Source organism: Halobacillus kuroshimensis DSM 18393, assembly GCF_000425705.1.
Lineage (GTDB): Bacteria > Bacillota > Bacilli > Bacillales > Halobacillaceae > Halobacillus > Halobacillus kuroshimensis.
In genome coordinates this window covers 170,962-283,039 of sequence record NZ_AUDY01000008.1, presented here as the reverse complement: position 1 = coordinate 283,039, position 112,078 = coordinate 170,962, and the positions used below count along the sequence as shown (strand labels likewise).

Below are 112,078 nucleotides of genomic sequence, written 5' to 3'. Positions count from 1 at the left end.
GTGAAGATCAGAATGGCGGCTCCACCTAATATCAAAATCACACCGGTGATCGTGCCGGCAGCGGATGTTTTCCGAGTAAAGTCCCCTTCTTCCTTCAAGGCTGAAATGGGAGACACGGATAAAGGTCTTTTTGCTGTGAGAAGTGTAACGATTAGGGAGAGCACCATAATCCCGGATAGGACGACACCTTCCCATATCCATATAGGCGTCACCTGAAAGCCTTCCTGAACAATTCCCAGCCGTTGATAGGCTTTAACAATCCATTCTGCTAAAGGAATCCCAAGAAGAATGCCGATCAAGGATGCAGCAAAACCAATGATCAATGCCTGTCCAGCAAGCACCATTTGGACCTGGCTCTTTTTCAGCCCGATGACGCGCAATAGGGCCAGGGTTCGAAAGCGGTTCTGAATGGAGAATTGGACGGTCCCGCTTATAACAAACAAACTAATCACAAGGCAGACGGAACCCATCGTAATAAAAATGACCATCAACGATATATTTTCATCTGCGATGTTCGGAAGCTCTGCCTCTGATTTATCTGCCCCACTCAATACGGTATAGTTATCTTTTTTGAGTGAGGTTTCCACATCATCCGGGGAAGAGGTAGTAATTCCTGCACTAAAGCTTCCTACAGCCTTTTCCTCTGCTGCAGCGTCTTCAAAGAAAATGTAATTCTGCAGGTCATACATACCTGGAACCTCGCTTAGAGCAATCCCACTAATTTGAAATTCTCTAGATTCACTTTTCGTTGTAATCGGAAGGTCATCTCCGATCTGGAGGTTATGTTTCTCCGCAAAATTTTCATCTACTACGACTTGGTCAGGCGCTGGGCGGGATCCGTTCAAACGAAAATCACTCAGCTCCATTGACCGGAAGTTATGCCCGGCCAATTTTAGATCATTTCCACCTTCCACTTCGACATGAAACGTATAATCAGGAACAGCATCATAGGTCTCCTGTAAAAAGGATAGCTGCTCTTGACTTAGTGGGACTCTGCCATTGGATTTTTCTGATTCCTTTTTAACATCACCATCCTCTTCCTTGTGGGAGACTGTAATGTCTTGATCCGCCATTACGACAAGATCCATCCCTTCAAACCGTTTACCCGAATCCCAACCAGCCACGGATGAAAATACAAGGGTGAGACAGGCACTGATGATACAACTCGTGACAATAATTGCAAGGAAAGTCCCAAAGAACAATGGAAGGTTTTTACGAAGGTCATGTACTAATAACTTAAACATTCTCCGACAACCTCACCATCACCTTTGATACTTCAGACGCATCCGGACGCTCCAATGTTTTTACAATGTTCCCGTCTAATAAAAAGTGGACAATATCACATTTTGCGGCAACTTTGCTGTCGTGGGTAATAATGACAGCAGGTGAGCCGAATTCCTTGGATCCTGCAAGCAAAAGTTCCAGTACGTCATTTCCCGTGTTGACATCCAGGGCACCTGTAGGCTCATCAGCAAGGATCAGCTTCCCTTTTCCAAGCAAGGCACGGGCGATAGCCACCCGCTGCTGCTGTCCTCCGGATAATTTCGTCGGCATCATCTTCTCTTTGCCGGACAGCCCCAATCTTTCAATCAGCTCTTTCAACCGAGCACGATCGATCTTCTGACCCGAAGTTTTGTAAGGCAGCTTGATATTGTCCAGAACATTCAATACATCTACAAGGTTATATTGCTGAAATATATAATTGGTATGAGTTCTTCTGAATTCCGTCAACTTAGGTTCTTTGAGATTGGCAATGTCTTGATCAAACATGATCACGCTGCCCCCCGTAATGGTTTCCAATCCGGAAATACAATTCACAAACGTCGTCTTACCACAGCCGGAAGGCCCCATGATAGCTGTTGATAGTCCATCGTAAATGTCTATATTGATTCCCTTCAATACAGGAGCATCGGCACCTTTATACCTTTTCGTAAGGTCACGTACTTGAATAGCGACCTTTTCTTTTTTAAGCGGAACCCGAGTAGAGTCTTCATGCGCTTTATCAAAGAAGTATCCAATCTCCACGCCAAAATATGCAGCAAGATCAGGGAGGATTAAAACATCGGGCATCGACAACCCTTTTTCCCATTTGGATACTGCCTGTTTGCTCACTCCAAATTGAGCTGCCACATCTGCCTGTGTGCGTCCTTTCAATTTCCGTAAATTCGTCAATCGCTCACCCACAAAAATATTATCCATGATTTCCATGCTCCTTTTCCGGTCCAAGTTACCTTCTTAACATTCCAAAAATCCGGTGAAAAAGCAACAGGATAGAGTCAACCAAAGGTTGACCCCGCCGTATTACTGCATTTCTCCAAAAGGAGCGGCTGTTTGCACTCATTCTTTAATAAGGGAAAACGATCAACTGATTTTCCAAAAACCCGGACTTGCCTCCTGACTCTGCTCATTCATGAAAAAGAAAATACCAGTGTGAGAAGATTATTTTGCACACCCTATTCTTCCTGCAGTACCGCTTTCTTATAAGCCAGAGGAGTCTTGAGCATCCGGTCCCGGAACTTACTAATAAAATAACTTGAACTGTTAAATCCCACTTGATACCCCACTTCCGTTACATTCGAATCAGGGTGTTGAAGGAGATGAATACTTTGCTGAATACGATAATCTGTGACATACGTTAATGGCGTTTTCTTTAATACCTTTTTGAAGTATCGGCAGCACTCCGACCGGCTCAACTGCCCGGCTTTCGCAATAGCATCCAGACTGATCTTTTCACTGTAATGCTGATGGATAAAGCTCAGCATCTTTTTCATCCTGCGCTGTGTGACAGACTCCCCCTCGGCGGCATCCGGTTTCAGTGCATGATCGATTAACGCTTTCCATATCTGATTGATCAACAGAGATGTTTCCAGTTCATAATGAAAGGCCTCGCTCTCAATAACGTGGTGAACGTCTCGGATGGCTTTCAAAAGATCCCTTCCCCATTCACTACCTCTCCCTATGAATATATAAGGCACATTGGCTTGTCTCACAAAAGGATAGACATACGCGGGATAAAGTTCCTGAGGGGCAAGGAAATGAGGAGAGACATTCAAGCAGATATAGACACACGTTGATGGTGCCTGTTCTTCGGCCATATGCAGGCGGCCGCTGTTTATAAACAGTCCCTCACCTTCTTTTATTTCTATTTTTTCTTCATTGACTTGAAAAACACCCTCCCCCTCCGTTATGAGGACAAACTGTACTTCCTCATGCCAGTGAAGAGGGATATAGCCATTCACGTTTTTGGAAATGGTCGTTTCATAACAAGCCACCGGTAATTCAATCGTCCGGTGATCCGTAAGTTCCTGTAATTTCCCGTCCAGATCAAAATCAAAGATCTGCATTGTTCCACCTCAATATCCTTATATTTTTTCAGTCGATTTGTGTATTTTACTGGTTTCATCTCAGCTATTATAACACTATCGTTTTATTATTGAGGTGATATACACTATGAATACCATTCAAAAAAGCAAAGGATTGTTTCTTGTAATAACAGGGGCCATCTTCTGGGGCGTTGGAGGTACCGTTTCACAAAAGCTGTTCCAGGATTTTGGCATCCAAGTCAATTGGCTGGTGACGGTCCGTTTACTCCTTGCCGGCATTCTATTACTGGCCATACAAGTCTTCCGAAAAGGTTTTTCTCCCATCTTCAGCATATGGAAGAATAAAACGACGGCTGTTCCACTGATCATTTTCGGCTTACTGGGTATGCTGGCTGTCCAGTATACCTATATGGCATCCATCAACCACGGGAATGCGGCTGTAGCTACATTACTCCAATACCTGGCACCTGTTATGATCATTGTTTATCTGCTTTTACGAAAACAGACGACCTTTGAGAGGCGTGATGGATTCACTGTGACGCTTGCATTACTCGGCACCGGTTTATTATTGACCAATGGTTCACTCTCTGAATTATCCGTGCCTGGTATATCGATCTTTTGGGGTCTCTTATCAGGGGCATCTCTAGCCTTTTATACGCTCTATGCCATTCCCCTGCTCAAAAAGTTCGATTCCCTTAATGTAGTAGGGTGGGCGATGGTCATTGGTGGATTTACCCTTGGATTCATACATCCCCCCTGGCAGGCAGCATTCTCCACTTTTACAATGGAAATCTATGTTTATCTTGTGATGGTCGTCCTATTTGGTACGATGTTCGCTTTCTGGTTTTACATTGAGAGTCTGCAGCACCTCTCTCCGAAGGAAACCAGCCTGATTGGTAACCTGGAGCCCCTCTCTGCTGTATTAACGATGGTCATCTGGTTAAAAGAGCCATTTGGATCCTTCCAATGGCTCGGCATGTTCTGTATCATTGCAATGACGCTGGTCCTTGCCTTCACCAATAAGTCAGACCCTTCCAGTTCCTGAACATAAACAACCCCGGCAGAGCTTTTCACAAACTCTGCCGGGGTTGCTGCTATGGAAAACTTCTTAAGATCATTCGTGCATCCACTTTTTAAAAACCGACACCGAATACCTTTCAGTCTTCTATTGATTTTCAACGCTTACCTTTACTGGTTAGCCTTAGAGAAACTCTGGTAATTCTTATTTCCCCCGGAAAGGTTATAAACTTCCTCAAATCCCATGTTGATCAGCACGTTCTGGGCGGCATTTCCCGTTACACCCTTATTGCAGTAGGTCACTGTCGGGATGGCAGGGTCCAGCTGTTTCGCTTCCGCGCGCAATTCAGCCAATGGAATGTTGACCGCTCCCTCCACATTGGATACTTCGTACTGCTTCGGCGCTCGTGTATCAATGACTTGAATCTTCTCCCCGTTCTGGATTCGATTCGTCAGTTCCTGCGGCGTGATGATCCGGTTCTTTTTGTCCATCGCATTCTGAAGAGCCATACCTGTATACATGACCGGATCTTTAGTGGTACTGAATGGTGGCGCATAAGCTAAGTCCAAATGGAAGAGATCTTCGGCACTCGCTTTTAAGGAAATCGCCGTCACGAACACGTCGATGCGCTTATCAACGCCGTCTTCCCCGACAATCTGCACACCTAGAATCCGGCCCGTTTTACGATCGGCGATGGCTTTAATGACCATTTCCTTACCACCCAGGTATTCCGCTCTTGCCGGCTTAATATTGTGAAGAACTTCAATGTCATAGCCTTCCATAACCGCATCTTTTTCACTTAAGCCGGTATAGCCGACAGCTAAGTCAAAGACTCTTAATATTCCTGTCCCTAAAATACCGCGGTGGGCCAGATCTCCACCGGTGATGACATCTCCGGCGATCCTGCCCATTTTATTCGCTGTCGACCCAAGCGGACGATAGAGCGGGTTTCCTGTAACGATGGAATAACTCTCCGCGACGTCTCCAACGGCATAAACATCAGGGAGATTCGTCTGCATCTTTTCGTTGACCTGGACGGCCCCGGATACGCCTAATTCTACACCGATCTGTTCAGCCAGCTTCGTATTCGGGCGTACACCTGTAGCTAAAATGACCATATCCGCATCGATGACGCTTCCCTTGGTTGTTTCTACGGAAGTCTCTGAAATTGCTGCCGCTTCTTCATTGAGTAATAGGTTGACCCCGTTTGCTCTCAAATGCTCTTCCACCCGGAAGGCCATATCCTTATCCAAGTGCGGCATAATTTGATTGCTGCGCTGGACAATCGTTACATCCAGTCCTCTATGCTTCAACTGCTCAGCCATCTCTAGTCCGATGAAGCCTGCGCCGATAATCGTCACTTTTTCCGGACTTTCGGCCTGCATATACGAATGGATGGAAGCGGTGTTCTGGATGTTCCTTACATGGAAGACATGCTCCATCTCCACTCCGTCGATCTGTGGCGTCGTTGGAGCCGCTCCTGTAGCAAAGACCAGTGTATCGTAATGATCTTCGATGATTTCATTGGTGTTCAGATTTTTCACTGTGACCACTTTTTGATCCGGATTGATCTCTACGACTTCGTGACGGGTGTGAATGTCTACGTTGTAGCGTTTCTTAAACCATTCGGAACTTCTTGGTGTAAGGGTCTCTAATTCGTCCACTTCGCCGCCTAAAAAATAAGGAATCCCGCAGATGGAATAAGAGATATCGTAATCCGCATTGTATAATGTAATGTCTGCATTTTCGTCGTTTCTTCGTGCCTTTGCAGCGACAGAGGTACCTGCTGCAACGGACCCAATAATGATGATCTTCATTTCGGTGTCACCCTCCAGGTTTTATCTTGATGTTTTTCTCAGCAGCACTGGTCCATACCAAGCAGGACGAACTGTGCTCCTTCCGGTGTATCTTCCTGATCTAACGTTAAGCCATCCACTGTATCTTTGACATCCTGATCAATGGAAACCTTCAGGCCGTCCATGTCATTCACAACGTCGTTTTCTTCCGGTCCGTCGAGGGAAATGCCGAGTTGTGGACCACAGCACCCGTCTCCCATGGAATAAAAACGGACTCCCTCCGCTCCATTTTCTTCAATCATTCCCTGTAATGTACTCTTTGCATTTTCTGTAATTTTCATGTTTCATCACCTCATCATTAAGATTGAATGTAGACTTTCCATTGTTCATATCCGGCATTTTTTGCTGCGCCCCATGGAATCAGCGCACTTTGAGCAGACAATTCGTTCTGAACCTTTCTGATCCATTGTTTTTCCGTGGCTGCACGAGCCTCTAAAACAGGGTCCTTCGTTCCTGCCGCATATAAACTACGGTTGATCACCCACCACTTCGGAGTAATTTCCGCCCGCTTCAAGTCTTCCTGCAGACGGCCTGCTTCAAATACGGGAGTCGCTTCCGGGAGAGTTACGACGACTACACCTGTCTCTTCCGGGTTCCGAAGTCTCGGCAGTAATTTCGTTACACTCTCTGGTATGTCACCTGTGGAGCGGCTCATTTCCTTGTGATAGGCTTCAGAAGAGTCGAGTAAAAGCAGCGTATGACCGGTAGGCGCCGTATCAATGACTACGATTTCCTCCTCAGAATCTACAACATCGGCAAAGGCACGGAAGACGGCAATCTCTTCGGTGCAAGGTGAATCCAGGTCTTCTTTCAGATAAGCAAGCTCATCTTCATTCAGCTCACCAGCGTTTGCAATGACCTCGGCTTTGTAGTTTTCCACTTCGACTTCCGGATCGATGCTGCTGATGGTAAGGTTCTCATGGACCCGGCTGTCCTTGAACATATCAGCTACATGAGAAGCAGGATCTGTCGTGGTTAAGTGGACACGGTGACCTTTTTCAGTCAATCCAACGGCAATTGCCGAAGCCACCGATGTTTTTCCGACGCCGCCTTTTCCCATCGTAAAAATGACACGCGTGTTTTTCGCTGAGAAGTCGTCCACGACCTCTTTTAATGAAGGAAGCGGCTCAACATCCACGCTTTCTTCTGTAATCTCCACCTCAGCCACCGGCGACTCACTCACAATCTGGCGCATGTGCTGAATATCCGTCAAAGAATAAGGAACATAAGGTAAAGAATACGTGCGGATCTGTTGAAGGGCGCCAGGGATCTCTTTTAAGGCTTCCTGCTGCTCACTGTAAAAGACAGACGCCACTTCATCTCCGGCATCGTACGGCTGGAAGACACCATTGATCACCAGCATTTGATGTTCAATCCCGATCTTTCCAAGCTCAACGGATGCCCGGTATGCTTCCAGAAGGGTGGATTCTTCCGGCCTTGCCACCATGACCAATGTCGTTTTCTCCCCATTGGAGAGAGTATCCATTGCTTTCTGGTACATGTTCTTTTTGTCCCCGAGGCCGGACAACGGTCCCAGACAGGAAGCTCCATGCGTCGATTCCTCCAAATATCCGGACCATGCTGTTGGAAGGGTCAAAAGTCTTAACGTGTGCCCTGTAGGCGCCGTATCAAACAAGACATGATCAAAGTCCTTGAATATGCCATCGTCTGCGAGCAGATGGGAAAATTCATCAAAGGCGGCAATTTCAACGGTACACGCTCCGGAAAGCTGCTCTTCCATCTGGTTGACGACCGATTCAGGCAGCTTGTCCCGGTATGGTCCTACGGTCTTTTCCCTGTAGGCTCTTGCTGCTTCCTCCGGGTCAATATTACTGGCATACAGATGGCTCACACTGGGAACAACTGCAGGTTCACGGGTCAGTTCCATATTAAACACATCCTGCAGATTGGAGGCAGGATCCGTGCTCACCAGCAGAACCTTCTTCCCCTGATCCGCCAGGCTTACCGCTGTGGCGCAGGCGACGGATGTTTTTCCAACTCCGCCTTTTCCAGTGAAAAACAAGTACGGCGTTTGAACATGTGTACGTGGTTGGTAGGATGTATGCATAATTACAGCTCCTTTATTTGTCCATATTGATGGAAACACGGACTTTCGGTTTCTGCGTCAATTCTTCTCCTTTCATTTCAAGCCATTCACTGAACTCCTCATTCGTCGGGTATTCGCCTACTTTAACAACCTGATCGTCCAGAAGAGTAACAGGAAGAGCATCTGCCCCTTTTTCCTGCAGTACCTCGTTTACCGCTCCATTCTCAGCAAAAACTTCTGGTTCATTACCAAGGTTGAATCTTCTAATGTTCACACCTTTTTGCTCCAATGAATAAACGGCTGAAGCCAATCGGGTCAGGTTCGGGTCGACACTCGGTCCGCAGACGCCTGTGGAACAGCACATGGCCGGGTCGAAAATTTCTACCTTTCTCATATGTAAAACCTCCTTGGGAATGTTCGTAAATGTTAAACCACGCATGCTGATGCCGGCTTTTTTGATCTTCCATCTTCCGTTCGGTATCACCATTTAAAGATTACAGCATCATTATATAATTAAATGCTTATATATCTCAAGGGATAATTTACAGGCTTTTGCTGGAAGAGGACCGCTCTTCCCCCTGTTGGCAGAGTTTCATAGTAACAAACCCCACTAAAAAATTCTTCTTCTATCCTTAATCTCTGTTATGAATGAGAGATCCTCTGGGTTTCATGAAACATTCAAGTTCATTGAATAGGTTTTATTTAAGTCCTCCCTTGTGAATATCTATTGTGAATTGAAAATCAAAACCAGTGGGAGGAGACCCTCATTGATTTTAGGTGAAAAGAAAAGGCCGCCTCAGAGAATGTTCGGGATGGTCAACCATTAAGATACCACCTTTTATGAAACAGGCTCTTTCTTTATGATCACTCAAACGATTTCCTCTGGAACATCGCCGGTTATGAATCTGTCCATGTCTCATCGGTTGACGTCTGTTTCAGCATGATGTAATCTTCTAACCACTAAATATTAATTTAGTGGTTATTGAAAATGCAAGGAGGAATGGAATATGGCTATTCGAAACGCCACAGACGAAACATTTGCACAGGAGACAAGCAGCGGTCTCGTTATCGCAGACCTTGGTGCCCCATGGTGTGGTCCTTGTAAAATGATCGCTCCTGTTCTGGAAGAGATTGATGAAGAACAAGGAGATCAAATGAACATTGTAAAAGTAGATATTGATGAAAATATGGAAACCGCTCAGAAATATGGTGTGATGAGCGTTCCCACACTCTTATTCTTCAAAGATGGTGAACTTGTCGATCAATCAGTAGGTTTCAAACCGAAAGAAGAAATTGTCAGTATTGCCGAAAAACATGCGTAAGTAACTCAATCATACGATTTATCCTAGGAGGTATAAGAATGAACCAAACGACAACTATGAATGAAGAAACGTTTAAACAAAGACAACAATCTGTTATGTTGGAAGGTATCGTCGAAGAACCGGTTAAAATCAATTATACGGATGTAGGCTCAGGGACGCCTGTTATGCTTTTACACGGCATCCCTACCTGGTCCTACTTATATCAGAGCGTCATTCCTGAACTGGAGGAAGACTACCGCGTGATTGCTCCAGACCTGCTCGGCTATGGACAGTCTGATCAGCGTGACCAGTTCGACCGCTCTCTTCACGTACAGGCGGATATGGTACTCAAGCTTATGGATGAATTGGAATTAGAACAAGTAAATCTTGTTGCCCATGATATAGGCGGAGGCGTTGGTTTGCTTCTTGCTCTTCAAGCACCGGAACGCATTAACAAGCTCGTGCTTTCTAATTCCGTCGCTTATGATTCCTGGCCGATTCAAGATATGCTCGTGATGGGACACCCTTCCAAGAAGAATGAGTCCACGCAGGAATTTGAAGCGTTTCTATCCAAAGCGTATAAAAAAGTGTTCGCTCATCCGGAACAGCTGACCGAAACCTTCTTACAGGGCATCATGGCTCCTTACCTGCATGAGGAAGGCAAGCTGAGCCTCGTACGTAACGCCGCAGCGTTGAATACAAATGAAACGACGGCGATTACGTCGAAGCTTTCCACCATCAAGCAGCCCGTTCTTTTACTATGGGGAACAAAAGATGAGTGGCAGCCGGTGGAAACAGCAGAAAAACTCATTAAAGATCTGCCTGACAGTACACTAGTAAGGTTTGACGAGTCCGCCCACTGGGTTCCTCAGGAAGCACCGAAAGAATTCAGTGCAGAAATCAAGAAGTTCATATAAAAGAAAAGTAAAATACAAGCAGCGTCCTTAAGACGCTGCTTTTCTTCTTTGCTATAATCACCACCATTTGAGCGCTTCCTGCACGATCTCCAAGCCTTCATTACCTAACTAAGTAGAAATGGCCCCTCCGTCTACGATCCCTCTGACAAACCAGCGCTTGTTTTTCAAACTCCCCCTCTACTAAAACTACACCGATTTCCAAAACAAAAATCTCTCTTTTTTCATGTATTTCAAAGGAAAAAGTCTTGCAGCTTCAGCAGCACCTGTGAAATAACATCTGAGCTCCCCGGCTGAAACAAAACGATGGCCGAAACAGCGAACACAACTCCAATAACCATTTGAGCCCATGCAGAAGGGTTCGTATAAGAATGGAAAAGTTTTTTTCCTCCCATTACTCCTATAACAACACCTACGACAAGTAAAATGAAATAATAAAAGCCCATCAAGCCACCTCCAAAAAGATATATCCTGATCCCTCTTATCTATACTCTAGTATACGAAAAAGGTAAATGATACCATATGATAAAGATGAAAAATTCTTTACAGTACTTACAATTCTTTCTTTTCTAACTTTGATTGGCTCTGAATCTTTTCATCCCTGCTTTTATAAACCATGATCGAAGGTGAAAACTTGAGAAAAATACTAATCGTATTCATTTCACTGACAGGAATCTACACCTTTCTCCATATTCTATTAGGCTTTCATATAGAAAAATCACTCATTCTATTCTCTATAAACACCCATATTTCTGTCGGGCTGCTGACTAGGTTGATTCAAGCCTTGTTTATTTTAAGTTTGTTGATCTATGTAAAAAAATACGTAAACATCCGCAAAGAGACGTCCTAATTCTGTTCCCCTGCACCATAGGTATAATGTTTTCTCTTAAAATAAGGGTTCCGGCTGCTGGTATAGCCGGAACCCTTATTTTGATCATTCCCCCTATCTCAAAGAGACGCCTTGAATCACACCACCCATAAACAAAGGATGAACAGCAGGCCGGAAACAGGCGTCATAATCAGACGTTCTTTTTTACTTCTTGATATTAAGTTCATTAACGTGTTGATGCCCATAAAAATGATGATCACCCACATGAGGATCGTGGTGGGTAAAAAACGGAGCAGATCAGAGAATTGGAACGCATGCTGGAGAACGATGCCGGCCATAAAAATCAGCAGCAGGGCATTCAGTGCGCTTGCTGCTCTCAAATTCGCCGGCAGGACGCGGTGGGAGCCTCCCATGGCCGCTTCTCCAAGCGGAAACCCGAATGCGAGTAACACTTGAAAGACAGCCACAAGACCAAATAGAATGGCTGCTGTAATCGCTGCGATTTCCATGACGCTTCCCCCTCTTTCTCGAATCTCTTCAGATTTCCCCCGGCTGACTTTTCATGAAATCCAGCACCTTGCGATCGACTTTCCCCCGGGCCAGCTCACGCCCTTCGAAGTTTTCGGTATGCAGGTACGTCGTCCAGGATTCATAGAACACCTCGTCATCAACTTCCTTACTCTCGAGGTAACCAAGGCGGACTAAATGGCCGGCGATTTCCCTTTTTACATCTTCATCGATCAGCTGGATATCCGTATCCTTCGTTTCACCAAAGTACAATTGATGAAGCTGGTAAATCCGCTCCAGTTCCTTGATCGGCTCAGGATGATCATCTACTCTGAGGTCTACAGCGACATCACTGAGTCCGCCGTAGCCTGCTTGATCACGAACGACAAGGACGGCCGCCGACTGCTTTCCACGGCTGTCTCCGCCCGCTTCCTGCGCGGCTTGGATCGCTTGAATGAGACGGTCAGCCAGTGGCCCCTCTGCTTTTTCAAACGTGTCTCCCATTTGGGTCACTGTTTCTTGATTTACTAATATGTTCCCTTGAGCGGTATAATGCTTCCCTGTGACTCCTCCGGCCCAGTCATAACAATCTTTTCCGGTAAACGTCGCTGCCCGGCCGGAGCTGTCGATGATTCCGACTTGGCGGTCTTCTTTTTGAAGGTCAGCGTCCGTTAATTTTTTGATGACTTCCTCGGCAGACAGACCTTCCTCAAGGAGCTTCAACCCTTCCGGACCATAGGCGGGGTTGGCAAAAGCCTGGGTGGCCACCGCCCCCACACCTGCTTTCGCCCATGGTACGACGGAGCCGACGCCTAAAAATTTCGACTGGACCGCCACGCCCCATTCCCCGCGGTCGGGTTCACAGGCGGCGATTGAAAATGTAGCAATGATTTGATTGTTCATCTCTTTTCCCTCCAATATCCTTATCCTTCGACAACTCATTTGGATTTCCTTCTCTACTTATTTTCTGATTAACGATGGAAAATAACGGGTAATTTCACTGTAGAACATTCTATAAACAAAGGAGCGGTGTAAAACATGAAACCACTTGTACGTGAATACACAAATGATGAACAGTTGAAGGATATGGTAGAGAAGCTGAAGAACGAAGGCATTGATAACGAAGAGATTTACATCCTCTCCCATGATGATGACCGGACAGAACGGATTTCCAAAAGTGTGAATGTGAATACGATCGGTGCTTCCGAGCAGGATGCGAAAAGTGTCCTTACGAATATCTTCAGTAAAAAAGGCGATGAGCTCCGCACAAAGATGCAGGAAATTGGATTCTCCAAAGAGGAAGCGGGACAGTACGAAGAGGATCTGGATGAAGGGAAAGTTCTTTTAATCATAACCAACCCAGCGAAGGCTCAGGCTGTCCTGACATGAACGAATAAGCCCCTGCCGCAAGCGGCAGGGGCTTTCTTTTAATAAGTGGTAAACCATGTCCACTTCTGCAGATAGTACGTCGCATAACGGATGGAGGTCAGGTTGTCCTGATAGGTTTCATACTCCGTCGTATAGTGGCCTTCTTCATTGGACCAGATACGTGTAAAGTAGTCGTTGACTTCCTGAAAGACCTCCTCCTCTCCCGGACCTTGGATGACGACATCCGCTTCCAGGTTGAGGTTGGACAGGTTTCTTCTCGTATAGTTGGCGGAACCGGCGACGATGGCATCATGATCGGGCCCATCGACATACAGCATTTTCGTATGGTACTGTTCAACTTCCGTATCATACCAGCGCAGGTGGATGTTCTCATTCCCGAGATTCTTAAGCTCCGCAGCGACTGGTAGATTAGGAAGGCCGGGCTTTTCATGACCGAACGCGGTTTTGTTGGGGTCCATGATGATGCGCACTTCCGCCCCGCGGTTGGCCGCTTCATCGATCCGGGCGGTCACCTTTTTGTCGGCTAAGTAATACATCCCGATCCAGACGTCATCCCCTTCACCGGCCGCTTCCAGCTGTTCCAGAACGGCATCATAGATTTTTCCTTCCGTTACGAACTGTGTCTGGAGAGGCCCTTGCTGCTCCTCCCATTCATAGCCGCTGTAGTCGATGAATTCCCCGCCGGAATAGCGGGCCACCGCTTCTTCTGCTTCCAGAATATCTTCAATGATCGGCCCTTCCATTTTAAAAGCAACATTCTCATGATACCCGCTGGCATCGTGAGGGTTTGCTGTGGAAACAACCGCCGAATCCTCAGTTACGAGGAGCTTCCGGTGGTTCGCCTTAATATTCAACAGCTTCATGTAGGACCGCAGAGTAACATCAGGCGCTTCCTTGGCAATCGGGTTGCCGATCCACCCTTCTCCTCCGGTACCCATCCAGGAAAACATCAGACGCCACGCACTCGAGTATAACGGATTGGAATCCCTCAGCTTATCAAGATTGGTTAAGACGACGTTCACCCCGCCATCTTCCAGCCGCCGGATCGTTTCCGATTCATAGGAGCCGTAGATAGTATTGATCTGATCGGTAATAAACACGACCTCAAGGTCAGGAACCTCTTCTTTTCGTTCTAATACAGCATCCACAAGACGGCCGCTGATTTCAGGAAATTCATTTTTGCCGTTCGTGTAGCCGTTGAAAAGAAACATATCAGCGACAATAAAATCATCCGCCTCACCTATGGTGGCATAGATTTCCTCAAACACCTGCAGGTCATGAACCGTATTTCCTTCCGGATCCTCATAGGAAAGGTCCCGGAAAAACTCGATATCCTCCATCTGATGGACATCCCCCTCGTAGGAAACGCCTTCCGGGAGCGCTTTCCATGAGGTATGGTAGGCAATCATGACAGAAAGGATCAGCACGATCAAAAGCAGCAGCCAGACCCACTTTTTCCCTGCTAACCTCTTTATTTTTTTCATTACAATCCCCCCTGCTCTCTGCCTGTCTTTTCACTACCCTGGGGTGTTTCAAACATGGAAAAAAAAGCCTTCCGCCGCCAGGCAGAAGGCTTTTTTCCATTTAATGAAGCACAAGCTTTGGTCGCTGCATGAACAAGAGGCTGATCACGATGGCGCTCAAAATAAACGCTGGCAGCATGTATCCGCCGTTATAAACGAGGGAATACAGCCAGACCGGCTGTCCTTCCGGTGCGAATTCACCGTAAAAGATGATCCCCGCAGCAAAGTGACCGAAGAAGCGGAGTACACTTCCTATAAAGCAGCCTGTGATGATCCAGCCGACGAGGGCTTTCGTTTCCTTGGAACGGATCGCATTCCAAAGCGGTTTGGCAACGATGCCGGCCGCACCGATCACGGCAAATGCTACGACATAATCGAGCAGCGTCTGCAGTGGAGTGATGATATAGGCACCCGTTAAAATCTGGTAGATGCCGAGCAGCAGCCCTGTCGCTACGCCGCCCTTGACACCCCAGCGGAAGGCCATAATGAAGACCGGCACCATCGCAAACGAGACGGAACCGCCCTGGGCCCACAATTTAAATGATAGAAACGGGATGATATCCAGTAGCAGTGCTAATGCGGAAAAGATCGCAATTTCAACTAAAAATAGGACTCTGCGGTTTCTCATTCCAGCATTCCTCCTTTAAAAAAAGACACAAAAAAAGCAATGCAGACAGGGACGCTTCCTGATGGAGGGATCCCGAATGCATTGCACCATCAAAAAAGCCGCCATCCCTGCGCCAGTACTAACTGACAGGTTCGAAGGGTCTGAACGAGGTTCACTCTCAGCCGCTAGGCTCCCCTTGTAGGCTTTGTACCGATTACTCTTCTTGCTATGCATCTATTATATCAAACTTCTCTCCGATGACAAATCTTATTTCCCGGGCAATAGAGTCTATTTTGTATTCGTATACATCTGGAAGAATTCCAGACTGCGCTCGACAATCAAATCCTGGTCATAATCAAGAGTTGCGACATGGTAGCTGTTTTCCATATGGACAAGCTCCTTATGCTCCGAAAAGACCGAATCAAAGATCACCTCTGAATTATTTGGTGGGACGACGTGATCCTCATCCGAGACGAAAATCAGAATCGGGCAGTGAATCGTGTCAAGCCGCTTTTTCACATAATCCATTAAGACCGTGATTTCGGTAATGGATTTGACTGGTGTTTTGTCGTAGGCAAGTTCATCCTGATCGGGGTCTTTAATATCGGATCCGATGGCATCAAGAAAACGTTCTTCTGTCGCCGCGCTCTCCTCCATCACGGGGATATCGATAGCTGCATTAATCGGAATAACCCCTTGGACACTCTTATGCTCACTGGCCATATAAAGGGCAAGCGTTCCTCCCATGGATAAACCGACAACAAAAATAGAGCTGCACCGTTCATTCAGCCATTGGTAGGCGCTCTCCACTGATTCAATCCAGTCCTTATAGGACGTCGCCTCCATATCTTCCGGTGCTGTGCCATGTCCTTTCAACCGCGGACAGTAAACGGTATATCCCTCACGTGCGTAGGCTTCAGCGAGCGGACGCATGCTCTGGGTCGTCCCTGTGAACCCGTGGGAAACGAGAATCCCCACCTCATTGCCCTCGTATTTGATTTCCTCTGCCCCATCAAGAATGCTGTACTCGGCCATCTGTTTTTCCTCCTTCTGCCTTGTTGGAACCTAAGATTCTTTTTAATACCGTTTTCTCGAGCCATGCCCATGGAAGAAGCCGTTTCAAAAGCACGTTGGTACGGACGCCCGCCCCGACAGGATAACGCAGTTTTTTCAGCTTGTCTTTTTGGATCAGTCCTGTCATGAGGTCGGCGACCGAATCCGGCTGGGCCCGTGACTCTTCGTTCAAGGCACTCCACAGTCCTTTTATGTAAGAGGCATAGGGAGATGAAGGATTGTGCACTTCTTCTGGAAGCGCCATTCCGGAAGACCATATGTTCGTCTGGAAGGATCCAGGTTCGATTAAGGCGACATCTATGCCGAACGGCTGCAGCTCAAAGCGCAGGCTTTCAGAAAGTCCTTCCAGCGCATGTTTGGACGATACATACGCGGATAGACCGGGAAAACCAATCAAGCCGCTGACACTGCTGACATTTAGTATTTTTCCGTACCCTTGGCGCCGCATGATGGGCAGCACGGCCTTCGTGACGGCTATAACACCGAAGACGTTCGTATCAAACTGCCGGCGGTAATCCTCAAGCGGAACCTGTTCGAGGAACCCTCCTACCGCATAGCCGGCGTTGTTCACGAGAACATCCACCCGCTCCAGTTTTTCTGCTTTTTCCTTAAAACGTTTAATGGATGGATCATCCGTAACATCCAGCTGCCACACTTCAATCTTCTGCTTCACGTCTTCCGCCAGGTCTGCATTTTGGAAAACCGACGCTTTTTCCATATTCCGCATCGTCGCAATCACACGGAAGCCTCTTTCTGCACATTTCACAGCGGTCTGCTGTCCGAATCCGCTGGAGGATCCGGTAATAATAACGGTTGGCTGCATCAATGGTCTCCTCCTTTATCTATTCGTCTACCCTTTTCCTTTCGCTGTCACACGGGGAAACTCCTTTTTCGATGTGCAAGCGTTTCCTGCTGCTTTTTCACGTTCAACAGGAAGGAATGGTATAGTTCGAGCTTGAATAATGTTAGAATAGGAAAGGTTAAGACCGAATCAATCAAATAGAAAGGAAGTTTCATATTTTATGAGTACCAACATGAAGCTTCAGAAGCTTACACCTGAGTTTGACCCGTGGGAAGCCTACATGGACGTGAAGGAACACGGGCATATGACGTTATCCAATATTGAATTTACGACGACGACGCTGTGCAATATGCGCTGCGAGCACTGTGCGGTCGGATATACCCTGCAGCAGAGGGACCCTGAAGCGCTCCCGATGGATTTGATCCGGAAGCGGCTGGACGAGATTCCTCACCTGAGGACTTTGAGCATCACAGGCGGGGAGCCGATGATGTCGAAAAAATCCGTCGAAAACTATGTGCTCCCCTTGTTAAAATACGCCCATGAGCGCGGCGTACGCACACAGATCAATTCCAACTTGACGCTTCCTTATGAGCGCTATATCCCGATCATCCCCTATCTCGATGTTTTACATATTTCGCATAACTGGGGAACGCTTGAAGAATTCATCCACACCGGCTTTGCCCGGATGGAGCGCAAGCCTTCCGAGGAAAACCGGAAGAAATTTTTCGACCGGATGGTGGAGAACTCCCAGCGTCTCGCGGATGAGGGTGTCATGGTATCGGCGGAGACGATGCTGAACCGCCGCACCTTCCCTTACCTGGAAGCGATCCACGATCATGTGAAGGAAATGAAGTGTGCAAGGCATGAAATCCACCCGATGTATCCAGTGGACTTCGCCAGTGCACTTGAAACACTGAGCCTTGAGGATATGCGTAAAGGAATCAACCGCCTGCTTGATCACCGTGATGAAGATACGTGGATGCTGTTCGGCACCCTTCCTTACTATCCATGCAGCACCAATGACGAGGATCTGGACATGCTGAAGCGCCTGTACAGCGCGAAAAATGTGACGGTAAGAAACGACCCGGATGGGCGCTCCCGCTTGAATGTCAACATATTCAGCGGCGACATTATCGTCACCGACTTCGGGGACGAGCCCGGTCTTGGCAACATCCAGGACACTTCCTTGGAAGACGCATACCACCAGTGGATGCAGACCGATACAGCGAAAAGCCTCAACTGTCACTGCCCGGCAGTGGAATGCCTCGGTCCGAACGTTCTTGTGAAGAACTCGTATTACCAGGACGTCGATTTTCAGAAGCGGGAAGCGAAAATCACCCTGTAACCTCTAAGCAGTGCTCCTCTATTCAGGGGCACTGTTTTTTTACAACAACACCGACATGTAAAGGAGGTCTTGATATGCCGCTCCTACAGCATAATCAGACAACGATCCAATATACCGTCCATAAACAGCCGCAGCTGCAGTTCACAAAAATATATCTGGATGATCTAAACGGGATACAGGTAACGGCGCCTGAGGAAAAATCAGAGGAAAAAATTCATGCGTTTGTAGAAAAGAAAGCCGACTGGATCATAAATCATTGGCAGAGAACACACGAGGACCTCTACCTTGGACCTTTTTCATTGGAAGAGGGACAGAAAATCACCTATCTCGGCCGCTCCTATAAGCTGTTATTTGATCAGGCAGACTCAGAAGAGACGACCTTTTCATTCCAGCAGGGAAAGTTTACATTCCGCACCTCCCTCGCTTCCAAAGATGAGCAGACAGCTCAGTTGAACGAGCACATTACAGCGTGGCTCAAGGATAAAGCCGCTGAAAAATTCAAGGCACTGAGCACGCGTACGGTCGAAGTCGAGGATGACCTTACCCGTCTTGGAAGCAGACAGGAGGAATCCATCACCATCAACTGGCGGCTGATCCAGCGAAAAAAAGCGGCCATCCAAAGTGTCATTGAAGATCTTTACAGTGGAAAGACGTATTAAAAAATCCCCCGGGCGCCATCAGGCAGCCGGGGGATTTTTATTAAATAAGCTCTGTTAAAGTCTGTGGTTGATATTTTAAACGATTACTAAATCGTTTCCGTCTGGTAGGGGTCCGGTCCGTTGTTTACTCAGAGCATGGGATGGCAGGGAAAACCGTCCGCTTTCCGCGGGGAACGATGAGCCTCCTCGAACTTCGTTCTCCGGGGTCTCACCTTGTTCCTTTTTCCCGCAGGAGTCTACCTGTTTTCCCTGCCATCCCTTTCGTAGTGGTGTAACGGACTTCGGTTATATCCTTTCTAACTACCCTTCTTTGAAGAGGCGGCCTTGGGAATGGCGAGACTCCTGTGGGATGAAGGTGCATCGTGAGACCCCGGAAGGCGCAGCCTGAGGAGGCTCACGGTACCCCACGGAAAGGGAGTCATTCCCAAGGCCGCCTCATACAAATCCCATGACAGAAAGGGGGGATAGGAGCTCACATGTTAAATAACAACACCAAGAAATAACAGAGCCATTAAATAAACAACAGCAGGCTCAGCGCCATGACTGCCATTCCGGCGACAACGCCGTAAATGGATAAGTGAGGCTCCCCATACCTTCTGGAGGCCGGAAGCAGTTCATCAAGCGAAATAAAGACCATAATGCCCGCGACACCGGCGAAAAGAATCCCAAAAACCATATCATTCAAGAACGGCATGAGCACAAGATAGGCAAGAATAGCCCCGATCGGCTCGGATAATCCGCTCAAAAAGGAAAGATTGAACGCCTTTTTCTTATCTCCTGTGGCAAAATAAATCGGTACAGAAACCGCAATTCCCTCCGGGATATTATGAATGGCAATCGCCGTGGCAATAGCAATCCCAAGAGCCGGATCGTTCAACGCTGCGGTAAAGGTGGCAATCCCTTCTGGAAAGTTGTGGATCGCGATGGCGAGGGCTGTGAACGTTCCCATCTTCAAAAGGTCGCGGTCCTTCTGCTTGTCCTGTGTCATGTCCTCCACCTTTTTCACTTCGTGAGGATTGCCGGCTTTCGGAATCACTTTATCGATGAGGGCAATAAGCAGCATACCTCCGAAAAAGGACACCACTGTAATCCACTGGCCCATCTCATTTCCGAGCGCACTTACAAGCGAATCCTGAGCCTTGAAGAAAATTTCGATCATGGATACGTAAATCATCACTCCAGCCGAAAAACCGAGCGACAGGGATAAAAACCGTGTATTCGTTGTCGATGTAAAAAATGCAAGTATGCTTCCTACTCCGGTGGCAAGCCCTGCAAACAAGGTAAGCCCGAAAGCGAGCAGTAAGTTTTCCATGTGACCTCTCCTTAACTACGAACATCATTTACTGCTCATTGTAATGGATGTTTTTCCTCGGCACAACATTTTAAACCGAGACCTTTATCTCCATATAAAAAAAACACAGGAACAACCCCTGTGTTTTAAGGATAAAACGGAAACCAGACATCCACCCGGGCTGTAATCTCCATCATCCCCGGCTCGATCGGCACAGCGCTCTCACTGAGCATCTGTGTTTTAGCATAAGGCTGTAGAGGTGAAACGTCCGGACTCTTTTCCTCTACAACGCGGACCGGCTTCTGTTCGAGTCTCACATTCATCGTATTCGCGATCGTCTGTGCAGTGGCAAGAGCCTGCCCGAGGGCGATTTGAAGGGCCTTTTGATAATAGTAATAGGACTGACTCACCGTAAACTCGATGTTCGTCACCCGGTTGGCACCACTTTGGACGGATGCATCAATGACTGCGCCTGTCTGTTCAATATCATTTACGGTCACGGTCAGCAGATGGGAAACCTGATATCCGCGGAACACCTGTTTCCCATCCACATAATCGTACTGCGGGAACACGGAATAATCGGATGTTTGAATGTCCGTCTCTTCCACACCTGCAGCCATCAGCTGATTCTTCACCATACTGGTGACCGCTGCATTTTCATCCTGAACCGTAGTGAGATCGGCCCCTTCCGTCACAACACCGAGCTGAACAACAGCTGTATCCGGCTTCACCTTAACACTTCCTGATCCCTGGACACGGATCTGCCTGTCAGATCCGTCCTGTCGGAATGTTTGATACATTGACCATCCCCCCTTTATTAATTCATGTACCGTCCGCCATGAATATGCAGGTTGGAAGATACATCCATAGAACGGTACTGTTCATCCCTTGGACTGAATAGCCATAAAAGGGGGTGTTTTCCATGACGAATTATCAATCCGAGGGCTTTACATATCCAGATGATTTTCTCCGTATCATTCATAATGGTCTCACATCATCTGCTCAAAAGAAGCGGGTGATTATTATCGGTGCCGGCATGGCAGGACTGGTGGCAGGGAGTTTATTAAACAATGCCGGTCATAAGGTGACCATCCTTGAAGCTGACAGCCGGCTGGGCGGAAGAGTCTATACGGTCCGCGCCCCGTTCACGAATGGCAATTACCTCGATGTCGGGGCGATGCGGATACCGACCAATCATAAGCTCGTTTATGCGTATGTCGACAAATTCGGACTGGAAACCAATCCTTTTCAAAACACGCGGAAAGATGATCTCTTATTGATTAATGGAAAAAAAGTGTACCACCGCATTTATGAACAAAACCCCGCCATTCTCGATTTTCCTGTAGATGCGGAGGAGGAGGGCAAAACAGCCAAAGAACTGTTTCTGTCGGCCGTCCAGCCGTTCCTCGATGTGTATAACAACAGCAGTGATGCTGAAAAGGAACACCTCAGAGACCGCTATTCGGACCTTTCCATGAGTGAATATTTACGGAACAACCCCTACGGACCTTCCATGTCCTTAAATGCTGTGAGGAAAATCAAGGTCCTGCTTGGAATCGAAGGCTTCCCCGAATTCGCATTTCTGAATATCCTCACCGACATCACGTTTCCGATTTTCCAAGGGGATACGAAGTTCAGGGAAATCATAGGCGGGAATGACCGGCTGCCATGGGCCTTTTACCCGGACCTCTCCTCCTCCATCCACTTCTGCGAACGGGCCGTTGCAATCAATCATTACAAAGACGGCGTGCAGGTCGTGTCAAAAAATGAGAAAACCGGAGGCTATTCGACCTGGACCGGAGATTATGTCCTGACGACCATACCTTTTACGACTTTCCAATGGATCGAAGTCCGTCCGTATGACACGATTTCCATAAAAAAATGGGCGGCCATCCACGAAATCATCAATGTTCCAGCGGTGAAAATAGGCATAGAATTTTCTTATAAATTCTGGGAGCAATACCCGGTCGGGAACATCGTTACCGATTATCCCTCCCGCTTCATTTACCAGCCGAGCCATGACGGTGGAAAACCAGGGCCGGGTATTCTTCTTGCCAGCTACACTTGGGGACAGAATGCGCTGTTATTCAACAGCCTGAGTAAAAAACAGGCCGTAGAGGAAGTGATGAGCGACCTCGCCAAGGTGTACGGACGGGTTGTCTATGATACGTACATGACCAGCATCGTCTACAATTGGAGTCGAAACCCTTACTCTGCCGGCTGTTTCACCCTTTTCACTCCGGGACAGAGCCGGGATTTGGAAGACATCATCCCTCTGCCGGAAGGCCGCATCCACTTCGCAGGCGAACATACATCCTCCTATCACGGATGGATTGAAGGGGCCATTGAATCAGGCATCCGGGGCGCTGTAGAAATCCATACCCGATAAAGAAACCACCGCTCTCATCATGAGCGGTGGTTTCGTCGTTATTCTTCCTCTTTGGATTCGTTACTGATTTCCTCGCCGGATCCCTGCATGATTTTCACCGACTGGTTTTCCTTCTGAATCGGATACACCACTTTATATTTCTTTACCTTGACCTCTCCATCCACGGTTTCTTCAGCGGTGATGAAGGCGGTCACGACAACCTGATCGTCCTTCGGATCAGCGACAAGGTTATCGACGGATACACTCAGCGTATTGTAATACCCCGAACGGAACTCTTCAAACGACGTTTTCTCCTGCCAGCTTGAACTGATCAGGGAATAGGCCGTCACAAAGTCGCCTTGGTTGATGCTGTCATAAAAATACTGCACCATGTACGTCGCCTGTTCTGCATCTGTACCGGTAACCGGAGACTGCACCTGTTCATTCAGCTCCGGGAATTCAGGCAGCGACTCCATCGGCGTTTCGCTCCAGCGCTCAACCATCGGCAGCACATCGGCAATCGGGATACTGAAACCGATTGTTTCCTCATCCAGCTTGGCTGAATTGATTCCGATCACTTCGCCCGTATTCCGGTCAAGCAGCGGACCTCCGCTGTTTCCCGGGGAAATCGGCGCAGAAATCTGATACATGTTTTCGTAATGGAACGGCTCGATATCCAGCGTCCGGTCCACGCCGCTGATTTCACCACGTGTCACCGTATTCTGCAGACCGAGCGGACTTCCCAGCGCAAGTACTTCGTCCAGCAGCTCGGCATAGCCTTCTGTCCGGATCGGGAGCGGATCGCGCCCCTCAAGCCCGGGTACACGGACAACCGCAACATCCGTATCTCGGCTGACCCCGATCACATCTCCGGGCATCTTTTTACTGTCCGTCGTAATAACAGAGACCTCTTCGGCATTGGCGACAACGTGGGCATTCGTAATTACGTCGCCTTTGTCATTGTATAAAAAGCCGGAGCCGATTGTGCCGTCCGGAAGTTCAATCTGGACGACAAGCTTTTGAGATTCATAGATAATGTCCTGTGTTTCTTTTGGCACTTCTGCGTTTTTCTCATCTTCTTCAGGAGGCTGATTTAGCACAGCCGACACCGCGAGTTGTTCCGGCACCGTGTCCAGAATATAGAAAACGCCCGCCGTACCGCCTCCGACGATAAGTAAAGAGACGATCAGGCTGATCATCCAGGAGCGTTTCATTGCCGCATCCTCCTATTCTACTAACCATTCCAGCTCTGTCATTTCCACCATGTATTCCCCTTCTTCCAGGTTGTAGTACATTTTCTCAAACTTGCCTGTACTGCCTGGATTCAAATAGTTAGGGTACACCTTGGCGGATTCTGAACGGACGACTTCTCCGTCCTGTGTCTTAATGTCATATTTCACACTTACTGTGCTGATCACCTGGGTGGCCAGACTTTTCAATTCGCCACTGATTTTATAATCACCGAATTCATCTTTTTCCATTTGGATATCCACTACTTCCAAGGCCTCGGTCTCATTACGAAGCTCATCCTTGGCGGCCTGCTGCATCGCACTTTCCAAACGTTCCTGAGCGGCCTGTTCAAACGCCTGCTTCTCCTGCTGCACCCGTTCTTTCAGCTGGATCAGCTTTTCATCGTTCGAGACGTACTGAAGCCCTTCATCAATCAGAGCGATGGCTTCGGTGTATCGTTTGTTCTCAGCCGCTGCCTCTGCCGTTTTCGTGGAACGGTTGACGATTTTCTCATATATCTTTTCCCGCACCTTAGCAGCTTCTTCCAAATTCAAATCAGAAAGGGTATTCAGCTTGGCAGCCAGTTCATCCACATCTGTAATTTTGGATAGTTCCTCATTCACTTCCTGTAGAGTAAATCTGGAATCCATCTCATTCACTGTTGGAACGAGCGTCTGATAGAGCCGGCCGTTTTCCTGTCGTAATGCCGTTTGGACTTCAGACAGCTGTTTATCAGCTTTCGACAGGCTGCCTTCTTCCAGCAGCTTGGACACTTCTTCCAGTTCCTTTTCCATACGGAGCACACTCTGTACGTGGCTCAGCTCCTCCTGCAGCGCCTCTTCATCCGGACGTTCCTGGATGGCACGCGTAAGCAGCTTCTCTGCTTCACGGTAATCCCCGGCAAGCGCAGCTTCCTCCGCTTCCGTCTTCCATGAGGCTACATTTTCATTTATACCTGCTTCCTGGTCATAGACAAAATAAAGGGCCGCCCCCACCACAACAAGGACTATCGCAGGTGTAAGAATGGGCAGCCACGATCGTTTCTGCTCAGCATCAGCCGGGGATTCTTCCGATAAGGATGCTCCACACTGGGAACAGTAACGCGATCCCTCGGCGTTTTCATGGTTACATTGAGGACATGTGATCATGGTCTGGTCCTCCTTTTTTCACAGCTTTCTTGTGATCCAGAATCGTACATAATCCTCAACTATTATAGCATGACCATTGATAGATTCGTAAACGTCTATCGTCCCTTTTTTCGTTTTTTTCACGAATGCTCCCTGCGTCCCGGTCCCGTCTCCCAAAAGCAAATCGGCGCCCGTCGAATGTCATAGAAATGTAATCATTCTGTAGGTATTTTGTATTTGTTTATCCACAGACATGCCTGTTATACTGCTCTCAGATCTAATGCGAAAGAGGTGGATGACATGATGAAATTTTTCCTATCCTTTGCTGTCATACTTACCCTGTTTTCCGGAATCGACCATATTTCAAGTGCTGAGGAAACCGATAAGACGGCCCAGCCTGTTGATAAAAAAGTAACCACCCTTGATGAAAAAGAAGACCAACACACCCGCTTTGAAGATAAAGAAGATGAAAAGGCCTCCTTTGCGTCCCAAGACAAAAAGGAAGATGTGAAGCGTACGGTAGCCGTTGAAGCGACAGCCTATACCGCTTTCTGTGAAGGCTGCAGCGGAACGACCTACACGGGCATCGACCTGCGCGCCAATCCCGATCAGAAAGTCATAGCCGTCGATCCTTCCGTCATCCCGCTCGGCTCAACAGTCCGGGTTCCCGGCTACGGAACAGCCACAGCCGGAGACATCGGCGGAGACATCGAAGGTCACCGGATTGACTTATTTATGGCAGAGGAAAGGGATGCCTTTGATTACGGCCGACGTCAGATCGAAGTAGAAATTCTGGAATAATCCTTTTATGAATGCGCCGATTGTGAGAAACTCCCTTATAGATAATGAAGGGAGTTTTTTTATGCCTGTACGTATTCAACAGGAACAGCCGTCTGACGTAACGTCCGTCGGAAAGCTTATTCAACGCGCATTTGCGCTGGAAGAGCACAGCGATCAGACCGAGCACCTGCTGGTCGAAAGACTGCGCACCACTGAAGCTTTTATTCCTGAACTGTCCTTGACAGCCGTTGATGACGGTGAAATCATCGGCCATCTCCTGCTCACCAAAATCACGATTGGAGAAGACGTATCCCTCGCCCTTGCGCCGGTATCCGTCGCCCCGGAAAGGCAGCGGCAGGGTATCGGGTCAAAGCTCATTCAACACGGCCTGGAAAAAACAGGTGCGCTCGGCTTTTCTTCCGTCATCGTACTCGGTCACCCGGATTACTATCCTAAATTCGGTTTCCACCCCGCCTCCCACTGGGGTATTGAAGCGCCTTTTGAAGTACCGGGAGAGTATTTCATGGCTCTTGAACTGCAGCCCGGCGCCCTGAAAGGCATTAACGGCACAGTCCATTACTCCCAGCCATTTCTGGAGACATGAAAAAAGACCGGATGAATATCATCCGGTCCTTTTTATCATACTTCCCAATCCTTCCCCATAAGTTAGAAAGGTGGGCGTCAATCTCTGCTGAAACGTGTGCGTCGGGCACAGCGGTCAAGGTAGAAGCTTTCCACTCCGCTTGTGTGAAGTGCTACACCATCCTCAAGGAACCACCAAGTGCCACGGTCCAGCTGTTTGACGATAAATTCGGAGGTTTCTTTTTCGTCCATTTCCTCACTCAATTCAAGATCATGGGTGACGACCCGCTTGCTGTCGAGGAGGAATATAACGTGCCATTCCTTCTTTTTCGGCATTCCAATCATTCCTTCCTACGTAGACGTATTATTGTACCCTTACCCGGCTTTTTTGTCTGCTAATCGTAGAATTCCCTTTCCTGCATGAAAATTATGCAGATCAAGCAAAAAAAGCCACGCGTACGCGCCGCTTTCCATTATATCTTATGTAGGGGGAGGTGCGCCTGATGTACGCCAAGAAGTTCTTCGGTTTGAGTTTATACAAACAAAGAAAAACCAGCGAGTGACATATGAGCGAACGACAGGTATAAGACATCCCTCCAATAATTGTATTCAATCTTCCTGTCCACACTTTGAGTGTACCACTTGTATCTGCCATATAGTGTTAAATCTCCGTAAAGACTGATCTGTGTTCTCTTTGTACAACCATTGTATGCAAACTGGTTTACAAATAGAAGACTCGTCGGTTAGAATGTTTAAAGCTCATTAAACAAATCGGAATTAGGAGGAATAGCACATGCAGCAACAAGCAGTTCATCAGACGGCTTCCAGCCGGTCCACAATTCCTGCCCCGCTTGATCCGGTTCAAAAGCCATTCATGTGGGTTGGAATCATCGCATCCCTGCTTTTATTTATAACGATTATCAGCATCACCAATGTCACGCAGGGCGTCCTCTTCATCATCGGACTCGCCTTCGGTCTCGTACTGCTCCATGCCCGTTTCGGATTCACATCAGCCTTCAGAAGACTGCTTTCTGTCGGTAACGTCCAGGGACTGCAGTCACACATGCTGATGCTTGCTGTCGCCACAACAGGTTTTGCCATCATTTTAGGTACAGGCTTCAGCTTTACCGGAACCGCTCCACAAGGATACGTTTTCCCTGTAGGCGTGAGTGTCATTTTCGGTTCTTTCATTTTCGGAATCGGCATGCAGCTCGGTTCCGGATGTGCATCTGGTACCCTTTATACGGTCGGTGGAGGAAAGTCTTCCATGGTTCTGACTCTGCTCGGCTTTATCGCAGGTTCTGTCCTCGGTGCCTACCACATCGGATTCTGGCGGGAAACTCCGGCCCTTCCGGCAATTTCTCTTGCTGAATCCACAGGACTCGGCTACTTCGGCGGGTGGATTCTCCAGCTTCTCATCTTCCTTGGCATTTACGGTGTGACGGTGAAGTTCGCCAGGAAAAAGAACCCGCCGCGCATGGAACCATTAAAAACGACCACCGGACTTAAACGTCTGTGGCGTGGCGCGTGGCCGCTGCTGGCCGCCGCTGTCGCCCTCGGTGTATTGAACGCCATCACCCTTGCTGTCCGCGGAAACCCGTGGGGCATTACATCTGCATTTGCCCTTTGGGGATCCCAGTTCATCCAGATGTTCGGTGTCGATGTGGCGAGCTGGCAGTACTGGTCTGATAACCCTGCTCCTCTTAATCAGACGGTGCTTGCAGACTCTACAAGTGTCATGAACTTCGGTATCATCCTTGGTGCCTTTATCGCTGCCAGTGCCCAAGGGAACTTCAAGCCGGGTAAAATCAAGCCCGGCATCGGTTTCGCTTCCATCATCGGTGGAATCCTTATGGGATACGGCGCCCGCCTGGCCTTCGGCTGTAACATCGGTGCGTATTTCGGCGGTATTGCCTCCTTCAGCCTGCACGGCTGGGTATGGATGATTATGGCGCTGATCGGAACGTATCTCGCCCTGTTCCTGCGGCCATTGTTCGGATTGAAAAACCCGAACCCGAAAGATTCGATCTGCTGATTACTATCCAGCATGCCTTTGTTCAGGCGTGCTGGATATTTTTATATGACCGCGTCGGAGGTGAAGATCGATATATCGGTGATTTGGCTGATATGCTGAGGATTTGGCCGATATATCCACAAAAAGACCGATATCTGCTCCGTTTCGGCTGATATAACCGAAAAAAGACCGATATCCCGCAGCCGGGCCATGGACAGAAACACTCGTTCAGGTTTCTTTTTTCGGAAAATGTGGTATGATAAAAGCAGATAAAGGATAAACATAAGAAAAGGGACCACAGCTGGCACTGTGATCCCCTCTACGGATAGCTGGTCTGCCAAAGGGCGCAGCCTACATGAAAAATAGACTCACCCGCATTCACGTCAGAATAGGGAGTCTATTTTTTTATGCGTAAAATCGCTACAATCAAACCAAGCAAGGACACGATCAGGGAACTGAACGCGATCATCACCATCAGCGATTCATACATACTCAGAGGCATCACCCCCCTCCACCTTTGAGACACGGGGATCAGCCGACACCCTATTCAACTGGCAGGAACCACTATCCTTACTAAATTATAGCATGGCCTGCTGCCCGAATGTGACAGGCTTTTCTACCTAAATAAAGAGCAGGCTGGGTGCCTGCTCTTTCCCTTATAAGACTTTAGCTACGAATTTACGACTGCGTGGACCGTCAAACTCACAGAAGTACAGCCCCTGCCACGTGCCAAGTACAAGGTGGCCGTCTTCTACAATCAACGTCTGAGCATGACCGACGGTGCTCGTTTTCATATGCGCAGCTGTGTTGCCTTCTGCATGTTTATCTTCGGTGTGATTCCACGGATACACTTCACGGAAACGGCGGAGCATATCAGTTTTCACATCGGGATCGGCATTTTCATTTACCGTGAGCCCGGCGGTGGTGTGCATGGAAGAGACGATGACGACGCCGTCCTTCACGCCTTCTTCACGGACCCAGTCCTGCACCTGGCTGGTCACATCAATCATTTGGTCATGATGATCTGTGCGTACATGAAACGTCTTCAACATCAGTTACCCTCCAATTTCGGAAGCAGCATAGGCTTCCAGTTTTTCATACGTTTCGTTTTCCTTATCAAAAAACGTCTGTCCTGTTACCTCGAAGCGGCTGTTTTCAAGATCGACATCAGCCACAGCTTCGTATACATTCGTTCCATTCCCGCGCAGCTGGATGGAGAAACGTCCGTCGTTCTTTTCAACAACACAGTTGACGAGACCGCCTTTATTGATAACAACAATCGGTGTATCAAGGTCGTTCGGACCCAGAATGGTGGATACGAGCGACGAGGCGGACATGGCTGTACCGCAGGCATTCGTCAGCCCTACGCCTCGTTCATACGTGCGGACGAAGATTTTATTTTTCTCCAGCACCTGGACAAAGCTGACATTCACTCCGTTCGGAAAAACCTCAGGCAGTTCGTTGGCGCGGCGGCCGATTTGTTCAAGCTCAGCCTGATCCACGTCATCCATCAGGCTGACGATATGGGGATTCGGCACGCTGAGGGCAGTGAATGTCCGTTTATCAGAAAGTTCAGGGATAGCACTGTCCACCGTCTGCTCTCCATCATGAATCATTGGAAGTGAAGCAGGTGCAAACGATACCGGCTCGATCTGAACCGAAAACGTATCAATATCCGGAAAAATTTCAGCCACCTGGCTGACAGGCAGGACCGCTTCCTGTGTTTCGATGGCAATCGATGTGTTTCCGAGCTTTTCAATCATATGGCGCGCCACACAGCGTAGCCCGTTGCCGCACATTTCCGCTTCCGATCCGTCGGAGTTGAACATCCGCATACGGCCTTCCGCTTTCTCACTCGGCATTACGAATAAAATGCCATCTGATCCGATCCCCGTCCCCCTCTCACATAAAAGCAGCGACAAGTTCCTTCGTTCTTCTTCTGTAAATGAAAGGTCGTGTTCCATTTCATCGATGAGGATGAAATCGTTCCCTGACCCGTGGCATTTGATGTATGGCAGCTTCATAAACCTCTCCCCTTCACGTTCTTTTTCTCCCTATCTTAGCATATTTCACCCGGAAATGAAGAGTGAGCGTTTGAATTTTGTAAAAAGTCCGATGTGAACAAAAAAAAGAAGACAGGGTCGCTGATCCCCTGTCTTCCTGCTATTCAACCACCCGTACTTCACTTCACGAATGGTTAAAGAAATGATTCCATCATGAAGCCCTTCTTTTCATCAACCAAAGGAAGTATGGGGCACCGATGATGGCCACCAGGATTCCTGATGGAATTTCGTTAGGTGCCAAAAGCGTCCGGCTGAATAAATCCGCCGTCACTAGGAGCACGCCTCCAATCAGCATGGTGACCGGCAGCAGCTTCTGATTGGCACTTCCCACCAGCAGCCGGGCCAGGTGCGGGGCGATCAGTCCTACGAAACCGATGGAACCCACAGCCGCCACGCTGGAAGCTGCGAGAAGTGTAGCCATCAATGCCATTTGGAACCTCACATTCACTACACGCAGGCCCAGCCCTTTGGCTGTATCATCCCCAAGACCTAACACATCAAGCGTTTTAATCGAAAATGCAAGGACAGGGACAAGGAGCAGGATCGGCCAGATCAGATACTGGATAAGCTCGTCCCACCCTTTTGCATAGGTTGTTCCGGACAGCCACGTAAGCGCAGATGCCACACCAAGATCAGCCTGCACGACCATGATCTGAATAAGCGCAGACCCGAAAGCAGAAATACCGATGCCGAGCAGAGCAAGCACCGTCGGTTGAAACTCGGCTTTTGCTCCGAGAACCATCACGATGATGAAAAAGACCACCGCTCCGGCCATAGCTCCGACAGGGATCCAGATGGCAGATACACTGAACCAATACATCGTCATAAGCGCCCCTACTCCGGCCCCGGAGGTTATACCGATGACGGACGGGTCTGCGAGTGGATTTCTCAGCACCCCCTGAAAAATGAGGCCGCTCAATGCAAGGACCGCTCCACTGAACAAGGCAACGAGGGCCCGCGGCAGCCTCAAGTTTACGATCATGTCCTGCATAAACGTACTGCCTTCCCCGAAGAAAGCCTGAAAACCGACGAGCGGCTCAAATCCGTAGTTCCCTGATACGAGACTGACGCCGACAGTCACCAGGATAATTGCCGCCAGAACAGGAAGCACTTTTCCTAGAGGCATGCTGATGGAGTTCCGGCCAGCCATCACCGCTCCGCTTTCCTGAGAATTGCTGCGCTTCATCCGCAGGACAAGCCAGATGAGCCATGGCGAACCGACAAGCGCCGTGATCGCCCCAACAGGAAGCTCAGAAAAAGAGGGATCGATGATACGGGCGAGAACATCAGCAAGCAGCAGCACATTTCCTCCCCACAAAAAGGAGCCGAGAATAAGCAGCAGATGTGACCTGTAGCCGATCAGCTTCATTAAATGGGGGGCGATCAGACCGACAAATCCAATCGGCCCGACAATGCTGACGGTCACACTCGTCAGCAGCACCGCAGCCAGGATGGTGATGAGCTTCACGTTTCTCACATTCTGCCCTAGAGCCGTCGCCACATCATCTCCGAGAGTCAGTGTGTCTAATTTTCCTGAAAAAGCGAGAACAATCAGCATACACACGGCTATTAGCGGAAGCGAAAAGACCACTCCGCCCCAGTCGTTCTGAACGAGAGTCCCTGATCCCCACAGGAAGAGACCACGTGTTTCATTCTCATAAAAGATTTGAAGCACTGATGTCAGGGAGGAAAACAAGAAGGTGACAATCATCCCCGCCAGTACCATACGCACCGGAGTCGCATCTCCACCTCCGGATAAAACGTAGACAAAGCCGAATGTCAATATCCCGCCCAGAAAGGCTGTGAGAATGCCATTGCCCACCAATGCAGCCGGCAGAAAAATCGTTGTGACGACAACAGCGAAGTACGTACCGGAGTGGATGCCGAGCGTACTTGATGAAGAAAGCGGGTTTTTCGTGACCGTCTGCAGGATGACACCGGAAACGGCAAGAGCTCCGCCGGCTAGAATCCCCATAACGGCCCGGGGTAATCGAAGCGTCCTAACCGTATGGTGCTCCAATGTATTCTCCGGACGGAAAAGCGCATCCATCACCGTGGAAAACGGAAGGTCTACGTTTCCTTGATTGATATGTATAAAAGTTAAAAGACACAACAATGCGGCTCCACCCCCGAAGGTGGAGACCGCCATTATTGTGTTCTTCATGGTAGTGTTCATGTGCACACACTCACTTTATTCTTCTTCCAGTGCCGCATTCACGACCTGTTCAGCCAGCACTTCCGCAGACAGCGGTCCACCGAATGTCCAGGCATCCCCCGGCATTTGGTAAGTGCGGTCTTCTTTTACGAAGGCCAGTTCTTCCCAAACCGGGTTGCCGGCCAGCTGGTTTTCGAAGATATTATCTTCTTCCTGTACGATATAGAAGAAATTCGTGTCCTGATAGTTCTGCAGGGTTTCCACCGTTGTTTCCGTGTACCCGTATACTTCCAGTTCTTCGGATTCATGATCATTCGTCATACCCAGGTTGTTCATCACTTGAGCGGCCATGGAATTGTCCGTAAACAAACGAAGTGTCGGCGTATCCTGCAGGGTGAAGGACTGGCTGAGCACGTAGTTCATGCCCTCTTTGCCAGCTTCCTCTAAACGGGACTGCTGCTCGGAGAACGTATCTTCCATATTGGTAAGAACTTCTTCAGCTTTGTCCTGTTTATCAACGATTTCCGCGACTGTATTGAATTCTTCCTTCATGCTCGCGAACTGATCCTCGGCAGCTTCTTCCGAGTATGGAGCAAACATGACGGTAGGAGCGATTTTCTCAAGTTCTTCTTTGATCGCTTCATGCCGGAACTGGACACCGATGATCAAATCCGGCTCAAGACGGGAAATAGCTTCAAGGTTCGGCTCCTGACGCGTTCCTACATCCTCGACAGAGTCACTGAATGGAATTCCGACGTTCACCCAGTCTCCATAAGCATCCAGATCAGCGACGCCGACAGGTTCCATGCCAAGCGCCTGCAGATCTTCCGCATAGGTCCACTCCAATACGACGACGTTTTCTGGTGTTCCTTCAATCGTCTTTTCTCCTGAAGCATCCTCAATCGTTACAGAACGACTCTCATCAGAAGAGGATTCTTCTGTGCTTTCCTCTCCGGAGGAATCCTCTGCTGATTCTTCCTCTTCTCCTCCGCCGCAGGCAGCCAGCAGAACGAGGCCGAGTATAAGTGCAAAAAGCCAAAACTTCTTCATATGTAGCATCCTCTCTTTTATTCAATTCGGAATCCATCATCCAGTTCCCTTTATACCCTTAAATCAACTAAATGATAAAGATTCTCAATCTCATTACATTTCATATGCTACCCCACTCCCCCGTACCTGTCAATGCCGTTTGTCAGGATTTTTTCGGACTCTTCGGTTCTATACCTCCTTTCGTTCGACAAAAAACCTCTCAGCCATCCACCCAGTCATATCCCACCAATCTTTTCCTTGTTTCTTCACTACTAAATCATGGCAGATGTACCTTGGACCTCTGCATGGAACAGAAAACGTTCCTCTTATGCCGCCCCTGCAAAAGAAACGGATTAGAGCCGCCTTCCTAATCCGTATACCTGCGTCGGCCAGCTCAACCCATTCCGAAGTAGAAACGATAGCCAATGTGACAAAGTATGCAGAAGCTGGTGTAAATATAGAAATCCACTTGTTCCCAGATAGCCTGTCACGGGTTTGAAGGGTTTAAGCCGGATGCAGCTGTCCGTGCTAAAAAGGTATATACCCTGGCCTTGAAAAAAGGGTAGAACGCACTGACAAGAGTGCAAACGTAAAAGACCGCCCCCGTAGGAGGGCGGTCTTTTACGTTTGAAAAATGCAGGACAGCCTCCACAGTCTATGGACCTTTTAGTACAAACCAACGAGCATAAACTGCCCTTTCTTTGACGCTGCTCTTCCTGATACGTTATACTGGAATAACTCTTGAAGCTTCGGTACTAATCTTTAAGAGTTCAGGAGTGATACACATGATGAAAATGGAAGTCGGACAGTTGGTTAAAGATCGCTGTACAAGCTGTTTACACCACCAGCTGAAAGTTATTAAAATCGTCCCGAAAAACTTTGACGAAAAAGTAACCTACATCGTCTGGACACAATGTCCGGAATGCGGAAACAACGACCATTCTCTAATGCCTGCAGAAAGCTGAGTATAAGGGATACCAATAAACCGTGACTGTTATCAGTCACGGTTCTTTTTATTCGACGGAACACGTTAAAAGCTGATTCCCTTCAGGATCATAAAAGTGACAACCATAGATGGAACCTCCGAAGGACTCCACATCATCGACTTTGACTCCTTTTGCTTTTAACTCCCGGTACGTCTCTTCAATATTTTCCGTTTCCAGAAAAAAAGGGGCATAAGGCAGCGGCCGTATCGAGTCTGTCTGTGCCTGGAGCAGGACAAGGCCGGTTCCTTCCAAATCAAACGTCAAGTACCCATCTCCTTCTTCCTGAGTGTCAAAAGGCAGCACGCGTTTATACCATTCCTTCGTCCGATCAAAATATACCAGATGAATAAAGCATGTATGGATACGATGTTTCATTCGTCTCCCCCTTTATTTTTTACGGCTTACGGCGGAAGGCTTCCCATTCCGAGCGGAGCATCCCCATTTTCACCGCATCGTAATATTCCCCATCAACAAGACGGGCCTGTCTCACTCTGGCTTCCTCAATCATCCCCGTTTTCTCAGCCACCCGGATCATCCTTGTATTCCCTGACCATGTTGACATGCCGAGGCGGTGGATGGATGTATTTTCAAAGATGTATTCGATCCACTTCTCATACGCAAAGGAACCGTACCCTCCGTTCCAATACCGCGAGTCAAAGATAACGATACCAGTCTCCAGCCAGCCGGACTGTCGGTCCAGCCAGTAGGACCCCACATAGCCGATGACGTGGTCGTCCATCCTTAGAACGAGGCCGTCCGGTATTCCTGGAGCAAGCTCTTTCTGCCAGAGCACTTCATATTCATCCAGGTTCATTTTCTTTTCCTCTATATAGGGTGCATTCCATTCCTTCGCTTCCTGTCGCTCCTCAATGAATGACCAGTAGTATAAGTCAGCTATATCTTGTTTCGTTGCTTTAGCGAGATACAAGGTTTCTTCGTTTGTCTGTGTCAAAAAATTACGCTTCCTTTCCATGTCCGTACCATTGTTTAACTTAGGATTGTCTTCTTTCTTATTATTTCAAACTAAACCGCATTGTTCAATAAAAGATCTGTCAAGTTCATGTCCTTGTCGAATTTTGGCTGATAAAATAGATACCCTTTTTTTATCTATTCCTATATAATCCTCTTAGTGTTAAGAAATGGAAGGTGAAGCCTGGAACGATGGAGCTTGAGTGACCTGTACAAAAAGCACGAATAAAATGGGGCAGAGGAGAAACGAACGAATTGAAAAAAACATGGGGATTGTCAGCAGCACTATTACTTGCAGCCACACTATTCGCTCCTTCAGCAGAAGCAGCGGTGGATACATCGAAGAAGGGGGCGGAGGTTGAAAAACCGAACCTTAATGAAATCCGGCTTCTTGGTACAAATAATGAGGATTGGGGTTTTATCGAAGAAAAGGAACCCAATAATACCTTTACCCAGGCCAATAAGATCTCCACGGATGATCTTGTCACCGGGACATTCACAAACAAAGACAAAGACCTTTATAAGCTGACTATTGACGGCGATGAAGAAGTAAACATCGGCATTTCTATTCATACAGAGGAAGAAACAAAGATGGATTTGAGCATCACTGTTTACGATGAAAAACAAAAGAAAGTGGAAGTTTTTGATGAACTGACTGATGAATTCGGATACTTCGGAGATTATTACCTGAAGCCAGGCACCTATTACCTGGAGGCTTCCGACCTGAAAAATGTGAACAGCGGGGAAATGTACTACCTTTATTCTTACGTGTATGAAGAAGAGCCTTACATCGAGCGCATCGCCGGAAAGGACCGGTATGAAACCTCTGCGTTCATTGCAGCCAGAAGCAGCGGCGGCTACCCGGTCGAGCACGTTTTCCTTGCGACTGGACAGGATTTCCCGGACGCTTTGGCCGGATCACCTTTGGCATCTATGTATGCGGCTCCAATCCTGTTAACAAAGCAGAACAGCCTTCCTGACATTTCGAAATCCACGCTCCAATTGCTGAATGCGAGATCTGTGACCATCCTTGGAGGAACGGGAGCGGTTTCTACACAGGTAGAAAAATCCTTGAAGCAGCTTGGTATTGAAGTCGACCGTATTGCGGGCAAAGACCGGTATGCGACAGCAGCTGCCATCGCTGATGAACTTCCTCCAACAGATGAAGTCATTGTTGCCTACGGCCGTAATTTCCCTGATGCTCTCGCTATGGGACCGGTAGCTTCGATGTACATGATGCCGATTTTATTAACGGAAAAAGGCACTCTTCCTATGGCGACGGCTGAAGCGCTGAAATCTTATGACACTTCTTTTGTCGTCGGCGGCACAGGTGCAGTCGGTTCAAAAGTGTTCAAGCAGCTTCCTGATCCTGATCGTATATCCGGTAAAAACCGCTACGATACTTCGGTGGCCATTGCTGACTATTTTGACCTTGATCCGTTCCAAGTGACCATCGCTACAGGGGATCACTTCGCTGATGCATTATCAGGCTCTGTCCTTTCTTATGGCACACCTCTTCTGCTCACTCCAAAAACTAAGCTCGATCCAACCGTCAAAGCTTATGTGGAGCAGAATGAAACATTCATGTTCACCATTCTCGGCGGCCCTGGTGCTGTCAGTGAAAAAGTGGAAGACGATATTTGGGATCTGTTTGAATAAAACCCTTCCGGTGGATACCATCGGAAAACAAAGCCGCCGTGGATATCCCCGGCGGCTTTTCTGCTTTTTGTCACTAATACTCCATGTATAAATCCTTTCCATCCACCGTATAATAAGGGCGCAAGCCTTTTTTTGAAATAAATTCGAACATTTTGTGTCCAAAATGAGAACTTTCTGTTACAATGTAAATATAAAGAAAACGTTTTCAACATTTACAGAATGAAAAGGAGATGAATATCGTGGGTGTCTTAGTCATGTTCCTTCTATTGTCTACCGTTACGCCATTTTTATTCTTACAGTTGAAAAAGCCGGCTCTTGCAGTTGCCCAATCCGTCCTGCTTGTCGGGATGTGGGTGTACTACTTCCAAATCATCCTATACACGGCTCCCGCAGCCTTTTCCGTTACGTGGTCCATGTTTTACGCGGGTCTGATCGGATCACAAATCGCCTGGATCCTGTTCATCATTGCTACGGTTGAACAAAGCCCCGGATATCAGGCAAATCTCGCCAAAGAAAAAGACACGCTCCCTTCCTGATACGTCAGGAAGTGGCGTGTCTTTTTTTTATTGCCCGGGCTGGAGCTTCACAAGCTGAATCATCGCCTGTGTAAACGCCAGTCCGGTCAGAATCATAAATACATAGGTGGGCTGGTAAGAGGAATACAGAACCGCTGTCAGTGAAAATGCTGTTAATGCAATACATAGGATAAACCCAACCAGGTCCTTCCAGGGCCAATGGCTGACCCTGGCTTCTTCCTGATTGATCTCATCTCTCTTTTCCATTCCTTCTCACCCCCGCACGTGTATTTTAGTGACCGCTGTGGTCTCCTTCACTATCATCCATCTCCATGTGTTCTTCGTGCTCTCCCCCGTGATCGCCATGATCGCCGTGGTCAAACCCGAATGACATTGTAAAGAGTGAACCGGCTACAAGGATAGCCGCAAGAGCGAATCCGTGGAACATCATGTTCCATGGAACCGCACCACCACCGCTTTCCTTTTCAGTCATGTGCATGAACATGAACAACTGGACGCCCGCTTGTAGTAACGCGAGAACCATGATGAACACGATCACCCAAGTGACAGGCAGGTCGGATTGAATGGCCGCCCAGGCAGCAAGCAGTGTCATAATGAGGGACAATGCAAAACCGATAACGTGATTCATAGGTACTTTCTTATCTGTTTTTGCCATCTTAGATCACCATCCCTATGAGGTATACGCATGTGAAAATGAAGATCCAGATAACATCAAGGAAGTGCCAGTAAAGACTGATGATAAAGAATTTGCGGCTCGTTACGTTCGTCAGACCGCGTCTTGCAATCTGGATGAGCAGCAGGATGGCCCAGCCGGTACCGAGCGTTACGTGAAGCCCGTGCGTTCCGGCAAGGACGAAGAATCCAGACCAGTAAGCACTGGACGTTAAGCTGGCTCCTTCATGCACATAGTGTACAAACTCGTAAATTTCAAAGCCAAGGAATCCAAAGCCAAGCGCAAGTGTGACGATCATCCACGTCATCAGGCCTTTGACATTCCCTCTGCGCATCTGGTGAATGGCCAGACCGCACGTAAAACTACTCGTTAGAAGCAGGAAGGTCATGACAAGGACAATGCCCGGCTCAAATAGTTCCATTGGTGTCGGCGCATCCGCTGTGCGGCCGTACAACACGGCATACGTCGCAAAAAGTGTCGCAAACAGGACAACTTCTGCGGCAAGGAATATCCAGAAGCCAAGAATGGTCATGCGTCCTTCCTGAGTCCGGTATTCCAATGGTCCGGTTTTCAGTTCTTCAGCAGCCATATCATAACCCCCTTGCTTTTCGCTCAATGCGTTTGATTTCTTCTACAGATACGTAATAGCCGTCATCATAGTCGAAGGAACGGAGAATCATAACAGCGACTCCACCGATCAGTCCAAAGATGGCTACAGGCATCCATTCGAACACGAGACCGAAACTTGCAAGACCGAGGAATGCCATCATAATAATCGGCGTTGCTTTGTAGCTCGGCATGTGAATCGGCTTCAGCTGCGATTCGTCATAGGTTGTCTTACCTTCTTCTTTCATGCGTACGTAAGGATCGATTTCATCCACGTAAGGCACGGTAGCGAAGTTGTAGAATGGTACCGGCGTCGTTGTCGCCCATTCGAGCGTACGGCCGTTCCCGTTCCAGGAATCTCCTGTTTTTTCGCGTTCCGCATGACGGAAGCTGTAGTAGACGTTGTAGACAAATACAATGAAACCAAGTCCCATTCCGAATGCTCCAACTGTGGAAATGACGTTCAACGGCAGCCACTCGACGACGTTCGTAATGAACAGGCGGCGCGGCATTCCGTCAAGACCAAGGAAGTACTGCGGGAAGAAGCAGACGTGGAATCCAAAGAAGAAGATCCAGAATGCCCATTTTCCAAGTCGTTCGTTCATCTTGTGACCGAACATCTTCGGATACCAGAATACAAGACCTGCGAAGCAGGCAAAGACTGTACCCGCAATCAGCACATAGTGGAAGTGTGCAACAAGGAAGTACGAGTTATGGAACTGATAGTCCGCTGCGGCCATTCCGAGCATAACCCCTGTAACCCCGCCGAGAATGAAACTCGGAATAAAGGCCAGAGACCAAAGCATCGGAACCGTAAACTCGATTTTCGATTTATAGAGTGTCGCAAGCCAGTTAAAGATTTTAACCCCTGTCGGCACTGCGATCAGCATCGTAGATATAGAGAATACAGAGTTAACAAACGCTCCGGCTCCCATTGTAAAGAAGTGGTGCACCCATACAAGGAAACTTAACAGAGCAATGATGATCATTGACCAGACCATCGCGTGATAACCAAACAAACGCTTTTTAGCGAATGTGGCAATGATTTCCGAGAAGATACCGAAAGCCGGAAGGATAACGATATAAACCTCAGGGTGTCCCCACATCCAGAACAAGTTGGCCCACATCATCGGAAGTCCCTCCGCTGTCAGCGTGAAGAAGTGAGCTCCGAAGATACGATCGATCGTAAGAAGTGCAAGCGCAACGGTCAGGATCGGAAACGCAAATACGATAATGAAACATGTCACAAGAGTGGACCATGTAAAGATCGGCATATGGAACAACTTCATTCCAGGAGCACGCATCTTAAGGATGGTTACCATCAAGTTAATCCCCGTTGCCAGTGTACCAATACCGGATAGTTGAAGACCCATCAGGTAGAAGTTCTGACCCGGTCCAGGGCTTAAGGCAGCACCGGAAAGTGGTGTGTAGCTTGTCCATCCGGCATCTGGTGATCCACCGATGACGAAGGAAATATTGAAAAGCATCGCTCCAATGAAGAAGGACCAGAAACTCATGGCGTTCAACCAAGGAAACGCGAAGTCACGGGCTCCGATCTGCAATGGAACAATAATGTTCATCAATCCGATCAGGAACGGCATCGCCATGAAGATGATCATGACCGTTCCGTGCGTTGTGAAAATTTCGTTATAGTGCTGGGAATCCAGGAATCCCAAATCCGGAAAAGCGAGCTGGACACGCATCATCAGAGCGTCCATGCCGCCGCGGAATAACATCAGCAATGCACTGAGAATGTACATGACACCGATTTTTTTGTGGTCAACGGTCGTCAGCCATTCACGCCAGAGCCAGCCCCACTTCTTAAAGTAAGTTAATAGGACAGGAATGGCGATGGATACAAGCGCTATGGATACCATGGCGGCATATATAATCGGCTCACCGGTGACTAATATATCTGTAATGCCCATGTTTTCACCTGCTTTCTTAACGTTCTATTGAAATTCTTCTTGTTTTTCAATTTCATCCAGGTGCAGTTTCTCTTTAAAGAGTTCTGCATAGTTTTCGGCTACAAAGCCCATTCCCTCATGAGTACCATGATCATAGTACTCCAGGTGTGTGGACGAATATTCATCCTTTTCCGTCAAGCCTGGCTTCAGAAGCTCCTCGTACTGTTCTTTCGAAAGTTCAGGGGCTTCGTTCTGGATGTCACTGACCCAGCTGTTAAAGTCTTCTTCAGGTTCTGCATGAACTTTGAACGTCTGAGCAGCGAACCCTTCGCCGTTGAAGTTGGAGTTACGTCCGTCATAAACGCCTTCTTCGTCGGCTTCCAGGTAAAGAATGTTCATCATTCCAGCCATGTTGTATTTCTGCCCGCCTAGAGCAGGAATCCACAACGCTGTCATGGAATCCGCGGATGTCAGATGGAATTCGATCGGACGATCCACCGGAATGTGCAGATAGTTGACTGTCTCAATGTCTTCTTCAGGGTAGCTGAAGAACCATTTCCAGTCGGCTGTTGTTGCATGAATGACAAGCGGCTCCTTGGCCTCTTCCCCTTCTGCAGGCTCTGCGGGTTTCTCCAGATCAAACAATGTTGTCACTGTCGGAATCGACAGTAGAATTACGATGATTAACGGAATGACAGTCCAGATAATCTCAATCGTGGTATTGCCGTGCAGATTCGGAGCATAATCGCTTTCTTTACGTCCGGGACGATTTTCACGATATTTAATGACCATGAACGCAAAAAGAGCGAATACGACAACGATGATGCCTAACATAAACCAAAGAGAATATTTTATCAGTTCATATTGACTTTCTGCTGCAGGCCCCTTGGGATCGAGCACTGTCATCTCAAGCTGCCCACACCCACTAAGGAACAAAATCAATCCAAGTGGAAGCAGCCCTAACCATCTTTTGCGAAGATGCTTAGCTTTCATTAGTTTTCACCCTCCTATCAACCAACCTATATAAGTATGAAACTAAGAATCTATATTGTTCTTATAGATCATAACGCTTGATAAATTATATCAGAAATTACAAAAATGCAAACAACCGTTCACGATTTTGTCAAAGAAGAGTCAAGACATTGTTAATAAATCGACACAAGTTATACGCTTTCAAGGAAATAAAAGGAATTACTAGTCATATTTACATACAAAAAACCTGCATCCCCCTTGAAGAGAAGCAGATTTTGTAAACTGCTGTTAAAAATGTGCCGACTCACTTCGACAGGGGTCCGTCATGATGTATAGAGTAATCAGCAGAAACCGTTCCTGATGCCTCCTTTCCTCTCTGGGTGCTGAACTTTCACACTTACGGTCTGGGAATCTATTGCCTTTCTGTCTGCTTCTCAAACTCCTGAACATGTCCTTAAAGCAACTTTGCATCCTTCTACCTATCATCTGATCACATCCTTCGACAATTCTCTACTATTTATCGGCAGATGGAGTAGGTGAACCGCCTTTCTATTCCATTGAAAAAAGAGCCTCTGACCGGAAGCCCCTCTTCCTTTCCAGATGCTCTTTATTGGATCGTCTCCGAGGACTCCACAGCGCTCTCACCAGAATGAGCGTCCTCCGCATCCAGGATGTGTCCGTTATGTACAGCGGCTTCTGCCTCCCCATTGAAAATAGGAAGATACGTAACTGTAACTGGTCCTGCCAGGTCTTTCCTTCTTTCTTTCTTCACGAGCAAAACCGTGTAGTCCGTTCCATGTGGAGAGGAGACTTCCATTCCTCCTCCGATGGTATTATGAAGGGATAATTGAGCGGAAACCCTCACGATCGCATACTCTTCCTTTCTTTCCTTCAATCCGAAGATGCTGTAGGTGTGATTACCCGAACGTACAATCCATAATTTCTCCCCGCTCGTTGTCAGCATAGCTTCCACATCACTCTCTGCATGATCGTCAAGAAAATAGGCTTCCGCCTGCGCGTCGGTGGCAAAAGTTATTTCCTCCTCCTTTTCTACGCTCTCCCCTTGACTGCACCCTGACGCTAATCCGAAAAAAAGAAAAAAGAAAAGCAGGACGACCACCTGTTTCATGCTGCTTTGCCCCCTCCTTTTGTTTTAGTTTCATCTTATCATAGAAGGACAGCCTCCTTTATGACAAACAAAAAAACCGGACCGCAGATGGGTCCGGTCTTTCTTCTTATTCTCCTTCCGGAAGCAGGACAATTTTTCCGAGCTTTCCAGCTTCTTTAAAGAATTGCTGGGCTTCCCTCGCCCCCGTAAGCGGAAAGGTGCGTTCAATGACGGGTTTTAATTTACCTTCTGATATAGCTTTCAGCATCTTCTTGAATTCCTCTCTTGTTCCGAGCACAGAGCCATACATCGTAATGTGTTTCAAATAAAGCGTACGGAAATCGAGCTCTGTCTTTTGACCGCCTGCAGAACCGGATGTGCAGAAGCGTCCGCCTTTTTTCAACACTTGAAGGGAAGTCGGGAATAAAGCATCTCCGACCACATCAAGCACAGCATCAATCGGACCGCCGGCGGCTTCAAGAATATCTTTATCGAGGCTATCAGATTTATAGGAAACGACATGAGAAGCACCCAGTTCTTTCAACTGCTCTGCTTTATCAAGATTTCCCACAACAGCAATCACCTCTGCTCCAAATACCTGAGAAGCAATCTGGACATTCAAAGATCCAACGCCGCCATTGGCTCCCGTCACCATCACTTTTTCACCAGGCTTAATTTGAATCTGTTCAACCATATGCCATGCAGTTAATCCACTGACGGAGAAGACCGCACTCTCCGTGAAATCCTCCAACGGCATCGGCATACAAAGTTCAGCCGGCCAGACGACATACTCGGCATATCCCCCGTCATATTCTGAGCCTATAAAGGACATATCCTCTGAGATGTGCTCCTGCCCTTCTTCTCCGCTCGATGTGAACGGGAATAACACGACTTTCTCTCCCTCAAGGGAAGGTTCCACCCGATCACCCGTTTTTACAACCGTACCCGTAATGTCCGATCCTGGAGTCCTCGGGAACTGAACACCTTCCGGGCGCCAGCCGGATTGGCTGCCCTGTCCGTATGCCCCTTCTCTCATCCAGATTTCCGTGTTGTTAATGGCACACGCTTTCACCTTAATAAGAACTTCACCAGATTTCGGTTCTGGAACAGGCACCTCTTTTTCTTCAAGCATTTCGATACCACCATAACCTGTGACCTGCATGGCTTTCATTTATGAATGACCTCCTTCAACTCTTTTCTTCTCTATGTACAGGATAAGCAATCTGAAAAAAATTATCCAGTTAAACCGTTCGGTATACATAAATAAGAGCAGGAAGAACTATAAAAATTCCTGCTCTATCCATTGCCACCTATATTTCAGACCGTACAAGTGGACCGTACTCTTTCAGTGATCCATTTCGCAGATCCTGCGTGTGGCTGTACAACATTTCATCTATCATCAATAATTCTTCCCGGGAAAGCTGAAAGTCATCCACCTCTTCCACTCTTTCCAGCTGGGACGGTTTCCGCGCCCCCCACAAGGCTACATCGGCGCCTGGCTTATGATCCAGCAGCCAGCGGACCGCTAATGAAATGAGGCTGTGGCCGCGTTTAGATGCGAATTCCTCTAAGGATTCTACAGCTTCAATCAACTGTGGAAAACGTCCCCCTTGAAAGAGCTCAATATGACTCCTTAGGTCACTTTGCGGAAAAGAAGCATTTTTATCAAACTTCCCTGTCAGCATACCATGAGCAAGCGATCCCCAGGAAAGGGTGGCGATTTCATGATTGTGACTGTATTCGAACCAGTCAATGAGATAGCGCTGCAGCAGATTCAAATGCATCTGGGCGGTATGGATGGGAGCGTAATTCTGCCACTCGTCCATCTGCTCCGGACTGAAATTGCACACACCAATCGCTCTGATATGGCCGGATTCATAAAACGAACGCATCTTTTCTGCCGTTTCTTTGATAGGAAAATCCGGATCCGGCCAGTGGACCTGATAAATATCAAGATAATCCGTCTGCAGCCGCTTCATGCTGTTTGCAAGTTCCTTCTCCAGTTGATCCGGCCGGCTATCCCGCCAACTGCTTTCCCTCGTCCAATCCACCCCGCCTTTCGCAGCAAGGACCAGTTCATCTCTTGGAACGTGTGAACAGGCGATGGCTTTTCCTACAAGCTCCTCGGCCAACCCTTTCCCATAAGCAGGTGCCGTATCTATCGTCGTGATACCCTTACTCAAAGCGGCCTGGATCGTCTGGATGGATTCGTCCTCGTTCGTCCCGCCCCATCCGGTGCCGCCGATGGCCCATGTTCCAAGAGCGATGCGGGTAGCTTCCACTTCACTTCGGCCAAGCTTCACTTTTTTCATAAGTGAGCCCCCTTCCTTTTTATGGGAACCATTAACCCATCTGTCTCTCTTCCAAACATGGAAACTCTTATAAAACAAAAAAACTTCTGATCTTATCAGAAGTTTTCAAGCTTTTTTAAACGTATAGCTGCCCGCGTGTTGTATTTATGGTCACATTCCGCTCATACAAAAATGCAGGCTGCGGATACGGACTCAGACTACCTTGGACAGGAAAAACACGGAGTACCTCTACAACTGTAAACGTTTAGTCTCATCAGCAGCTTTAAGCGTTAATTTTCAAGTTTTCCAGTGTCAGGAAATAGTTGAGGACAAACTGGCGCACTTCCCATTCAGGAATTGTATTTCTTCCGTCTGTAAATCCACCTTCTTCATAGGAAAAATTTCCGAATGACAGGCGTTCCCCGGATATCAGTTCGAGCATCACTTGATTCGTTTTCTCCATATATTGCATCACCATCACCCTTTCTACTAGAAGGATAGGCAGAATGATAGCTTTTTATACATGGACAATCCTATGAATCAATCATGGAGCTTTTCTTCTGCAAGAACGACTCCGTCTTCATCCACGTACGCATAATCCCCCGGATGCCAGACAACGTTTCCAAAAGTTAAAGGAATACTTTCCTCTCCCTTCCCTTCCTTTTTGCTTTTCAACGGAAAAGTACCGAGAGCAAGAACGCCGACGTCTGTGTCCGCCACTTCGAGCGAATCCCTTATGTACCCGTGGATAATGACACCAGCAAGGTTCCTCTTCTCAGCGATAGCGGCTAGATTCCCTCCCATAAGAGCGCAGTTCTGCGAGCCCATGCCGTCGACGACCAATACATTTCCTGGAGGGATGGTTTCAAGCGCCTTTCTCACGAGCACATTGTCATCCTTCACCTGGACGGTTGATATAGGACCGTGAAAGCTTTTTACTCCACCAAAGCTTTTTAATCCAGGGGAGGCTATACGAAGCTTGTCCGGATAGTCATCACATAAATCTGCTGTCTTCACTTCCATTGATTTCCCTCCTTCAAAAGAGAATTTTAGAAAACTCCTATACAAACCATTCGCCCCTTCACCTCTATTATCCTTCTCTACCCTAGACAACCAAAAAAAGCAGGCACGGAAATTCCATGCCTGCTTTTCTACTATATTAATAGAGTTTACCAAGAGCTTCTTTATCGAACGGCTTCAGTTCATCGGAACGACCTTCTTCCACCTTCTTCACCCATGCCGGGTCATGAAGCAGGGAACGACCGATCGCTACAAGATCGAATTCATCGTTCTTCAGTTTCTCCATCAATCCATCAAGGCTTGATGTTTCTGTGCTGGTGAAGGATGTGAACACACCATCAAGTCCGACAGAACCGACGGAAATGACCGGTTTGCCTGTGATTTTCTTCGTCCATCCAGCAAGGTTCAAGTCAGAGCCTTCAAATTCCGGCTCCCAGAAACGGCGGGTGGAGCAGTGGAAAATATCCACACCGGCTTCAACGAGCGGGTTCAGGAACTGTTCCAGCTCCTCCGATGTTTCAACAAGTTTCGCTTGAAAATCATTCATCTTCCATTGGGAGAAACGGAAAATGATCGGGAAATCCGGACCAACTTCACGGCGGCAGGCTTCCACGATTTCCACCGCGAACTGTGTACGTCCCACAAGATCTCCACCGAAGCGGTCTGAACGTTTATTGGTCTGCTCCCAGAAAAACTGGTCAATCAAATAGCCGTGGGCGCCGTGGATTTCAATCGCATCGAAGCCGATACGTTTCGCGTGGCCGGCAGCGGCCGCATAGGATTCTACAAGATCTTCCACTTCTTCAGTTGTGAGCGGTTCGTTGATTTTCTCCCCATCCAGGTTCAGACCGGACGGACCGACTGCAGCAGCTTCCGGATTTGGGAGGTCGCCTTCATTCCGGGTCATACCCACATGCCAGAGCTGCGGCGCGATTTTACCACCGGCCTCGTGCACTTCCTTCACGACATTTTCCCATCCTTGCAGCGCTTCTTCGCCGTAGAAAAGAGGAATGTTTTCTCCTGATACAGAGGCCGGGTGACCGATCCCTGTACCTTCTGTGACAATCAAACCGACATGGTTTTCCGCACGGCGGCGGTAATAGGCGGCGACTTCCTCATTCGGTACACCGCCCGGGGAAAAACCACGTGTCATCGGCGCCATTACGGTCCGGTTTGCAAGTTCAAGCTGATCACTATTGAATTTTTCAAATAATGGTTGTACAGATGTTGGAACATTGTTTGTCATTATCTTTCCTCCTCCTTTTTCTCTGCTAGTAATTATTGCAGAGGAAAAGGACAAACAAAAGCGATACGTTTTGAGACCGGTAAACATGAGACGATGGACTCACCTTACTACTTCATAAACCATTGGGACGACTTCCGCTGAAATAACAGCACAAAGCCCCCGATGACAAGGAGCGTCTCCATAACATACAACCAAAAGAAAGAAGGGGCGGAGTCGAACCACGTAACGGTCTCCCCCATACTGCTGATTAAACTGAAGGTAAACAATCCGAGATGAGTGATTCTGGCCCACTCCCTCCCGCGGTAGATCTTCCAAAGCAGAAACAGGCTGAGTAATAGAAACAGAAGGAATCCCCCGATCAGCAAAGGCATGTAAGCCTCTCCAAGTCCAGCTGAATCCAGGTCTGTCACTCCACGAATCATGGATAAGAGGAGAGCGGTGCCTAACAGAAGCACGCCACGCACGACTCCTTTAGGTGGTTGGTTCGTTCGTTTTTGTTTTTCCACTGTATGTCCTCCTTTCATACTTACAATGAAAAAAGGACCCTGATGGTACCAAGGTCCTTTGCTTTTCTATCGCAATCATGATCACTGTGTCGAATGGACACCAAGATACGAAAGGGCTTCTTTCACATCCGCCATGGCCGGAATTTCCGATAAGTCCATGTGCATGTGAGCGGCTTCTATGGCCATTCCGGGGCGCAGTCCCGTAACAATCGTTTTGACACCGAGAAGCGAAAGCACGCGGTTGATTTTAAACAATGAATCGATGACAACACGATCGAACGTATAAATTCCGGAAAAATCAATGATTAAATGATTCAGTTTCTGCTTCTGCACCTTCTCAGGAATGACGGCCAGAATCTGCCCTGCTTTTTCCTGATCGATTTTCCCTGTCAGGGGAAGCACAGCTGTCTCATTCATTATCGGTACGATGGTGGCGGATAATTCGTTGATCTCCTTCACGACTGCCTGATGCTTTTCCTCAATAGCCTTTTTTTCGGTAATATCACGGATATAGGATTGAATGGCTCTGCGTTCTCCCATTTTGACAGGGTGGCAGTATAATTCGACAGGCACAGGCGTTCCGTCCATCCGGTACACCGTCTCCTCAATCACATCCGCTGGTTTCTCATAAGCCGAAAGAATCCGGTTCTGAATGGCCCCTTTGGACGTTTCCTGGAATATATCCAGCGGACTGCTTCCCGCTACTTCCTCTTTCGTCGTTTGAAACAGCTTTTCAGCTGCCTTATTTATGTAGATAATCTTGTAATCTGTGTGAATGATCAAAGGGTCGAGCGAATACTCCATCACTTCTTTGTAATCCACATCAACGATGCTTTCAACCATGTTTCGTCCTCCTTGCAGTCAGACAGATTCCTGTCTGTCGATCCAACCAGATGAAAATGGGAGGTCTCTATGATGCTGCTATTCATATATTCTAACATGTCTTCAGACTAGCGTCTTTCAAACAAAGTCTTATATTTTCTGACAAATCCAGTTTACTATAAAATGGAAGTGGCAGATAGAGAAAGAACCATACTTTATTCAAACAGTGACGATATATGGAATTATCCATCCCGGAAATTGTACTGAATGACGGACTGCGCCTTCCTGTGACAGGGTTCAGATCATCCGGAGTGATGCAGGGTCAGTACCCAGTTGTTTATCAGGAATTTTAATGGAGAAACAAGGAAAAGCTTGGAGGAAAACGTCATGTTTTCCTCCAAGCTCTTTTCATTAATGCATCTTCACTTTAGACAAATACTCGTCTAGGCAGGTGAACTGGGATGTCATCCCTTCAATGACCTGCATCTCCAAAAGCTTCTGGAGTTCGGCTTCAGATTCAAACTCGCTTTCAATGACCAGCCTTGTTTCTTTCCCTTCCGGAATAAACCGAAGATCAATGTCGATCATCGGAAGCTGTTCATTCACCATGCCTTCCGCGTCTGAAAACATATCCTTATACTGTATCCTTTTCATCGGTTCAATAGACTGGAAGATTCCAAGCCCCCATGACTGCATCCCATAAAACTCTCCCATGTCTTCATCCACACACGTCATTCCATAATGCCAGACTCCGTTCGGCATAAACTCGAACGTCTTCACTTTCGTCTCCCAGCCTTCCGGACCCCACCATTTTTCCAAACGATCCGGTTCCGAATAGGCTTGAAAAACAAGTTCCACAGGCGCCTGAAAGACACGTTCCAAGACAAGCTTATTCCCTTTGACAGTAGAGTTCATGGTCAGCCTCCATTCATAATGGTCTACACTCATTATCTTCCCGTTCTCCTGCTGGAATTCCTGCTTGACGTTTATTCTGTTTCCACTTTACATTCAAAATGTTTCTCCATGAATCCGGACTTTTCCATTTTGGGCAGGCCGCCCATGTCATAGCAGTCATTCGTCTTCTCCGTCACTTCTGCATGACTTTGGTATATAAATAGAAAAGCCGTCGCTGCCAAAATAATGATGGCCGCTGAACTGATAAAAAATATTTTCTTCATTGTTTCTCTCCCTTCTTTCTTATGAGCAAACATTCCAAGCCTTTACCTATCTCTTCATTTTCAGAATTGTTATACTACATATAAATCTGTTGGAAAGGATGGTTACGCATGAACAAACCAATGATAGGATTTATCGGTACAGGAGTCATGGGAAAAAGCATGGCCCGCAATTTGATGCAGGCCGGGTATCCGCTTTCTCTTTTTACCCGGACAAAAGAAAAAGCGGTCGAACTTATTGAGGACGGTGCCCGCTGGTGTGAGGACATCCCTTCCCTAGCAGCAGCATCCGACATCATCATTACAATTGTCGGCTATCCCAAGGATGTGGAAGAAGTATATTTCGGCGAAAACGGCCTCTTACATAATGCCGGACCAGGTTCGACTGTCATCGATATGACAACTTCCTCTCCTGACTTAGCGAAGACGATCGCTAACAAAGCCAAGGAAAAGGATATTCACGCCTTTGACGCTCCTGTGTCCGGAGGTGATGTCGGTGCGCGTAACGGAAAGCTGACCATCATGGTCGGCGGAGAGGCGGATGCATTTGAATCAATCAAGCCTGTCTTCGAAGCCATGGGGGAAAACATCGTCCTTCAAGGAGAAGCCGGTGCCGGACAGCATACGAAAATGTCCAATCAAATTGCCATCGCTTCAGGCATGATGGGTGTGACAGAAGCAATCCTTTACGCAGAGAAAGCCGGCCTCAACCCGAAAACCGTTCTCAAAAGCATCGAATTCGGTGCTGCCGGCAGCTGGTCCCTTTCCAACCTCGGTCCGCGGATGATCGACGGTAACTTCGACCCCGGGTTTTACGTCAAACACTTCATTAAGGATATGCAGATTGCCATCGAGTCCGCAGAAAAACTGGACATTCCCGTTCCGGGTCTGAAGCTCGCCAAGCAGCTGTATGATCAACTGGCAGAGGCCGGTGGTGAAAATAACGGAACACAGGCGTTATACAAATACTATGAGCTTATAAAAGCAGAGGCATAACAGTAAGGCTCCATGCCGATGGTCTGGAGCCTTTTTATGTATTTTTCACATTTACTTTCTGGATTCGAACAAATAATTATAGATGGATAAAAACAAAACGGTTAATACAGACAACCCTATGATATCGATCCAATCCACGATCCTTCCACCTCCTTAGTTAATAGCAGGAGACCCCATTCTCTTCCCATACGAATCCTCATTGTTAAACGTTCCCTTTTTTATATGTATGATATCTACCGCCTCAGCCACTCAAGGCTCTTTTTCACCTCAAAAACATCCAATAATTGGTACTACCTGTATTGTATCACGAAAGAGACTGTTCATACAGGAAGGCCATGCACGTTGTTTCACGAAAAAAAAGCCCGTCTGCAGGACGGGCTTTTCTTACGCTTTTTCAGTGACAGGTAGAGCAAAAACTTTCAGGCATCCAACGATTCCAAGCAGCAGGAAAATGAGCTCATACGGTGAATAAGCCAGAATCCAGCCGAAGACCGCCGGACCGATAACCGCTCCGACATTCAAAATGACAATACAGATACTGAAGCCTTGAGCAGGGATATTCGGGAAAACTTTCGCACTCCATATCGGCAGGTAGGCTGCATACAGCATAAAGGAAGCCCCGAACAGAGCACCTGAAATGCATACCAGAATCCAGCCCTGAAACAAATACAGAACGGCAATACTCAACGAATAAATAAGGATGGTCACGATAAAGCTCATCCGCATGCCCAGTCTGCTGATTATGTCACCCGCACACAAACCGGCAAGACCGGCGATTCCTGTAATCAAAAAGAAGACGGCATTGGCATTTGTGATCGAGAAGTTTTCCTGGACGAAATCTGCCGCATACGTCCAGTACGTTGCTTCTGTTACGCCAAATAGAAACGAAGCGATATAAAAGGGATTGGCTTCTTTTGTAAAAAGAGGACGCAGATCCGCCATCTTAATCGGGGACCCGATAGTTTCTGCATTTTTTTCGGGAACAGAACGCCAGGCCCATATAAGAATAAAATAACCGAACACGGCACCCCCGCCCCAGATGATCCGCCAGTCCCCGTTCAGAAGTAAATATAAAAGAGATATAAAGATCAAGCCAACAGAAGAACCTGTACTGATGATGGCAAGCGTCCGCTCCTGCACCCTTTCCTCTACGTGCTGGGTCACACTTTTTGAAAAAGACGACCAGGTCAACCCGGGACTGAAGCCTGCCAAAAGACAGGCGGCAGCAAAAATGAGCCAGCTGTCCGTAAGCGCTGCGATCAAAAGACCCGTTGAAGCAGCAAAGATACCTCCCAAAATCATCGGCCGGGCTCCGAATTTAGATACAAGAAGAATCACCATAAGCGCGCCCGCCATAAACGTAATAAACGTCATACTGGAAATCACTCCGAGCAGGGACGCCGAAAGATCAAATGTGGCACTGAATTCAGTGAACAACAATCCGTATCCGTACCTGAACCAACCGAAAATAATGGATAGAGCCAATAAACCAATCATTGATATTGTCGGTATTTCCACTCGTTTAGTCATAGAACCATCCTTTGCATTCCTTTTAGTTTTCTGGAATAGCATTACCCGGGTTCTATTGAAATCAAACGATTAATCAAAGAAGGACTTATAGAATATTTCCCCATTTCCCCCTAGCAAATAGATATATAAGTATAACAGTCTGGTAAATCTGATTTTAAATCACTTCCAAAAAAATCCTGATCAATTAGAGCAGGATTTTCTCATAGAAAAAAGCGCGTTTTTACTAGTGTCTCCAAAGGAGTTGTCCTCAACCTTTAGTCACGAATATGTTCTTCCCCATGCAAGCGGAAGTTACGCAGCCTGTAGTGTTCTTTTGAGTCTGCGAAGCTTTGCTCAAATATGGTAAAGCTGTTTTCCCGCAGGCGTCGGCGCGAGGAGCGTTCGGTGGTGACGCCTGCGGTTCGTGCCCATGGCTAGTCCTAATTCAAACTACATCATTTTATCAAAAAAGAAACACCCTTACGAACATAAGGGTGTTTAGGTCATCCATCTTTTCCTTGTGCTTCAAGAACTATCCGCTTCACTTTTTTACATATGAACTACTTGCTGAACCTCGGTTTACTGAAAAAGGCAGCCACCAGCATAAAAAACAAGGACGCCAGTACTCCCACCGCCTCTTTGTCAAACAAAATTGAAACTGGGATGGATAATGCAGCAAACATAAAAAAGACCTGCATCAACATCCTTTCACCTCCCCGTAGTTGTTATGTAACCTTCACAAAAGATAAATATTTCTATATCCTGCGTTATTCAAGGTCTTATTTCTGCTGTTACTTCTCTACAGGAGCGGATGTACACTGTGACCGGTAATCCGACCGAAAACGCTCCCTTTCAAGAATTAGACCGATAATATCTTATCCCCTTGCTCAAGGCTGTCCATCTATAAGAGACTGAATCCAGTAGCCACCCGACATCAGGATGAAAAAACTGAAGAACATGATTATATTCGCTGCTATGAGCCAGTAATTTTTTGCAAGTAAAGCAAAGGCAGCCCCGATAGGAGCGATAATAAAAGTCAGCAGCCATAAAGGGCTGGCTGTCTGAAAAACGAGATTCGGCACCCACATGAGCAGACTGATGACCAGACTGGACGCAGCTGTCCTCCTGTATAACCTTTCTTTTTCCATTTCCCCTGCTCCTTCCGACTACAAAAAACTGATAACCATGAAAACGAATAGAGCGAGAAACACCAGCAGGGTCCCCAAAAGGATAAGTGGAGCCGTCCATTTTAAGAAACCCCTCTCTTTGTTCTTCCAAGCCAGAAAGCTCAGCGCGAGACTTGCCACTGCTGAAGCCAGCGCTCCGAAAAAGCAGATTTGTATCATGATTTTCCCAAAGCCCTCAGGATCAGCCGGAGCGGCCCCATAGGATAAAACAATCAGCAGAACTGCGGATACACTCAACCCTGCCGACCATAAACTGTATGTACGTCTCAATAAAAAAACTCCTTCTCCTTATTCATCCCTCTTATAAACGTGGACGAAGACAAATCCATGCGGTCGATCATCAATCGAGGCTTCAAGCTTCCATTTGCCACTTTTGGGAAAGAACAGCAAATAAAAATTTTTATTCATGGCATCTCCTTCCCACTCTACAAAAGCACCCTTCTATCATTCCATATGATGGAAGATGTTTCAATGTTTCTCCCTCTCTTTATGGAAGGGGTACACAGTTACGACTTTCACGACAGATCAATTCCTTGAAAAAAGAGTAATCAGAAGCATCAACAGTCCATAAACAAACGATACAAGAACGAGATTCACAGCAATACTGAAGGTTCCATACAGATGCGGAAGAGCCGCTATCAATAAAATCATAAAAACAAAGCCGCCGATGTCTCTATTCTTTTCCTTCTTCGTTCGCGCTTCTGTCCGGCGCCTCATACCTTCACCCTCCTTTTTCAAAACTGCGGGATGATCCTTTCCCTTCTCTATCTACCTTTCACAAACCAGGACGTTCAAACCTATCCTGATCAGACCGCAGATTTTCACGTAAATACGTTGGTATCAGCGGTTGCCAGGGCGCAAAATAGGAAAGATTCATGAGAACAGTAGGCTTATAGATGAGCGCCGAATATATTCAGCCTAACCGCCACTATTACACAAAGCGAACGTTATAGTCCGGCCTGCTATTCGGAATCGGACTGGCAAAAGGGCGGGGAGCAAGCCAGCCGCTAAAGAACAGGGGTGGTTTCACTTCACCATCCGGAACTTCTCCTTATCCAAGGAAGCGTTCTCCTGTTCCTCATGAATTCCCTGATCCTTCACCCTTTCCGCCGGCCGCTCCCCTTTCAATCCATAGGCGATCACATTGACAGCAAGAATGGTCAGGGCAAAAGCAGTCACAGGAGCAAGGACCATCCATGGAAACGGACGGAAGTATTGAAAGTTCTCGCTGATCATCCCCGCCCACTCGTTCGACATGGAAAAAGATCTTGTCACAGCTTCCCCCGTTTTCACATCATACTCCATCACTCTTGTGTCCGATCCTCCTATAAAAATACTTAAAAGTCCGAGATGGGCAAAAATAATCAGCGACTGCCCGATCTGCTGAACAAACATAACGGCAAGCTTCGGTTTTAAGTACGGAGATAGATGCTTCCTGAAAATACGGAATTTCCCCGCACCCATGATTCTGGCGCTTTCAATATACTCATGACGGTAGGCGAGGTCGATTTCCTTCTGCACATAGATAGAAATCACCGGTACCCCCACTGCGATAATCACCAAACACGGGAAGACAATCTTCGTTGTCAGGTCATAACTCCAGCTGAATGTTAGGACGACCGGTGTAATGAGCACATACGTAAAGATGGTTGCCGGTGCATAATGAAGGGCATTGGATAGTCCTTTAAACCATTGTTTGATGGAAGGTGGCAGGCGAAACAGAAGATATCCTCCTGCTACTGAGAAACAAACCCTGCCCATCGCAATGATGACAGAAAGACCGATCGTATACTTCGCTCCTTCGATGATTTTAATAAAATAGCTCTTCCCATCCGCATCACTGCCAAGCGGATAGGAAAACGATGGAGGAAATGGCGCAACAGCTTTCAAATCTCCATTTTCGTCCAGCCACAATTTTTTCGGATCGGCCTGTCCCGGTTCAATCAAAAGCGTGTAACTGAAACTGGCTGCCAATAAAATAAGAAGATAAACAGAACCGATCACCACCATCCACCGGCGGGCATTAGTCATGGCTGCCTCCCCCCTTCAAAAATCTGGACTCCAGGCCCCATTGGATGACAATGAATACCAAGAAGAAAGGGATAAATACCAGAAATAAGCTGAAGGTCAGAATTTCCGGATTCAGCACACTGTGCTCGTATAAAAATGTCATGAATCCATCGATATCAAAGATAATTTCAAGCATCAGAAGATTGGCTAAAGCGAAAGTGAATATATTTTTAAAATGATTGAACAACGTCAGCCAGGCATTTCGAAACATATGTATGATCAGGATCCTCCACCTGCTCAACCCTTTACTTCTGGCCAGCGTTACATAGGGCTGTTCCTCCTCCAACTCAAAAGTCACCAACAGATATTTGGTTATATAAATGCCGGGAAGAATCGACAACACGAGAATCGGCAGCAGGACAGGATCACCATCAAAGGTACTGGTGATATCAAACAGCAGAATATTTGTCTTCTTATAGACCCACACGATCAACCATTGTAAAACAAGGATGATGAAGATATCCGGGAGAGATTCCAGGACGAACACAACCATTTTCGGAAACGACCGTCGTTTACTGGATTGAACCATGATCACAACCGCAAATCCAACGGCAGCCACCAGACCGAGAGCAAGTCCTGATACTAGATAAAACATCGACTTTATGAACAAGTCGAACAGCTCTGGAAAAAGTGGAAAGTAGCGGCCTTGATGGTAATATACAGCCGAACCACCGTCCAGCAGAAGCTGGGCCGTACTCCATATGTGCCCGACGTATTCCTGAAAGTTCAAGACAATCGTATCATGTAGAAAAAGTGTATTATCCAACTCGTTCCGTTCAATCATGAGTAGCACATCCATCTGGGATCGGATGTTAAAAAATAAATACGGCAGTGAACCAATAAGCAGTATACCTATGGAAGTCAAAGTGAACTCGAAAAACGACTTTCTGAAAAATGACCATGCCATTACAGTTCCTCTTCTCTGATCAGGTAGTGGTGTTCATAAGAAGCTCCCCCACATCCTGTGAGGGAGCTTCTCCGATTCCTGCTATCCCCTGTTCCGTCCTGCGTGTGACAGTTGTGAAAAATCATAGTCAAAGCAGACGCGGTACAGCTCTTCCATTTCATAAAGCGTCGGTACTCTAGGGTTACTGGCTGGACTTCCACTGTCCCATGCATCCGCAGACATTTTATTGATAACGCTTTCAAAATCCTGTTTATCAATACCCCATTCTTTTAAATTGGGGATGTGCAGCTCCCGGCACAACTCTTTAACGGAAGACACCGCGTGATCTGCCGCTTGTTCATTGGAAGATAGACCGCCTGAAGAAAAAATCCTCCCTATGTCGGCCAGTCGATCCACCGCCTCATTCCTGCTGAATTCCAGCACAGCGGGCAGCAGCATCGCATTTGAGTACCCATGGGGAACATGAAATAGCGCACCAATCGGTCTCGACATGCCGTGAACCAGGCAGACAGAGGCATTGGAAAACGCAATCCCCGCCTGCATCGCAGCCAAGGACATCGCTTCTCTCGCATCGATGTTATCCCCATCATGATAAGCCGTTTTCAAATGCTGGACAATCAAATTCACAGCGGAGAGAGCCATAGAATCGGCCATTGGATGAGATTTTTTCGATACATAAGCTTCAATCGCATGGCTTAAGGCATCAATTCCTGTAGCTGCTGTGACATGCTTCGGTGAAGATAGAGTGAGCGCCGGATCAACAATCGCCACATCCGGCAAAAAGGCCGGCTGTTTGATCATCATTTTCACATCATCCGTGGTGTTCGTAATGACGGTTACATCCGTTGCTTCCGAACCGGTCCCCGCTGTTGTCGGTACCGCCAGATGGGGAGCCGACTTTACATCCACTGTTTTCTTCCCGCCCCGGTAATCACCGATATCCCCTTCATTCGATGCAAGGACAGCAACGGCTTTAGCTGTATCTATACAGCTTCCGCCTCCCAGAGAGATCACAACATCACACTGCTTCGTCCGGAACAATTCGAGAGCTTCGGTTACATAAACGTCTGTCGGTTCAGATTCAACTCCTGAATAAACAACGCTTTCCATATTAGATTCAGTTAAGTACTTTCGGCCTTCGTTGACATATCCCAGCTTGTCCATGACAGGATCGCTGATCATCAACGCTCTCCTTCCCCTGAGAGACGCTTCTTTTCCAATCGTTTGAAAGGCTCCACGCCCATAGTGGATGATTTCAGGCATTTGAAAGACAGCATAGTGCTTCACGACAACCCCACCTTTAGATATTTTTAATCACAAAGACTTGGAATGGACGACCGCAGCCTGGTGGGAAAGATCTCTAGTGTACAGCTTTGAAGTTTTAAAGAGGTGTTATGTAGGTAGCAAACTCGTGGATGAAGGATGTCATTCTGCTGCCTGCGGTTATTTCGCTTTCTTAATACGGATTTATTCGTTATCGATATCCCATATTTCACGCTGTCGGGGATGGTCTAAATCGATAAGAAGCGCCCCCCTCTTCCGTCGTTTCCACAGGCTCATAAAGCCCCTGGCCTGTCAGCTTTTTCAGGATGACACTCTGGCGTTCTTCTACCGCATACAATCGTTCAATTTCCTCCAGTTTTTCCTTTTCGCTCATATCCTTTCGATCTTCCTTCAGGTATGACACCTCCCATATTTGTAATTATCTGTATTGTAACACAATTATTTCTACGTGATGAATACAAAAGGACGTCCGCCGTAATGGCGGACGTCCTTTGATTCATTACTAATTCCAGCATCATTTTTGCTTCACCTGCATCACCAAACATCTAAAGAGTGTGACGGACAATTGTGCGGGCCATCTTAATCGAATGTTCGGTGGCCTTTTCAGCACCGATTAATGTCGTCATGGATGTCGTTCCTTCAAGGAGAAGTGTAAACTGATTCGCCAGGTCTGTCTCATTTTCTTTGCCCTTTTTTTGAGCCAGCCGCTGAAAATATTCAAGCAGCCTGGATTTATGACCACGCGCAATGTTTTCAATCTCATTGTTCGCACCTGCATAATCTTCAATCGCTCTTAAAAACATGTCTCCTTTATAAGACTGCTCTTTCAGCCAACGCCCGTGTGCTTCGACGGCCAGTATAAAAGGAGAGTCTGAATTCATTTCTACATGAGAATCCAAATAAGTCCAATAGCGTTCTTCCCTTTGTTTAAGGACCTCTTCCACTAAGTTCTCTTTAGAAGAAAAGTGATTGTAAATCGTCATTGTAGCTACTGATGCTTCATTGGTAATCTGTTTTAACCCCACTCCCCTGAAGCCGTGCTCATAAAATAAACGTTCGGCTGTCTGGAGTATTGCTTCTTTTTTTACTGAACGGCCCATATCATCTCTGACTCCTTTTACTAGATAGAACTAATCATTCTCATAGTATCAACATGATGTTTGAATGGCAAACCCATCCTTCCACACCGTTGTTAAGGACCGTTATTCATATTCATAAATGGTTCTTAATGTAAAACATAGGAATCATTAAGCAGCGTGTTGATCCTTCTTCTTTCGCTTCATCATATCCGTGCTAAAGACTTTTATTAATCCTGCCCCCATGATTAACAGAATAACGGCTAATGGTAAGCCCGCTATAATTGTGGCCGCCTGAAGACCTGCGATTCCTCCCGTCCACATCAAAATGGCTGCTATGGCTGTAAGAATGACCCCCCAGCTCAGCTTTACGAAGAATGGAGGATTCAAACTCCCATTAGACGTCTGCATGCCTAATACAAATATCGCAGAATCTGCAGATGTAATAAAGAAAGTAGATATGAGTAAAATGCCGGCGATAGATAATAAACCGCTGAATGGCAGCTGCTCCATCACAAAAAACAAGGAAGTTTCCAAGCTTTGTCCGGCAACATCCAGCCCCTGTACATAATCCAGAAATAATGCATTCCCGCCAAACACCCCGAACCATAAGGTACAGACAACAGCTGGAGCAATAACAACAGTTAAGATAAATTCCCGGACAGTCCTGCCTTTTGATACGCGGGCAATAAATGTACTCACAAATGGAGACCAGGCTACCCACCAAGACCAATAAAAGATTGTATTATCTTTAATCCATTGATTGCTGTCCTCTTGGAACGGTGTAAAGCGAAAGCTCATATGTATTAAATCCTGAACGTACGACCCGAAGGTGGCTGAATACAATTCCAGTACAAACTGTGTCTGACCTAAGACAAGGAAAGAAAGCAGTAAAAAGCCTGCTAAAATCAAGTTCGTGTTGCTGAGAATTTTTATCCCTTTTGAAATACCTGTTGCTGCAGAGGTAATAAACAACACCATGGTGACCAGCATAATCACGAGCTGTACCCCATAATTATTTGGAATTCCAAACATATAATGAAGCCCGCCGTTAATTTGGGAGGAGCCGATTCCAAGGGAGATGGCTACTCCGAACAATGTCGCAAAAACAGCTGTGATATCGACGAGTTTACCGATAGGGCCATCTACACGATCTCCTATCACCGGATACAGTGTCGTGCTCATCAAACCCGGCTTATCCTTTTTAAATTTATAGTAGGCAAGGGTAAGCGCTACAACAGAATAGACGGCCCAAGCACTGAACCCCCAGTGCAGATAGGAGTATTTCAGCCCTAATTTAGCAGCTTCAATTGTGCCACTTTCACCATAAGGGGGTGACTCGTAGTGTGTCATTGGCTCTGCAGCCCCATAAAAAATGAGTCCGATTCCCATCCCGGCACTGAACAGCATCGCAAACCAGGTCGGCCGGCTGTATTCAGGTTTTTCTCCCTCTTTCCCTAACTTGATTTGACCAAACCTGCTGAATGCTATTACGAGGGCTCCTATAAAAAATAGGGCTATACAGAATTGATAAAACCAGCCAAATGTGTTCAACACCTGATTTTTTGTCGTAGTCATGACGCTTAGTAAATGTTCCGGAAAGAGAACTCCCCATATTACGAATAACACTCCGATGGCTAAAGAAGTCCAAAACATATTTGTGAATTTATTCATCTTAATCCCTCCTGAGGTTTTATTCCTTTTGATAATCCGCATGGATCTTCCACCCCCATTTTTCAAGATAATCAGAACTTTTTCTTTCACCAGGACTGATTAAAAATGAGAGGAATCCAATACCTCCATAAAGAGTAAAGGTTATTGCGTATCCCCATGCTTCAATACTGAGGCCGGCCAGGGTAGACCCCATAACCTGCCCTAATGCCAAGGTTAGAAAAGGAACACCTATACCAAGGGATGCGTTCGATACGAAGACACGAATGCCCCAAATTAAAAGGACGCCCGTTAAAAAAATATAAGAGGATCCAAATAAACCGGCAGATCCATAAACCCCCAGCCATGATGATGGGAAATACACCAGGATGACCGGGGAGGCGGATAACGCAATTCCACTCAGCTTATAGGCGAAGGATACCCCCCTCTTCTCAACCACAATGGCTGAAAACCCACCTAAAACGCCCATGATCCCAATGAATATCCAGAACCCTGACAGGAACCAGTCATCATATCCTCCAGCGGCTTCAAGAAAGGACCTTGAAAATGTCCAAAATGCCGCCGAAGCAAACCCCAGCATGAGGGAAGCTGAAATCAAAGGCGCGGCACCTTTTTGTCCTTTTATGGAAAGTTTTCCTTTTCTTAAGATTGTGTCGGATGTGCCTGTCCCTTTCGGTATGGATATGAAATTCCATATGAACACCCCTAACGCAAGGACAGCGTATAGCATATAGGTAAGCCTCCAGTCCGACGTCAGGAACAGGGCACCCATCCCAGATAAGGAAATCCCGAAACTAGTGCCGGAATTAATCCATGTATTCGCCTTCCCTTGATCCTTTTCATTAATCCAAAGCGAAATGGCCGCTCCAAAGGGCGGAGAAACCAGACCTGTACTTGCCCCAGCAAAAAAAACACCTATGGAAAGAATAACGGGGTTGGTCGATACAGCCATGAAGACCAGTCCAATAAAAGCAGATAACCCCGCTGAAAGAATCATCAACCTCGGGCCATTTGAGGTGGTGAAAACAATAGAAAGAACGATCGTACAACAATAGGCTATATAAAAGATGGAAGATATCAAGCCAGTGACCGAATCAGACATTATTAAATCCCTCGTTATATCTGGAAGAAGTAAACCAAAACTAAAACGCGCAAACCCATAGCAGATGGCGATCATAGTTACACCTGGTAAAACAAGCCTCTGAAGTTTCATTTCTCATCCTCCTAAAAATTATATAGAACGACCTTTATAATTCTATCCCAAAAATTTTTGACCTCTTCTCATATTAAGTTGGATTCATCACCAGCAGCAGGTTTGTGAGTATTGGATGGGGCGAAGCGTCAAAGATTAAAAATTAGATAGAACGACCTCTATATATTCGACAGATTACCAACCTTGACATTCCGTTGTCAATCTTTTTTACATGATGCATAAAAATAGGACGCCCGCCGTATTGGCGGACGTCCTTTGGATTTGTTAATAATGAATCGGTGATCCCGGCCCTAAATCCACTCCTGTCATCATCCAGATGATCAGCATGATCGTCCAGGAAATCAGGAAGAAAACAGTGTACGGGAACATAACGGAAATCAGTGTTCCGATTCCCATTTTCTTATCGTACTTCTGAGCGAAGGCGATAATGATCGCAAAGTAGGTCATCAGTGGTGTAATAATGTTCGTCGTTGAATCGGCCACCCGGTACGCCATTTGTGTCAGCTCCGGAGAATAGCCGAGCTGCATCATGATCGGTACGAACACCGGGGCCATCATCGCCCATTTTGCGGATGCGCTGCCGATGAACAGATTGATGACAGCTGCAACGAGGATGAATCCTAAAATCAATGGGATGCCCGAAAGATTGGCGGATTCGAGCAGTTCAGCACCATAAACCCCAATCACAAGCCCCATATTGGTTTCTGAAAAGTAAGCGACAAACTGACCAGCCGTGAAAGCGAGCACAATGAACATCCCCATCGATGCCATCGTATCTGAAAGCTGTTCGGCCACATCCTTGTCATTTTTAATTTCCTTCGTGGCAATGCCGTAAAACAACCCTGGAATAAAGAACAGAATCGTAATGATTGGTACAAGGGAACTCATGAATGGCGACTGGATAATCGCACCATCTTCCCCTCTCAGCGGTGCGCCCGGAGGAAGAATCAACAATGCCGTTAATACAACAGCAATGGCTATCGAAATACCTGCCCATTTCAACCCTTTCTTTTCTACGGCCTCAAGCCCTTTTAACTCTTCGCGGAACTGCCCCTTGTATTCACCAAGACGCGGTTCCACAACTTTTTCAGTTACAAGCCCACCAACGAAGGTGAGGAGAAAGACCGATACAATGATAAAGTAATAGTTCATCGCAATGTTCATGCCATCTGCATAGGCAGGGTCAATAATCGCTGCCGCATCAATCGTCAGCTCTCCCAGCAGGGGATCGGTCGCTGATAAAAACAAGTTGGCACTGAATCCGGCGGAAACACCGGCAAAAGCCGCAGCCAGACCTGCAAGCGGGTGGCGTCCGAGAGCGGCAAAAATCACGGCTCCCAGCGGCGGAAGCACTACATAACCGGCATCAGAGGCTACACTGGACATGACACCAGCGAATACGAGACCATATGTAATCAACGCTCGAGGAACAGATAATACGAAACCGCGAAGGCACGCGCTGATCAGCCCTGTCCGTTCTGCGAGCCCGATTCCGATCATCGTCACGAGGACAACCCCAAGCGGCGCGAATCCGATAAAGTTGTCTGTCATACTGGAAAAAATGTACTCGATGCCATCGGCACTGAGCAGGTTTTTGACTTCAACCATTTCCCCTTCTTCACCGGGATGCTCCACACTGACTCCGAAGCTCGAGACTACAGCCGATATAAGAACAACCAACAGAGCCAGGACAGCAAACAATGTGATTGGATGCGGGAGTTTATTCCCCACGCGTTCAATGACATCCAATCCTTTTTGAAACAATCCTTTACGTTTGTTTTCCAACATAAATTTCTCCTCTCTTGTTGCAAAATAAAAAACGTCCGAGAAATATTTCTGCCGTTTTTATTTATTCCTGCCGTTTTCAGTATATAAGTAATGTATTTAAAAATGAAGACGCTTCCAACAATAGTAAATATTAGCCCTATTCTGAAAATATAAAATAAATGGAGTTGACCAGACGTACAACGTTCAGCATGAATCCCCTGTATGCATTCTTAAACGAATAAAGCCCGCCCCTAAAACCTCTACGCTTGCTTTTCGAGTATGAACACATTAAAATGACCTGTATGAAATTACCTTATCAACCACCTATTGAAACCATTCCTTTTACCAAAGTCCTTCACGCATTAAGTGAACCGAATAGAATAAAAATCATTCGTTGTTTAGATGAAAGCATCGAAAATAACTGCACAGCCTATTCCCTGAAATTGATGCTGCCGAAATCAACGGTCTCCCACCATATAAAAGTGTTGAGAGAAGCCGGCCTGATTAAAGCAAGAATTGAAGGAAAGGAGCATATCTATTCTCTACGAAGAGATGAGGTTGACGAAAAATTCCCAGGGTTATTAAAGGCTGTTACGGTAGTCAAAGAAGAAGATATTTGAGATCAAAGAGCCTGTGCGGCTCTTTTTTTTATGGTTACAATCGTATTCGTGGGTCACTTATTCCGTAAGTTATAAATCGTTGCAAAACCTAACAAAAGGTGCTACTATACATAACAGTTCGACGGTTTTCGAACTATAAAACTATTTAGGAGGAATCATCATGGAAAACATACTGATCATTAACGGACACGAATACTGGTCCTTTTCACCAGGGCGTTTAAATAAAACTTTGTTCGATGAAATCATCAACAGCCTGGAAGGTTCTTACAATATCAAAACAACGGTCGTTCAAGACGGCTACGACGTGAAAGAAGAGCAGGAGAAGTTCAAATGGGCTGATACCATCATTTTCCAAACACCAATCAATTGGTTCAGCCTTCCAGGTGCTTTCAAAACTTATATTGATGCCGTTTATGAACCCGGTGTGTTCTTCGGCGGTGGTGGCGAATACGGTCACGGTGGATTAATAGAAGGAAAATATATGTTCTCCACAACATGGAATGCTCCGGAATACGCATTCAACGATACGGAAAAATTCTTTAAGGGACAGGACATTGAAGGAGCTCTCGATCACCTGCACAATATGAACAAATATGTAGGTCTTGAGCCGTTGAAGAGCTTCGGTGCGCATGATGTTATGAAGAATCCGGATATCGAAAAATATGTGTCGGAACTCCGTCAGCACTTAAAAGAAGTCTTTAACGTCTAACCCTCAGCCTGAACAAACCATTTATTAAAAAAAGCCGGGATTTTTTTCTGTGTTGTTGACTTATCCCATAGCTGCTGTTATAGTAGTAATTAATTATTCTTGTTCGTTTAGGAATGAAAGCAGAAGGAACTTTTGAGTGACTTTCGTCTGGAATGAATATGCAGAGCAATTATAGTAATACAATGTGGATCAGATCCACGCAGGAGGTAACAATTTATGTTACAAGGTAATGTGAAATGGTTTAACGAAAGCAAAGGTTTCGGTTTTATTGAAGTAGAAGGACAAGACGATGTATTCGTACACTTCTCTGCTATTCAAGGCGAAGGTTTCAAAACTCTAGAAGAAAACCAAACAGTAACGTTTGAAATCGTTGAAGGCGACCGCGGACCACAAGCGGCTAACGTTCAAAAGTAATCGTTACTCGTTGAAAAAGACTTCCCATTCCGGGAAGTCTTTTTTTGTGCATTTTTGTAACAATTCCTCTAAACCAACTACCCGAGCCTGCCTTGAGCGGGTCCCTGCATGTGTTCCATCCCCCCCTAATAAAAAGTAAGATGAGAAATCACTTTCCTTTGGTCATCTTGAAAACCACGCTTCAGAACCTCAGAGTGAGAGGTCATGCCTGGTTACCTCCTCAAGATGGCTGGTCAGGTGTTGGCGTTTTTTAATGTAACGTCTCTGTCTGGCATGGTTTTGCAGGATTATGGACACCCTAACTGCAACGATTGCATGTAAGGAGCGGAAAAAATGGCTAAACCTAAGCTGAAGATTATATTCCCGGTAACTTTGTTCATCCTCTCCTGGCTTTCAGCTTTCTTCCTCGGTAAGCGGACCTTTTTCAGATATTTACCGATCGCCAGCTTTACAAGTTTAATTATCAGCGTCCTCAGCGTTGTTTCGAATCAAAGGAAATGGTGGGAGAACAAAAACCCCCTCTCCCCCGGACCTGTGGATTACACGTATAAAATCGGACCGTTCTTTCTGGCAACCATTTGGATTTTCAAATTCACCTATGGGACATTCAAAAAGTATGTACTGCTGAATGCGCTCTTAAATATCATCAATGCTTATGCATTAGCAGAGGTCTGGGAGCGGCTCGGGTTATTCAAATTGAAAAAAATCAATCATACGATCTGGTATTTCATCTGCGTTCATCTATCCATCATCATATACGGCGTACAGTTTCTGATGGAAAAAGCCATTCGAAACAGCGGGAAATAAAAAACAGGCGGGGCTGCCAGCCCCACCTGTTTTCGTTGTTCCTCTATACCGTTACACTTCCTCGATGATTTCCGCCTGATCCAGTCTGGATTTTGGCAGCTCCGCGTTAAAGTCCGTTGACTTACGGTAGCCCAGGGAAACAACCACGCTGGAAGTGAATCCTTTTTCGCGGAGGTTGAACTCCTCATCCAAGGCCTTCATATCCATACCTTCCATTGGGACAGCATCAATCCCAAGTTCAGCCACACCAAGCAGGAAGCTTCCTACATTCAGGTACGTCTGCTTTTCAGACCAGTGGTATAGATCCTTCAGGTCAAATTTATGGGTATCCACAAACATTTTTCGTACGTTATGGTTCATCTCTTTGAATTTCTGTTCAGCAAAACGACCGTCCTGGTCTTCCTTTTCACTAATATGATGAAGGAACTCATCCGTGATGTCTGTTTTCGTTGCAAAAACAACGACCGCTGAAGCGTCCAGCACTTTTGGTTCGTTGAAGCTGAACGTCCCTTCTGCACCTTTGGCTACACGTTTCTTCCCTTCTTCTGTCGTTGCCAGGATGAAATGCCACGGCTGTACGTTTGTAGAAGATGGAGCAAGCTGCAGCATCCCTTTGATTTTTTCAATGTCTTCTGCAGAGATTTTTTTCTCTTGATCAAATTCCTTTGTTGAATAACGTTGATTTAGTGCTTGAATCGGTTCCATTCCAATTGTCTCCTTTAAATGTAGATTTTTTTCTCTCTATTTTGTCTGTCCAAAAAGCTTTATGATCTCCGATTGACCAGATATGACTGAAGTCATTCAGGAATCTTACCGCGTCCGACTGTTGGTCACGTTTAATGGTAGAAGACGTCACCAACGCCATTCCACACGTCACAGATGATCTTTTCTCTCTATCTTCAGACCGTTCTCCAACATCGAGGATTCACAGGTGCCACGCTGCCCGTCCCTCAGCGGACTAACGATCATTCCTATGATGGTTTCAAACGCACACTTCCCTGCACGAATCTGGTTTGTTTCGGTGATGCAGACATAGCATAGCACAGCCGCAAAGACCATGTAAGTATGCACATTTTTGTGGCATGGTATCCTTTTTGATACCTTGAAACTTTCCACACGATCCAGGTGTAAGGTTCATACAATACCGTAGATATCACATGCTTAGGGGTGGAACGATGAGTGAAAATCATATGAATAATGAAAATGGGTCCGATAAAAAGTCTCTTAATGAAAAACAAAAAAACCTCAGCAAAGAAATGAACACTATGATGAAGGGGTTTCAGTCAGATTTAAAAGCACTTCTTAAAGGAAAAAACGAGGAGTTAAAAAAGAAAATTAAAGAAGCAAGCGATTTGAAAGGTCACGTAACGAAACAGGGAAAATCAAATAAAGTCACCATAAACGGCAAGGAGTACTCCATCCAGGAAACGTCAACAAGTGAAAATCCGGTGAGTAATGAGGAAATGGCCCGGCTGATACAGGATTTGTCAGAGCAAGTGAAGAGACTAAATGACACAATAGAAAAATTCACTTCTGAAACTGAACAGAATAATGATTCAGAAACACCTTGACTATAAAAACAACCACCTGATGAATTCCATCAGAGGTGGTTGTTTATTATGATCCCAATGTTTGTGATAGAACATTATATCCAGTTACTGAACATAACGTAAACACATATATAACCGTTGGATTAATCAAATCGTCGACGAAAAACCCTAAGCATCCGCAGATGGATTGTACAAATAGATCGGGGATGGGCGCAGCCTGGCCTTCGACATTTAGATTAATCTGTATGCCGAACCTGGTGGTACATGCCAAATCCTCTCCTATACCATTCGCGCAATTTTCACATCCACAGGAAGACCCGTATTCCTCCTCACACGAATTGGACAATGTTGTTAAGAGTGCAAACACATCTGCTGACGTGTCATCCGCTTGGATTCCAGCCACTTTACACAGTTGTGATGTAGCATTCGGTACAGCGGTCGTCTGTCCAGCTTCAATATACGTAACCGTCGCGCACCCATTCACGTTAAAAATCTGCTGATTTTCGATCGGATCTCCTTCAGGAGCTGTTAAATAAATGGAAATGGGATTGCCGGCTGGGTCTGTCTGCTGGGTTGTACGGATATCTTCCAACAGGTCCGATAAATTCTTTGTGCAGCAGTCACATTCTTTACTGCGTGACTTTCCATTCCCTTTCTTTCTCCCACGGCAGCCGTAGTCATAACATCCACAATCTTTATCGTCCTCACAAGTCGTGGTGACATTCACAGTCACTCCACTGACGGAAGTGTCAATGGTCTGCTCATTATTCAGCGGCGAATTATTCGTATGACCTTCCAGGTTCTGACCACTTTGATCCCCGTAGCCCTGGGTCTGGGTAAGTTCCTGCGGCCCCTGCGTCTGACCGGCCTGATCCCCATACCCTTGAGATACATTCTGTTCCTGCGGTCCCTGCGTCTGACCGCCCTGATCTCCGTAGCCCTGATTCTGGGTAAGGTCCTGCGGTCCCTGCGTCTGACCAGCCTGATCCCCATACCCTTGAGATACATTTTGCTCCTGCGGTCCCTGCGTCTGACCTCCCTGATCTCCGTAGCCCTGACTCTGGTTCTGCTCCTGCGGCCCCTGCGTCTGACCTCCGATATCTCCGTAGCCCTGACTCTGGCTCTGCTCCTGCGGACCTTGTGCCTGGCCTCCTTGATCTCCATATCCTTGAGCAAGATTCTGCTCCTGAGGGCCTTGGAATTGGCCGCCTTGATCCCCGTGGGCCTGTGCTTGGTTCTGCACCTGCTCCCCAAGAACCTGGGTCTGCCCTTCCTGTTTAAATTTCTTATAGACATAGGATGGAGGACAATATTTGTCGCAGTCCTTCTTCTTCTTTTTCCGACGAGGCAGTGGTTTTCTATGACACTTACTGGCAGGTGGACATTTGTAGGTGACAGGAAAAGACTTCGGTCTTGTTATGAAATAGCAGGTGCAGCAGCATGGTTTTTTCTTGCACAACATGCAGGACGGCGCACTGCCCTTACAGCGGTTATTACAGCACTCGGAACATTTCGATGCCCTGCGGTGTCGGCCTCTGCACTTACAGTAGTGAGCCGGCATCCCGCAATAAATACAACCTCCTGATTTGTAATACATATCATCACTCACTCATTACTTTTTATTATTATTTTATTAGCTAGAGGAGATACCGCTTGTTCTGTCGCCTATTTACAGATAAAACAATCCACATCAAAAAAGACTCTTATATAAGTCTCCTTCCATGCTGCCCGTTTGTTTCTACTCTATAAAATGAATAAAATACCCACACTCAATCTTAACAGTCGGAATGATCTTTCCTCCTTCTTTCTACACCCATTACATTTTATTACATATATCATTTTTCCTAAATAATAATGTTTTACCATTTCTATGTGTTTTTTACGTTTATAGGAAATGGATATGGGTATATTCTCTATGTAACAAAAATAAATGAAAAGGGGTTTTTTTAAATGGCAGATCGTTATAAGACTGGAGAAAAAGCACCTGAAAACGGCACGTACGAATTTGATGGTTTGGTAAACGGCGGTAACGATGCGGACGTTACGGAAGATGAAAAACATATCGAACTGAGCAATGGAGATACATTCCCGCCAACCCGCTCCAATAAGGACGCTGCTTATTGGAAGAAAGCCAAGTAACCCATATTAAAACCCTCCAGCTTTGACTGGAGGGTTTTCTTATGCCTTTTATTACATGATCCTTTACAATATTAAAGGAATATGTCAAAACACATCGAGCTGTTCCTTTCTATCCAGATTCGTGAGACAATACTATATAAATATAGTAAATAAACCTGCTGATATAGAAAGGCTGAGCAAAGATGTTCCTTATAGAACGAACACGGAATGGGAAAGTGGAAACATTAAAAGATTCAAGCAGCCATTTGACTAAAACATTCGCGACCCTTTTAGAAGCGGAAACGTTCTGCACTAAACTGAACCGGGTCATCGATTCAGATAAGCAGTGGAAGGTAAAGGAAAGCAGGTTTCCCTGAGAAAGCGGTTGAAAGACGACTTTCTTTTTTATGGCTTTTTGGACGGATATCACTTAAATAGTGGATATATCAATTTTTTTTGGCATATATCGATTTTTTTTGAGATATATCAATCAAAATCCAAATATATCGATGAAACCCCCAATATATCAGTCCATTCCCTTGACGCTTTTTCCTCCACCCTTTTAAATGAAAGAGAAAGGGGGAGCACGACTATGAAAACGATCAAGGTCCTAAAATGGATCACCGGCAGTATAGAGTTTATGGCCATTGTCCCCGTTTACGGATTGGTTTTAATCTTCATTCCTTATTCATTCACGGTAATGGCAGCCGTTCATTTGCTTGTCCTTCTACTCGCAAAAAAAAAGCGGCCTTCCCATCGCAGGAAACCTTGTCGGGATAGCCGCTTCTCTTATGATTTTCTACACACCATGGGACTGGTTCTTTCATCTTATCGCAGCGATTCTGATTACAAGGGAAGCCTCGCTTATGAAGCGTTCTTCCTCCGATTAGTCAACGGTATTCTTCAATGCTTGATCCTGATGATGCCGTTCGATGGCGAGATCCAGCAGCTTCTCAATCAGCTTCGGATAAGAAATACCGCTCGCTTCCCACAGTTTTGGATACATACTGATTTTAGTAAAACCGGGCAGCGTGTTCACCTCATTGATGATCAGCTCGCCATTCTCTTTCAGGAAGAAGTCCACCCGAGCAAGGCCCTGGCATTCCAGAGCTTCAAACGCCTGTACGGACTGGATCCGGATGTCTTCCATCACGGTCTCATCCAAGTCGGCCGGGATTTTTAGTGATGCCCCGTTCTCATCTATATACTTCGTCTCATAGGAATAAAAATCACTGTTGGGCAGCACTTCTCCAGCGGTGGAAGCGGCGGGATGATCATTTCCGAGCACGGCACACTCGATTTCCCTGCCTTCCACGAACGCTTCGATCATCACCTTGTGGTCATACTGGAGCGCTTTGTCCAGGCCTTCTTTATACTCTGCTTCTGTCCTGATTTTGCTGACACCGACGGAGGACCCTTGATTCGCCGGTTTAATGAAGAAAGGAACACCAAGGTTGTTCTCTACTTCCTCAAAGGAAGGAGCACTTGATGCCGACCGTTTCACCGTCAACCAGTCAGCAACTTGAAACCCGGCTGATTGCAGCAGCTTTTTCGTAATGTCTTTATCCATGCACACCGCGGAGCTTAGTACATTGGGACCGACATAAGGAAGATTGGCCATCCGAATCATCCCCTGCACACTCCCATCCTCTCCTAAGGGGCCGTGGAGGATCGGAAAAATGACATCGAGCTGATCCAATGCTTCTGATCCTGTGACATGGACAATTTGATCCTTCACCCGACCCGGAACAACCGCCACGTTTTTATTGGATTTATAAAGTTCGATCTTATCCGGGTGATTTTCATGGATTAAGTATTCATCCGGGCTGCTTAAATGCCAGCCCCCCTGCTTATCAATACCGATCAACGTCACTTCATACCGTTCATGGTCCACCGCTTCCATGATGTTTTTCGCAGACTGAAGCGACACTTCATGCTCCGAGGATTTCCCGCCGAACAACAGTCCTACTTTTATTTTCCCCATGATTTTCGTCCTCCCTTTTCCTGACATTTCCTTCTTCTATATCATATCAAAAAAACAGGAGGGTTCATGCCTTTCTGAGATTCATTTATAAAGGTCCAGAATGCCCTGTGCTCTCGCTTTAATTTTTCCAATGAGTGCTTCAGGCTTCAACACCTTCACTTGTCCGCCGAATCCTGTGACAAAACCGGCCGCTTCTTCTTCCGTGTTGAACAACAATGGCTGCTCCACCCAGCCATCAGCCCCTGTACGGCCTTCTCCATCCGGCGTGACAAAACGCGGAGTAAAAAAGAGGCGGCGGTAGGCCTCCGGTGAAACGCGGAGTGTAACAGGATACTTTGGGAGATTGCGTGTGAACTGTTTTTTAGACGCTTCCCAATAGGAAGCCAGATGAAAGTCAGCAGGTCTTTCAAACGTTTCGTCTGTTTCTATTACTGTTTGGACCCGCGCGTGTTTATAGTTCCGGTACTCTCCCTGATCATTCAGCGCAGCCACGTACCATTGGTTCGACTTGGCAATCAGACCGAGCGGGCAGATGGTTTCCTCTGTCACCGTTCCATCAGCTTTTTCGTAAATCATTTGAACCTTTTTCTCCTCCATGACCGCTTTTTTCAAAATATCCAGAGAAGGACCTGTTTCCTCCCCCCGTTTTTTCCATGTGCCCATATCTACATATATACGGGACCATACATTCCGTGCCGCCTCTCTGGAATGTTCAGGCAGTGATAAAAGCAGCTTCTGCATTCGGTCGTCCCCGCCATCATCCATGTGGAGATCCTGTATGATTTTATCTGCTGGTGGAAGAAATAAAGCCAGCATCTCCTGTTCCTTCAGCCAGCTGAGCTTCTGTTTCCAATGATCGACGAGTCTCCATCCCCCTGCTCTTCCTTTCTCTGCATACACCGGAAGTCCGGCAGCACTCAGGGATTCCATATCACGGTGGATGGTCCGTTCTGATACTTCCAGCTCCTCAGCCATCCGGCGCGTTGTCATCGTCTGTCCATGCTGGAGAAGCAGAAGGATTTTTATCAAACGTTCTGCTTTCATAAAAAAACCCCTCCTCTTTTTCAAGTATGACACTCTTTGTCATAGATTAAAGGTAGGATACAGGTAACGCAAAGGAAAGGAAGATTATATGACCATGAACAATAAAATCGCTGTAGTAGCAGGAGCAACCCGGGGAGCAGGCAGAGCAATGGCTGTCAAGCTTGGAGAAGCCGGAGCTGTCGTTTACGTCACCGGACGGACAACAAGAGAAGCACAATCCCCGATGGGGCGGAAGGAAACGATTGAAGAAAGTGCGGAGCTTGTTACAAAAGCCGGCGGGACAGGCATTCCGGTCAAAGTCGACCACACGAAAGAAGAAGATGTTCAAAAACTTTTTCAAAAGATTGAAGAGGAACAAGACGGAAAACTCGACATCCTCGTCAATGATATCTGGGGCGGTGACCCGCTGACTGAATGGGGAAAAGATATTGCGGATCATGATATGACTAAAGGGCTGCAGCTCCTGAATCAGGCTGTGCAGGGCCATATCATTACGGCTCATCATGCTGTACCGCTTATGAAAAAGAACCGCTCCGGTTTGATTGTAGAAATAACGGATGGCACCGACTACAATTACCGCGGCAGTTTTTATTACAGCCTTGCCAAAGTCTCGAACATCCACATGGCCGCAGCGATGGCGGAGGATTTGAAAGCCTTTGGCATTACCGCTGTTTCGTTGACACCGGGGTTCCTCCGTTCCGAAGCGATGCTGGAACACTTTGGTGTGACAGAGGAAAACTGGAGGGAGGGCGCCGAGGTCGATCCTCACTTCATCGCCTCTGAATCGCCGGCTTACATTGGAGAGGCGTTGAAACACCTCGTACTCGATCCGGATGCCGCCCGGTTTAACGGACAGGCACTGAGTACGTGGGGACTTTCCGACGTTTATGGATTTAAGGATGCGGACGGAACTCAGCCGCACTGGGGCCGTCATTTTGAAAAGTATGTAAAGGAATAAAAAGAAGGCACGATCCCGGGCTGTCCGTGATCGTGCCTTCTTTCTTCCCCTCGATCGTGCATTTACAGGTTCTTCTCTTTAAATGTACGGTGCAGCTCCCGTGACTCGACCTCTTTAATGATGGACGAACCCGTTGTCTGTTCCTCGTCCATCCACTGCCATTGTTCATGCAGCTCCAGCTGTCCATCTTCGTTGATGTGCGGCACAGACCGGCACTTACCTCCTCTGATTTCATGATCGGTGTTGATATGATTGTATCTGAATTCGAGCGTATCATCCTCATGGACAATTCCAATCAGCCGCCCTTTGATAATATCTCCACCTGCATAATCCGCATAAAGGATGCGGCCCTCCTGGTAATACGTAAACTGTGTTTTGGACGAAACTTCCCCACCTGGGCTGTTTTCGACGGATACAAACGTACGGTTATGATAGTTGACCAATGCATTCCCCTCCTTTTCCCATCACTGATACCTGCTCATTCCGCTTTCAAAAGCCGCCCTGTCCCCATAATCCAGACCGTAGAGCGCCTCCTGCAAAGCAAACGTCTGTTGATAGAAATGGGCACGTTCAAACATCTGCGCCCCGCCTGGATACAGAGACAATGCCTCTTTAACAAAAGCTTCGCCGTAACCGGACAGAAGACCTGCAAAATCATAGGCAGGATCGCCGATGCCTGTTTCTCCGAAGTCTATCACACCTGTGACCTGCCTGCTCTTTTTATCCCAGAGCAGGTTGGACGGACCAAAATCTCCGTGAATGAGCGTTGTGGAAAACGTAAACCGTTCCTGCTCAAAAAAGGCTTCGAAAGTATCTTTCACCTCTATCGTGGAAGGGCCGCACATGAAAGGAAACAATCGGTGCTGGATGTCTGCATATAACGTTTCAAGGTCAGCTTTTATCTGTTCCGCTGTCGTCTTCTCTACTGTCCTACGTTCGGTCGGTATGTTGTGAAGTCTACAGAGGAACGAGGACAACTGTCCTGCGATGTGTTTCTGCAAGGACTCCTCCAGTCTTTCCATATCCTCAGGCCACAATGGCTCTCCTTCGATCCACCGGACGCCCGCAAAAGCATTCTCCGGCTCCTGATCATCCAAAAACCTGTATGCAGGTTCAGGAATAGAAAGAGGGAGTTTCCCTTGAATATGATCAAGGACACGCGTTTCCTGAATGAGCTTCTGAACCCCTTCCTTGTATTTCGGAAAGCGGAACACATACTTCCCATTGATGAGGTAGACGTCATTGTTCTGACCAAGCTCATATCTTTCCATAGCATGCACAGACAGACCAGGACAGTGCCCTTGAATGATATCCGCTTTCTCTTTTTTCAGTAAGTTACGCAGCACTACAGGAACTTGCTCTAATCCGGTGATCACAGCATCGGCTTCTGCTGTTTTCCAAAGTGGGTTCTTCTTCCAAACGGTTTTCATGCCTGCTTTTGCTGCTGCCTGGACATCTTTTTCCGGATGGTCGCCAACAAATACGCAGGCTTCCACCGGCACTCCCAGACGCCGGGCCGCTCTTTTAAAAATGGCTGAATCCGGCTTTTTTACGCCTTCAGATTCGGAGATAAGAATTTCCTGCATATAAGAATGGATGCCGATCGCCTCCATGTTGTCCATTTGGAAGGGATCGCGTCCATTTGTTATGATTCCGAGCTTCCACCCATTGCTTTGCAGCCCCTCTGCCATTTCGATGAGAAAAGGAAAGGGTACACAAGAATCTTGAAAATGTTTCAAATAGTCGTCCAGCAGTTCTTCCCACGCTGCACCTTTGATATCAAATTCCTCAATCAGCTGCTGATAGACAACATCTTTCCAAACGTATCCGTGGTCATCCAGTTCGATAAACCGCTGCACGTATGTTTCTTTAGGAATGATGCTGAGCGCCTCCTGCCATCTCTCATACTGCCTGGTAATAAACATCCGTACAGAAGCGTCCCGGTCAAGCAGCGTGCCATCCAGATCAAACAGGACCGCCTGCATCAGGATAGCTCCCGCTGGGCCACATATTCCCTGAATTCCTGACGTATTTCTACAAATGCCTCATTGATTTCCTTTTCATCGATGTTCGTCATCCTTCTATCTTTCATCACCCAGTCCCCCTCGACCATGACGTGCGCCACATCCTCGTCCCTCGTTTGGAATAACAGGTTGTGGAGAGCATCGGAAAATCGTTCGTTCTCAAAGAAAGTGCCTGTATATTCATTTTTTCTGATGAACACAAGATCCGCCTCAAAGCCTTCTGCGATCCGGCCCAGCTTGTCCCGCATTCCATACGCGGCCGCGCCGTTCTCTGTTGCCATCTTCCACACGTCTACGGCGGAAAAGCGGTCGACCGGCTGGTGGATTTTCAATCCGTAATACACCATCTTCATAAGGTCCCACATATTCGTGTGGACGAAATCGGTGCCGAGAGAGACGTTCACCCCTTTTTCAATCATAAGAGGAACATCCGCCACCCCTGCTCCGGTGTCGAGGTTGGATAACGGACAGTGCACAACGGAGCTTTCATGATCTGCAATCCTTTCGATATCTTTTTCAGACAGATAGACACCGTGAAAAAGGACAGTCTCCTCATCCAACAGGCCGCGCTCCTGATAGAGCTCGACGCTGGACCGGCCGAACGCCTCGTAAACAAGGTCGTGGCGCCACTTGTTTTCCATGCAGTGGGTCATCCGGACCGCCTTGTACGCTTCTTTCTCATTTTGCAGCTTTAGCAGTTCCTCTTCGGTCACGTCTTCCTCTTCCAGCAAGTGCGTTCCGAACATCACTCGTCCGTTGATTTTGTTATGATACTCCCCGATTTCTTCATATGTATCTACGATTCCCCGGATTCCCAGTTCGTTCACCGCTTCACTCAGCTGCCACGGAGATGGGCCGGGATCCGAGTCGCTCACGAAGGTTATCCCGCTTTTCACCATTTCGATGTAACTCTTCTGCGCCACCTTATAGAAAAGCTCTTGGGACATATAATGATCGAGATAATCAAAAAACAGCTGCTGGATGCGGCCCTGGTCAGAATCACCAGCCCAGTCCTGAATAGCCATCTCTTTCATCAACCCGGCTGCTAAAGGGGAATAGCTGTGAAAGTGGACATTCACTAATCCAGGCACAATGATGTACTCCTCACAATCCATCACTTCTTCCTCCTGAGCGTCAGGTTGAAAGGTGATTTTCCCGTTCACTATGCGAAACCCGCCTCTTTCCAAACATCCTTCCGCATTCAAAAAAACGGCATTCTCAAGCTTCATCCTCTTTCCCGCCTTTCCTAATTTAATGGATGAATAGGGCAAAAGTGATCAACACCGACCCGAGGGCGAGTGTTTTGATAAACTGCCTGGATATTTTGATGTATCGGTATTCAAACCAAACCTCAATGCCTGTCATGATGACAAGAAAGCTGACCCAGAATACCCTTAGATAAAAGGTAGACTCCAGAGAAAGGACAGGCCAGAGAAGACTTACAAAGACAACGGCGGCCACACCTCTCACCCATTGGTAAGCTTTTTTTCCTGATGTTTCTTGCACGTACCGGGTCTTCTTTATCCCCAACAGCTTTTTCAACAAAAAATCCAGGGTAAAGAGGAGCACAATCCCGCCCCCGATGAGTATCCATAGATTCACAGCATTCACTCCCTCCAGTATGTTCCTTCCCTGCGCCGCTCCTGCTCTTTAATCACTACTTTTAAAAGAGATTTCACTTCCTCTATATCCCTTTCCTGCTTTCTCATCTTTTTATCCATGTAACTCACGGTAAAGACGACATATAAAAACAAACCTACACCTACAAGAACGAAAAATCCACCCATCATCATCACCTACTCCACCGTCTGATTCGCTTTGATAACAAGGTCGCCGACGCCCATGGCCATGAAGCCATTCAACAGACCAAACCACGGAAGGACAGATCCTCCCCTGCCCGTAAAAAGCATCACAACCGCAGCGACCGCACTAAAAAACACAAAAAACAATCCTAAAACAAATACAATCCGACCGACAATCACAATTGATGTCCCTCCTTCTTTCTTTTCATCATCAGGTTATCTATCTTTTTATGTATGTCGTCCATTTCGAACGGGAGCCAGCGTACTTTTTTAAGATCACCCTCCCCTTTTTTCTACGAATAAAAGAATCAATGTCGCCAGCGGACCAAGCAGGACCGATAACAAAAACCAATACAATCCTGTCCGATTTTTCCCTTGAGCGAGGCCGGCGTTGATCAAGGCGAGCGTTCCCCACCCAACCGCGTAGGAGTTGTCCATGTTCCCTCTCTCCTTATAAGAAGCATCTACATTTTCCAGCCTGTTTCCATCGTAACATGGACCAGCCATGGCCCGGGGCCTCATTTCCATACGCTTGTTAAGCGGCAATCTAAAAAACCGTCTCTGTCTGTAAACAGACAGAAACGGTTCTTATTTACGAAATCTGTGTTTTCATCCGCATGATTTCATAGTTTTCGACCACTTTTTTCATATACTGATACAGGTCTTCCTGAAGCTCCTCACGTTCGAGAGCAAGATCAATCGTGGTCTGGACAAACCCAAGTTTCTCCCCTACATCATAGCGACGCCCCTCCATCTCCCAGGCATGGACAGAATGGATGTCGTTCAGACGGTCAATCGCGTCCGTCAGTTGGATTTCCCCACCTGCTCCGATTTCGTGGCGGTCCAGGTAGGCGAATATTTCAGGGGTCAGGACGTAGCGGCCGATGATTGCCATATTGGACGGGGCCGTTCCCGGCTTTGGTTTTTCAACAAAGCCTTCCACATCATACCACCGTCCCTGCTGGGCAGCCGGCTGGATGACCCCGTATTTATGGGCCTCTTCCATCGGTACTGCTTTCACACCGATGACCGGGGACTGTGTTTCTTCATAAATATCCATCAGCTGGCGGATGCCGGGTCTCGCACTCCGCATAATATCGTCACCGAGAAGCACAGCGAACGGCTCGTCCCCGATGAAGTGGCGGGCACACCAGACCGCATGACCGAGTCCCTTCTGCTCTTTCTGCCGAATGTAATGGATGTCAGCGAGATTGGTCGTGTAACGGACTTGGTCCAGCAGTTTCTGCTTGCCTTTATCCAGCAGCGTTTTTTCCAATTCAAAGGCCGTGTCAAAATGATCCTCGATCGACCGCTTCCCTTTTCCTGTCACAATGATGATTTCTTCGATACCCGCTTGGATGGCTTCTTCTACAATGTACTGGATGGTCGGCTTGTCAACAATGGGCAGCATTTCCTTCGGCTGCGCTTTCGTTGCTGGAAGAAACCTCGTCCCAAAACCCGCTGCTGGAATAATCGCTTTTTTCACTTTCATCCTAATGTCCTCCTTTAATTCAAGTGGTTATGCTGTGTGTCTTCCACGGAGCGTCCAGATTTGGTACGCCATTAACAATGAGGTATAGATGGTAAGTACGGTTAACATCACCCAGCCTGTGTCGAGATAAGGGTACACCGCTTCCTGAACAGGGGTACTTGTCAGGAAGTCACGGTAATGGAAGGCCAGATAGACGAGCACTCCAACAGCGGCTGCGATTCCGACCAGACCTTCCGCCAGTTTACTCCGCGTTGTTCCACGCTCCGCACTGTATTGGATCGCCCATCCATCTTTTTTATGGGCGGAAAGCTTGCCGAGCCAGACGTGGGAAAAGGTCACAAAGTTTACCCACATATACATCTCAGGACTGATCAATAACCCGGCGAGAATGACGTCAATGGGTCGGTGCATCGGTGTTTTCAAGGCAAGAATCGTATTCAGGACAGAAGCAAGGATGATCGGTGTCAGCCAGATCCACGACCAGAAGAATTGATCGGTTGCCACCGATACGGTCAGAAGGCTGATGAACAACAGGCGGATCATCAAATCGATGAATGTTTTGATCTGGGAACGCCAGATTTTCGAACGGTGTTTCGATTTTACGCCGATGTCACTGTTGGTGAGGAGCTCGACGGTCCCTCCCTGCCATTTGTTCCGCTGCTGACGAAAGGTGTGGTAGGAACGCATCGAGTCTACGAAGCAGCGCGCTTTGGGGCTGATGAGTGTTTTCCACTTTTTCTGGATCTGCCAGGTTAGCAGCATATCCTCTACATCACTTTCATCCTGCCACGGACCATCGAGTTTGTTTTCCTCAATAATGTCCTGAAGAGCTTCCGGGCGGAACAACGTTGCCTGCCCACCAAGAACATAGGTGCTTCCACCCCGGTACTGCAGATCAAGCAGCCAGCTTGCCATGTCCTGCTTCTGCTGATGGGTCCACCATCGCGTCATCGGACCGCCGTATTGACCGCTTGCAATCATTTCTTCATAATGAACATCATCTTTAGAAATCAGGCTTTTCTTTTTCGGCATGCGCATCGTATACTTCGCCATCACCCCGCCGATGTTTCTGGCGCTCATCAGGCCTTCCCAGAGCTGCGTCAGAGCATCCGGGGCGAGGCGGCTGTCGGCATCCATCCCGAGGATCGCCTTGACAGAGGTTTTGTAAAATTCCTCATAAACACTCGGTTTCTTATCGTAGAGGTCCAGAGGATCACCGTAGATGCTCTTCCAGGCAGAGTTTAACGCCCCTACTTTGCGCTGCTTGTTATTGATGGTCGTCAACACTTTCAAATTAAGATTGAATTCTTCTCCTGCAGCGAGAGCAACTTCTTCTGTCCGGTCTGTGCAGTTGTCGGCGATGACAATAACATCAAGCTCCACGTCCTTTGGGAGCGTCTGATCACCGAGGCCGGCAAGGCAGTCGCGGATGGATTTTTCTTCATTGTGGGCGGGAATGAATGCTGTAATTCTCGGTTTCATGTACGTATGTTTGACGCCATGGATATTCAGCGTCGGCCGGTCATCCTGAACAGACGGGATGGATACCACATTTTCCATTCGATTACCTCCATTGGTTCGTTCCGCAGTCCTGTATGACAGTCTCAGCAGAACAACTCGTTCTATTTGTTCGTTTTAACGAATGATTGTGTTCATTATAAAATGCTTTTTTCAAATAGAAAAGTCTTATTTTGCCGCGTTTTCCTTTATAACGAACAAAAAATCAATGGATACATCGTTTTTTCTACCATTTTTAACTATTTTCATAGATTTAAAACAAATGTCTTAGGTCTTTATATTCATAACAAAAACCCCGGAGAAGTCTCCGGGGTTCGTTCAAAATCAAATACATGAGGGTGCTGCCACGTATCATTCCATGAATCTGCAAAAAAAGCCGAGGCCTGTATCGTTGATTATGGATATCCTGATTCAGGTAAGAAAACTTCTTCAAAGGGACTTTTGTGATATGCAGGACCCTAGAGGCACCTGAACTTGTCCACCTGCTGGGCAGAAGTTTCCTTGTGTTACCCTTCACAGCTTTGCCTCCCTAAAGGATGAGCTACTGGATTTTGCGCATACGCCCGTATCCACTATAAGGGTTTGTTTTCGCACGGAAATACTGGCGTGCACCGTGATAGGTCGTATACCACAACCCATTGATAATGGAGTAGTTTCCTTCGCTTTCTTTCTGATAACAGACCGGGTGAAATGATGAACCAAACACTTGATCTTTCACCTCAATAATGCCGAGCCCATTTTTCTCGTCTTTCCAAATGGCTACTACCTGTTCCATCCTTCCACCCCCTGAATAGTAATGACGAGAATAATTATGCCAAATTCTGCACATCCTGGCAATCCTTTTTTCAGAAAAATCACAAATTGACAGGGAAGGTTTCCATAAGAACGGATATTCCCCGTTTTCCAATTTCTGTTTACCACTCATCAGAAAGGGTAGTGGAGAATAAAAGGAAAGGGAGGATGCTATGAAAAAGAAGACGAAAGCCATCCTTATAGCGCTCGGAGGCTTGGTTATACTTGGGTTTATTGTGTTTGAGATCGTTCAAGGTGACATTGGATATACGACGTTCAAAAACATCGGGGTCGTGGCTGTTATCGCTTATGTTGTGTACACGTTTTTTTCAAAGAAACAGAAGAGTGAGATATAGAAAAGGAGCTGCCGACAGGCCGCTCCTTTCTCCATCTCTCTTATATATGAATGATCTGCTTCTCCATCCGCACGTCTGCCCACATCCGTCCCTGCCAGTACGTGAAGTCAGCCTTCTGGGTCAGTTGACGGTAGCCCATTTTTTCATACAGACGCCGGGCTCTTGTGTTGTATTCAAATACACCAAGTTCAATCCTTTTCAACCCGGCTTCCTTGATTTTCCCCTCGATGTAAGTCATGGCGAGGGCACCAATCCCCTTCCCGCGCCCCTCAGGTTCACCAATGGTAATGCCAATCCATGCCGACCGGGGTTCTTTGTTGAAAAGGTGCGGTGGATCAATCATGTAATTCATCTCGCCGACAAGCTTTCCATCCTCATAGATCAGAAAAATCGTATGGTCGCTCAGTCGTTTTTCTAAATCTGCCAGTGTCATAGAGCTTCTGCCGGACAGCTCTTCGGCGTTTTTGTTGGGACGAATCAGCGGGATCAGCTCCTCATCATTGTTCCAGCGGTTGAAGGCCGCGACGTGCTCCTCCGTAGGAACCGTTAACCTATCAAAAGTCGTCGTCATTGTTTTGTCCTTTCTGGAACGGGTTCTTCAAGAAACCAGTCGAACCAGCGGCCGTGGCCGTCTGTCGCTCCAATGGTATGGGTTTCAATTCTCCCGTTCTCATAAACATCCATATGAAGATTTTCATCCCTCATATTGTTATAGATATGAAACACAGGGCGGGTACTGCTGATATTCAAAAGGCGTTTATGAAGAAGCTGTTTTCCATCTTCCGGCATCTGATTGGCGACGTGGGTATGAAAAATGCACAGCGTCTCCTCTACTGGAACACGCCTGGCAAGCTTCGGAAGGACATCCACGCCATCTCCTTCAAAAAAGTCCGGCGGATTCAGCCGGAGCTCCTGCACCGCTTGTTCCAGATTTTCACGTCTTTCTTTGTGTTCCGGCCAGATGAGCGCCTTCAACCACATCATCGTCTCCTCGTTCGTCACATCACAAATGTGGAGATCCACACCAATTTTTGTTGATATGGACGGAGGCCGCTGTAGGAAAGACGGGAGCGTTCCATGACGGATCTGTGATGAAAGATGCAGCTGGGACCGGGCGGAACCATAAATTGTATCCCTGCCATAGCTGTAAGAATAACGGTCTACAAGTAGCTGCAGTCCCGCACTCGTGCCGATTTCAATCAGGCCGAGCGGACAGTTCGTACGGGCTGCGATGTGGCAGAAGACAGGGTATAGGTAGGCACACCGACGTACTTCATTCGTCTGCACACGTTTTTCCTGCATAAGCGTTTGGATCTCATCTTTATACGTAGCGACAAAGTCCTTGAAGGCTGAATAAGCCTGCTCCTCCGGCTTGGGAATACTCGTAAAGGTCGGATAAAATGAGTGCAGTGAATGCTCGTTTTCTACCATTAAAAGGTAATGCACAGCTCCGAACAGCAGGTTGGGTACAGGCTGTTCTTCCGCAGCCTGTTCGGCAAGCTGAAGGATCTCTTTGTCTTCAGCGATCTGTTGAGCCAGATGCTGGTAAAGAGGGCTTGACCCGCCACACTCCTGATCAGCAAATTTATAGAAACGTTCAGACATGGATGACATAGATCTTCTCCTTTCTTCCTTATCACTCTTTTATACTATCTTAGCATAAGGTCACACCTGCTTTTTTCATGAAAGCGCTTGAAGTTGAAAAGTTAAGAAAATGATGTTGACAAAGCAGAAGGATAGCGGCATAATGAACGCAATATCATACTGGTACCTTTAATTCAGTCCCGTGAGGCTGACAAGGACAGCGCGTATAGGAAACGACCACCAGAGAAGCCGGCAGACGCCCCTTCTTTCTGATGGCGTTTGGGAGGCTTCTTGTCGGAAACGGCAGGAAGCCTTTTTTCGTTTCCTGAACCCTTCCGCTCCCTGGTACCAGTGTCTTACACAAAGATACTGGAGGAATGATATATGAAGGATTATGCATTAACCGCCGTCCCGCAGTCGGAACGGCAGGGGTTTTGGAAAATGCTGATGGTCATGATGGGATTGACGTTCTTTTCGGCGAGCATGTGGTCCGGAGGGACGCTCGGAATGGGGTTGACCTTTCCACAGTTTTTAATGATTGTTCTGCTTGGAAATCTGATATTAGGAGCCTATACCGGCGGGCTCGCTTATATTTCCGCCAAAACCGGGCTTTCCACACACCTGTTGAGCCGTTGGGCGTTTGGAGAAAAAGGTTCATACCTGGCTTCGTTTCTCCTTGGAGGAACACAGGTCGGGTGGTTCGGTGTCGGTGTTGTCATGTTCGCCCTCCCGGTACATCAGGCAACAGGCCTTGATATGGTCTGGTTGATTGCCGGTGCCGGCCTTCTTATGACAGCAACCGCCTTTTTCGGAATGAAAGCCCTTATGCTGCTCAGCTTTATCGCTGTGCCGATGATTACTGTGCTGGGAAGCTTTTCTGTGTTCCAGGCAACGAAGGATATGGGAGGGATGGACAGTCTTTGGCAGCACACACCGGAACAATCGATAGGTCTGACGGCTGCCTTAACCATCTGCATCGGATCCTTTATCAGCGCCGGGACGCTGACACCAGATTTCACCCGGTTTTCGAAAACAAAGAAATCGGCCGTCATCAGTACTGTGGCTGCCTTTTTCATCGGAAACTCGCTCATGTTCCTGTTCGGGGCAGTCGGAGCGATGGCTACAGGCAAGGCGGACATTTCTGAAGTGATGTTCACGCAGGGGCTGATCATTCCGGCCATCCTCGTTCTCGGTTTGAACATCTGGACAACCAACGACAACGCCCTCTACGCATCTGGACTCGGTTTTTCAAGCATTACGAAAATCACGAAAAACAAAGTGGTTATTTTCAACGGAGTAGTCGGGACACTGCTTGCGATGTGGCTGTATAACAACTTCGTCAGCTGGCTGACAGTCCTGGGAACAGCCCTGCCGCCGATTGGTGCCGTGCTGCTTGCTGATTACTTCCTGAACTACCGGAAGCAGGCGTATCAGGATACACCATTGAAAAACTTTCGCTGGCAGGGGCTTGCCGCCTGGGCAGCCGGTGTGGCTGCCTCCCAGTTCGTTCCGGGAATGGCACCTGTCAACGCTCTTGCCGGGGCAGCGCTTGTCTACATCCTCCTAACAAAACTGACACAGAAAGCCGCCACACATGATATGAAAGAGAATAAAGGAGAGGTTATATGATCATCACCAATGCACGATTAAGGGGTAAAGATGGAAGCTGGACAATAAAAATAGATGACGAACGAATTACATCCGTTACTCAGGACGCTGGGAATGACTATGATGGCGAGACCCTGGATGCAGGTGGGAACCTTGTCCTCCCCCCATTTGTAGAGCCGCATATCCACCTGGATACAACAATGACAGCCGGAGATCCGGACTGGAACCACAGCGGCACCCTTTTTGAGGGCATCCAGCGCTGGTCGGAGAGAAAAGAAAAGCTGACTCATGTGGATGTCAAATCAAGGGCGGAACAGGCGCTCTCCATGCAGATCGCCAATGGCATCCAGCACGTACGAACACATGTCGATGTGACAGACCCTGACCTGACCGCCTTGAAGGCGCTGCTTGAAGTAAAGCAGGAAATGAAGCCTTTTGTGGACCTTCAGCTTGTCGCATTTCCACAGGAAGGCATCCTTTCGTATAAAAACGGAGCCGGACTCCTTGAAGAAGCGCTGCAGTTAGGTGCGGACGGCGTCGGAGCCATCCCCCACTTCGAATTCACAAGAGAGTATGGCGTTCAGTCGTTAAAAATCGCTTTTGATCTCGCAGAAAAATATGACAGGTTCGTCGATGTCCACTGTGATGAAATCGACGATGAACAGTCACGGTTTGTCGAAGTGGTGGCGACTGAAGCCCTTGAGCGCGGCATCGGTCATAAAGTCACGGCCAGTCATACGACAGCGATGGGCTCCTACAACGACGCCTATACATCGAAGTTGTTCCGTGTGCTCAAGCTCTCCGGCATTCATATCATCGCCAATCCGCTCGTCAACATCCACCTGCAGGGAAGGTTTGACAGCTATCCGAAACGACGGGGACTGACAAGAGTCAAGGAGCTTCAAGAAGCTGGAATCAATGTCGGATTCGGACATGATGATATTTTCGATCCGTGGTATCCACTCGGAACAGGAAATATGCTTCAAGTGCTTCATATGGGACTGCACCTTTCCCACCTGACGGGCTATGACCAGATTGTCCGGGGGATGGATTTCATCACTCAGAACAGTGCCGACATTCTCAATCTGGATGAGAACTACGGCATTCACCCAGGAAGACCTGCCAACCTGATCGTTTTGGATGCGGCTGATGAATATGAAGCCGTCCGACAACAGGCCGCTGTCCGCTGGTCGATCCGCAGAGGAAAAATCATCGCCGAAACGAAACCGAAAGAAACCAAGCTCCACCTGCACGAACAACAGATGCAGTAAAAAACCCGGTTCATAATGAACTGCGTCAGCTTATAGAAATGCCTCATGTTTTTCTAATGCCTCCAGGCGCGCAGACCATTCCCTTTCCGCGGACGAACGTCCGAGCCTCCTCGGGAAAACCACCCTGTGGGGTCTCGGCCGCTCGTTTTTCCGCAGGAGTGGAACAGTCTTCGCACCTCCCGGAATCAAAAAAGGCTCTCCTTCGCCCATCTCCGGCTGTGTGAAGGTTGCACATTTCCCGTTCTTGCAGGCATGCGTACACCATACCTTTATACGAAATGTTTTTGAATTCCCTATCGTGAGACATCCGGCATGTTATCCTGTGATACAAGGTTCTTATGGGAGCAAATGTCATTCCTTATGGGGCATGATAAAAAGGCCGGTCTTCTGTTCAACAGAAGACCGGCCTTTTTATCAACTCACTATGTGACTGTCACGAGGAGCGTTCGGTGGTGACGCCTGCGGGACCAACACGAGCTGAAGATCCACTTGGGCAGATGCTTTTCCTGCCCAAGTTAGCTGAAGCCGTGCCCGCGGCAAGCATCCACCGATTAGCGGAACGTGATCCCCCACACGACAAGCGGGTTTTATTTTATAAACTTTTCCATCTCCACTTCCCCGGCCTCTTCACGTACAATGGAAAAACCTGCTTTCTTATAGACCGTCACTGCGGGTTCATTTTCCACGGAAACAGTGAGGATAATTGAACAAATCCCCTCATACTGTGGAACACCAAAAGCGATCCCTTCACGGATGAAGGTCTCTCCGAATCCCCGCCCGATCCACTCAGGCTTCAGGGCGAGTCCGATTTCCAGGAAATCCTTCTTTTTAGTAAATTCGAACAACCCCACCGTTTTTCCATCGAAAAGAGCGGCATAACCATCACAGCCGCCAGGGCCCTTCAGTATTCCGTCGCCGTTGTACGATTCATAATAAGGGGTCATGATTACCTGTTCAACGAACCCTTCGTAATCCCAAGCACCAATCTCATCCACCAGGTCCATGGTCAAAGGAACAAACGTAAACATCATCCACTTCTCTCCTTTTCATTAAACGATAAACTTCGTAAACCAGGCGATGTAATGAGCTCCCGGTATGAACAGCAGCTGAGCAAGAAGTGTTCCAAGCAGCCGTGACGTAATCATAAGCAGGGATACGTTCTTCAGCTGGCTGTAGCTTCCGCGCTTTTGGATGACATCATCCGCCATCACTGAAATTTTCGGATCTACAAATACGACAAGCAGAATGGTCGCCACGCCGTTGATGAGTCCGGATGCCATGATCGCTGTTGAAGCTCTGTCCGGAGCCAGAAGCGCTGCATAGAGTGCCGAGAGGACTCCAATCGTATAAATGGACGTTACCAACATATTGACAAAAAACAAGCGCTTCGGAATGTTAGATAACGAAAAGCCCTTTAAGTAACTCCGTTTTGGAAGCGCGAATAGATGAAGGCCCCTCTTGAAATAATCCTTCGTTGTAAACGTCTTTAACAGCACCGGAACAGATCCTCCATTGTTGGATAAATGGACGATGGCTCTGGAAAAAAGAGCAATAAACGTGGGCAGGAGGACAATCCCGGCCAGTGTCCCCACCGTTGACGCTCCGATGATGATTCGATATTGATCTTCAACAAAAGCCAGTGTGTTCTCGACCGGAGCTGCATCAATCAAACTTCCGGTAAATGGCTGCTGCATCATATTGGCCATCCGTGAAACGATGACCATCAAATTAAACAAGGCAAGAGCTGAGGCGATCCGGCCCACTCTTGCACCTGACATCCGCACCGCATACGCCAGCGTTTCAATGGTATGGATGACTAAAATGAACAAAGCTATGTAAAGCACTTTCTCCGTGAATACTTCCATTCGACAACCATCCTTCGTGTTGACCTGCGAACCTTTCGACCGGGCTTGACCATAAAAAAAGAAACATCTCAGCGGGAGATGCATCTTTTTTCAACAGGTTTTCTTGTCAGTTCCGGGTACTTCCTTTTCTAATCGTACTCTGGTCCGGCTGGTCTTCGGGAATCTGCAGGCGGCTCGGATGGCTTCTGTGGTGCCCTTCCCTTTTAATGTCCACAAACACCATCAACATTACGACGAGGAGCAGTGTACCGCCCCAAAGAAGATTTTCAATCAATGAGATCCCCCTTTTTTGTCCAAAACCCGTTACGTCCAGCCCGTCCTTTCTACCTTCACAAAACAGCTGCGCCTTCTTTACGTTAAAGAGCGTTCCCGCTCGATTTATTTTCGAAACAGGGAAAACAGCTTTTCCCAGGGACCTTTAGTGTTTTTTACGGTGACTTCCAGACGGCGGTTGAAATCATTCTGTGCCTGCCATTCCTGCTTTTGTTCGGCACGCATCGTCTGAAGTTCCTCTTTAAGCAGATCACTTTTTTCTTTTTCTCTCTCCAGCATCTCTTCATACTGCTGCTTCTGATCTTCCATCATCCGGTCAAGCTTCGTATGGGTTTTCTGTGAAAAGTTACCGACACCTGAACTGATAACGTGGTGATCCTGCTGCAGACGGGAGACCGTGTTTTTCAGCTCGGCCATGTCCTGCTTCAACTGGACATTCATTTCTCTTGAGGCGGCGAGCTCTCCGGCAAGCAGTTTGAGGAGTTCCTCGGTCTGACCGGGATTTCCAAGAGCAGAGGAATATGTATCCGATACAGTCAGCGCCGTTTCTGTGTACCCCTTCAATTTCTCCTTCTGCTCCTCCACGACGATTCTTGCCTGTTCATCCTGTGGGAGGTCCGTATCGCGGATTTCCTTTAAGGCTTCTATATCCGAGGCGACGAAGATCCGCCTGTCGCCATCTTTAAAGAACTCGTATCCGTTCCGTTCAAGAATCTGCCCATAACGACGAACGGTAGTAGTTGCGATCCCTACTTCTTCAGCCACTTCCTTCGTTGAAAAAGCGCGCTCATTCGGTTGTATATCGTGTCGCATGCAGGGCCTCCTTTTCTTCACCAGTATTGTCCAAGAACGACCGGAAACAAAGGCACTGTTCCCGTTTTCTCTCTTCCTCTATTATACATGGATGAAGGCCCTTTGTGGTTTACGGAAGTATTAAATCGAAGGATTTTTACCGCACCGGCTGATGAATTTCTTTTTCCAAGTATGTACTCAATTCCTCTGCACTGTTGAACGTAATCGGATATCCATAGGATATAGGTGTCTGTCCCTGGTTCGTTTTTTTACGGAACCGGCGGAGTGATGTATTATGGACCGGCTGCCAATCCGCTGTATCCTCCACCCAGTCCGGGTCCCTCACAATCGTGATACCCTTTTCATCAGTAAATAGATGACTTCACCTGTGCCGCGTTTTTCAAATTCCATGGATTTGGTTGTTTCATAGGACATCACAAAGTCCTGCTTAAAAAAAGCCTGTCTGCATTCTCTCATTTCCTTACCCCTCTCGATATTTCTTCCATTATTTCAGAAGGAGAAAAATAAAACAATTTTTTCCTTTTCGTGCGAACTTTTCCTATTCCTGGTTGGTATAGTTGTTAGAAGAGATCAAAGGAGGACTTGGAATGGGCATCGGTTTTATCATTTCAATGGGGGTCATGTTTGTCTGGATGGGGGTCATTTTGGCCGTGACGATACCAATGGAGAAAAAGTACATCATCCGCAGCAATGGAAAGATTGATTACAAGAAAACAGAGCTCTTTTTACGCTGGAATGTTTTTGATACCTTAACTGTCGTTTTGGCGGTTTATACGATCATCTGCGTACAGGTTCTCAACGTGATGATCAGTTCAGGCGCGACCGTTGAAAATCCTTATGTGCAGTTTTTTACGAATCAGGCACAGGCGTGGACGATTGTCGTTTTCCTTTATTTATTCAGCCGCCTCACCCGGACGTTGAAGTCTGTCCGTGCCCGGATGGGTGAAGCTTCGTGAACCAGCCGGAAGCCGTTATGGAGGCCTGGCAGTTGGGGAATGAAGAGGCTTTTGAACAGATTTATACCGCCTTTCACGGGCCATTGTATTCGTTTATTTACCGTTATACGAGAGATGAACCATTCAGTGTCGATATCGTCCAGGATACGTTTCTCCGCCTGCAGACAAACAAGCACCAATATGATCCGTCTAAAGGTGCCTTGAAATCCTATTTATTTCAGATCGCGTACCGTTTAATGATTAATAAATTGAACCGGAGAAAAAAGTGGCGGAGCCTGCTTCCCTTTTTAGTTCCCTCACAAGAAAGTTCACTGCACCCTGCAGAAAAGCTTACGGTCCAGCAGGCAGTCAGCGAACTTCCAGATCTGCAGAGGGCTGTGATTCTCCTTTACTACTACCATGACCTTCCTCAAAAAGAGATCGCAGCCATCCTTCACATCCCCTTAGGGACTGTAAAATCGAGACTTCACCAAGCCATTCAAACTTTAAAAACGCATCTGGAGGTGGAAGACCTGTGAAAAATAAGACACATGATCACACAGAACTTGCCCAAAAGCTGGCCGAATACGATGTCGATGTACCGGATATCCCACGAAAAAAGAGCCGATGGAGCCGGCTCGTCCATTATCTCGCCTCACCAGCGGAAAACCCGGTTGGTTTTCTTGCCCCGGCCCGTCCGAGCTTTTCTATGACATCAGTCATCCCTGTCCTCGCATCCGCGGCTGTACCTGTAGCTGCGCTCCTTTTCTAGGATGCCGGATTGAAAGTTCCCAATTTTACAACTTCCCGGATATCCATTGTTCGCATTCTCTGATTCTGCTAGAATGCGAGACATATCATTTCAAACGGATTCCTTATATACATGCGGAAATATGGTCCGCAAGTTTCTACCCGGCTGCCGTAAAGAGCCGGACTATAAGGAAAGAACAGACGGGGATCTTCTATGCACAGCTGGATCCCCAGGCCTCTTTCCTTCTGTATAAAGGAAAGAGGCCTTTTTGTCGTCTGACGTCTAATCACCTTAAGGGATCCGTCATTTTCAGGGAGGACTACATCATGCAGATCATCACCGGACTACTCTCACTCGCTGCCCTTATTGGACTGGGGTGGCTGTTGAGCAGCAGCAGAAAAAACATTAAGTGGCGGACCATCCTGACCGGCTTATTGATTGAAGGGCTGTTCGTTTATACGATGCTGAACATTTCTATCGGTCAAGCCGCTTTGAAAAAGGCCGCTCTATTCATCCAGCACATCATTGATTACAGCTCGGCCGGCATCGATTTTGTCTTTGGACCACTGCTTGCAGAAACAGGCGTTACCTTTGTATTTGCCATCCATGTCTTAGGGGCCCTTATCTTTATTTCCGCCCTTATTTCCGGATTATACTACCTCCGTATCCTGCCGGTTATAGTGAAGTTCCTCGGCACGATCGTTGGAAAGCTGTTGAAAACCTCAAAGGTCGAATCATTCAGCGCGGTTGGGAATACTTTTTTAGGAGTTGCCGAAGCGCCTCTACTGGTGAAACCGTACTTGAGCCGTATGACAAAGTCTGAAACGTTTGCGATTATGGTTGGTGGAACAGCCTCTGCCAGCGGGGCGATCCTCGTGGGCTATGTAGAAATGGGAATTGATTTAACGTATCTATTGATTGCCATCTTCAGCGTTCCCTTCGTTTCCCTTGTCATGGCCAAGCTGTTGGAGCCGGAAACAGAAACCTCTGAGCTGAACGAAACCGTGTCGCTCGAAAAGTCCGGCCAGGCGAACGTCTTTGAAGCGATTTCAGACGGCGCCGTCAATGGAGTAAAGCTTGCAGCGAGCATCGGTGGATTGATGATCGCTTTTATCAGCGTCATTGCGTTGGTAAATGGTGGATTAGGATTGGTCGGAACAGATTTATCCACCATTTTCGGCTATCTCTTTTATCCCTTTGCCGTGATTATCGGCATCCCTTTTTCCGATGCCTTCCAAGCTGCTTCCCTGATTGGGACGAAGCTTGCGGCGAATGAATTTCTCGCCTATTCCAACCTGAAGCAGATGTCCGGGGATCTTTCTCCGATGACGATGGCCGTCATGTCTGTGGCACTCTGTAACTTTGCCAACTTATCCTCAATCGGCCAGCTGATTGTCGGTCTTGGATCGCTGGCTCCGGAGAAGCAGTCCCAGGTTGCCCGCCTAGGCTTGAAAGCCATCATAGGCGGAACGCTTGCCAGCTTCATCACCGCTGTATTTGTGTCCATGTTCTTATAAAAGAAAGCACGCCCGGAATTCACGGGCGTGCTTTCTTTGTTTGGCTCTGATAAAAATTCGTATATATGTATTAATAAGATAGAACCTTCCAATTCTATGAAACCCCGTCAAGAGACCATAAAGACTAGACAAACGTTTTTGACAGTCCTCTTTAAATCCTATATGCTAAAACATCTTGTTTGTCGGAAGTAAAATAAATTGTAATCATTAATCAATAAAAAAGGAGGCACTTAAATGGATCTTAAAAAATCTGACTTCATTGAAGCAAAACGTCAAATTGACTCAACACTAAACAAACTTAGAGAGACTGTAAAAACTTTTGAAGCTAAAGAAAATCCTGATAGATATAAATCTCAAATCACTTTAGCTAAAAGGCGGATAGAAGCCTTTGAAATTTCTGTGTGTCTTATTGAAAGAGAAATTAATCACCTTAGTGAGAAAAGCTGATTCACAGAAACTTATATCTGATGCCCATTTCTTTATGGAGCAATCGATATAATTCTTGAAGACTCATAGACTCTTTTTTGAAATATCCTACCTTTTGCTATCCTTTTTTATATTTCTGCACGTTCCTCTTTGAAGAAGTTTGATATGATTAACATCAATAATCCTATTCCTATCATTGGGATGGATGCAGATCCTAGCAAGTTTGGCATACCCTCCATTCCTATGATCTCACTAAATGAAAATCCTGCAGCAAAAATCCATATCCCTGGATAAGCCAGCCATTTTCCCGTTGTGCTTTTCCTATTCAATAACATCCCCCCCTCTCCAAGCTGTTATGATTTTATCCCATTTTTCTATAAGAGATTTGTCTAATTAATCAATAATAAGCAAACATATCATATCAAATCAACACTTTTGTGGAAATAACAACCATATTCATCTTATTTTTTCACTTCCACGTCGATTCTTTCACATTCCTGCCTTTTATTTAGTTAAAGAAAAGGCGATTATTTTTATTGACTAATCGCTCCCGTTAGCAAAAGACTTGAATTCAAAATAATCTCCTTTTCCCATTCAGGTTCAGGGTGTGTTCCAAAAAAATGTAGTAACTATAAAGGGGATAATTATTGTCACTAAGATAATCGATCCATTGCCAATGAATCCGATCTTTCTGTATGTTCCTTTTTCAGAGAACATGGCAAATACCAACCCTAATACAGCAATCACTACACCAGCAAAAAGAAAAGCGTCATTACCTGACAGCATCGTTATGTATGCAGCTAGGCTTACTAAAAATAAAACAGTAGAAATTATTCCTAACTTCCTTCTCACACTTTCCCCTCCTCATGACGTGAATGATTTAAAAATAGTGCATGCAGCTCTATGCTTTTAGGAGAAAAGCTTTCTCGTAATAAAGGGACACGTAATAAAGGGACAATTCTTTTGTTAAGGAGTTGTCCCCATTTCCATAGACTTAAAATCGAGATATTGAAGAGAAAGCTGTCAAAGTCATGAATTTGATCTGCCTAACTCGGCAACTCACTAGACCATATATTGTCGCACCTTTTAGCTTAGTTATGTTTCCCGCTCCCTCCAATATAAAAGTTATTACATGACAAAAAATCTGATAAAATAAACTTAAGGAATACCTTAGCACATCGAATTAGGCAAAGGTTCAACGAATAGCCGTATGGATGAAGCTATTTTATCAGAATAACCGAAAGCGCTTTCTCTGGGTTGGTAAATGATATCGTTAATAATACTTCTCTAAAGGAGCGAATGTTAATGTCACAGAAAATTTTAGTTCCGATTGATGGTTCAGATTTTTCGTTAAGAGCTTTAAAACATGCAATTGAGATAGCTAAAGCAATCGATGCTGAGCTGCTTCTTTTAAATGTTCAATATAATTACAATTCTCCTAATATTAACCGCTTTGTAAGCAAAGAACAAGTGCGTAGGTACCAGCAAGAAAATGCGAAAGAAGTAATGGATGAAGCACTAAATATCATTGAGAATCAAGAGGTAACTGTACACACAAAAATAAGAATTGGTTCACCAGACTATGAAATTGCGAAAGAAGCAAAAGAATCGAAAGTTTATAGTATCGTAATGGGTTCACGAGGTTTAGGCGCTATAAAGAGTAAGATACTGGGTAGTGTTAGTTTTAACGTCCTACATGTAGCGTCATGTCCAGTGACTATGGTTAAATGAGTGATAATATTCAGAAGTCAAATTCAGTTTTTGAAAACTTCGATACCAATAATGTCTGTCAACTGTACAGAATTTAATTCAAATGAGTAATCATACCTGGTCACTAGATTGTTGGAGAAACCAGGTATTCCAACATTCCCAACCGTAACCTGTGACAGCATCATCTTTACGGAGGTCTCTGTGCCCCTCACTTGGTGTATTCATTAGCTTTGGTGGTGCTGTCGATTGATTGAAGGAGTATTCAAATCCTCTTCTTTGGTAGGAACGTTTGGCTCAAAATAAAATAAATAACACAGCAACTAAAAAGAGCGATTATTCATTATGAATAATCGCTCTTGTTTAAATTCTCATTCAAGATGCCTATTGGTTAGCACGATATTGAAAAGCTTGTAAATATATCATTGAATATATCTAAGAATATTACTCTCCCTTAACAGCTGTAACTTCCAGAGATAGATGAGCAAGAGGTAAATTCCCTTCATCTTGAACTAAATCTAGTTCAAAAAGATACTCTCCTTTTTCTTTAAACGTGATGAATAACAAGGCACAGCTGTTTAACATAGGTTCTTCGAAAATAAAAACTCCATATTCATTAAACTCTACTGGTAAAAAGGCTCCCCCAATAAAAATAACTAAATCAAAATCTTCTTTTTGTGACGGGTTCCCTAAAGTAACAATAACTCTGGATTCTAATTCGGGGTCACCTGTAGTTAAAGCACAAACATTGAATGCTTGCTGTTTGTTAACTTTAACCGTACGCGGGATATTACTTGAAAGACATTCAGCCAAAATAACTCTTCCTCTCATAATAGATATAGTGCATTACTATAATTTATGATGAAGTAGAGAAATAGATTGGACTGATCATCTAATAAAAAGTGCAGATTTATAAAATTTCATTATCATACACTAGTGTTTAATATAAAATATCTGAATGCTCAGACAAACGATGATCCTTATTGAATAGTCGCCCCGCTTTTATAAGACTCGAATTCAAGATAATCAAAGCTAGGGAGTTCTTATGCCTTAATCTGAAGCGCTAGAACCGTCCCCTCACTTCCAAAAAGCATGGTAATTATTTAAACTAATATAAATCTGCAAATTTGCTTTATTTAGCTCATCTATTTATTGAATCCATTAACAGGAAGAAGTATTCAGGTTTATGAGTCTTACTTAGGTTATACCATGAATGTAATGTATCTGGTGTAAATACATCTATTTTTTTCAGTACCTCCAGGGCAAATTCCAGAGGAGCTACCCCTGATGCAGTAATTAAATTCGCATCAGATACCGCAGATCCCAACTCATAGAACTTTTCTCCTTTATAGTTAGGACATACCATTTTAGTATATTCTAAGTTATTACTTGTATGCTTTCTAGTATCTAAGTATCCCATATTTGCGAGGGCCTCAATGGCGCCGCAAATTGCAGCAACAATCGTGCCAAGCTTTAAAGCCTGGCCGATTCTTTCCAAGATAGGCTGATGAATGTTTTCACTCCAAGAGGCCCCTCCTGGTAAAATTAAAAGATCTTTACGCTCAAGTGTAATTTCATCAAGGGACATATCTGGTTTTATGCTCAGTCCTCCCATCGTTCTAATCATTTCTTTATTAGCTCCTACTGTCATTACTTTTAAAGGTGCTAAATCTTTTTTTAAATACCTTCCTGAGTTTAGTTCAGCAATTAAATATCCATATTCCCAGTCTGACATTGTATCAAATACATATAAAAAAACTTTTTTTGTTTGCATCCTATAACACCCCAATTACATTTGATATAGCTAGTATAATAAAACTTCCCTGACAGTTAGCGTCAGGGAAGTGATTATACTTCATGAAATTTTATTAATTCCGACAGAACTTCAACAAGTCTTTTTTTTAGACTGATTGGCTCAATAACTTTAATTGACTGATTGTACGGTAAAAGTAAATAGGGTACGTATGTATGGATCACATCTTTTTCTAGAAGAAAGACGGCTCGATTTGAAGTCCGTTCTTGTAAATAATGTCCTAAAAACCAATGATGACAAATATCATCCAATACACTTTTATCCCCACTAATAACGAAAGAAATTGCCGCTTCCTTATCTTCAATAGCTGGAAGAAGATTTCTTGTGAAAAAGTCACGTGCTGAAAAATTCTTGGGCCGGTTAAACTTATTTTCGGTTAACATTAGACTTTCAATCCGATCTACTCTAAAACTACGGATATCATTTCTAAACTGACAAAACCCAATTACATACCACTTATTATTCCAATAAATCATTCTATACGGATCGATCAATCTATCATCTAACTGTTTTTCTCCACTTTTATGGTAAACGATTTTTATTGAATACCCGTCAGCTACGGCCTGCTCCAACTCCTTCAAAAGAGGTTCCATAGAAAATGAACTAGATCTACTGATCACTTCAAGACTCGTTAAATGTTGGTTTACCTTTGTTTCCTGCTCTTTATTTGAGTAGTTACTTAGTTTTGAAATGGCCCTATTTAGTGCCTCACCACCATAATATCCGGCTTCTTCTGCAAATACAGCAGCGTGAAATAGCGAAGTTTGCTCCTCAAAATCAAAAAAAAGAGGAGCCTCAATAAAATTGTTTAATAAAGTGTAACCACCGTTATGTCCTGGTTCTGAAATAATAGGTACGCCGCTTGTTGAGATTGTATCAATATAACGATACACAGTCCTTATATTCATCTCTAACTTTTCCGAAATTTGTTTTGCAGTAATTTTTTCACCTGTACGAAGCATCCATAAAATTGCTAACATACTATCAATTTTAGACATATAATCCCCCCTCTATATCCCTCTATCTATATAATTAATGACCGTCTTACAATGCCAATTATTTCGAGTGTTATAATACTGACCCATCCACTAATTCAATTAAATGGCTGGCTAATTAAATAATATCCTTCTATATATTTAGATATGGGAACCAACCATTATCAAAGATTAGCCCCCGATACAGAAAGACTTGATTTCAAGACATTTTGTGTGATTCAATAGCGTACACACCATTTACTAGAAGAAGAGTGTTATCCATTTAGTCTACTTTGTAATTTTTCCAAATAATACATTGCAAATCCTTTTACATTCTTATTTGAACTTTGGGATAACTCATGCAAAACCTCATTTAGATAATCACCTTCTAAACGACCCTCATTGTCACCTTCCGCACAACACGATAAATAAAGAAGCAAATTAAAATGAACTTTAGGCTTTTTATGATGCCTCATTTTTTCGACCATATATCGTGTTAATTCACAGGAATGCTGCCCTTTAGCGAAAGACTCAGCTTCAAGATAAATATCCTTGTGAAATCATGCTCGATTATTCAAATATCAACACCAAACTTTAACAGAACCTTTTATTTAAGGCAGAAGCCCCCGCCTGTAACGGAGAGAGATGTAAGAAGATGCTTCCTTACTCTCCCCATAACCCGGCTGCTCCTTTTGAAAAACAAAACCTCTGGCTTCGTAAAATGGAATGCCCTTATCATTGCCTTTTTGCACCGAAGCCCATTGTTCTTCCGCTCCATAAAGATCCTTCTGCTGCTTCGTCAAGGCTTCCAGCAGCTTCGTACCGATTCCCCGGCCTCTGTAATCCGGATCGAGATAGAGGACATAGATTTCACCGGCCTTCTGATCGATCATTCCGCCGCCAATTGCACCAACAATCCTTTCATGTTCAAAAGCAGTTATGTAGCCGCTCCAGTCTCTCCCTGCAGGGACAATCTCTTTTTGGATGCGGTCCAGGTTATAAAATTCATCGATGACGTTTTGCAAGTATTCCTCGCTGTAAATCGCTGCGTACGTGTCCTGATTCCCCTTGATACAGACCTCACGGATGCCGGAAGCATCCCTCATGACGGCATTTCTAACTGTAATCATCGATTCTCCTCCTATATTCTCTGCTGGTGGGTATGTTTGAAATCTGTGCCATACTTTAAACCGTAGCCGATGGTCCGATCCATCCCGATATGAGCCGTCCAGATAAGCGCCAACGCGGTTACAAGCCCCCACTGGTAATATAGACCGGAGAGGAGAAAAAGTCCCGGCACTACATAGGTGTGGCCGATATTGTATAGGACGGCTCCCGCCTTCGTATTTATGATATAGCCGAGCATGAATACATCAGGTGCAAGAAGGAGAAGAAGAAACAACCAGAGCGAATAGCCGGTCGTTGTGTAAAAATAAGACGACAAAATGAGGACGAGTAATCCTTCCAGATGAATCCATGGTTTCGGCACCGGGTTCAACTCCTTTTTAGATAATCGGTTTGAAAAAGGGCCATGACAAGCAGGTCGTGCCATGAACCGTTTCGGAAAAGCTCCTCCTTCAGACGTCCCTCTGTTGTAAAACCTGTATGCTCATACAATCGGACGGCGCGTTCATTAAACGCATAGACTTTGAGCGACACTTTGTGGAGGTTCAATTCCAGAAAGCTGTAATCCAAAAGCCGTTCAAGCGCTTCACGGCCGTACCCTTTTCCCCACTTCTCCTTCTCGCCGATATCAAGGATCACTTCCGCATGCCTGTTTTTGTAATCCATCCCGATCATGGAAGTGATCCCAACGATCTCTGATGTTTCAATTTCTTCAATCATGTAACTTTTCGATGTGTCTGAGGTGGTGATCATCTTGATGAATTGTTCGGTGCTTTCATAGGTGTGGACATCGAGGTGGGGCTGGGTCGTCTTCATTACTTCCGTATCATTTCTCCATTGATGGTAGATGGCTGCGTCTTTTCCCTCTACTTTTCGCAGACGTATGCGTTCCCCTGTAAACAAGTCATTCCTCCCTTTCTCTGCTGGGACGTTCACCTTTAGTACGGTCAACAAGGAGAAACGTTTCAAAAATCAGGCAGGAAATCGGATGCTTTCATTATTCACCTGCACATTCCCATGACCTGCTTTCCTCATCCGTCCTGATGCAAAATCATTGTTTGTGAATTGACGGAAATACTGCCTTGCTCCGTTATACGTCGTATACCACAGCTGATTGATAATGGTATACGTTCCATGACCTGCAAAGCGGAGCGGATGATAGGAAACACCGAAGACCGGATGAGTCATTTTAGCAATCCCGTACCTGCCCTTTTCATCCAGCCACAAACCCAGCATCTTTTCCATTTACACACCCCCCTCCCACTCCTCGACAGAAACGAGACCGCCCTCACCCACGTACGCGGTCCCTCTCCCCTTTAGGACAGCCGTTACAGGATAAACCTCCGCCATCTGATCAGAAAACAGCCACTTTCTACCCGGTTCGAGGAGCAAAAGAAAGCTTTCGTCTTCCTTTTCCCCCATAAAATTCAGGACGTGCGGCCGGATTGGGCGCTTTTCTCTTTCGATGAGATTCAACCGTTCAAGAACTTCACCCCCCTGCCCGGCGTCCACCGCTACAAAGCTCATTTCACTGACCTTCTGCAGGCTCTCTATGGAGAACGGCTGTCCATCACTCTGTGGAGCCGTACGCCTTGCGATACACTCGACAATATTACCGGCGGGATCTTGAAAGTAAAAGGCGCGGGCCTGAAGATGCTCGAAGGCCACCTCATCCTGATCCTCTTCTTTTAGGAGCGGGGTACGTGCCTTCACCCACTCTTTCGCCACCTGAAACTGGTCTGCCGGGATATCAAAGGCGAAATGGTAAAAAGGATTTCCCTCCTCTACTTTTTGAAAAGTGATGGTGCTTCTCCCAGCTTCAATGGTCAGTTGATTTTCTCCCGATTCTCTCTCCTTAAAACCGAGGACCTCTTCGTAAAAATGTTTCATATCCTTGAGCGGCCGTGTATCCAGCATGACTTTTTCAATAAGCATTTCTTATTCCTCCTTCACAGCGATACCTTAATGGTAAAGAGAGGGGAAAGAAATCACATCAGGGGACAGACCGATGTTTTCTACGTCTTTCGATGGAGAAAAGACATCCGTTGCCATCATTTTCTGTCTGCCACAACAATCAAAAAGGCGGTCGGAAACTTTCCCGACCACCTTTTTAGTATCTTATCCCTCATATTCAGCAAGAGTTACTGCCAGCTCATCCTCAATCTCCTGAACTGAGCCTAAATAGTTATTCAAAAGGATGGAGAAAATCAACTCGTCTCCGCTTTTCGCTGTAACATAGCCGGAAAGCGAGGTCACACCAGTCAATGACCCTGTCTTGGCATGTATATTCCCTTCAGCTGCTGTGTCCTGCATCCGGTTCCTCAATGTACCACCAACAAAACGTTCTTCCTTTCCTGCCACGGGAAGGGATGTGTAGAACGCGTCATACCACGGTTCCTGGCGAACTTTATATAAGAGTTCTGAGATTTCATCGGCCGGAACCATATTGACATGCGACATGCCGGACCCATCGCGCAGACGCATCGTATCTGCATCCACATCAATCGTCTGCACATACTCTTCTACGACATCCAACCCTTTATCCCAGCTGCCCTCATCGTAAACGGTCCGCCCCATTTCCTTGATTAACACCTCAGCGTGTCCGTTATTACTCAGCTTCATGAACGGGATGAACAAATCCTCAAGCGCCATCGATGTATGAGATGCAACAAGGTCGGATTTCTCCGGCGTTTGTGCGTACGTCATCTTTCCTTTTACCTTTATGCCGGCTTCCTCCAACGCTCTTTGGAAAAGGTCAAGCGCAAGTCCAGACGGCTCATCAACCGCCACCCAGGAGCGGGACCGGCTGCTTTCAAGTGGAATAGTCCCTTCCACAATAATTTCGTTTGTGCCGTGTTTCCGTTCAATCGTGACATCTTTCTCTCCATCTTCAGCAACCGTCTTCGTTTGATTGATAATCGTCACGTGGTCTGTTTCCGGTGTCACTTCGACAACGGCCTCTTCCCCTTCCTCCGCCGCTGGGTAGGCAGCGACGATCACCGTTCCTGCATCATAATCTTTGTTTGGGGAAGCCGTCAGGGCGGATATCTGAGAGGCGTAATAACGCGTTTCATCATTCCAGGAAATATCCTCAGACAAACGGATATCATCGTACCATGTGTCATCTGCAATCAGGTTTCCTTTGACTGAACTGACCCCTTGGTCCTTCACCTGTTGGGCAAGTCCCTGAAAATCCTCGTACAAAAGCGTCGGATCTCCCTTCCCTTTTAAGTAAAGGTTGCCATGGAGTTTACCGCCCTTTACTTTTCCTTCTGAAAACACTTGCGTATCAAACGTGTACTCAGGTCCCAGCGTGTCCATGGCAGCCGCTCCCGTCAGCAGTTTCATGTTGGAGGCCGGCTTCAACCGGTCATGGGCATCATGTTCATATAAGACCTCCCCCGTGTCGGCTGAGCGGACACTCACACCGCTCAGCGCTCCGTCCAGCTTCTCATCACTTAATAGAAGGTTGAGTTGATCAACCAATTCTTCATGTTCCAGAGAAGCTGTCACTTCTGTCTGGACAGGCTGAAAAGGAAAAAACAAAACAAGACTCGTCAACGTCAGGACTGCAGCATTGGATAATTTCCGCATATGTATACGTCTTCCTCCTCGAATATAGGATCTTCTACACCTTACCAAATATTACAGAATATTATAATAATTAACAGATAATTTCCATAAAACAGCCCCAAGGAAGCAGTTCTTTGGATAGAGTTTCAACCTATATATCCTCTCAGCTGCGTGACCAGTCCCATGCCGCTTGTTGAAGTTGTTGGACAAACCCACCTTTTCCCTCGATGTACGCGTCGATATTAAAACGGTGTGCCTGCGCCAGCTGCTTTTTCAACCGGCCATAAGCGTTCCGCTCCGCTTCATGCGTCCGAAGATAATCACGGAATACGAGATGACGCTCTATTTCAGGACTTCCCACTTCAAATATGTGCACATGATGGGTTCTATCCTGTCCTCCTTTTTGAAAAAAACGACGGCCGGGCAATCCGTTCTCACCTTTCGCTTCATATCCTGCCTCCTCCATTGCAGCGACAGCTTCATCGACCGCTATCAAATCACTGACGACAGGAAGTAAATCAATCACCGGCTTGGCCGCAAGTCCAGGAACAGCAGTACTGCCGATATGATGAACCTCAACCAGTGTTGGACTGAAAATTTTTTCCATCAGCTGCTTTTCCTGTTCAAATAAAAAAGACCAGTTTGAATCGTAGGAGACAACCTCCACCTTCCTCACTTGACATCCCCCTTTATTTTCCTTAATATCCATATTCAAGTATAGCAGATGAGTAAATGTGTCCCGTTTGAGCAAACTATTTTCGTTCCTGTCCTTCATCGTGTATAACTTATCGTGTAACATCACTTATTTAGGAGGTACCATCATGAGCAAAAAAGTTCTAATGGTCGTAACCAATCACACTAAAATCACAGATGATCATAAAACAGGCCTGTGGCTTGAGGAGTATGCTGTTCCTTATAATGCCTTCAAAGAGCAGGGCTATGAGGTAAAAGTAACAAGCATCCAGGGCGGCGAAGTTCCCCTCGACCCCAACAGTATTCCTGAAGAAGAAGTGAAAGAATGGGCGGAAGCTCAAGCACAGCTGAAGGATACAGCGAAGCTTTCCAAAGAAGATGCCAACGGATTTGACGGTATTTTCCTTCCAGGCGGACACGGGACAATGTTCGACTTCCCGGAAAACGAAACACTTCAGTATGTCCTGCAGCAGCATGCGGAACAGAACAACGTTATCGGCTCTGTCTGCCACGGTCCTAGTGGTCTTGTACATGCGACCTATGAAAACGGCACACCGATTGTCAGCGGCAAAAAAGTGACCGGATTCACAGACTCCGAGGAAATCGGCATGGGTCTGGATGTGCATATGCCATTCATGCTGGAAACAGAACTGCGCAACAAAGGCGGCGAATTTTCCAAAGGGGATGACTGGAGCGCCTACGCGGTCCGCGACGGTAATCTGGTAACCGGCCAGAACCCGATGTCCAGTGAAAAAGCTGCAGAGAAAATGGTTGAAGCTTTAAAAGAAAACTAAAAACTCCCTTTCCAAAAGGAAAGAGAGTTCCAGGCTGTCGGGAATGATCCCGACAGCCTTTTTTATGTCAGAGGTGCTCCTTTAACCGGCTGGAAAAAACGGGTGGTGATTTGATCGTGAGGCACCGGGGCACTGCACAGATACCCCTGGTACTGGTGGCATTTCCTTGAAATCAAGTAATCCAGCTGGGACGGCGTTTCTACACCTTCTGCGATGACGTTCAAGTTCAAATTGAGAGCCATATGGATGATCGTATCTACAACAGCCCTGTCTTTGGAACTTTTGTGGATTGTCTGGATGAACGATTTATCAATTTTAAGGGTATCAAGCGGGAAGTCCTTCAAATAATTCAAGGAGGAATATCCGGTCCCGAAATCATCGAGGGAAATTTTAATTCCCATCGCTTTCAGCTCATGCATAAAAGGAATCGCTGTTTGTGGATTTTGTACGACACTCTCCGTCAACTCGAGATCAAGGTACTTCGGATCCAGACCGGTTTCGTCCAGTATCTGCTTAACGGAATCCACAAATCCCGGATCGTTGAACTGGACGGCTGAAATGTTGACAGAGATATGAAAAAGCTCATGACCTTCATCAAGCCATGTTTTGAACTGAGTACAGGCTTTTTTGAGGATCCATTTCCCTAGTGGAATGATCAGCTTTGTCTCCTCAGCAAGTGGAATGAAATCCAGCGGAGAGACAAGTCCCAGTTCACGGTGATTCCAACGAACGAGCGCTTCGAAACTTTTCACATCCCCCGTACCAATAACGACCTGAGGTTGATAGTAAATCTCGATTTCTCCGCGTCCGGCCGCTTTTCTCAGACCGGTTTCCAGCATCATTTTCCTGGAAATCACTTCATTAATCTCCATCGTAAAGAATTGATACTGGTTGCCGCCCTCTTGTTTCGCCTGATACATCGCTGTATCTGCAAATTTAATAAGGTCATCCGCTTCCAGGCCGTCCTGCGGATAAAGACTGATTCCGATCGACGGCGTCACGAACAGTTCCACCTCATCAATGAAAAAAGGCTCCCGCAGAGCATCAAGCAGCTGACTGGCAGCCATGCCGGCTTTATAGGAACTTGTCTCTCTCAAAACCAGAATAAACTCATCCCCGCTCTGCCTGGCAGCAAAATCGTGATCTCCTGACTCTGCCTGCAGTCTCTCTGTTACCTGCTTCAGCAAGGCGTCCCCTGTTTTGTGTCCATACACATCATTGATTTGTTTAAATCGATCCAGATCCAAGAACAAGACGCCGGCTTCCTCGTTGTTTTTATGCGCCTGCATAAGCACGGTCTCCAAGTGATCGTTCAGCATTCTCCGGTTCGGAAGATGGGTCAGTTCATCTTTATACACGAGCTCATTGATCCGCTCCTGCTGTTGAATACGCTCCGATATATCACGGATGATTCCGGTATAATACGTCTGCTCGTCGTTGGAGGTCGAGGATAAGGATAATTCCAAGGGGAATACCCTTCCTGTGGCGTGCATTCCCTCGAGTTCCACTGTCTGTCCAATCACACGCGCTGCTCCTTTTTTCAAAAACAGAGCCGCCCCTTCAGGGTGTGCCTCATAAAACGAAGGCGGAACGACAATATTGATCAGCTGGCCGACCGCTTCCTTCTGGCTGAACCCGAAGGTATCGACAGCTGCCTGGTTCCAGGCGAGAATCTTCCCTTCCTGGTTCATGGTGATCACGGCATCATTCGCCGATTCCACAATGGTCTGGTACAGGGTATCCATGAAAAGGATATGATCGCTGTGCTCTTCCATTTTCGTATCGTATCGGTTCACTAAAATAAACAGGCCGATTAACACAAACACTCCGAACGTCACGATGTACCCGAGCGGCGTCGGGTCTATAAAAGGATCGGTGTGAGCGGACGTTTCCACATGATAAAAGCTTGCTGATGCCATTCCAGTATAATGCATTCCGCTGATCCCGGCCCCGAGCACCAAGGAGGCCCCTATTTTAAAGCGCTTCATCCTTCTTGGGTAATTCATAAAACTCTTCAATACAATCAAAGCGGTAAAAGAAGCCGCAAAAGCAATGGCTGCCGAAGCGGCAACAAGCTGCGCATCATACCGGATCGCGGCTTCCATAATCATCGCTTCCATGCCGATATAATGCATCGAAATGATGCCGAGGCCGATTACGATCGAACCGACAGCTGCGTCAATCCGTTTTTTCAATCCACGACTCATCAAATAAAATGCAAGAAAGCTCGCACCCGCTGAGGAAAGGATGCTGACTGTCAGAAGCCATGAATCATACCGGACCGGCATGCCCATGTCGTAGGCGAGCATCGCAACAAAATGCATCGACCAGATGCCGCCGCCCAGCGTAAGCGCTCCAGCTGCTATCCATTTCCACTTCGTCAGGCCAGAAGCCTTTTTCAACCGTTCCACCATCGTCAACGAAGCAAATGATGCGGCCACAGCTGCAACAATCGATAAAATTACAAACCATGTATTATAGGAACCTGTCATTTCCACTCGTCTTTTCCCTCTCTTCTTTTCATCTATCTCTTATATCGGCGGCCGGGTGTCAAATTAGAGAGAATTATGGAAAAGAATCAAGCCTGGGCTTAGCTTTTTTGACGGAGGGTAAAAGACATAGTAGGATGAACAAACAAACGTGACAAGTGAGGTGGTTTTTTGGACTCTTGGAGAAGCTGGTCGTGGGAGGATATCTTAGCCGTCATCCTTTTCCTGACCGCCGTTATCCTGCTTCGATGGATATTAACAGGACTTGTGAAACGCCTGTTTTCAAGTCGTCCACGGGCAGAAAAAGCTTTTCTATCTTTAATCAATTGGTTTTCCTACAATGGGATTCTCGTCTTTATCATTTTTTATTTTGCCGATTCCAAATGGCTGTTCTATGAGCTCATCCCTATAGAAAGTGTGGATGTCACCCTTTTTCTCATTATCGTAGCGCTTCTCATTCTGACGTTCGCCTTCCGGATTTCCCGGATTTTGAACAGGTACATCTTTCCGTTCTTTTATGACCGGCATCAACTGGATAAAGGGACCCGTTTCACTATGGAACGTGTCATCCATTATGTCATCATGGTGATCGCGTTTTATATCAGTTTGACGACAGTAGGCATTGATCTCAGCGCCCTTGCCGTTTTTGCCGGAGTGCTCGGCGTCGGGATTGGTTTCGGGATGCAGAACATTGCCTCCAACTTTATTTCCGGACTGATTCTTCTTTTCGAACGGCCGATCAAAGTAGGAGACCGGGTCCTCATTGATGATGTGGTTGGTGATGTTCAGCGGATCAGCATGCGGGCGACGATCGTACGCACGTTAGAAAATGAGCACATCATCATTCCGAACTCTTATTTTCTTGAAGAAAAAGTAGTCAACCGTTCCTTTTCCGACCCACGCCTTCGTCTAACCATTCCGGTCGGTGTCGCTTATGGTTCCGATGTGGAAAACGTGAAGAACGCTCTTCTGCAGGTAGCCGCGGACGCTCACGAAGCGAATACGTATGTTCTCAATGATCCAAAGCCTTTCGTAAACTTTAAAGGCTTCGGCGATTCCTCCCTGGACTTTGAGCTGTTTGTCTGGATATCCAAACCGGAGGACTTGATCCCGATCAAAAGTGACCTGAACTTCAGCATTTATGCAGCGTTCAGCCGTGAAAATATTGAAATTCCATTTCCACAGCGCGATTTACATATTAAATCGAACGCAGCTGGACTATTTAACGACAAAGAAGGGCAGCCTTAACCAGCCGCCCTTCTTTGTCGTTTTTATCTAATTTGAAGGATATAATAACATCTGGAACAACATCTCTCTTCTATCACATCAATTATTGAATAAGCGTCATCGTTATAATGAGAGTCGTTAAACACGGATCGAGCTGACATCCTTTTTTGTTCATGAATAAAGAATTCCCAATGGGTAAGGCAGTAGTATCCTTACAACAAACCATAAAATAACGGCCAAAAACAGGAACAGCACAGCGATACTCAATGTCTGCCTGTAACGCTTTTGTTCTCTTGAATTTAAATGAATGATATCCCAGACCAGCCTTAGGAAGAGTAAACCCATGATAAGGAACATGAAGAAAATCAGTGATGTATCAAACACTTTAGAAACGATAAATACTACAAAGATCCCGATAAAAGTTAAGAGGTTGTCCATTCTTTTATCCACTTGCTCGATATTCCCATCTAATGCTCTAAAGATCCCCTTCACGAAACGCCCCCCTTTGAGTCAAACCTATGTATTTGAATTACTAAACCAATGTAGGCTCTTTCCCATTATTGCTGTTATTTTCAATGATAGATCAGCGGATAAAAATCCAGCATAGTCACCGTGATTAATGCTATATATATCTGTCGCCAATCTTTTTTTTGCTGGAGTAAGATGATTGAGTGGGATTGATGGAGTTGCGATAAATGGTTTGTTCGGCATCAGCCTTTTGTTCCTTAACCTTATGTAAGTGTCGATCATTATCTATACCTGTTTAGAAGCCCAAACGAAGAGCATTCCCAATAAAATACTCGAAATAGAGAGGAGCAGGAAAGACCCTCCTAGCATCAGGGCTGGAATGAGGTAACAGACAGCAGCAGCTGTGATGCACCATCCTGTAACAAATAAAAAGCTGGAAAATAATTCAATGATGTTTTTTATAAAACCACCTCATTTAAGTACATCGTTCGTTGCAGGCAGACTTCTATACACTTACCTTCCTGCTGTTGATAAAATAGAATACACAATAACTCAGGAATAATATCGTTAAATAAAACAACTCAGGATAATTTGTTTTTATGCCCTCCAAGCGGGGATCTCCCCCATTAAAGAATTCAAAGAGAAGATTTGCAAGCATGAACAGAATGATTGTTGACCAGCTTTGTATCACTGCTTTTTGTTTAATCCACTGTTTTCGTTCATCTTCTTTAGGCTTGAAGATAAATTCTTGGCTGCCGGACAACACCCCTACAATACCAAGCCAGATAAACGGAATAACTAAGTTTGTTAAAAATACATTCATCTTACACGTCCCCTTCTACGGTTATGGTTTAAATACTTGATCAACAGTGGTTCCTAGCTGTTTTGCGATATTAAATGCCAGTTTCAAGGTGGGGTCATACTTGTTATTTTCTATAGCATTGATCGTCTGACGGCTGACATTACACAGATCGGCAAGTCTTCCCTGGGAAACCCCAAGCTTTTCTCTTAACGGCTTAATCTTGTTTTTCAATTCGTTCCCACCTTTTTTCTTCAGCTGACTGTCAAAAGTATTTTACACTTAAATGGTAATATAACCCAAACATAATGTAAAATACTTTTGACAGTGTAGTTATACTATATTTAAGTAGAGCGAGTATTGACATTATAAAAAGGAGACTGGGACTCTCCTTTATTTTATAGTGATCATATACACGTCTACCTCTCTCTCTTTCATAAGCATCCGCTTAGACTTATGCATGCCGATCGAACGTGCGACATGAGCGGATGCTGTATTGCCCGGCTGGATAAGGGAGAAATACCTTTCCTCCTTCCTGTGCTTCCTGCCATAGCTCAGCAAAAAGTCCGCCGCTTCCTTCGCATATCCCCGTCCTTGGAACTCGTGGATGATCCAATAACCGATTTCCACCTCTTCTTTTCCGTCAACCTGTTGGGGGACCAAGCCGGCATGACCGATACGTTCCCCACTCTCCTTTTCTACCAGAACCTTTAAGCCGAGATCAGGATCTGATTCCTCATGGGTATGGATCCAATGCAGGAATTCACGGGCTTCCTGTTTTGTTTTCACTCCCCCATCACCGATATAAGTCATCATTTCAGAATCTGACAGCATTCCAAACAGAAAAGAGAAATCCTCTTTTCTATAAGATCGAAATTGTATACGTGAACTCGACCACATGAAACCCCTCCTCTTTTATTCACAGTTAGTTTTTTCATTCATAATTTTTCCACTTATGGGCAGGTTACGAATGAAGGGGATGCTTATGAAAGATTTTACAGAAGATGGACGCATATCTGAAATACAACAGTCGTTTGGAAACAGCTCGGACATTAAAACCCGGTCGTTTCAACATCCACGTTTTTCGTTCAGTGGAGTGCTTGTATACATAGATGGGATTGTAGATACGTCGGTGATTGAAAAACATATCCTGCATCCTCTGTTGGATGAACGAAATCGAAACAGGAAAACAGGGGATTTGGATATAGAAAAAGCATTGGAAACAGCAGGTGTGGAAGTTGTTGCCTTTTCCTCTTATAAGGAAAAGCTGATCAATGGGTGGACCCTTATTCTGCTTAAGGACCGCGACCAGGTGATTGCGGCAGATACTGCTAAGTGGAAAGAACGCGCTCTTACTACGCCTAAAGGGCAGCGGGCGGTCGAGGGGCCGGATATCGGATTTAATGAGAGTAGAAAAAGTAATGTGGCACTGGTGAGAAGCATTGTGAAAAACCCGATGCTGCGTGTCGAAACAGAAACCTATGGAAGCATCACTCAAACGTCTGTTTCCCTTGTGTTTATTGAATCTAAGGTGGATGAAGCGATTCTGAAGGATGTCAGGGAAAAACTCTCCCACATATCCATGGATTATATCCTGGACTCGAACTTCATATCTGAGTATCTGACAAAAGAATCCAAATCAATTTTTCCATTGATCATCAACACCGAAAGACCCGACGCAGCCGCTGCGCAGATCATCGGGGGAAGAGTATGCATTCTCGTGGATGGTTCTCCCTATGCCCTGATTGCCCCTGCAGAATTGGTGCAGTTTTTTCATACAGCCGAGGATTATTATATTCAAAGCCGTTTCAATCCCCTACTCCGGCCGCTGCGCATCCTGTTTTTTTGGCTGTCGCTTTATATTCCTGCTCTTTATGTTGCCTTTACTACATTTCATGCCGGGATACTACCGGATAACCTCCTTGTCGGGTTCGTGGCTCAGAGGCAGGTGGTCCCTCTGCCTACATTTTTGGAAGTGGTGATCGTCAACTGGCTGATAGATGCCATTTATGAAGGCTCCAACCGGCTGCCGCAGAGTGTTGTCCTTACGATTTCGATATTTGGAGCGATTGTTTTCGGGCAGTCGGCCGTTGAAGCCCAATTGATCCAGCCGATCACCCTCGTCGTTCTAAGTGGATCGTTTATATTATCGAGTATCGTCCCGGCAGCCGCACTGAACTATGCGACGCGTTTTTTACGTCTCAGTCTAATCTTAATCAGCGCCCTTCTCGGGCTGTACGGATTGGCTCTGGCTACTTTGATGCTGCTTATCCATTTATGTTCCCTGAAAAGTTTCCAAGTTCCTTATCTTTCCCCGATCGCCCCTTTTACGTGGAAAGATCAAAAAGATACCATCATCAGGGAAGCCATGCCTGAACTTAACCCGGCAGAAGTGACATTTCCGAAAGAAGAGGATCCATCCTCAAAACGTTGATGGTGGAGGGAAGTACGCATGAAAGAAATCCGTTTGAGGCTTCTACTGATTCTACTTATTTTCATGGGAGCCCTTTTCATCAGTTATATTCAAACCACCCGGCTGCACACGCTTTCGCTTGTCACTGGAATGGGCATTGAAAAAGAAGAAGGCATTTATTCGGTTACGCTCCAAATTTATAACCCGGAAGCCAATGCTAAAGAATCTTCCAGTGAAATTGGTGGGAAAACCTATACAGCTGCTGGTGTGACAATTGCTGATGCCATAGCAGCCTTAAGAAACGATATTTCCAAACGCATCTTCACGGAAACGCTTCAAATCGTTGTCCTGGGAGAGCAGATGGTCAAAGAGGAAGGGGTCGATCCTGTTCTTGACTATTTGGTCCGCGCTCCTGAAATTCCGGGAAACATCCAAATGGTGATTGCCAGGGAATCATCGCCCGAATTCGTATTTCAAATGTTCCCGGCGGACGATAAAGTAACAAGCAGCCATATAAGAAAATTGCTGAGTCATTCAGAACAGCGGTGGGGTACGTTTCAAGACATATCTGCTGAACGTATCAAAAGCCTCTTGGAGGACAAAACAAGTGACATCGTTATCCCCTACCTGGAACTTAAAGGCGATAAAATGGAAGGCCTCTCCAAAACCAGCACGGAAACATTCACGCCCGCGGCCTACTTTTCGCTGACCGGACTGGCTTTATTATCGAACGGCAGGCTGAAAACCTACTTCACCTCTGAAGAGAGCCGCCTGCTGGCCTTA

The 112,078-nt window shown here is 46.5% G+C and carries 128 protein-coding genes and 2 riboswitches (2 of these 130 running past the window's edge); of the genes, 35 read left to right on the top strand and 93 right to left on the bottom strand.

Annotated elements, in window-relative coordinates:
* From H615_RS0103150 to H615_RS0103135, 3 genes are all read right to left on the bottom strand, one after another.
* Positions 1–1,244, bottom strand: the 5' portion of a protein-coding gene (locus H615_RS0103150) for an FtsX-like permease family protein (protein ID WP_027953784.1). The gene continues 1,150 nt to the left of window position 1, outside the view; only the first 1,244 of its 2,394 coding nucleotides appear in the window; it begins with the start codon at positions 1,242–1,244; its stop codon lies beyond the left edge, outside the window.
* A complete protein-coding gene (locus H615_RS0103145; protein WP_169516180.1) occupies positions 1,237–2,199 on the bottom strand; it encodes an ATP-binding cassette domain-containing protein in 963 nt (320 codons plus the stop codon). The genes H615_RS0103150 and H615_RS0103145 overlap by 8 nt, the downstream gene beginning before the upstream one ends.
* Positions 2,200–2,453: 254 nt before the next feature.
* Complete coding sequence (locus H615_RS0103135; protein ID WP_156896425.1) at positions 2,454–3,344, bottom strand: helix-turn-helix domain-containing protein; 891 nt, start codon at positions 3,342–3,344, stop codon at positions 2,454–2,456.
* Between the two features lie 106 nt (positions 3,345–3,450).
* On the opposite strand from H615_RS0103135, the gene H615_RS0103130 reads away from it, so the two are divergent.
* Positions 3,451–4,368 carry an EamA family transporter gene (locus H615_RS0103130; protein ID WP_027953782.1) on the top strand — a complete coding sequence of 306 codons (918 nt, stop codon included), beginning with the start codon at positions 3,451–3,453 and terminating at the stop codon, positions 4,366–4,368.
* Positions 4,369–4,511: 143 nt separating this feature from the next.
* Here H615_RS0103130 and H615_RS0103125 read toward each other — a convergent pair whose 3' ends face one another.
* From H615_RS0103125 to arsD, 4 genes are read right to left on the bottom strand one after another with little or no spacing between them, the layout of a single operon-like run.
* Positions 4,512–6,158: an FAD-dependent oxidoreductase gene (locus H615_RS0103125; RefSeq protein ID WP_027953781.1), complete on the bottom strand. Its 1,647-nt coding sequence runs from the start codon at positions 6,156–6,158 to the stop codon at positions 4,512–4,514.
* A 38-nt stretch (positions 6,159–6,196) separates the two neighbouring features.
* Complete coding sequence (locus H615_RS0103120) at positions 6,197–6,478, bottom strand: adhesin (RefSeq protein WP_027953780.1); 282 nt, start codon at positions 6,476–6,478, stop codon at positions 6,197–6,199.
* A 17-nt stretch (positions 6,479–6,495) separates the two neighbouring features.
* Positions 6,496–8,265 carry an arsenical pump-driving ATPase gene (arsA, locus tag H615_RS0103115; protein ID WP_027953779.1) on the bottom strand — a complete coding sequence of 590 codons (1,770 nt, stop codon included), beginning with the start codon at positions 8,263–8,265 and terminating at the stop codon, positions 6,496–6,498.
* Between the two features lie 13 nt (positions 8,266–8,278).
* A complete protein-coding gene (gene arsD, locus H615_RS0103110) occupies positions 8,279–8,638 on the bottom strand; it encodes an arsenite efflux transporter metallochaperone ArsD (protein WP_027953778.1) in 360 nt (119 codons plus the stop codon).
* A gap of 613 nt (positions 8,639–9,251) precedes the next feature.
* On the opposite strand from arsD, the gene trxA reads away from it, so the two are divergent.
* Together trxA and H615_RS0103100 are read left to right on the top strand one after the other, a co-directional pair.
* A complete protein-coding gene (gene trxA, locus H615_RS0103105) occupies positions 9,252–9,566 on the top strand; it encodes a thioredoxin (RefSeq protein WP_027953777.1) in 315 nt (104 codons plus the stop codon).
* A 38-nt stretch (positions 9,567–9,604) separates the two neighbouring features.
* Positions 9,605–10,462 (top strand): alpha/beta fold hydrolase, encoded by an 858-nt coding sequence (locus H615_RS0103100; RefSeq protein ID WP_051254573.1) that lies wholly within the window; start codon positions 9,605–9,607, stop codon positions 10,460–10,462.
* A gap of 230 nt (positions 10,463–10,692) precedes the next feature.
* Here H615_RS0103100 and H615_RS0103095 read toward each other — a convergent pair whose 3' ends face one another.
* Complete coding sequence (locus H615_RS0103095) at positions 10,693–10,905, bottom strand: hypothetical protein (RefSeq protein ID WP_027953775.1); 213 nt, start codon at positions 10,903–10,905, stop codon at positions 10,693–10,695.
* Between the two features lie 188 nt (positions 10,906–11,093).
* Here H615_RS0103095 and H615_RS22245 point away from each other — a divergent pair, with 188 nt between their 5' ends.
* Positions 11,094–11,309 (top strand): hypothetical protein, encoded by a 216-nt coding sequence (locus H615_RS22245; protein WP_156896424.1) that lies wholly within the window; start codon positions 11,094–11,096, stop codon positions 11,307–11,309.
* Positions 11,310–11,425: 116 nt separating this feature from the next.
* Here H615_RS22245 and H615_RS0103090 read toward each other — a convergent pair whose 3' ends face one another.
* On the bottom strand, positions 11,426–11,797 hold the full coding sequence (locus H615_RS0103090; RefSeq protein ID WP_027953774.1) for a hypothetical protein: 372 nt from the start codon (positions 11,795–11,797) through the stop codon (positions 11,426–11,428).
* Between the two features lie 28 nt (positions 11,798–11,825).
* A complete protein-coding gene (locus H615_RS0103085) occupies positions 11,826–12,698 on the bottom strand; it encodes a DUF1028 domain-containing protein (RefSeq protein WP_027953773.1) in 873 nt (290 codons plus the stop codon).
* Positions 12,699–12,833: 135 nt separating this feature from the next.
* Between H615_RS0103085 and H615_RS0103080 the strand changes: the two genes are divergently transcribed.
* On the top strand, positions 12,834–13,184 hold the full coding sequence (locus H615_RS0103080; RefSeq protein WP_027953772.1) for a YflT domain-containing protein: 351 nt from the start codon (positions 12,834–12,836) through the stop codon (positions 13,182–13,184).
* A 38-nt stretch (positions 13,185–13,222) separates the two neighbouring features.
* On the opposite strand, the gene H615_RS0103075 is transcribed toward H615_RS0103080, so the two are convergent.
* From H615_RS0103075 to H615_RS20790, 4 genes are all read right to left on the bottom strand, one after another.
* Positions 13,223–14,668, bottom strand: coding sequence for a phospholipase D family protein (locus tag H615_RS0103075; protein WP_027953771.1), 1,446 nt, complete (start codon positions 14,666–14,668; stop codon positions 13,223–13,225).
* A 100-nt stretch (positions 14,669–14,768) separates the two neighbouring features.
* Complete coding sequence (gene thiT / locus H615_RS0103070) at positions 14,769–15,335, bottom strand: energy-coupled thiamine transporter ThiT (protein ID WP_027953770.1); 567 nt, start codon at positions 15,333–15,335, stop codon at positions 14,769–14,771.
* 87 nt (positions 15,336–15,422) lie between these two features.
* Positions 15,423–15,521: riboswitch (TPP riboswitch) on the bottom strand.
* An 81-nt stretch (positions 15,522–15,602) separates the two neighbouring features.
* Entirely contained in the window at positions 15,603–16,349 is a 747-nt protein-coding gene (locus H615_RS0103065; protein WP_027953769.1) for an alpha/beta hydrolase, read from the bottom strand.
* A complete protein-coding gene (locus tag H615_RS20790; protein WP_035531192.1) occupies positions 16,327–17,211 on the bottom strand; it encodes an SDR family oxidoreductase in 885 nt (294 codons plus the stop codon). Before H615_RS20790 ends, H615_RS0103065 begins: the two co-directional genes overlap by 23 nt.
* Before the next feature lie 199 nt (positions 17,212–17,410).
* Here H615_RS20790 and yfkAB point away from each other — a divergent pair, with 199 nt between their 5' ends.
* Both yfkAB and H615_RS0103050 read left to right on the top strand, forming a co-directional pair.
* On the top strand, positions 17,411–18,535 hold the full coding sequence (gene yfkAB, locus H615_RS0103055) for a radical SAM/CxCxxxxC motif protein YfkAB (RefSeq protein ID WP_027953768.1): 1,125 nt from the start codon (positions 17,411–17,413) through the stop codon (positions 18,533–18,535).
* A 74-nt stretch (positions 18,536–18,609) separates the two neighbouring features.
* Positions 18,610–19,194 carry a YgjP-like metallopeptidase domain-containing protein gene (locus tag H615_RS0103050; protein ID WP_027953767.1) on the top strand — a complete coding sequence of 195 codons (585 nt, stop codon included), beginning with the start codon at positions 18,610–18,612 and terminating at the stop codon, positions 19,192–19,194.
* 511 nt (positions 19,195–19,705) lie between these two features.
* On the opposite strand, the gene zupT is transcribed toward H615_RS0103050, so the two are convergent.
* Positions 19,706–20,506 carry a zinc transporter ZupT gene (zupT, locus tag H615_RS0103045; protein WP_027953766.1) on the bottom strand — a complete coding sequence of 267 codons (801 nt, stop codon included), beginning with the start codon at positions 20,504–20,506 and terminating at the stop codon, positions 19,706–19,708.
* A gap of 125 nt (positions 20,507–20,631) precedes the next feature.
* Positions 20,632–21,285, bottom strand: a complete 654-nt coding sequence (locus H615_RS0103040; RefSeq protein ID WP_027953765.1) for an SIMPL domain-containing protein — start codon at positions 21,283–21,285, stop codon at positions 20,632–20,634.
* Between the two features lie 122 nt (positions 21,286–21,407).
* Here H615_RS0103040 and H615_RS0103035 point away from each other — a divergent pair, with 122 nt between their 5' ends.
* Positions 21,408–22,874 (top strand): flavin monoamine oxidase family protein, encoded by a 1,467-nt coding sequence (locus H615_RS0103035; RefSeq protein WP_027953764.1) that lies wholly within the window; start codon positions 21,408–21,410, stop codon positions 22,872–22,874.
* 38 nt (positions 22,875–22,912) lie between these two features.
* On the opposite strand, the gene H615_RS0103030 is transcribed toward H615_RS0103035, so the two are convergent.
* Complete coding sequence (locus H615_RS0103030; RefSeq protein WP_027953763.1) at positions 22,913–24,067, bottom strand: S1C family serine protease; 1,155 nt, start codon at positions 24,065–24,067, stop codon at positions 22,913–22,915.
* Positions 24,068–24,079: 12 nt separating this feature from the next.
* Complete coding sequence (locus H615_RS0103025; RefSeq protein ID WP_027953762.1) at positions 24,080–25,231, bottom strand: zinc ribbon domain-containing protein; 1,152 nt, start codon at positions 25,229–25,231, stop codon at positions 24,080–24,082.
* 279 nt (positions 25,232–25,510) lie between these two features.
* On the opposite strand from H615_RS0103025, the gene H615_RS22870 reads away from it, so the two are divergent.
* Positions 25,511–26,011 carry a 3D domain-containing protein gene (locus H615_RS22870; protein WP_084162964.1) on the top strand — a complete coding sequence of 167 codons (501 nt, stop codon included), beginning with the start codon at positions 25,511–25,513 and terminating at the stop codon, positions 26,009–26,011.
* A 61-nt stretch (positions 26,012–26,072) separates the two neighbouring features.
* Positions 26,073–26,594 carry a GNAT family N-acetyltransferase gene (locus H615_RS0103015; RefSeq protein ID WP_027953761.1) on the top strand — a complete coding sequence of 174 codons (522 nt, stop codon included), beginning with the start codon at positions 26,073–26,075 and terminating at the stop codon, positions 26,592–26,594.
* 77 nt (positions 26,595–26,671) lie between these two features.
* On the opposite strand, the gene H615_RS0103010 is transcribed toward H615_RS0103015, so the two are convergent.
* Complete coding sequence (locus H615_RS0103010) at positions 26,672–26,908, bottom strand: hypothetical protein (protein ID WP_027953760.1); 237 nt, start codon at positions 26,906–26,908, stop codon at positions 26,672–26,674.
* Between the two features lie 457 nt (positions 26,909–27,365).
* Between H615_RS0103010 and H615_RS0103005 the strand changes: the two genes are divergently transcribed.
* Positions 27,366–28,607 (top strand): YeeE/YedE family protein, encoded by a 1,242-nt coding sequence (locus tag H615_RS0103005; protein WP_027953759.1) that lies wholly within the window; start codon positions 27,366–27,368, stop codon positions 28,605–28,607.
* A 376-nt stretch (positions 28,608–28,983) separates the two neighbouring features.
* Here the strand turns inward: H615_RS0103005 and H615_RS22865 are convergent, their stop codons facing one another.
* The 5 genes from H615_RS22865 to H615_RS0102975 all read right to left on the bottom strand — a co-directional run bounded on the left by H615_RS22865 (position 28,984) and on the right by H615_RS0102975 (position 33,854).
* A complete protein-coding gene (locus H615_RS22865; RefSeq protein WP_373562361.1) occupies positions 28,984–29,055 on the bottom strand; it encodes a putative holin-like toxin in 72 nt (23 codons plus the stop codon).
* 187 nt (positions 29,056–29,242) lie between these two features.
* The gene (locus H615_RS0102990) at positions 29,243–29,638 is read right to left on the bottom strand and encodes a secondary thiamine-phosphate synthase enzyme YjbQ (protein ID WP_027953757.1); all 396 of its coding nucleotides are present in this window, start codon (positions 29,636–29,638) and stop codon (positions 29,243–29,245) included.
* A gap of 3 nt (positions 29,639–29,641) precedes the next feature.
* A complete protein-coding gene (gene dapF, locus H615_RS0102985; protein ID WP_027953756.1) occupies positions 29,642–30,610 on the bottom strand; it encodes a diaminopimelate epimerase in 969 nt (322 codons plus the stop codon).
* Positions 30,611–30,800: 190 nt separating this feature from the next.
* A complete protein-coding gene (locus H615_RS0102980; RefSeq protein ID WP_027953755.1) occupies positions 30,801–32,825 on the bottom strand; it encodes an iron ABC transporter permease in 2,025 nt (674 codons plus the stop codon).
* A 15-nt stretch (positions 32,826–32,840) separates the two neighbouring features.
* Positions 32,841–33,854, bottom strand: coding sequence for an ABC transporter substrate-binding protein (locus tag H615_RS0102975; protein ID WP_027953754.1), 1,014 nt, complete (start codon positions 33,852–33,854; stop codon positions 32,841–32,843).
* A 764-nt stretch (positions 33,855–34,618) separates the two neighbouring features.
* Here H615_RS0102975 and H615_RS0102970 point away from each other — a divergent pair.
* Entirely contained in the window at positions 34,619–34,798 is a 180-nt protein-coding gene (locus H615_RS0102970) for a hypothetical protein (protein WP_027953753.1), read from the top strand.
* Between the two features lie 48 nt (positions 34,799–34,846).
* Here the strand turns inward: H615_RS0102970 and H615_RS0102965 are convergent, their stop codons facing one another.
* Complete coding sequence (locus H615_RS0102965) at positions 34,847–35,194, bottom strand: VOC family protein (protein WP_027953752.1); 348 nt, start codon at positions 35,192–35,194, stop codon at positions 34,847–34,849.
* Positions 35,195–35,213: 19 nt separating this feature from the next.
* Positions 35,214–35,771 carry a GNAT family N-acetyltransferase gene (locus tag H615_RS0102960; RefSeq protein WP_027953751.1) on the bottom strand — a complete coding sequence of 186 codons (558 nt, stop codon included), beginning with the start codon at positions 35,769–35,771 and terminating at the stop codon, positions 35,214–35,216.
* A 272-nt stretch (positions 35,772–36,043) separates the two neighbouring features.
* Here H615_RS0102960 and H615_RS21765 point away from each other — a divergent pair, with 272 nt between their 5' ends.
* A complete protein-coding gene (locus H615_RS21765) occupies positions 36,044–37,447 on the top strand; it encodes a cell wall-binding repeat-containing protein (RefSeq protein ID WP_051254571.1) in 1,404 nt (467 codons plus the stop codon).
* 239 nt (positions 37,448–37,686) lie between these two features.
* Complete coding sequence (locus H615_RS0102950; RefSeq protein ID WP_027953750.1) at positions 37,687–37,983, top strand: hypothetical protein; 297 nt, start codon at positions 37,687–37,689, stop codon at positions 37,981–37,983.
* Between the two features lie 27 nt (positions 37,984–38,010).
* Here H615_RS0102950 and H615_RS0102945 read toward each other — a convergent pair whose 3' ends face one another.
* The 15 genes from H615_RS0102945 to H615_RS0102870 form a co-directional block, all read right to left on the bottom strand.
* Positions 38,011–38,229, bottom strand: a complete 219-nt coding sequence (locus tag H615_RS0102945; protein WP_027953749.1) for a cytochrome C oxidase subunit IV family protein — start codon at positions 38,227–38,229, stop codon at positions 38,011–38,013.
* A 25-nt stretch (positions 38,230–38,254) separates the two neighbouring features.
* Entirely contained in the window at positions 38,255–38,638 is a 384-nt protein-coding gene (gene qoxD, locus H615_RS0102940) for a cytochrome aa3 quinol oxidase subunit IV (RefSeq protein WP_027953748.1), read from the bottom strand.
* Position 38,639: 1 nt separating this feature from the next.
* A complete protein-coding gene (gene qoxC, locus H615_RS0102935; protein ID WP_027953747.1) occupies positions 38,640–39,245 on the bottom strand; it encodes a cytochrome aa3 quinol oxidase subunit III in 606 nt (201 codons plus the stop codon).
* A 1-nt stretch (position 39,246) separates the two neighbouring features.
* Positions 39,247–41,190: a cytochrome aa3 quinol oxidase subunit I gene (qoxB, locus tag H615_RS0102930; protein WP_027953746.1), complete on the bottom strand. Its 1,944-nt coding sequence runs from the start codon at positions 41,188–41,190 to the stop codon at positions 39,247–39,249.
* Positions 41,191–41,214: 24 nt separating this feature from the next.
* Positions 41,215–42,162 (bottom strand): cytochrome aa3 quinol oxidase subunit II, encoded by a 948-nt coding sequence (qoxA, locus tag H615_RS0102925; RefSeq protein ID WP_027953745.1) that lies wholly within the window; start codon positions 42,160–42,162, stop codon positions 41,215–41,217.
* A 586-nt stretch (positions 42,163–42,748) separates the two neighbouring features.
* Positions 42,749–43,270: a hypothetical protein gene (locus H615_RS0102920; RefSeq protein ID WP_027953744.1), complete on the bottom strand. Its 522-nt coding sequence runs from the start codon at positions 43,268–43,270 to the stop codon at positions 42,749–42,751.
* A gap of 106 nt (positions 43,271–43,376) precedes the next feature.
* Positions 43,377–44,420 (bottom strand): zinc-binding dehydrogenase, encoded by a 1,044-nt coding sequence (locus H615_RS0102915; protein ID WP_027953743.1) that lies wholly within the window; start codon positions 44,418–44,420, stop codon positions 43,377–43,379.
* Between the two features lie 139 nt (positions 44,421–44,559).
* Entirely contained in the window at positions 44,560–45,561 is a 1,002-nt protein-coding gene (locus tag H615_RS20775) for an aldo/keto reductase (RefSeq protein ID WP_084162962.1), read from the bottom strand.
* Positions 45,562–45,823: 262 nt separating this feature from the next.
* Positions 45,824–46,003: a hypothetical protein gene (locus H615_RS0102905; RefSeq protein WP_156896422.1), complete on the bottom strand. Its 180-nt coding sequence runs from the start codon at positions 46,001–46,003 to the stop codon at positions 45,824–45,826.
* 77 nt (positions 46,004–46,080) lie between these two features.
* Positions 46,081–46,563, bottom strand: a complete 483-nt coding sequence (rraA, locus tag H615_RS0102900; protein WP_027953741.1) for a ribonuclease E activity regulator RraA — start codon at positions 46,561–46,563, stop codon at positions 46,081–46,083.
* 136 nt (positions 46,564–46,699) lie between these two features.
* Positions 46,700–47,806, bottom strand: a complete 1,107-nt coding sequence (locus tag H615_RS0102895; protein ID WP_027953740.1) for an NADH:flavin oxidoreductase — start codon at positions 47,804–47,806, stop codon at positions 46,700–46,702.
* Between the two features lie 107 nt (positions 47,807–47,913).
* A complete protein-coding gene (locus tag H615_RS0102890; RefSeq protein ID WP_027953739.1) occupies positions 47,914–48,312 on the bottom strand; it encodes a hypothetical protein in 399 nt (132 codons plus the stop codon).
* 81 nt (positions 48,313–48,393) lie between these two features.
* The gene (locus H615_RS0102885; RefSeq protein WP_027953738.1) at positions 48,394–49,155 is read right to left on the bottom strand and encodes a PAS domain S-box protein; all 762 of its coding nucleotides are present in this window, start codon (positions 49,153–49,155) and stop codon (positions 48,394–48,396) included.
* Positions 49,156–49,545: 390 nt separating this feature from the next.
* Entirely contained in the window at positions 49,546–50,082 is a 537-nt protein-coding gene (locus H615_RS0102875; protein ID WP_051254570.1) for an SRPBCC family protein, read from the bottom strand.
* Positions 50,083–50,120: 38 nt separating this feature from the next.
* On the bottom strand, positions 50,121–50,312 hold the full coding sequence (locus H615_RS0102870) for a hypothetical protein (protein ID WP_156896421.1): 192 nt from the start codon (positions 50,310–50,312) through the stop codon (positions 50,121–50,123).
* A 108-nt stretch (positions 50,313–50,420) separates the two neighbouring features.
* On the opposite strand from H615_RS0102870, the gene H615_RS0102865 reads away from it, so the two are divergent.
* The gene (locus H615_RS0102865) at positions 50,421–51,305 is read left to right on the top strand and encodes an NAD(P)-dependent oxidoreductase (RefSeq protein ID WP_027953735.1); all 885 of its coding nucleotides are present in this window, start codon (positions 50,421–50,423) and stop codon (positions 51,303–51,305) included.
* A gap of 384 nt (positions 51,306–51,689) precedes the next feature.
* Here H615_RS0102865 and H615_RS0102860 read toward each other — a convergent pair whose 3' ends face one another.
* From H615_RS0102860 to H615_RS0102795, 13 genes are all read right to left on the bottom strand, one after another.
* Entirely contained in the window at positions 51,690–52,835 is a 1,146-nt protein-coding gene (locus tag H615_RS0102860; RefSeq protein ID WP_027953734.1) for an MFS transporter, read from the bottom strand.
* Between the two features lie 539 nt (positions 52,836–53,374).
* A complete protein-coding gene (locus H615_RS22510) occupies positions 53,375–53,518 on the bottom strand; it encodes a hypothetical protein (protein ID WP_169516179.1) in 144 nt (47 codons plus the stop codon).
* 183 nt (positions 53,519–53,701) lie between these two features.
* On the bottom strand, positions 53,702–53,962 hold the full coding sequence (locus tag H615_RS0102850) for a hypothetical protein (RefSeq protein WP_027953733.1): 261 nt from the start codon (positions 53,960–53,962) through the stop codon (positions 53,702–53,704).
* A gap of 18 nt (positions 53,963–53,980) precedes the next feature.
* Positions 53,981–54,271, bottom strand: a complete 291-nt coding sequence (locus H615_RS0102845) for a hypothetical protein (RefSeq protein ID WP_027953732.1) — start codon at positions 54,269–54,271, stop codon at positions 53,981–53,983.
* Between the two features lie 255 nt (positions 54,272–54,526).
* On the bottom strand, positions 54,527–54,718 hold the full coding sequence (locus tag H615_RS0102835) for a hypothetical protein (RefSeq protein WP_027953731.1): 192 nt from the start codon (positions 54,716–54,718) through the stop codon (positions 54,527–54,529).
* A gap of 309 nt (positions 54,719–55,027) precedes the next feature.
* The gene (locus tag H615_RS0102830) at positions 55,028–56,032 is read right to left on the bottom strand and encodes an ABC transporter permease subunit (protein ID WP_027953730.1); all 1,005 of its coding nucleotides are present in this window, start codon (positions 56,030–56,032) and stop codon (positions 55,028–55,030) included.
* Positions 56,025–56,978 carry an ABC transporter permease subunit gene (locus H615_RS21760; protein ID WP_051254569.1) on the bottom strand — a complete coding sequence of 318 codons (954 nt, stop codon included), beginning with the start codon at positions 56,976–56,978 and terminating at the stop codon, positions 56,025–56,027. The genes H615_RS0102830 and H615_RS21760 overlap by 8 nt, the downstream gene beginning before the upstream one ends.
* Positions 56,979–57,059: 81 nt before the next feature.
* The gene (locus tag H615_RS0102820) at positions 57,060–58,265 is read right to left on the bottom strand and encodes an iron-containing alcohol dehydrogenase (protein ID WP_027953729.1); all 1,206 of its coding nucleotides are present in this window, start codon (positions 58,263–58,265) and stop codon (positions 57,060–57,062) included.
* Positions 58,266–58,470: 205 nt separating this feature from the next.
* Complete coding sequence (locus H615_RS22240; RefSeq protein WP_156896420.1) at positions 58,471–58,635, bottom strand: hypothetical protein; 165 nt, start codon at positions 58,633–58,635, stop codon at positions 58,471–58,473.
* Positions 58,636–58,807: 172 nt separating this feature from the next.
* Positions 58,808–59,362: a TetR/AcrR family transcriptional regulator gene (locus H615_RS0102810; protein ID WP_027953728.1), complete on the bottom strand. Its 555-nt coding sequence runs from the start codon at positions 59,360–59,362 to the stop codon at positions 58,808–58,810.
* 147 nt (positions 59,363–59,509) lie between these two features.
* Positions 59,510–61,012: a BCCT family transporter gene (locus tag H615_RS0102805; RefSeq protein ID WP_035531184.1), complete on the bottom strand. Its 1,503-nt coding sequence runs from the start codon at positions 61,010–61,012 to the stop codon at positions 59,510–59,512.
* 19 nt (positions 61,013–61,031) lie between these two features.
* Positions 61,032–62,222: an MFS transporter gene (locus H615_RS20765; RefSeq protein WP_084162958.1), complete on the bottom strand. Its 1,191-nt coding sequence runs from the start codon at positions 62,220–62,222 to the stop codon at positions 61,032–61,034.
* Positions 62,223–62,486: 264 nt separating this feature from the next.
* Entirely contained in the window at positions 62,487–64,010 is a 1,524-nt protein-coding gene (locus H615_RS0102795) for an AbgT family transporter (protein WP_027953726.1), read from the bottom strand.
* Between the two features lie 281 nt (positions 64,011–64,291).
* Between H615_RS0102795 and H615_RS0102790 the strand changes: the two genes are divergently transcribed.
* From H615_RS0102790 to H615_RS0102770, 4 genes are all read left to right on the top strand, one after another.
* On the top strand, positions 64,292–64,609 hold the full coding sequence (locus H615_RS0102790; RefSeq protein ID WP_027953725.1) for an ArsR/SmtB family transcription factor: 318 nt from the start codon (positions 64,292–64,294) through the stop codon (positions 64,607–64,609).
* 160 nt (positions 64,610–64,769) lie between these two features.
* The gene (locus H615_RS0102785; RefSeq protein WP_027953724.1) at positions 64,770–65,318 is read left to right on the top strand and encodes an NAD(P)H-dependent oxidoreductase; all 549 of its coding nucleotides are present in this window, start codon (positions 64,770–64,772) and stop codon (positions 65,316–65,318) included.
* A 216-nt stretch (positions 65,319–65,534) separates the two neighbouring features.
* On the top strand, positions 65,535–65,732 hold the full coding sequence (locus tag H615_RS0102780; RefSeq protein ID WP_027953723.1) for a cold-shock protein: 198 nt from the start codon (positions 65,535–65,537) through the stop codon (positions 65,730–65,732).
* A gap of 333 nt (positions 65,733–66,065) precedes the next feature.
* A complete protein-coding gene (locus tag H615_RS0102770; protein ID WP_027953722.1) occupies positions 66,066–66,539 on the top strand; it encodes a hypothetical protein in 474 nt (157 codons plus the stop codon).
* A gap of 51 nt (positions 66,540–66,590) precedes the next feature.
* On the opposite strand, the gene nfsB is transcribed toward H615_RS0102770, so the two are convergent.
* Entirely contained in the window at positions 66,591–67,244 is a 654-nt protein-coding gene (gene nfsB / locus H615_RS0102765) for an oxygen-insensitive NAD(P)H nitroreductase (protein ID WP_027953721.1), read from the bottom strand.
* 470 nt (positions 67,245–67,714) lie between these two features.
* On the opposite strand from nfsB, the gene H615_RS0102760 reads away from it, so the two are divergent.
* Complete coding sequence (locus H615_RS0102760; protein WP_027953720.1) at positions 67,715–68,110, top strand: hypothetical protein; 396 nt, start codon at positions 67,715–67,717, stop codon at positions 68,108–68,110.
* A gap of 46 nt (positions 68,111–68,156) precedes the next feature.
* On the opposite strand, the gene H615_RS20760 is transcribed toward H615_RS0102760, so the two are convergent.
* Positions 68,157–69,332 (bottom strand): hypothetical protein, encoded by a 1,176-nt coding sequence (locus tag H615_RS20760; protein ID WP_051254568.1) that lies wholly within the window; start codon positions 69,330–69,332, stop codon positions 68,157–68,159.
* A 707-nt stretch (positions 69,333–70,039) separates the two neighbouring features.
* Here H615_RS20760 and H615_RS0102750 point away from each other — a divergent pair.
* A complete protein-coding gene (locus H615_RS0102750; RefSeq protein WP_027953719.1) occupies positions 70,040–70,228 on the top strand; it encodes a YjzC family protein in 189 nt (62 codons plus the stop codon).
* A gap of 865 nt (positions 70,229–71,093) precedes the next feature.
* Here H615_RS0102750 and ddlA read toward each other — a convergent pair.
* Positions 71,094–72,191: a D-alanine--D-alanine ligase gene (ddlA, locus tag H615_RS0102745; RefSeq protein ID WP_027953718.1), complete on the bottom strand. Its 1,098-nt coding sequence runs from the start codon at positions 72,189–72,191 to the stop codon at positions 71,094–71,096.
* An 81-nt stretch (positions 72,192–72,272) separates the two neighbouring features.
* Positions 72,273–73,235 (bottom strand): helix-turn-helix transcriptional regulator, encoded by a 963-nt coding sequence (locus H615_RS0102740; protein ID WP_027953717.1) that lies wholly within the window; start codon positions 73,233–73,235, stop codon positions 72,273–72,275.
* 88 nt (positions 73,236–73,323) lie between these two features.
* Between H615_RS0102740 and H615_RS0102735 the strand changes: the two genes are divergently transcribed.
* A complete protein-coding gene (locus H615_RS0102735; RefSeq protein ID WP_027953716.1) occupies positions 73,324–74,193 on the top strand; it encodes an SDR family oxidoreductase in 870 nt (289 codons plus the stop codon).
* A gap of 62 nt (positions 74,194–74,255) precedes the next feature.
* On the opposite strand, the gene H615_RS20755 is transcribed toward H615_RS0102735, so the two are convergent.
* The 10 genes from H615_RS20755 to H615_RS0102680 all read right to left on the bottom strand — a co-directional run bounded on the left by H615_RS20755 (position 74,256) and on the right by H615_RS0102680 (position 81,804).
* Positions 74,256–74,636 (bottom strand): avidin-fold protein, encoded by a 381-nt coding sequence (locus tag H615_RS20755; RefSeq protein ID WP_051254567.1) that lies wholly within the window; start codon positions 74,634–74,636, stop codon positions 74,256–74,258.
* 21 nt (positions 74,637–74,657) lie between these two features.
* Positions 74,658–76,178 carry an HAD-IA family hydrolase gene (locus tag H615_RS22860; RefSeq protein ID WP_342341470.1) on the bottom strand — a complete coding sequence of 507 codons (1,521 nt, stop codon included), beginning with the start codon at positions 76,176–76,178 and terminating at the stop codon, positions 74,658–74,660.
* Entirely contained in the window at positions 76,178–77,446 is a 1,269-nt protein-coding gene (locus H615_RS0102715; RefSeq protein WP_027953715.1) for an amidohydrolase family protein, read from the bottom strand. The genes H615_RS22860 and H615_RS0102715 overlap by 1 nt, the downstream gene beginning before the upstream one ends.
* Positions 77,447–77,468: 22 nt before the next feature.
* Positions 77,469–77,819, bottom strand: a complete 351-nt coding sequence (locus H615_RS0102710; protein ID WP_169516178.1) for a DUF4181 domain-containing protein — start codon at positions 77,817–77,819, stop codon at positions 77,469–77,471.
* Positions 77,820–77,824: 5 nt separating this feature from the next.
* Positions 77,825–78,007 carry a hypothetical protein gene (locus tag H615_RS0102705; RefSeq protein WP_027953713.1) on the bottom strand — a complete coding sequence of 61 codons (183 nt, stop codon included), beginning with the start codon at positions 78,005–78,007 and terminating at the stop codon, positions 77,825–77,827.
* 6 nt (positions 78,008–78,013) lie between these two features.
* Complete coding sequence (locus H615_RS0102700) at positions 78,014–78,199, bottom strand: hypothetical protein (RefSeq protein ID WP_027953712.1); 186 nt, start codon at positions 78,197–78,199, stop codon at positions 78,014–78,016.
* Between the two features lie 96 nt (positions 78,200–78,295).
* Positions 78,296–78,457 (bottom strand): hypothetical protein, encoded by a 162-nt coding sequence (locus H615_RS22505; RefSeq protein ID WP_169516177.1) that lies wholly within the window; start codon positions 78,455–78,457, stop codon positions 78,296–78,298.
* A 154-nt stretch (positions 78,458–78,611) separates the two neighbouring features.
* A complete protein-coding gene (galU, locus tag H615_RS0102690; protein ID WP_027953711.1) occupies positions 78,612–79,511 on the bottom strand; it encodes a UTP--glucose-1-phosphate uridylyltransferase GalU in 900 nt (299 codons plus the stop codon).
* Between the two features lie 27 nt (positions 79,512–79,538).
* Entirely contained in the window at positions 79,539–81,071 is a 1,533-nt protein-coding gene (locus tag H615_RS0102685) for a glycosyltransferase family 2 protein (protein WP_027953710.1), read from the bottom strand.
* Between the two features lie 499 nt (positions 81,072–81,570).
* Positions 81,571–81,804, bottom strand: coding sequence for a hypothetical protein (locus tag H615_RS0102680; protein ID WP_027953709.1), 234 nt, complete (start codon positions 81,802–81,804; stop codon positions 81,571–81,573).
* 190 nt (positions 81,805–81,994) lie between these two features.
* Here H615_RS0102680 and H615_RS0102675 point away from each other — a divergent pair, with 190 nt between their 5' ends.
* Complete coding sequence (locus tag H615_RS0102675) at positions 81,995–82,177, top strand: hypothetical protein (RefSeq protein ID WP_027953708.1); 183 nt, start codon at positions 81,995–81,997, stop codon at positions 82,175–82,177.
* 40 nt (positions 82,178–82,217) lie between these two features.
* Here the strand turns inward: H615_RS0102675 and H615_RS0102670 are convergent, their stop codons facing one another.
* The gene (locus H615_RS0102670; protein WP_027953707.1) at positions 82,218–82,748 is read right to left on the bottom strand and encodes a GNAT family N-acetyltransferase; all 531 of its coding nucleotides are present in this window, start codon (positions 82,746–82,748) and stop codon (positions 82,218–82,220) included.
* Positions 82,745–83,791 (bottom strand): DUF2332 domain-containing protein, encoded by a 1,047-nt coding sequence (locus H615_RS0102665; protein ID WP_027953706.1) that lies wholly within the window; start codon positions 83,789–83,791, stop codon positions 82,745–82,747. The genes H615_RS0102670 and H615_RS0102665 overlap by 4 nt, the downstream gene beginning before the upstream one ends.
* Before the next feature lie 354 nt (positions 83,792–84,145).
* Between H615_RS0102665 and codB the strand changes: the two genes are divergently transcribed.
* Both codB and codA read left to right on the top strand, forming a co-directional pair.
* Positions 84,146–85,390, top strand: a complete 1,245-nt coding sequence (gene codB / locus H615_RS0102660; RefSeq protein WP_027953705.1) for a cytosine permease — start codon at positions 84,146–84,148, stop codon at positions 85,388–85,390.
* A complete protein-coding gene (codA, locus tag H615_RS0102655) occupies positions 85,387–86,640 on the top strand; it encodes a cytosine deaminase (protein WP_027953704.1) in 1,254 nt (417 codons plus the stop codon). The genes codB and codA overlap by 4 nt, the downstream gene beginning before the upstream one ends.
* Before the next feature lie 587 nt (positions 86,641–87,227).
* Here codA and H615_RS21755 read toward each other — a convergent pair.
* The 6 genes from H615_RS21755 to H615_RS22775 form a co-directional block, all read right to left on the bottom strand.
* On the bottom strand, positions 87,228–87,671 hold the full coding sequence (locus H615_RS21755) for a GNAT family N-acetyltransferase (protein ID WP_051254566.1): 444 nt from the start codon (positions 87,669–87,671) through the stop codon (positions 87,228–87,230).
* A gap of 18 nt (positions 87,672–87,689) precedes the next feature.
* Complete coding sequence (locus H615_RS0102640) at positions 87,690–88,505, bottom strand: lipid II flippase Amj family protein (protein WP_027953702.1); 816 nt, start codon at positions 88,503–88,505, stop codon at positions 87,690–87,692.
* Positions 88,506–88,611: 106 nt separating this feature from the next.
* Positions 88,612–88,779: a hypothetical protein gene (locus tag H615_RS22235; RefSeq protein WP_156896419.1), complete on the bottom strand. Its 168-nt coding sequence runs from the start codon at positions 88,777–88,779 to the stop codon at positions 88,612–88,614.
* 104 nt (positions 88,780–88,883) lie between these two features.
* A complete protein-coding gene (locus H615_RS0102630) occupies positions 88,884–89,591 on the bottom strand; it encodes a MerR family transcriptional regulator (protein WP_027953701.1) in 708 nt (235 codons plus the stop codon).
* A gap of 136 nt (positions 89,592–89,727) precedes the next feature.
* Positions 89,728–89,916, bottom strand: coding sequence for a hypothetical protein (locus tag H615_RS0102625; protein WP_027953700.1), 189 nt, complete (start codon positions 89,914–89,916; stop codon positions 89,728–89,730).
* Positions 89,913–90,047 carry a hypothetical protein gene (locus H615_RS22775; protein ID WP_280513292.1) on the bottom strand — a complete coding sequence of 45 codons (135 nt, stop codon included), beginning with the start codon at positions 90,045–90,047 and terminating at the stop codon, positions 89,913–89,915. The genes H615_RS0102625 and H615_RS22775 overlap by 4 nt, the downstream gene beginning before the upstream one ends.
* Positions 90,048–90,178: 131 nt before the next feature.
* Here H615_RS22775 and H615_RS0102615 point away from each other — a divergent pair, with 131 nt between their 5' ends.
* The 5 genes from H615_RS0102615 (at position 90,179) to H615_RS0102595 (ending at position 93,241) form a co-directional block, all read left to right on the top strand.
* On the top strand, positions 90,179–90,547 hold the full coding sequence (locus H615_RS0102615) for a hypothetical protein (RefSeq protein ID WP_027953699.1): 369 nt from the start codon (positions 90,179–90,181) through the stop codon (positions 90,545–90,547).
* Positions 90,548–90,564: 17 nt separating this feature from the next.
* On the top strand, positions 90,565–91,065 hold the full coding sequence (locus tag H615_RS0102610) for an RNA polymerase sigma factor (protein WP_027953698.1): 501 nt from the start codon (positions 90,565–90,567) through the stop codon (positions 91,063–91,065).
* A complete protein-coding gene (locus H615_RS20740; RefSeq protein ID WP_035531179.1) occupies positions 91,062–91,298 on the top strand; it encodes a hypothetical protein in 237 nt (78 codons plus the stop codon). The genes H615_RS0102610 and H615_RS20740 overlap by 4 nt, the downstream gene beginning before the upstream one ends.
* Before the next feature lie 83 nt (positions 91,299–91,381).
* A riboswitch (purine riboswitch) is annotated at positions 91,382–91,483 on the top strand.
* A gap of 120 nt (positions 91,484–91,603) precedes the next feature.
* Positions 91,604–92,794 carry a NupC/NupG family nucleoside CNT transporter gene (locus H615_RS0102600; protein WP_027953697.1) on the top strand — a complete coding sequence of 397 codons (1,191 nt, stop codon included), beginning with the start codon at positions 91,604–91,606 and terminating at the stop codon, positions 92,792–92,794.
* Between the two features lie 234 nt (positions 92,795–93,028).
* Entirely contained in the window at positions 93,029–93,241 is a 213-nt protein-coding gene (locus tag H615_RS0102595) for a hypothetical protein (protein WP_027953696.1), read from the top strand.
* Between the two features lie 107 nt (positions 93,242–93,348).
* Here H615_RS0102595 and H615_RS0102590 read toward each other — a convergent pair whose 3' ends face one another.
* The gene (locus H615_RS0102590) at positions 93,349–93,555 is read right to left on the bottom strand and encodes a hypothetical protein (RefSeq protein ID WP_027953695.1); all 207 of its coding nucleotides are present in this window, start codon (positions 93,553–93,555) and stop codon (positions 93,349–93,351) included.
* A gap of 265 nt (positions 93,556–93,820) precedes the next feature.
* Positions 93,821–94,072 (bottom strand): hypothetical protein, encoded by a 252-nt coding sequence (locus H615_RS0102585; protein ID WP_027953694.1) that lies wholly within the window; start codon positions 94,070–94,072, stop codon positions 93,821–93,823.
* Between the two features lie 453 nt (positions 94,073–94,525).
* Between H615_RS0102585 and H615_RS0102580 the strand changes: the two genes are divergently transcribed.
* Positions 94,526–94,951, top strand: a complete 426-nt coding sequence (locus H615_RS0102580) for a universal stress protein (RefSeq protein WP_027953693.1) — start codon at positions 94,526–94,528, stop codon at positions 94,949–94,951.
* 420 nt (positions 94,952–95,371) lie between these two features.
* Here H615_RS0102580 and H615_RS0102575 read toward each other — a convergent pair whose 3' ends face one another.
* The 10 genes from H615_RS0102575 to H615_RS0102530 all read right to left on the bottom strand — a co-directional run bounded on the left by H615_RS0102575 (position 95,372) and on the right by H615_RS0102530 (position 103,088).
* Positions 95,372–95,740, bottom strand: coding sequence for a hypothetical protein (locus tag H615_RS0102575; protein WP_027953692.1), 369 nt, complete (start codon positions 95,738–95,740; stop codon positions 95,372–95,374).
* 328 nt (positions 95,741–96,068) lie between these two features.
* A complete protein-coding gene (locus tag H615_RS0102570; protein ID WP_027953691.1) occupies positions 96,069–96,701 on the bottom strand; it encodes a type 1 glutamine amidotransferase family protein in 633 nt (210 codons plus the stop codon).
* A gap of 74 nt (positions 96,702–96,775) precedes the next feature.
* Positions 96,776–97,738 (bottom strand): helix-turn-helix transcriptional regulator, encoded by a 963-nt coding sequence (locus H615_RS0102565; protein ID WP_027953690.1) that lies wholly within the window; start codon positions 97,736–97,738, stop codon positions 96,776–96,778.
* Positions 97,739–98,325: 587 nt separating this feature from the next.
* On the bottom strand, positions 98,326–98,844 hold the full coding sequence (locus tag H615_RS0102560; RefSeq protein ID WP_027953689.1) for a GNAT family N-acetyltransferase: 519 nt from the start codon (positions 98,842–98,844) through the stop codon (positions 98,326–98,328).
* Positions 98,845–98,855: 11 nt separating this feature from the next.
* Positions 98,856–99,203, bottom strand: a complete 348-nt coding sequence (locus H615_RS0102555) for a DUF4260 domain-containing protein (protein ID WP_027953688.1) — start codon at positions 99,201–99,203, stop codon at positions 98,856–98,858.
* A 5-nt stretch (positions 99,204–99,208) separates the two neighbouring features.
* Positions 99,209–99,742: a GNAT family N-acetyltransferase gene (locus H615_RS0102550; RefSeq protein ID WP_027953687.1), complete on the bottom strand. Its 534-nt coding sequence runs from the start codon at positions 99,740–99,742 to the stop codon at positions 99,209–99,211.
* Between the two features lie 69 nt (positions 99,743–99,811).
* The gene (locus H615_RS20735; RefSeq protein WP_051254565.1) at positions 99,812–100,084 is read right to left on the bottom strand and encodes a hypothetical protein; all 273 of its coding nucleotides are present in this window, start codon (positions 100,082–100,084) and stop codon (positions 99,812–99,814) included.
* Positions 100,085–100,774, bottom strand: coding sequence for a VOC family protein (locus tag H615_RS20730; protein WP_051254564.1), 690 nt, complete (start codon positions 100,772–100,774; stop codon positions 100,085–100,087). It abuts the gene before it with no gap.
* A 183-nt stretch (positions 100,775–100,957) separates the two neighbouring features.
* On the bottom strand, positions 100,958–102,433 hold the full coding sequence (dacB, locus tag H615_RS0102535; protein ID WP_027953686.1) for a D-alanyl-D-alanine carboxypeptidase/D-alanyl-D-alanine endopeptidase: 1,476 nt from the start codon (positions 102,431–102,433) through the stop codon (positions 100,958–100,960).
* Between the two features lie 142 nt (positions 102,434–102,575).
* The gene (locus tag H615_RS0102530; protein ID WP_027953685.1) at positions 102,576–103,088 is read right to left on the bottom strand and encodes a GrpB family protein; all 513 of its coding nucleotides are present in this window, start codon (positions 103,086–103,088) and stop codon (positions 102,576–102,578) included.
* A gap of 145 nt (positions 103,089–103,233) precedes the next feature.
* Here H615_RS0102530 and H615_RS0102525 point away from each other — a divergent pair, with 145 nt between their 5' ends.
* Positions 103,234–103,899 (top strand): type 1 glutamine amidotransferase domain-containing protein, encoded by a 666-nt coding sequence (locus tag H615_RS0102525; RefSeq protein ID WP_027953684.1) that lies wholly within the window; start codon positions 103,234–103,236, stop codon positions 103,897–103,899.
* Positions 103,900–103,961: 62 nt separating this feature from the next.
* On the opposite strand, the gene H615_RS0102520 is transcribed toward H615_RS0102525, so the two are convergent.
* Positions 103,962–106,391, bottom strand: coding sequence for an EAL domain-containing protein (locus tag H615_RS0102520; protein ID WP_244877724.1), 2,430 nt, complete (start codon positions 106,389–106,391; stop codon positions 103,962–103,964).
* Positions 106,392–106,559: 168 nt separating this feature from the next.
* Between H615_RS0102520 and H615_RS20725 the strand changes: the two genes are divergently transcribed.
* Positions 106,560–107,636 (top strand): mechanosensitive ion channel family protein, encoded by a 1,077-nt coding sequence (locus tag H615_RS20725; RefSeq protein ID WP_051254562.1) that lies wholly within the window; start codon positions 106,560–106,562, stop codon positions 107,634–107,636.
* 150 nt (positions 107,637–107,786) lie between these two features.
* On the opposite strand, the gene H615_RS0102510 is transcribed toward H615_RS20725, so the two are convergent.
* From H615_RS0102510 to H615_RS0102495, 4 genes are all read right to left on the bottom strand, one after another.
* Positions 107,787–108,107: a hypothetical protein gene (locus tag H615_RS0102510; RefSeq protein WP_027953682.1), complete on the bottom strand. Its 321-nt coding sequence runs from the start codon at positions 108,105–108,107 to the stop codon at positions 107,787–107,789.
* 481 nt (positions 108,108–108,588) lie between these two features.
* Positions 108,589–108,906: a hypothetical protein gene (locus H615_RS0102505; protein WP_035531175.1), complete on the bottom strand. Its 318-nt coding sequence runs from the start codon at positions 108,904–108,906 to the stop codon at positions 108,589–108,591.
* Positions 108,907–108,927: 21 nt separating this feature from the next.
* Positions 108,928–109,116, bottom strand: a complete 189-nt coding sequence (locus tag H615_RS0102500; RefSeq protein ID WP_027953680.1) for a helix-turn-helix transcriptional regulator — start codon at positions 109,114–109,116, stop codon at positions 108,928–108,930.
* 159 nt (positions 109,117–109,275) lie between these two features.
* Positions 109,276–109,782: a GNAT family N-acetyltransferase gene (locus H615_RS0102495; protein ID WP_027953679.1), complete on the bottom strand. Its 507-nt coding sequence runs from the start codon at positions 109,780–109,782 to the stop codon at positions 109,276–109,278.
* Positions 109,783–109,867: 85 nt separating this feature from the next.
* Here H615_RS0102495 and H615_RS0102490 point away from each other — a divergent pair, with 85 nt between their 5' ends.
* A complete protein-coding gene (locus H615_RS0102490) occupies positions 109,868–111,316 on the top strand; it encodes a spore germination protein (protein WP_027953678.1) in 1,449 nt (482 codons plus the stop codon).
* Between the two features lie 18 nt (positions 111,317–111,334).
* Positions 111,335–112,078, top strand: the 5' portion of a protein-coding gene (locus H615_RS0102485; RefSeq protein WP_027953677.1) for a Ger(x)C family spore germination protein. The gene runs 438 nt beyond the window's last position; 744 of the gene's 1,182 nt are visible here — the first part of the coding sequence; the start codon lies at positions 111,335–111,337; its stop codon lies beyond the right edge, outside the window.

Excerpts from the sequence above, each read along its gene's own strand:
- H615_RS0102920 (WP_027953744.1), bottom strand. The coding sequence starts at position 43,270 with ATGAAACAGGTGGTCGTCCTGCTTTTCTTTTTTCTTTTTTTCGGATTA.
- H615_RS0103085 (WP_027953773.1), bottom strand. The coding sequence starts at position 12,698 with ATGAACAATCAAATCATTGCTACATTTTCAATCGCCGCCTGTGAACCC.
- H615_RS0102805 (WP_035531184.1), bottom strand. The coding sequence starts at position 61,012 with ATGAATAAATTCACAAATATGTTTTGGACTTCTTTAGCCATCGGAGTG.
- H615_RS0102850 (WP_027953733.1), bottom strand. The coding sequence starts at position 53,962 with ATGGAAAAAGAAAGGTTATACAGGAGGACAGCTGCGTCCAGTCTGGTC.
- H615_RS0102915 (WP_027953743.1), bottom strand. The coding sequence starts at position 44,420 with ATGAAAGCCATGCAGGTCACAGGTTATGGTGGTATCGAAATGCTTGAA.
- H615_RS0102565 (WP_027953690.1), bottom strand. The coding sequence starts at position 97,738 with ATGTCTAAAATTGATAGTATGTTAGCAATTTTATGGATGCTTCGTACA.
- galU (WP_027953711.1), bottom strand. The coding sequence starts at position 79,511 with ATGAAAGTGAAAAAAGCGATTATTCCAGCAGCGGGTTTTGGGACGAGG.
- H615_RS20730 (WP_051254564.1), bottom strand. The coding sequence starts at position 100,774 with ATGCTTATTGAAAAAGTCATGCTGGATACACGGCCGCTCAAGGATATG.
- H615_RS0102505 (WP_035531175.1), bottom strand. The coding sequence starts at position 108,906 with ATGAATGTATTTTTAACAAACTTAGTTATTCCGTTTATCTGGCTTGGT.
- H615_RS0102990 (WP_027953757.1), bottom strand. The coding sequence starts at position 29,638 with ATGTTGAAGACGTTTCATGTACGCACAGATCATCATGACCAAATGATT.
- H615_RS0102975 (WP_027953754.1), bottom strand. The coding sequence starts at position 33,854 with ATGAAGAAGTTTTGGCTTTTTGCACTTATACTCGGCCTCGTTCTGCTG.
- H615_RS0103080 (WP_027953772.1), top strand. The coding sequence starts at position 12,834 with ATGAAACCACTTGTACGTGAATACACAAATGATGAACAGTTGAAGGAT.
- H615_RS0103015 (WP_027953761.1), top strand. The coding sequence starts at position 26,073 with ATGCCTGTACGTATTCAACAGGAACAGCCGTCTGACGTAACGTCCGTC.
- arsA (WP_027953779.1), bottom strand. The coding sequence starts at position 8,265 with ATGCATACATCCTACCAACCACGTACACATGTTCAAACGCCGTACTTG.
- H615_RS0103125 (WP_027953781.1), bottom strand. The coding sequence starts at position 6,158 with ATGAAGATCATCATTATTGGGTCCGTTGCAGCAGGTACCTCTGTCGCT.
- H615_RS0102630 (WP_027953701.1), bottom strand. The coding sequence starts at position 89,591 with ATGCGACACGATATACAACCGAATGAGCGCGCTTTTTCAACGAAGGAA.
- H615_RS0102835 (WP_027953731.1), bottom strand. The coding sequence starts at position 54,718 with ATGAGGCGCCGGACAGAAGCGCGAACGAAGAAGGAAAAGAATAGAGAC.
- ddlA (WP_027953718.1), bottom strand. The coding sequence starts at position 72,191 with ATGGGGAAAATAAAAGTAGGACTGTTGTTCGGCGGGAAATCCTCGGAG.
- H615_RS22510 (WP_169516179.1), bottom strand. The coding sequence starts at position 53,518 with ATGTTGATGCAGGTCTTTTTTATGTTTGCTGCATTATCCATCCCAGTT.
- qoxB (WP_027953746.1), bottom strand. The coding sequence starts at position 41,190 with ATGGGCATTACAGATATATTAGTCACCGGTGAGCCGATTATATATGCC.
- H615_RS0103005 (WP_027953759.1), top strand. The coding sequence starts at position 27,366 with ATGCAGCAACAAGCAGTTCATCAGACGGCTTCCAGCCGGTCCACAATT.
- H615_RS0102870 (WP_156896421.1), bottom strand. The coding sequence starts at position 50,312 with ATGAAGAAAATATTTTTTATCAGTTCAGCGGCCATCATTATTTTGGCA.
- H615_RS0102790 (WP_027953725.1), top strand. The coding sequence starts at position 64,292 with ATGAAATTACCTTATCAACCACCTATTGAAACCATTCCTTTTACCAAA.
- H615_RS0102905 (WP_156896422.1), bottom strand. The coding sequence starts at position 46,003 with ATGGAGAAAACGAATCAAGTGATGCTCGAACTGATATCCGGGGAACGC.
- H615_RS0102580 (WP_027953693.1), top strand. The coding sequence starts at position 94,526 with ATGTCACAGAAAATTTTAGTTCCGATTGATGGTTCAGATTTTTCGTTA.
- H615_RS0102665 (WP_027953706.1), bottom strand. The coding sequence starts at position 83,791 with ATGTCATCCATGTCTGAACGTTTCTATAAATTTGCTGATCAGGAGTGT.
- H615_RS0102810 (WP_027953728.1), bottom strand. The coding sequence starts at position 59,362 with ATGGGCCGTTCAGTAAAAAAAGAAGCAATACTCCAGACAGCCGAACGT.
- H615_RS0102830 (WP_027953730.1), bottom strand. The coding sequence starts at position 56,032 with ATGACTAATGCCCGCCGGTGGATGGTGGTGATCGGTTCTGTTTATCTT.
- H615_RS0102685 (WP_027953710.1), bottom strand. The coding sequence starts at position 81,071 with ATGGAAAATGTGGTATCCATCCCGTCTGTTCAGGATGACCGGCCGACG.
- H615_RS0103130 (WP_027953782.1), top strand. The coding sequence starts at position 3,451 with ATGAATACCATTCAAAAAAGCAAAGGATTGTTTCTTGTAATAACAGGG.
- qoxD (WP_027953748.1), bottom strand. The coding sequence starts at position 38,638 with ATGGCAAAAACAGATAAGAAAGTACCTATGAATCACGTTATCGGTTTT.
- dapF (WP_027953756.1), bottom strand. The coding sequence starts at position 30,610 with ATGAAGCTGCCATACATCAAATGCCACGGGTCAGGGAACGATTTCATC.
- H615_RS0102495 (WP_027953679.1), bottom strand. The coding sequence starts at position 109,782 with ATGTGGTCGAGTTCACGTATACAATTTCGATCTTATAGAAAAGAGGAT.
- H615_RS0103040 (WP_027953765.1), bottom strand. The coding sequence starts at position 21,285 with ATGTATCAAACATTCCGACAGGACGGATCTGACAGGCAGATCCGTGTC.
- codB (WP_027953705.1), top strand. The coding sequence starts at position 84,146 with ATGAAGGATTATGCATTAACCGCCGTCCCGCAGTCGGAACGGCAGGGG.
- trxA (WP_027953777.1), top strand. The coding sequence starts at position 9,252 with ATGGCTATTCGAAACGCCACAGACGAAACATTTGCACAGGAGACAAGC.
- H615_RS0102600 (WP_027953697.1), top strand. The coding sequence starts at position 91,604 with ATGCAGATCATCACCGGACTACTCTCACTCGCTGCCCTTATTGGACTG.
- H615_RS0102715 (WP_027953715.1), bottom strand. The coding sequence starts at position 77,446 with ATGAAGCTTGAGAATGCCGTTTTTTTGAATGCGGAAGGATGTTTGGAA.
- H615_RS0102780 (WP_027953723.1), top strand. The coding sequence starts at position 65,535 with ATGTTACAAGGTAATGTGAAATGGTTTAACGAAAGCAAAGGTTTCGGT.
- H615_RS0103145 (WP_169516180.1), bottom strand. The coding sequence starts at position 2,199 with ATGGATAATATTTTTGTGGGTGAGCGATTGACGAATTTACGGAAATTG.
- H615_RS0102560 (WP_027953689.1), bottom strand. The coding sequence starts at position 98,844 with ATGATTACAGTTAGAAATGCCGTCATGAGGGATGCTTCCGGCATCCGT.
- H615_RS0102740 (WP_027953717.1), bottom strand. The coding sequence starts at position 73,235 with ATGAAAGCAGAACGTTTGATAAAAATCCTTCTGCTTCTCCAGCATGGA.
- H615_RS0102970 (WP_027953753.1), top strand. The coding sequence starts at position 34,619 with ATGATGAAAATGGAAGTCGGACAGTTGGTTAAAGATCGCTGTACAAGC.
- H615_RS0102795 (WP_027953726.1), bottom strand. The coding sequence starts at position 64,010 with ATGTTGGAAAACAAACGTAAAGGATTGTTTCAAAAAGGATTGGATGTC.
- H615_RS0102875 (WP_051254570.1), bottom strand. The coding sequence starts at position 50,082 with ATGAGTGTAGACCATTATGAATGGAGGCTGACCATGAACTCTACTGTC.
- H615_RS0102760 (WP_027953720.1), top strand. The coding sequence starts at position 67,715 with ATGAGTGAAAATCATATGAATAATGAAAATGGGTCCGATAAAAAGTCT.
- H615_RS0102520 (WP_244877724.1), bottom strand. The coding sequence starts at position 106,391 with ATGACAGGTTCCTATAATACATGGTTTGTAATTTTATCGATTGTTGCA.
- H615_RS0102680 (WP_027953709.1), bottom strand. The coding sequence starts at position 81,804 with ATGGAACAGGTAGTAGCCATTTGGAAAGACGAGAAAAATGGGCTCGGC.
- H615_RS20735 (WP_051254565.1), bottom strand. The coding sequence starts at position 100,084 with ATGGAAAAGATGCTGGGTTTGTGGCTGGATGAAAAGGGCAGGTACGGG.
- H615_RS21755 (WP_051254566.1), bottom strand. The coding sequence starts at position 87,671 with ATGATGTTTACGTTTGTTCCTTTGACCATGGACCTGGTGGATGAGATT.
- H615_RS0102965 (WP_027953752.1), bottom strand. The coding sequence starts at position 35,194 with ATGAAACATCGTATCCATACATGCTTTATTCATCTGGTATATTTTGAT.
- H615_RS0102590 (WP_027953695.1), bottom strand. The coding sequence starts at position 93,555 with ATGTTATTGAATAGGAAAAGCACAACGGGAAAATGGCTGGCTTATCCA.
- H615_RS22775 (WP_280513292.1), bottom strand. The coding sequence starts at position 90,047 with ATGAGAGAATGCAGACAGGCTTTTTTTAAGCAGGACTTTGTGATGTCC.
- H615_RS0102865 (WP_027953735.1), top strand. The coding sequence starts at position 50,421 with ATGAACAAACCAATGATAGGATTTATCGGTACAGGAGTCATGGGAAAA.
- H615_RS0103030 (WP_027953763.1), bottom strand. The coding sequence starts at position 24,067 with ATGAAACGCTCCTGGATGATCAGCCTGATCGTCTCTTTACTTATCGTC.
- H615_RS0103095 (WP_027953775.1), bottom strand. The coding sequence starts at position 10,905 with ATGGGCTTTTATTATTTCATTTTACTTGTCGTAGGTGTTGTTATAGGA.
- H615_RS0103135 (WP_156896425.1), bottom strand. The coding sequence starts at position 3,344 with ATGCAGATCTTTGATTTTGATCTGGACGGGAAATTACAGGAACTTACG.
- H615_RS0102980 (WP_027953755.1), bottom strand. The coding sequence starts at position 32,825 with ATGAACACTACCATGAAGAACACAATAATGGCGGTCTCCACCTTCGGG.
- H615_RS0102705 (WP_027953713.1), bottom strand. The coding sequence starts at position 78,007 with ATGATGGGTGGATTTTTCGTTCTTGTAGGTGTAGGTTTGTTTTTATAT.
- H615_RS0102895 (WP_027953740.1), bottom strand. The coding sequence starts at position 47,806 with ATGACAAACAATGTTCCAACATCTGTACAACCATTATTTGAAAAATTC.
- nfsB (WP_027953721.1), bottom strand. The coding sequence starts at position 67,244 with ATGGAACCGATTCAAGCACTAAATCAACGTTATTCAACAAAGGAATTT.
- zupT (WP_027953766.1), bottom strand. The coding sequence starts at position 20,506 with ATGGAAAACTTACTGCTCGCTTTCGGGCTTACCTTGTTTGCAGGGCTT.
- H615_RS0102750 (WP_027953719.1), top strand. The coding sequence starts at position 70,040 with ATGGCAGATCGTTATAAGACTGGAGAAAAAGCACCTGAAAACGGCACG.
- H615_RS0102675 (WP_027953708.1), top strand. The coding sequence starts at position 81,995 with ATGAAAAAGAAGACGAAAGCCATCCTTATAGCGCTCGGAGGCTTGGTT.
- dacB (WP_027953686.1), bottom strand. The coding sequence starts at position 102,433 with ATGCGGAAATTATCCAATGCTGCAGTCCTGACGTTGACGAGTCTTGTT.
- H615_RS0102885 (WP_027953738.1), bottom strand. The coding sequence starts at position 49,155 with ATGGTTGAAAGCATCGTTGATGTGGATTACAAAGAAGTGATGGAGTAT.
- H615_RS0102945 (WP_027953749.1), bottom strand. The coding sequence starts at position 38,229 with ATGGAAAAGAGAGATGAGATCAATCAGGAAGAAGCCAGGGTCAGCCAT.
- H615_RS21760 (WP_051254569.1), bottom strand. The coding sequence starts at position 56,978 with ATGGCATGGTCATTTTTCAGAAAGTCGTTTTTCGAGTTCACTTTGACT.
- thiT (WP_027953770.1), bottom strand. The coding sequence starts at position 15,335 with ATGAGAAACCGCAGAGTCCTATTTTTAGTTGAAATTGCGATCTTTTCC.
- H615_RS0102785 (WP_027953724.1), top strand. The coding sequence starts at position 64,770 with ATGGAAAACATACTGATCATTAACGGACACGAATACTGGTCCTTTTCA.
- H615_RS20790 (WP_035531192.1), bottom strand. The coding sequence starts at position 17,211 with ATGCAGCCAACCGTTATTATTACCGGATCCTCCAGCGGATTCGGACAG.
- H615_RS0103035 (WP_027953764.1), top strand. The coding sequence starts at position 21,408 with ATGACGAATTATCAATCCGAGGGCTTTACATATCCAGATGATTTTCTC.
- H615_RS0102570 (WP_027953691.1), bottom strand. The coding sequence starts at position 96,701 with ATGCAAACAAAAAAAGTTTTTTTATATGTATTTGATACAATGTCAGAC.
- H615_RS0103050 (WP_027953767.1), top strand. The coding sequence starts at position 18,610 with ATGCCGCTCCTACAGCATAATCAGACAACGATCCAATATACCGTCCAT.
- H615_RS0103120 (WP_027953780.1), bottom strand. The coding sequence starts at position 6,478 with ATGAAAATTACAGAAAATGCAAAGAGTACATTACAGGGAATGATTGAA.
- H615_RS20765 (WP_084162958.1), bottom strand. The coding sequence starts at position 62,222 with ATGAAACTTCAGAGGCTTGTTTTACCAGGTGTAACTATGATCGCCATC.
- H615_RS0102640 (WP_027953702.1), bottom strand. The coding sequence starts at position 88,505 with ATGGAAGTATTCACGGAGAAAGTGCTTTACATAGCTTTGTTCATTTTA.
- codA (WP_027953704.1), top strand. The coding sequence starts at position 85,387 with ATGATCATCACCAATGCACGATTAAGGGGTAAAGATGGAAGCTGGACA.
- H615_RS0102735 (WP_027953716.1), top strand. The coding sequence starts at position 73,324 with ATGACCATGAACAATAAAATCGCTGTAGTAGCAGGAGCAACCCGGGGA.
- H615_RS20775 (WP_084162962.1), bottom strand. The coding sequence starts at position 45,561 with ATGAAAAAAGTGAAGCTTGGCCGAAGTGAAGTGGAAGCTACCCGCATC.
- H615_RS0103025 (WP_027953762.1), bottom strand. The coding sequence starts at position 25,231 with ATGATCACATGTCCTCAATGTAACCATGAAAACGCCGAGGGATCGCGT.
- H615_RS0102610 (WP_027953698.1), top strand. The coding sequence starts at position 90,565 with ATGGAGGCCTGGCAGTTGGGGAATGAAGAGGCTTTTGAACAGATTTAT.
- H615_RS0103100 (WP_051254573.1), top strand. The coding sequence starts at position 9,605 with ATGAACCAAACGACAACTATGAATGAAGAAACGTTTAAACAAAGACAA.
- H615_RS0103010 (WP_027953760.1), bottom strand. The coding sequence starts at position 26,908 with ATGCCGAAAAAGAAGGAATGGCACGTTATATTCCTCCTCGACAGCAAG.
- H615_RS0103090 (WP_027953774.1), bottom strand. The coding sequence starts at position 11,797 with ATGGAAATCGCAGCGATTACAGCAGCCATTCTATTTGGTCTTGTGGCT.
- H615_RS0102490 (WP_027953678.1), top strand. The coding sequence starts at position 109,868 with ATGAAAGATTTTACAGAAGATGGACGCATATCTGAAATACAACAGTCG.
- H615_RS0103075 (WP_027953771.1), bottom strand. The coding sequence starts at position 14,668 with ATGAAAAAAATAAAGAGGTTAGCAGGGAAAAAGTGGGTCTGGCTGCTG.
- yfkAB (WP_027953768.1), top strand. The coding sequence starts at position 17,411 with ATGAGTACCAACATGAAGCTTCAGAAGCTTACACCTGAGTTTGACCCG.
- H615_RS22505 (WP_169516177.1), bottom strand. The coding sequence starts at position 78,457 with ATGGACAACTCCTACGCGGTTGGGTGGGGAACGCTCGCCTTGATCAAC.
- H615_RS0102525 (WP_027953684.1), top strand. The coding sequence starts at position 103,234 with ATGAGCAAAAAAGTTCTAATGGTCGTAACCAATCACACTAAAATCACA.
- H615_RS22240 (WP_156896420.1), bottom strand. The coding sequence starts at position 58,635 with ATGAGCGAAAAGGAAAAACTGGAGGAAATTGAACGATTGTATGCGGTA.
- H615_RS0102615 (WP_027953699.1), top strand. The coding sequence starts at position 90,179 with ATGGGCATCGGTTTTATCATTTCAATGGGGGTCATGTTTGTCTGGATG.
- arsD (WP_027953778.1), bottom strand. The coding sequence starts at position 8,638 with ATGAGAAAGGTAGAAATTTTCGACCCGGCCATGTGCTGTTCCACAGGC.
- H615_RS0102860 (WP_027953734.1), bottom strand. The coding sequence starts at position 52,835 with ATGACTAAACGAGTGGAAATACCGACAATATCAATGATTGGTTTATTG.
- qoxA (WP_027953745.1), bottom strand. The coding sequence starts at position 42,162 with ATGAAAGCTAAGCATCTTCGCAAAAGATGGTTAGGGCTGCTTCCACTT.
- H615_RS0102595 (WP_027953696.1), top strand. The coding sequence starts at position 93,029 with ATGGATCTTAAAAAATCTGACTTCATTGAAGCAAAACGTCAAATTGAC.
- rraA (WP_027953741.1), bottom strand. The coding sequence starts at position 46,563 with ATGGAAGTGAAGACAGCAGATTTATGTGATGACTATCCGGACAAGCTT.
- H615_RS0102670 (WP_027953707.1), bottom strand. The coding sequence starts at position 82,748 with ATGACGACGACTTTTGATAGGTTAACGGTTCCTACGGAGGAGCACGTC.
- H615_RS0103065 (WP_027953769.1), bottom strand. The coding sequence starts at position 16,349 with ATGGCCGAGTACAGCATTCTTGATGGGGCAGAGGAAATCAAATACGAG.
- H615_RS0102770 (WP_027953722.1), top strand. The coding sequence starts at position 66,066 with ATGGCTAAACCTAAGCTGAAGATTATATTCCCGGTAACTTTGTTCATC.
- H615_RS22860 (WP_342341470.1), bottom strand. The coding sequence starts at position 76,178 with ATGCAGGCGGTCCTGTTTGATCTGGATGGCACGCTGCTTGACCGGGAC.
- H615_RS22870 (WP_084162964.1), top strand. The coding sequence starts at position 25,511 with ATGATGAAATTTTTCCTATCCTTTGCTGTCATACTTACCCTGTTTTCC.
- qoxC (WP_027953747.1), bottom strand. The coding sequence starts at position 39,245 with ATGGCTGCTGAAGAACTGAAAACCGGACCATTGGAATACCGGACTCAG.